The organism is Micromonospora sp. DT68 (assembly GCF_049847245.1).
GTDB classification, from domain to species: Bacteria; Actinomycetota; Actinomycetes; order Mycobacteriales; family Micromonosporaceae; genus Micromonospora; species Micromonospora profundi.
The window spans coordinates 112064-224295 of the sequence record NZ_JBNCNZ010000009.1 but is presented as its reverse complement, the minus strand read 5'-3'; the positions used below and the strand labels follow the sequence as shown (position 1 = coordinate 224295).

General features: G+C 71.2%; 111 protein-coding genes and 2 pseudogenes (1 of these 113 cut by a window edge). 50 read left to right on the top strand and 63 right to left on the bottom strand.

Annotated features, from left to right (window positions below; genetic code table 11):
• The 3 genes in view from ACPXB1_RS18860 to ACPXB1_RS18850 are tightly spaced (each overlapping or abutting the next) and all read left to right on the top strand, a layout consistent with a single transcriptional unit that may run on beyond the window.
• Positions 1-634: the 3' portion of a CPBP family intramembrane glutamic endopeptidase gene (locus ACPXB1_RS18860; RefSeq protein WP_355628927.1), read on the top strand. Its footprint begins 203 nt before the window's first position; only the last 634 of its 837 coding nucleotides appear in the window; its start codon lies off the left edge, out of view; it ends in the stop codon at positions 632-634.
• Positions 631-1785, top strand: a complete 1155-nt coding sequence (locus ACPXB1_RS18855) for a sensor histidine kinase (protein ID WP_355628930.1) — start codon at positions 631-633, stop codon at positions 1783-1785. Before ACPXB1_RS18860 ends, ACPXB1_RS18855 begins: the two co-directional genes overlap by 4 nt.
• The gene (locus ACPXB1_RS18850; RefSeq protein ID WP_355628933.1) at positions 1782-2441 is read left to right on the top strand and encodes a response regulator transcription factor; all 660 of its coding nucleotides are present in this window, start codon (positions 1782-1784) and stop codon (positions 2439-2441) included. The genes ACPXB1_RS18855 and ACPXB1_RS18850 overlap by 4 nt, the downstream gene beginning before the upstream one ends.
• A gap of 9 nt (positions 2442-2450) precedes the next feature.
• Here the strand turns inward: ACPXB1_RS18850 and ACPXB1_RS18845 are convergent, their stop codons facing one another.
• Positions 2451-3332, bottom strand: coding sequence for an MHYT domain-containing protein (locus ACPXB1_RS18845; RefSeq protein WP_355594645.1), 882 nt, complete (start codon positions 3330-3332; stop codon positions 2451-2453).
• Positions 3333-3497: 165 nt separating this feature from the next.
• The gene (locus tag ACPXB1_RS18840; protein WP_355594647.1) at positions 3498-6299 is read right to left on the bottom strand and encodes a DEAD/DEAH box helicase; all 2802 of its coding nucleotides are present in this window, start codon (positions 6297-6299) and stop codon (positions 3498-3500) included.
• 86 nt (positions 6300-6385) lie between these two features.
• Here ACPXB1_RS18840 and ACPXB1_RS18835 point away from each other — a divergent pair, with 86 nt between their 5' ends.
• Positions 6386-7156 carry an HAD family hydrolase gene (locus ACPXB1_RS18835; RefSeq protein WP_355594649.1) on the top strand — a complete coding sequence of 257 codons (771 nt, stop codon included), beginning with the start codon at positions 6386-6388 and terminating at the stop codon, positions 7154-7156.
• A gap of 130 nt (positions 7157-7286) precedes the next feature.
• The gene (locus tag ACPXB1_RS18830; RefSeq protein WP_355594651.1) at positions 7287-8198 is read left to right on the top strand and encodes an EamA family transporter; all 912 of its coding nucleotides are present in this window, start codon (positions 7287-7289) and stop codon (positions 8196-8198) included.
• Here ACPXB1_RS18830 and ACPXB1_RS18825 read toward each other — a convergent pair.
• The 7 genes and pseudogenes from ACPXB1_RS18825 to ACPXB1_RS18795 form a co-directional block, all read right to left on the bottom strand.
• Entirely contained in the window at positions 8161-9144 is a 984-nt protein-coding gene (locus ACPXB1_RS18825) for a diacylglycerol kinase (RefSeq protein WP_425735584.1), read from the bottom strand. The genes ACPXB1_RS18830 and ACPXB1_RS18825 overlap by 38 nt on opposite strands.
• Positions 9145-9146: 2 nt before the next feature.
• Positions 9147-9296: a hypothetical protein gene (locus ACPXB1_RS18820; RefSeq protein ID WP_355594652.1), complete on the bottom strand. Its 150-nt coding sequence runs from the start codon at positions 9294-9296 to the stop codon at positions 9147-9149.
• Positions 9297-9355: 59 nt separating this feature from the next.
• Positions 9356-10309: a twin-arginine translocase subunit TatC gene (gene tatC, locus ACPXB1_RS18815; RefSeq protein WP_053661301.1), complete on the bottom strand. Its 954-nt coding sequence runs from the start codon at positions 10307-10309 to the stop codon at positions 9356-9358.
• A gap of 18 nt (positions 10310-10327) precedes the next feature.
• Positions 10328-10642: a Sec-independent protein translocase subunit TatA gene (gene tatA / locus ACPXB1_RS18810; RefSeq protein WP_053661303.1), complete on the bottom strand. Its 315-nt coding sequence runs from the start codon at positions 10640-10642 to the stop codon at positions 10328-10330.
• Positions 10643-10847: 205 nt separating this feature from the next.
• Positions 10848-11093 carry a hypothetical protein gene (locus ACPXB1_RS18805; RefSeq protein ID WP_355594655.1) on the bottom strand — a complete coding sequence of 82 codons (246 nt, stop codon included), beginning with the start codon at positions 11091-11093 and terminating at the stop codon, positions 10848-10850.
• Positions 11094-11369: 276 nt separating this feature from the next.
• Positions 11370-12368 (bottom strand): annotated as a pseudogene (locus ACPXB1_RS18800) (helix-turn-helix transcriptional regulator); the annotation flags it as partial.
• Entirely contained in the window at positions 12365-13363 is a 999-nt protein-coding gene (locus tag ACPXB1_RS18795) for a helix-turn-helix transcriptional regulator (RefSeq protein ID WP_355594657.1), read from the bottom strand. The pseudogene ACPXB1_RS18800 and the gene ACPXB1_RS18795, both read right to left, overlap by 4 nt.
• 117 nt (positions 13364-13480) lie before the next feature.
• On the opposite strand from ACPXB1_RS18795, the gene ACPXB1_RS18790 reads away from it, so the two are divergent.
• Positions 13481-14488 (top strand): cation diffusion facilitator family transporter, encoded by a 1008-nt coding sequence (locus ACPXB1_RS18790; protein ID WP_355594659.1) that lies wholly within the window; start codon positions 13481-13483, stop codon positions 14486-14488.
• 129 nt (positions 14489-14617) lie between these two features.
• Positions 14618-15703 carry a DUF3866 family protein gene (locus ACPXB1_RS18785; RefSeq protein WP_425735583.1) on the top strand — a complete coding sequence of 362 codons (1086 nt, stop codon included), beginning with the start codon at positions 14618-14620 and terminating at the stop codon, positions 15701-15703.
• Between the two features lie 155 nt (positions 15704-15858).
• On the opposite strand, the gene ACPXB1_RS18780 is transcribed toward ACPXB1_RS18785, so the two are convergent.
• From ACPXB1_RS18780 to rfbA, 4 genes are all read right to left on the bottom strand, one after another.
• Positions 15859-16050 carry a hypothetical protein gene (locus tag ACPXB1_RS18780; RefSeq protein WP_355594663.1) on the bottom strand — a complete coding sequence of 64 codons (192 nt, stop codon included), beginning with the start codon at positions 16048-16050 and terminating at the stop codon, positions 15859-15861.
• Between the two features lie 67 nt (positions 16051-16117).
• Positions 16118-17476, bottom strand: coding sequence for a Pup--protein ligase (gene pafA / locus ACPXB1_RS18775; protein WP_355594665.1), 1359 nt, complete (start codon positions 17474-17476; stop codon positions 16118-16120).
• A gap of 68 nt (positions 17477-17544) precedes the next feature.
• Complete coding sequence (gene rfbC, locus ACPXB1_RS18770) at positions 17545-18168, bottom strand: dTDP-4-dehydrorhamnose 3,5-epimerase (protein WP_355594667.1); 624 nt, start codon at positions 18166-18168, stop codon at positions 17545-17547.
• The gene (gene rfbA / locus ACPXB1_RS18765; RefSeq protein WP_355594669.1) at positions 18165-19052 is read right to left on the bottom strand and encodes a glucose-1-phosphate thymidylyltransferase RfbA; all 888 of its coding nucleotides are present in this window, start codon (positions 19050-19052) and stop codon (positions 18165-18167) included. The genes rfbC and rfbA overlap by 4 nt, the downstream gene beginning before the upstream one ends.
• An 87-nt stretch (positions 19053-19139) precedes the next feature.
• Between rfbA and rfbB the strand changes: the two genes are divergently transcribed.
• From rfbB to ACPXB1_RS18725, 8 genes are all read left to right on the top strand, one after another.
• A complete protein-coding gene (rfbB, locus tag ACPXB1_RS18760; RefSeq protein WP_355594671.1) occupies positions 19140-20141 on the top strand; it encodes a dTDP-glucose 4,6-dehydratase in 1002 nt (333 codons plus the stop codon).
• 259 nt (positions 20142-20400) lie between these two features.
• Entirely contained in the window at positions 20401-20772 is a 372-nt protein-coding gene (locus tag ACPXB1_RS18755) for a DUF2304 domain-containing protein (protein WP_355594673.1), read from the top strand.
• Positions 20765-21466, top strand: coding sequence for a glycosyltransferase family 2 protein (locus tag ACPXB1_RS18750; protein WP_355594675.1), 702 nt, complete (start codon positions 20765-20767; stop codon positions 21464-21466). Before ACPXB1_RS18755 ends, ACPXB1_RS18750 begins: the two co-directional genes overlap by 8 nt.
• Positions 21463-22773 carry a polysaccharide biosynthesis protein gene (locus ACPXB1_RS18745; protein ID WP_355594677.1) on the top strand — a complete coding sequence of 437 codons (1311 nt, stop codon included), beginning with the start codon at positions 21463-21465 and terminating at the stop codon, positions 22771-22773. Before ACPXB1_RS18750 ends, ACPXB1_RS18745 begins: the two co-directional genes overlap by 4 nt.
• 345 nt (positions 22774-23118) lie before the next feature.
• Entirely contained in the window at positions 23119-23370 is a 252-nt protein-coding gene (locus ACPXB1_RS18740; RefSeq protein WP_387132521.1) for a metal-sensitive transcriptional regulator, read from the top strand.
• A 346-nt stretch (positions 23371-23716) separates the two neighbouring features.
• The gene (locus tag ACPXB1_RS18735) at positions 23717-25105 is read left to right on the top strand and encodes an MBL fold metallo-hydrolase (RefSeq protein ID WP_425735582.1); all 1389 of its coding nucleotides are present in this window, start codon (positions 23717-23719) and stop codon (positions 25103-25105) included.
• 36 nt (positions 25106-25141) lie between these two features.
• On the top strand, positions 25142-25729 hold the full coding sequence (locus ACPXB1_RS18730; RefSeq protein ID WP_355594683.1) for a rhodanese-like domain-containing protein: 588 nt from the start codon (positions 25142-25144) through the stop codon (positions 25727-25729).
• A gap of 72 nt (positions 25730-25801) precedes the next feature.
• Positions 25802-26578 carry a sulfite exporter TauE/SafE family protein gene (locus tag ACPXB1_RS18725; protein WP_355594685.1) on the top strand — a complete coding sequence of 259 codons (777 nt, stop codon included), beginning with the start codon at positions 25802-25804 and terminating at the stop codon, positions 26576-26578.
• 189 nt (positions 26579-26767) lie between these two features.
• Here ACPXB1_RS18725 and prcA read toward each other — a convergent pair whose 3' ends face one another.
• The 7 genes from prcA to arc all read right to left on the bottom strand — a co-directional run bounded on the left by prcA (position 26768) and on the right by arc (position 34952).
• Complete coding sequence (gene prcA / locus ACPXB1_RS18720) at positions 26768-27598, bottom strand: proteasome subunit alpha (RefSeq protein WP_377666387.1); 831 nt, start codon at positions 27596-27598, stop codon at positions 26768-26770.
• A 61-nt stretch (positions 27599-27659) separates the two neighbouring features.
• Entirely contained in the window at positions 27660-28499 is an 840-nt protein-coding gene (gene prcB / locus ACPXB1_RS18715) for a proteasome subunit beta (RefSeq protein ID WP_197281689.1), read from the bottom strand.
• The gene (locus tag ACPXB1_RS18710) at positions 28418-28939 is read right to left on the bottom strand and encodes an endonuclease VII domain-containing protein (RefSeq protein ID WP_425735581.1); all 522 of its coding nucleotides are present in this window, start codon (positions 28937-28939) and stop codon (positions 28418-28420) included. Before ACPXB1_RS18710 ends, prcB begins: the two co-directional genes overlap by 82 nt.
• Before the next feature lie 186 nt (positions 28940-29125).
• Positions 29126-29341, bottom strand: coding sequence for a ubiquitin-like protein Pup (locus ACPXB1_RS18705; RefSeq protein ID WP_030332902.1), 216 nt, complete (start codon positions 29339-29341; stop codon positions 29126-29128).
• A gap of 104 nt (positions 29342-29445) precedes the next feature.
• Positions 29446-30963, bottom strand: coding sequence for a depupylase/deamidase Dop (dop, locus tag ACPXB1_RS18700; protein ID WP_377666393.1), 1518 nt, complete (start codon positions 30961-30963; stop codon positions 29446-29448).
• Positions 30964-31084: 121 nt separating this feature from the next.
• Positions 31085-33043 (bottom strand): hypothetical protein, encoded by a 1959-nt coding sequence (locus ACPXB1_RS18695; RefSeq protein ID WP_355594691.1) that lies wholly within the window; start codon positions 33041-33043, stop codon positions 31085-31087.
• Between the two features lie 124 nt (positions 33044-33167).
• Positions 33168-34952: a proteasome ATPase gene (gene arc, locus ACPXB1_RS18690; RefSeq protein ID WP_355594693.1), complete on the bottom strand. Its 1785-nt coding sequence runs from the start codon at positions 34950-34952 to the stop codon at positions 33168-33170.
• Positions 34953-35131: 179 nt separating this feature from the next.
• Between arc and ACPXB1_RS18685 the strand changes: the two genes are divergently transcribed.
• Positions 35132-35425 carry a ferredoxin gene (locus ACPXB1_RS18685; RefSeq protein WP_355594695.1) on the top strand — a complete coding sequence of 98 codons (294 nt, stop codon included), beginning with the start codon at positions 35132-35134 and terminating at the stop codon, positions 35423-35425.
• A 43-nt stretch (positions 35426-35468) separates the two neighbouring features.
• On the opposite strand, the gene ACPXB1_RS18680 is transcribed toward ACPXB1_RS18685, so the two are convergent.
• The 3 genes from ACPXB1_RS18680 to ACPXB1_RS18670 all read right to left on the bottom strand — a co-directional run bounded on the left by ACPXB1_RS18680 (position 35469) and on the right by ACPXB1_RS18670 (position 38198).
• Positions 35469-36041, bottom strand: coding sequence for a hypothetical protein (locus ACPXB1_RS18680; protein ID WP_053661352.1), 573 nt, complete (start codon positions 36039-36041; stop codon positions 35469-35471).
• Between the two features lie 73 nt (positions 36042-36114).
• Positions 36115-37110, bottom strand: a complete 996-nt coding sequence (locus ACPXB1_RS18675) for a tRNA (adenine-N1)-methyltransferase (protein WP_053661354.1) — start codon at positions 37108-37110, stop codon at positions 36115-36117.
• Complete coding sequence (locus tag ACPXB1_RS18670; RefSeq protein ID WP_355594809.1) at positions 37107-38198, bottom strand: M50 family metallopeptidase; 1092 nt, start codon at positions 38196-38198, stop codon at positions 37107-37109. The genes ACPXB1_RS18675 and ACPXB1_RS18670 overlap by 4 nt, the downstream gene beginning before the upstream one ends.
• A gap of 149 nt (positions 38199-38347) precedes the next feature.
• Here ACPXB1_RS18670 and ACPXB1_RS18665 point away from each other — a divergent pair, with 149 nt between their 5' ends.
• A complete protein-coding gene (locus ACPXB1_RS18665) occupies positions 38348-39262 on the top strand; it encodes a RecB family exonuclease (protein ID WP_355594697.1) in 915 nt (304 codons plus the stop codon).
• A 20-nt stretch (positions 39263-39282) separates the two neighbouring features.
• On the opposite strand, the gene ACPXB1_RS18660 is transcribed toward ACPXB1_RS18665, so the two are convergent.
• A complete protein-coding gene (locus ACPXB1_RS18660; protein WP_425735580.1) occupies positions 39283-40170 on the bottom strand; it encodes an alpha/beta fold hydrolase in 888 nt (295 codons plus the stop codon).
• A gap of 80 nt (positions 40171-40250) precedes the next feature.
• On the opposite strand from ACPXB1_RS18660, the gene ACPXB1_RS18655 reads away from it, so the two are divergent.
• The 4 genes from ACPXB1_RS18655 to ACPXB1_RS18640 all read left to right on the top strand — a co-directional run bounded on the left by ACPXB1_RS18655 (position 40251) and on the right by ACPXB1_RS18640 (position 45087).
• Entirely contained in the window at positions 40251-40730 is a 480-nt protein-coding gene (locus ACPXB1_RS18655) for a MarR family winged helix-turn-helix transcriptional regulator (RefSeq protein WP_425735579.1), read from the top strand.
• The gene (locus ACPXB1_RS18650; protein ID WP_355594703.1) at positions 40727-41413 is read left to right on the top strand and encodes a response regulator transcription factor; all 687 of its coding nucleotides are present in this window, start codon (positions 40727-40729) and stop codon (positions 41411-41413) included. The genes ACPXB1_RS18655 and ACPXB1_RS18650 overlap by 4 nt, the downstream gene beginning before the upstream one ends.
• 351 nt (positions 41414-41764) lie before the next feature.
• Positions 41765-42532 (top strand): ABC transporter ATP-binding protein, encoded by a 768-nt coding sequence (locus ACPXB1_RS18645; protein ID WP_355594705.1) that lies wholly within the window; start codon positions 41765-41767, stop codon positions 42530-42532.
• A complete protein-coding gene (locus ACPXB1_RS18640) occupies positions 42532-45087 on the top strand; it encodes an ABC transporter permease (RefSeq protein WP_355594707.1) in 2556 nt (851 codons plus the stop codon). The genes ACPXB1_RS18645 and ACPXB1_RS18640 overlap by 1 nt, the downstream gene beginning before the upstream one ends.
• A 79-nt stretch (positions 45088-45166) precedes the next feature.
• Here the strand turns inward: ACPXB1_RS18640 and ACPXB1_RS18635 are convergent, their stop codons facing one another.
• Positions 45167-45820 carry an HAD family hydrolase gene (locus tag ACPXB1_RS18635; protein WP_355594811.1) on the bottom strand — a complete coding sequence of 218 codons (654 nt, stop codon included), beginning with the start codon at positions 45818-45820 and terminating at the stop codon, positions 45167-45169.
• Positions 45821-45962: 142 nt separating this feature from the next.
• On the bottom strand, positions 45963-46706 hold the full coding sequence (locus ACPXB1_RS18630) for a neutral zinc metallopeptidase (protein ID WP_355594709.1): 744 nt from the start codon (positions 46704-46706) through the stop codon (positions 45963-45965).
• A 290-nt stretch (positions 46707-46996) separates the two neighbouring features.
• Between ACPXB1_RS18630 and ACPXB1_RS18625 the strand changes: the two genes are divergently transcribed.
• Positions 46997-47398: a YciI family protein gene (locus ACPXB1_RS18625; protein ID WP_355594711.1), complete on the top strand. Its 402-nt coding sequence runs from the start codon at positions 46997-46999 to the stop codon at positions 47396-47398.
• 3 nt (positions 47399-47401) lie between these two features.
• Positions 47402-47797, top strand: a pseudogene (locus ACPXB1_RS18620) (sigma factor); the annotation flags it as partial.
• A gap of 156 nt (positions 47798-47953) precedes the next feature.
• Here ACPXB1_RS18620 and ACPXB1_RS18615 read toward each other — a convergent pair.
• A complete protein-coding gene (locus ACPXB1_RS18615) occupies positions 47954-49057 on the bottom strand; it encodes a calcium:proton antiporter (protein WP_355594713.1) in 1104 nt (367 codons plus the stop codon).
• A gap of 94 nt (positions 49058-49151) precedes the next feature.
• Between ACPXB1_RS18615 and ACPXB1_RS18610 the strand changes: the two genes are divergently transcribed.
• The 6 genes from ACPXB1_RS18610 (at position 49152) to ACPXB1_RS18585 (ending at position 56069) form a co-directional block, all read left to right on the top strand.
• Complete coding sequence (locus ACPXB1_RS18610; RefSeq protein WP_425735578.1) at positions 49152-49532, top strand: metalloregulator ArsR/SmtB family transcription factor; 381 nt, start codon at positions 49152-49154, stop codon at positions 49530-49532.
• Complete coding sequence (locus ACPXB1_RS18605; RefSeq protein ID WP_355594717.1) at positions 49529-50083, top strand: SRPBCC family protein; 555 nt, start codon at positions 49529-49531, stop codon at positions 50081-50083. Before ACPXB1_RS18610 ends, ACPXB1_RS18605 begins: the two co-directional genes overlap by 4 nt.
• Before the next feature lie 4 nt (positions 50084-50087).
• On the top strand, positions 50088-50831 hold the full coding sequence (locus tag ACPXB1_RS18600) for an SAM-dependent methyltransferase (protein WP_355594719.1): 744 nt from the start codon (positions 50088-50090) through the stop codon (positions 50829-50831).
• A gap of 37 nt (positions 50832-50868) precedes the next feature.
• A complete protein-coding gene (locus tag ACPXB1_RS18595; protein WP_355594721.1) occupies positions 50869-51684 on the top strand; it encodes a CPBP family intramembrane glutamic endopeptidase in 816 nt (271 codons plus the stop codon).
• Between the two features lie 329 nt (positions 51685-52013).
• Complete coding sequence (locus tag ACPXB1_RS18590) at positions 52014-53153, top strand: ThuA domain-containing protein (RefSeq protein WP_425735598.1); 1140 nt, start codon at positions 52014-52016, stop codon at positions 53151-53153.
• A gap of 87 nt (positions 53154-53240) precedes the next feature.
• Positions 53241-56069: a PQQ-dependent sugar dehydrogenase gene (locus tag ACPXB1_RS18585; RefSeq protein ID WP_355594725.1), complete on the top strand. Its 2829-nt coding sequence runs from the start codon at positions 53241-53243 to the stop codon at positions 56067-56069.
• Positions 56070-56122: 53 nt separating this feature from the next.
• Here ACPXB1_RS18585 and ACPXB1_RS18580 read toward each other — a convergent pair whose 3' ends face one another.
• The gene (locus tag ACPXB1_RS18580; protein ID WP_355594727.1) at positions 56123-56983 is read right to left on the bottom strand and encodes an SDR family NAD(P)-dependent oxidoreductase; all 861 of its coding nucleotides are present in this window, start codon (positions 56981-56983) and stop codon (positions 56123-56125) included.
• Positions 56984-57164: 181 nt separating this feature from the next.
• On the opposite strand from ACPXB1_RS18580, the gene ACPXB1_RS18575 reads away from it, so the two are divergent.
• Positions 57165-58028, top strand: a complete 864-nt coding sequence (locus ACPXB1_RS18575; RefSeq protein WP_355594729.1) for a helix-turn-helix transcriptional regulator — start codon at positions 57165-57167, stop codon at positions 58026-58028.
• A gap of 32 nt (positions 58029-58060) precedes the next feature.
• Positions 58061-58969: an NAD-dependent epimerase/dehydratase family protein gene (locus ACPXB1_RS18570; RefSeq protein ID WP_355594731.1), complete on the top strand. Its 909-nt coding sequence runs from the start codon at positions 58061-58063 to the stop codon at positions 58967-58969.
• A gap of 15 nt (positions 58970-58984) precedes the next feature.
• On the opposite strand, the gene ACPXB1_RS18565 is transcribed toward ACPXB1_RS18570, so the two are convergent.
• Entirely contained in the window at positions 58985-59347 is a 363-nt protein-coding gene (locus tag ACPXB1_RS18565; protein WP_355594733.1) for a MerR family transcriptional regulator, read from the bottom strand.
• A gap of 157 nt (positions 59348-59504) precedes the next feature.
• Here ACPXB1_RS18565 and ACPXB1_RS18560 point away from each other — a divergent pair, with 157 nt between their 5' ends.
• Entirely contained in the window at positions 59505-60428 is a 924-nt protein-coding gene (locus tag ACPXB1_RS18560; RefSeq protein WP_355594735.1) for an NADP-dependent oxidoreductase, read from the top strand.
• A gap of 51 nt (positions 60429-60479) precedes the next feature.
• Here the strand turns inward: ACPXB1_RS18560 and ACPXB1_RS18555 are convergent, their stop codons facing one another.
• Complete coding sequence (locus ACPXB1_RS18555) at positions 60480-60920, bottom strand: VOC family protein (protein ID WP_355594737.1); 441 nt, start codon at positions 60918-60920, stop codon at positions 60480-60482.
• 188 nt (positions 60921-61108) lie between these two features.
• Here ACPXB1_RS18555 and ACPXB1_RS18550 point away from each other — a divergent pair, with 188 nt between their 5' ends.
• Positions 61109-61549 carry a hypothetical protein gene (locus ACPXB1_RS18550; protein ID WP_355594739.1) on the top strand — a complete coding sequence of 147 codons (441 nt, stop codon included), beginning with the start codon at positions 61109-61111 and terminating at the stop codon, positions 61547-61549.
• A gap of 280 nt (positions 61550-61829) precedes the next feature.
• Positions 61830-62288, top strand: coding sequence for a DUF4878 domain-containing protein (locus ACPXB1_RS18545; RefSeq protein ID WP_355594741.1), 459 nt, complete (start codon positions 61830-61832; stop codon positions 62286-62288).
• Positions 62289-62371: 83 nt separating this feature from the next.
• On the opposite strand, the gene ACPXB1_RS18540 is transcribed toward ACPXB1_RS18545, so the two are convergent.
• The 3 genes from ACPXB1_RS18540 to metH all read right to left on the bottom strand — a co-directional run bounded on the left by ACPXB1_RS18540 (position 62372) and on the right by metH (position 67957).
• Positions 62372-63280 carry a hypothetical protein gene (locus tag ACPXB1_RS18540; RefSeq protein WP_355594743.1) on the bottom strand — a complete coding sequence of 303 codons (909 nt, stop codon included), beginning with the start codon at positions 63278-63280 and terminating at the stop codon, positions 62372-62374.
• A gap of 252 nt (positions 63281-63532) precedes the next feature.
• A complete protein-coding gene (locus tag ACPXB1_RS18535; RefSeq protein WP_355594813.1) occupies positions 63533-63853 on the bottom strand; it encodes a PadR family transcriptional regulator in 321 nt (106 codons plus the stop codon).
• Between the two features lie 603 nt (positions 63854-64456).
• Positions 64457-67957 carry a methionine synthase gene (gene metH / locus ACPXB1_RS18530; protein ID WP_425735597.1) on the bottom strand — a complete coding sequence of 1167 codons (3501 nt, stop codon included), beginning with the start codon at positions 67955-67957 and terminating at the stop codon, positions 64457-64459.
• 278 nt (positions 67958-68235) lie between these two features.
• Between metH and ACPXB1_RS18525 the strand changes: the two genes are divergently transcribed.
• A complete protein-coding gene (locus ACPXB1_RS18525; protein ID WP_053655841.1) occupies positions 68236-69105 on the top strand; it encodes a PAC2 family protein in 870 nt (289 codons plus the stop codon).
• Between the two features lie 199 nt (positions 69106-69304).
• Positions 69305-70096 (top strand): GntR family transcriptional regulator, encoded by a 792-nt coding sequence (locus ACPXB1_RS18520; RefSeq protein WP_355594747.1) that lies wholly within the window; start codon positions 69305-69307, stop codon positions 70094-70096.
• A gap of 748 nt (positions 70097-70844) precedes the next feature.
• Here the strand turns inward: ACPXB1_RS18520 and mshC are convergent.
• From mshC to ACPXB1_RS18440, 16 genes are all read right to left on the bottom strand, one after another.
• Complete coding sequence (gene mshC / locus ACPXB1_RS18515; RefSeq protein ID WP_355594749.1) at positions 70845-72083, bottom strand: cysteine--1-D-myo-inosityl 2-amino-2-deoxy-alpha-D-glucopyranoside ligase; 1239 nt, start codon at positions 72081-72083, stop codon at positions 70845-70847.
• Between the two features lie 66 nt (positions 72084-72149).
• Positions 72150-72968: an SCO1664 family protein gene (locus ACPXB1_RS18510; RefSeq protein WP_355594751.1), complete on the bottom strand. Its 819-nt coding sequence runs from the start codon at positions 72966-72968 to the stop codon at positions 72150-72152.
• A complete protein-coding gene (locus ACPXB1_RS18505; RefSeq protein WP_053655837.1) occupies positions 72965-73549 on the bottom strand; it encodes a DUF3090 domain-containing protein in 585 nt (194 codons plus the stop codon). The genes ACPXB1_RS18510 and ACPXB1_RS18505 overlap by 4 nt, the downstream gene beginning before the upstream one ends.
• 175 nt (positions 73550-73724) lie before the next feature.
• Positions 73725-74438, bottom strand: coding sequence for an MSMEG_4193 family putative phosphomutase (locus ACPXB1_RS18500; protein WP_355594753.1), 714 nt, complete (start codon positions 74436-74438; stop codon positions 73725-73727).
• A 61-nt stretch (positions 74439-74499) separates the two neighbouring features.
• The gene (gene amt, locus ACPXB1_RS18495) at positions 74500-76194 is read right to left on the bottom strand and encodes an ammonium transporter (protein ID WP_355629636.1); all 1695 of its coding nucleotides are present in this window, start codon (positions 76192-76194) and stop codon (positions 74500-74502) included.
• Positions 76195-76220: 26 nt separating this feature from the next.
• Entirely contained in the window at positions 76221-77246 is a 1026-nt protein-coding gene (yut, locus tag ACPXB1_RS18490; protein ID WP_355594757.1) for an urea transporter, read from the bottom strand.
• Positions 77247-77262: 16 nt separating this feature from the next.
• Complete coding sequence (locus ACPXB1_RS18485; RefSeq protein WP_355594758.1) at positions 77263-78180, bottom strand: urease accessory protein UreD; 918 nt, start codon at positions 78178-78180, stop codon at positions 77263-77265.
• Positions 78177-78806 carry an urease accessory protein UreG gene (gene ureG, locus ACPXB1_RS18480; RefSeq protein WP_053655830.1) on the bottom strand — a complete coding sequence of 210 codons (630 nt, stop codon included), beginning with the start codon at positions 78804-78806 and terminating at the stop codon, positions 78177-78179. Before ureG ends, ACPXB1_RS18485 begins: the two co-directional genes overlap by 4 nt.
• Before the next feature lie 48 nt (positions 78807-78854).
• Entirely contained in the window at positions 78855-79532 is a 678-nt protein-coding gene (locus ACPXB1_RS18475) for an urease accessory protein UreF (protein WP_355594760.1), read from the bottom strand.
• A gap of 22 nt (positions 79533-79554) precedes the next feature.
• Positions 79555-80118, bottom strand: a complete 564-nt coding sequence (ureE, locus tag ACPXB1_RS18470) for an urease accessory protein UreE (protein ID WP_355594762.1) — start codon at positions 80116-80118, stop codon at positions 79555-79557.
• A 62-nt stretch (positions 80119-80180) separates the two neighbouring features.
• Positions 80181-81899, bottom strand: a complete 1719-nt coding sequence (locus ACPXB1_RS18465) for an urease subunit alpha (RefSeq protein WP_425735577.1) — start codon at positions 81897-81899, stop codon at positions 80181-80183.
• A 48-nt stretch (positions 81900-81947) separates the two neighbouring features.
• Entirely contained in the window at positions 81948-82409 is a 462-nt protein-coding gene (locus ACPXB1_RS18460) for an urease subunit beta (protein WP_053655818.1), read from the bottom strand.
• 42 nt (positions 82410-82451) lie between these two features.
• A complete protein-coding gene (locus tag ACPXB1_RS18455) occupies positions 82452-82754 on the bottom strand; it encodes an urease subunit gamma (RefSeq protein WP_053655816.1) in 303 nt (100 codons plus the stop codon).
• 204 nt (positions 82755-82958) lie between these two features.
• Complete coding sequence (locus ACPXB1_RS18450) at positions 82959-84392, bottom strand: sugar porter family MFS transporter (RefSeq protein WP_167943792.1); 1434 nt, start codon at positions 84390-84392, stop codon at positions 82959-82961.
• A 185-nt stretch (positions 84393-84577) separates the two neighbouring features.
• Complete coding sequence (locus ACPXB1_RS18445; RefSeq protein ID WP_167943791.1) at positions 84578-85414, bottom strand: undecaprenyl-diphosphate phosphatase; 837 nt, start codon at positions 85412-85414, stop codon at positions 84578-84580.
• The gene (locus ACPXB1_RS18440) at positions 85411-86463 is read right to left on the bottom strand and encodes an LLM class F420-dependent oxidoreductase (RefSeq protein ID WP_053655809.1); all 1053 of its coding nucleotides are present in this window, start codon (positions 86461-86463) and stop codon (positions 85411-85413) included. The genes ACPXB1_RS18445 and ACPXB1_RS18440 overlap by 4 nt, the downstream gene beginning before the upstream one ends.
• A 187-nt stretch (positions 86464-86650) precedes the next feature.
• On the opposite strand from ACPXB1_RS18440, the gene ACPXB1_RS18435 reads away from it, so the two are divergent.
• A complete protein-coding gene (locus ACPXB1_RS18435) occupies positions 86651-87622 on the top strand; it encodes an aldo/keto reductase (RefSeq protein ID WP_355629627.1) in 972 nt (323 codons plus the stop codon).
• A gap of 113 nt (positions 87623-87735) precedes the next feature.
• Positions 87736-87927: a DUF5703 family protein gene (locus ACPXB1_RS18430; protein WP_053655860.1), complete on the top strand. Its 192-nt coding sequence runs from the start codon at positions 87736-87738 to the stop codon at positions 87925-87927.
• Between the two features lie 80 nt (positions 87928-88007).
• On the opposite strand, the gene ACPXB1_RS18425 is transcribed toward ACPXB1_RS18430, so the two are convergent.
• Both ACPXB1_RS18425 and ACPXB1_RS18420 read right to left on the bottom strand, forming a co-directional pair.
• Positions 88008-88670 carry a hypothetical protein gene (locus ACPXB1_RS18425; protein ID WP_355594774.1) on the bottom strand — a complete coding sequence of 221 codons (663 nt, stop codon included), beginning with the start codon at positions 88668-88670 and terminating at the stop codon, positions 88008-88010.
• Positions 88671-88727: 57 nt separating this feature from the next.
• Positions 88728-90056 (bottom strand): M20/M25/M40 family metallo-hydrolase, encoded by a 1329-nt coding sequence (locus tag ACPXB1_RS18420; protein ID WP_355629624.1) that lies wholly within the window; start codon positions 90054-90056, stop codon positions 88728-88730.
• A gap of 277 nt (positions 90057-90333) precedes the next feature.
• Here ACPXB1_RS18420 and ACPXB1_RS18415 point away from each other — a divergent pair, with 277 nt between their 5' ends.
• Entirely contained in the window at positions 90334-90936 is a 603-nt protein-coding gene (locus tag ACPXB1_RS18415; protein WP_355594777.1) for a hemerythrin domain-containing protein, read from the top strand.
• 75 nt (positions 90937-91011) lie between these two features.
• Entirely contained in the window at positions 91012-91983 is a 972-nt protein-coding gene (locus ACPXB1_RS18410) for a LysR family transcriptional regulator (RefSeq protein ID WP_355594779.1), read from the top strand.
• Positions 91984-91998: 15 nt separating this feature from the next.
• Here the strand turns inward: ACPXB1_RS18410 and ACPXB1_RS18405 are convergent, their stop codons facing one another.
• Positions 91999-93162, bottom strand: coding sequence for an FAD-dependent oxidoreductase (locus ACPXB1_RS18405; protein WP_425735576.1), 1164 nt, complete (start codon positions 93160-93162; stop codon positions 91999-92001).
• Between the two features lie 24 nt (positions 93163-93186).
• Between ACPXB1_RS18405 and ACPXB1_RS18400 the strand changes: the two genes are divergently transcribed.
• Positions 93187-93924 (top strand): TetR/AcrR family transcriptional regulator, encoded by a 738-nt coding sequence (locus ACPXB1_RS18400; protein WP_355594781.1) that lies wholly within the window; start codon positions 93187-93189, stop codon positions 93922-93924.
• An 81-nt stretch (positions 93925-94005) separates the two neighbouring features.
• On the top strand, positions 94006-94251 hold the full coding sequence (locus tag ACPXB1_RS18395) for a hypothetical protein (RefSeq protein ID WP_334549910.1): 246 nt from the start codon (positions 94006-94008) through the stop codon (positions 94249-94251).
• A 58-nt stretch (positions 94252-94309) separates the two neighbouring features.
• On the opposite strand, the gene ACPXB1_RS18390 is transcribed toward ACPXB1_RS18395, so the two are convergent.
• From ACPXB1_RS18390 to ACPXB1_RS18380, 3 genes are read right to left on the bottom strand one after another with little or no spacing between them, the layout of a single operon-like run.
• A complete protein-coding gene (locus ACPXB1_RS18390; RefSeq protein ID WP_053655796.1) occupies positions 94310-94660 on the bottom strand; it encodes a DUF3140 domain-containing protein in 351 nt (116 codons plus the stop codon).
• Positions 94660-94863: a hypothetical protein gene (locus ACPXB1_RS18385; protein ID WP_355594784.1), complete on the bottom strand. Its 204-nt coding sequence runs from the start codon at positions 94861-94863 to the stop codon at positions 94660-94662. The genes ACPXB1_RS18390 and ACPXB1_RS18385 overlap by 1 nt, the downstream gene beginning before the upstream one ends.
• Complete coding sequence (locus tag ACPXB1_RS18380) at positions 94860-97415, bottom strand: ATP-dependent Clp protease ATP-binding subunit (protein ID WP_355594786.1); 2556 nt, start codon at positions 97413-97415, stop codon at positions 94860-94862. The genes ACPXB1_RS18385 and ACPXB1_RS18380 overlap by 4 nt, the downstream gene beginning before the upstream one ends.
• A gap of 139 nt (positions 97416-97554) precedes the next feature.
• On the opposite strand from ACPXB1_RS18380, the gene ACPXB1_RS18375 reads away from it, so the two are divergent.
• The 7 genes from ACPXB1_RS18375 (at position 97555) to ACPXB1_RS18345 (ending at position 105925) form a co-directional block, all read left to right on the top strand.
• Complete coding sequence (locus ACPXB1_RS18375; RefSeq protein ID WP_355594788.1) at positions 97555-97947, top strand: hypothetical protein; 393 nt, start codon at positions 97555-97557, stop codon at positions 97945-97947.
• A 152-nt stretch (positions 97948-98099) separates the two neighbouring features.
• Complete coding sequence (locus ACPXB1_RS18370) at positions 98100-98360, top strand: hypothetical protein (protein ID WP_053655789.1); 261 nt, start codon at positions 98100-98102, stop codon at positions 98358-98360.
• Between the two features lie 6 nt (positions 98361-98366).
• On the top strand, positions 98367-99428 hold the full coding sequence (locus ACPXB1_RS18365) for a hypothetical protein (protein ID WP_425735575.1): 1062 nt from the start codon (positions 98367-98369) through the stop codon (positions 99426-99428).
• Complete coding sequence (locus ACPXB1_RS18360) at positions 99421-102096, top strand: FtsK/SpoIIIE domain-containing protein (protein WP_355594792.1); 2676 nt, start codon at positions 99421-99423, stop codon at positions 102094-102096. The genes ACPXB1_RS18365 and ACPXB1_RS18360 overlap by 8 nt, the downstream gene beginning before the upstream one ends.
• The gene (locus ACPXB1_RS18355; RefSeq protein ID WP_355594794.1) at positions 102093-102755 is read left to right on the top strand and encodes a hypothetical protein; all 663 of its coding nucleotides are present in this window, start codon (positions 102093-102095) and stop codon (positions 102753-102755) included. Before ACPXB1_RS18360 ends, ACPXB1_RS18355 begins: the two co-directional genes overlap by 4 nt.
• A 94-nt stretch (positions 102756-102849) precedes the next feature.
• Positions 102850-105372: a CHAT domain-containing protein gene (locus tag ACPXB1_RS18350; RefSeq protein WP_425735574.1), complete on the top strand. Its 2523-nt coding sequence runs from the start codon at positions 102850-102852 to the stop codon at positions 105370-105372.
• Positions 105373-105415: 43 nt separating this feature from the next.
• Positions 105416-105925 carry a trypco2 family protein gene (locus tag ACPXB1_RS18345; RefSeq protein WP_355594820.1) on the top strand — a complete coding sequence of 170 codons (510 nt, stop codon included), beginning with the start codon at positions 105416-105418 and terminating at the stop codon, positions 105923-105925.
• A gap of 47 nt (positions 105926-105972) precedes the next feature.
• Here the strand turns inward: ACPXB1_RS18345 and ACPXB1_RS18340 are convergent, their stop codons facing one another.
• The gene (locus ACPXB1_RS18340) at positions 105973-107247 is read right to left on the bottom strand and encodes a cupin domain-containing protein (RefSeq protein ID WP_355594822.1); all 1275 of its coding nucleotides are present in this window, start codon (positions 107245-107247) and stop codon (positions 105973-105975) included.
• A gap of 9 nt (positions 107248-107256) precedes the next feature.
• A complete protein-coding gene (locus ACPXB1_RS18335) occupies positions 107257-107562 on the bottom strand; it encodes a hypothetical protein (RefSeq protein WP_355594824.1) in 306 nt (101 codons plus the stop codon).
• Between the two features lie 157 nt (positions 107563-107719).
• Here ACPXB1_RS18335 and ACPXB1_RS18330 point away from each other — a divergent pair, with 157 nt between their 5' ends.
• Positions 107720-108487 carry a DUF72 domain-containing protein gene (locus tag ACPXB1_RS18330; protein WP_197281527.1) on the top strand — a complete coding sequence of 256 codons (768 nt, stop codon included), beginning with the start codon at positions 107720-107722 and terminating at the stop codon, positions 108485-108487.
• Positions 108488-108529: 42 nt separating this feature from the next.
• On the opposite strand, the gene ACPXB1_RS18325 is transcribed toward ACPXB1_RS18330, so the two are convergent.
• The 6 genes from ACPXB1_RS18325 to ACPXB1_RS18300 all read right to left on the bottom strand — a co-directional run bounded on the left by ACPXB1_RS18325 (position 108530) and on the right by ACPXB1_RS18300 (position 112034).
• Complete coding sequence (locus tag ACPXB1_RS18325) at positions 108530-108958, bottom strand: DUF2267 domain-containing protein (protein WP_355594826.1); 429 nt, start codon at positions 108956-108958, stop codon at positions 108530-108532.
• Positions 108951-109136 (bottom strand): hypothetical protein, encoded by a 186-nt coding sequence (locus tag ACPXB1_RS18320; RefSeq protein WP_355594828.1) that lies wholly within the window; start codon positions 109134-109136, stop codon positions 108951-108953. Before ACPXB1_RS18320 ends, ACPXB1_RS18325 begins: the two co-directional genes overlap by 8 nt.
• Positions 109137-109253: 117 nt before the next feature.
• Entirely contained in the window at positions 109254-110126 is an 873-nt protein-coding gene (locus ACPXB1_RS18315) for a DUF72 domain-containing protein (RefSeq protein ID WP_355594830.1), read from the bottom strand.
• A 48-nt stretch (positions 110127-110174) separates the two neighbouring features.
• A complete protein-coding gene (locus ACPXB1_RS18310; RefSeq protein ID WP_053655776.1) occupies positions 110175-110573 on the bottom strand; it encodes a TraR/DksA family transcriptional regulator in 399 nt (132 codons plus the stop codon).
• 166 nt (positions 110574-110739) lie between these two features.
• Entirely contained in the window at positions 110740-111387 is a 648-nt protein-coding gene (locus ACPXB1_RS18305; RefSeq protein ID WP_355629608.1) for a uridine kinase, read from the bottom strand.
• 41 nt (positions 111388-111428) lie between these two features.
• Positions 111429-112034: a winged helix-turn-helix domain-containing protein gene (locus tag ACPXB1_RS18300; protein WP_355629606.1), complete on the bottom strand. Its 606-nt coding sequence runs from the start codon at positions 112032-112034 to the stop codon at positions 111429-111431.
• Positions 112035-112232 lie beyond the last annotated feature (198 nt).

Below are 112232 nucleotides of genomic sequence, written 5' to 3'. Positions count from 1 at the left end.
GCAGACCGGCCTGGGAACGGTCCTCGGGGTCGGGATGTTCGTGGCCGTACTCGTCAACATCGCCCTCTTCGCCGAGTACCACATCAACGGCTTCGGTTCGGCGACCGGCGCGATGGGCCTGGTCGGGTTCATGGCCGCCGCCGCCGTGACCGAGGAGGTGCTCTTCCGCGGCGTCCTGTTCCGCATCATCGAGGAACGCGCCGGCACCTGGATCGCCCTGCTCATCACCGGCGTGGCGTTCGGCATGATGCACCTGACCAACCCGGACGCCAGCCTGTGGGGCGCGACCGCGATCACGATCGAGGCCGGGTTCATGTTCGCCGCCGCCTACGCCGCCACCCGCAACCTGTGGCTGCCGATCGGCCTGCACTTCGGCTGGAACATCACCGCGGGCGGAATCTTCAGCTCGGTGGTCTCGGGCAACGAACAGTCGAAGGGCCTGTTGGAGACGGCGATGTCGGGCCCGGCGCTGCTCACCGGGGGTGACTTCGGTCCGGAGGCGAGCGTGTTCGCGGTCACGGCGGGCGTACTGATGACCGCGGGGTTCATGTGGATGGCGCACCGCCGCGGCACCATCGTCCCGCGCCGCCGCCGCGCGGCCGTCTCCCCGGCGACGGTTACAGTCACCCCATGATCGACCGTCGGACGTTCCTGGACCGGTGGCGGCGGTATCCCGTCACGGTCCGGGATCTCCCGGTGGCGCTGCTGCTCGCCGCCGCGTCGGTGGTGCCGGCGTTGCAGGACCGCGGGACGCAGCTCGGCGACCTGCCGGGGCGTCCCTTCGACGCGCTGACCGCCGTGGCGATCCTCCTCCAGTGCCTGCCGCTCGCCGTCCGTCGACGTTGGCCGGCGCTCTGCCTCACCCTGGTGTCAGTCGGCTTCGCGCTCGACCAGCTGCGGGCCTACCACACGGTGGCGGGTGCCGGGCTTGCCATCGCGCTGGTGAGCGCGGCGGCCCACCTCGACCACCACAGGCGTACCGCAGTGGTCCTGGCCTCCGCCGCGTACCTGTCGCTTGCCGTCGCCCTGCACCGGCAGGGTGCGACCGAGGGGCTGCTCGGGTTCGGCACGTTCTACCTGATGCTGGCCTTCGCGTGGGGCGTCGGAGCCTGGCTGCGGCAGTCCAGGGCTGCCGAGGCCGAACGCCGTCACCACGTAGCCGTTTCCGCCCGCAACGCCGAACGCACACTCATCGCCCGTGAACTGCACGACGTCGTGACCCACCACGTGACGGCGATGGTCGTGCAGGCGGAGGCGGCGCGCTACCTGACCGCCGCCCCCGAGCGCCTCGACACGACCCTGACCGCCATCACCGACACCGGCCGGCGGGCCATCACCGACCTGCGGCATCTGCTCGACCTGCTCAACCCCGACCACGCCACCGACCCTCGTACGCCGGCCGTCGGCGACCTGCGCGCGCTCGTGGAGCAGACCCGCCGGGCCGGGCAGCCCGTGGAGTTCACCGAGGAGGGCAGCCCGGCGGGGGTGACCGGCGGTGCCGAGGTCGTCGCCTACCGGGTCGTGCAGGAGGCGCTGACGAACGCCCTCAAGCACGCCCACGGCAGCCGCACCATCGTCCACGTACGGCACGGCGAAAGGGACACCTCGGTGAACGTCAGCACTGACGGATCGGGCTCGCCCGCCGCGGCGCCCGGTGGGAGCGGGCGCGGCCTCGCGGGGCTACGCGAACGGGTCGACGTGCTCGGTGGCGAGTTCAGCGCTGAACAGCAGGCGGGCGGCGGTTTCGTCGTGCGGGCCCGCATCCCCACCGGGAGCCCGTCGTGACCGCGTCTATCCGGGTGCTCGTCGCCGACGACCAGGAGCTGATCCGCACGGGCTTCGCCACGATCATCGATGCCCAGCCCGACATCGACGTGGTGGGCGAGTGCGGCAACGGGCGCGACGCCGTCGACCTCGCCCGCCGGCTGCGCCCGGACGTGGTCGTCATGGACGTACGGATGCCGATCCTCGACGGCATCGGGGCGACCCGGCTGCTGGCCGGTCCCGGTGTCACCGATCCCGTCAAGGTGCTCGTGGTGACGACGTTCAACCTCGACGAGTACGTGTACGAGGCGCTGCGCGCCGGAGCGAGCGGTTTCCTGCTCAAGGACGCCCCTCCGGCCCAACTGCTGAACGGCATCCGCACTGTCGCGTCCGGTGCCGCGCTGCTGGCACCCGAGGTGACCCGGCAGCTCGTGGGCAGGTACGCCGAGCGGATCCGCCCGGCCGGGAACGCCGTGGACGACCTCGGCCTGACTCCGCGTGAGCTGGAGGTGTTGCGCCTCGTCGCCACCGGCCTGTCCAACGGCGAGATCGCCGCCCGGCTGGTGATCAGCCAGGAGACCGTGAAGACCCACGTGTCGCGGATCCTCACCAAGCTCGACCTGCGCGACCGGGTGCAGGCGGTCGTCTACGCCTACCGGACGGGCCTGGTGACCTGACTGTCGACGTCAGCGGGGCGGGTTGTCCCGCCGCGACGGGAACGGGGTGCCCGGCTGGCCGAGCGTCGAGCGGGCGCGCAGCCCGACCGGGTCCGGCGCGGCCACCGGCGCCGCCGGCTGCTCCGGAATCCGGCGTGCGTTCAGGTACGCGGCGCCGGCCAGGTCGTCGTCGGTGGGCGCGGCGAGCAGGGCGTAGAGCAGCCCGACCACTCCGAAGATCACCGCCAGGACGATCGGCACCAGCAACGCGCTCACGCCCGCGCCGGCCACGCCGCCCTGCCGCTCGTGCAGGTGCACCGAGAGGGCACTCATGCCGGTGAAGTGCATCCCGTTCACGGCGATGCCCATGACCAGGGCGGAGGCGAAGATGACAAGGCCACGGCGGACGGTCATGGCCAGCCACAGCGCGACGGTGGACGCGACGACAGCGATGACCACCGAGAGCACGACCCGGAGGGTGTCGTAGCGGAGGCTGCCGTTGAGGTGCATCGCCGCCATGCCCGTGTAGTGCATGGCCGCGACGCCGGCGCCGGTGAAGACACCTCCGGCGATCAGCCGTACCGGGTTCAACCGGCCGGTTCCCACGATGGCCAGGCCGATGCCGACCGCCACCACGGCGATCACGGTGCTGGCGGCGGTGAGCGGCACGTCGTACCGGATGCGGGTGCCGTCGACGGCGAAGCCGAGCATGGCCATGAAGTGCATCGCCCAGATGGCGGTGCCGCCGATGGCCCAGGCCGAGAGAAGACCCCACCAGGCGCGTTGCCCGCCGGTACGGGCCGTTCTGATGCGGCCGGCGCACACGAGCCCGAGGATCGAACCGAGGACGGACAGCGCGTAACTCAGCGCAGGTGTGATCCACCCGTACTCAAAATGATTGATCTCCGCCATGGCGGTCTGCTCCCCACTGGTCACCAGCGCGCGTGCACGGCGCTCGGGCAATGATCAGGGGTGCTTCGGGCCGATGCAACAGTGACCCCGGGGCTATCCGGGGCGTACTGTCACGGTGACCGTCCGCTATGCCGCCTCGTCAGCGGCCGTGACCGAAAGTGATCATCACGCCGAGGTGTGGTATGCCAGTACGCCCCTGTTGATGGCCGATATTGCCTGCCGGGCGGTGGAACGCAGCTCCGGGGCCGCGCCGCCAGAGTCAGCAAGTTGACCAAGCAGGTCAACGACCTGCCGTGCCCACCGGACGAAGTCACCGGCCGGCATCTCACCGTCGATCTCGTGGCCGCTGCCGAGCACCTTTGCCAACGCCTCGCCCCGCGCCCACCGGTACACCGGCCAGGCGAAGCCCAGATCCGGCTCCCGGGTGGCGGTCAGCCCACGTGCCGCCTCGTCGGCCTCGATCTCCCCCCACAGCTTCAGCGTCTCGTCGACGGCGTCGGCCACCGGCCCGCGCGGCAGCGACGCCCGCTCGTCGACGTCGCGGCGCGCCTCGAAGACCACCACCGACACCGCGGCGGCCAGTTCGGCCGGCGACAACCCGTTCCACACGCCCCGCCGCAGACACTCGGCCACCAGCAGGTCCGCCTCGGTCCAGATCCGGCCGAGCATCCGACCCGCGTCGGTGACAGCGCCGTCGCGGGCGAGGTAACCACGCTCGGTCAACAGCGCCACGATCCGGTCGAAGGTCCGCGCGAGCGACCCGGTACGCCCGGACACCCGCTCGCGCAACTCCTCGGTGTCCCGCTCCAGACGGCGACGGCGCTCCGCCCACCGGGCGTGCTCCTCCCGCTCCGGGCAGGCGTGGCAGGGATGCCGGCGCAGCTCCGTACGCAGTTGGGCGAGCTGGTGGTCCTCGCCCGGCGCCTGCCGGGACCGGCCACCGCGCCGGCCACCGTGGCGGTCCAGGCCCGTGCCACTGACCTCGGCGGCGAGATCGCGCCGGGCCGCCGGGGAGCGGTGGTTGAAGTGCTTGGGCACCCGGATCCGGGCCAGCACCTCGGCCGGGGTGGTGAAGTCGCCAGGGCTGACCCGCCCCGCCCAGCGGTCCTGGGTGAGCACCAACGGACGCGGCTCGCCGAAACCGCCGGTCGCCGGGTCCAACACCACGGCCAGGCCGGCCCGCCGGCCCGACGGCACCCGGATCACGTCGCCGATCCGCAGCCGCTCCAGCGACGCCACGGCTGCGGCCTTCCGCTGCGTCTGCCCCTGGCGGGCGATTGCCTTCTCCCGGTCGGCGATCGCCACGCGCAGCGCGAAATATTCGTCGAAGTCGCCGTGGTGGCAGACGGCCTCCGCGCCGTACGCCTCGATGGTCTCGGTGTTGCGCTGCACCTGCCGCGCCAGGCCGACCACCGACCGGTCCGCCTGGAACTGGGCGAACGACGACTCCAGCAGGGCGCGGGCCGGCTCCGCGCCGACGGTGCCGACCAGGTTCACCGCCATGTTGTACGACGGCCGGAAGCTCGACCGCAGCGGATAGGTGCGGGTGGACGCGAGCCCGGCGACGTGCCGAGGGTCGGTCTCCGGGGACCACACCACCACGGCGTGCCCCTCCACGTCGATGCCGCGTCGGCCGGCCCGCCCGGTGAGCTGCGTGTACTCCCCCGGGGTCAGGTCGACGTGCGCCTCGCCGTTGTATTTGACGAGGCGTTCCAGGACGACGCAGCGGGCCGGCATGTTGATGCCCAGGGCGAGGGTCTCGGTGGCAAAGACCGCCTTGACCAGGCCCCTGACGAACAACTCCTCGACGATCTCCTTGAACACCGGCAGCATGCCGGCGTGGTGGGCCGCGAGGCCGCGCTCCAGCCCGTCGAGCCACTCCCAGTAGCCCAGGACCGTCAGGTCCTCGCCCGGAATGGCGGTGACGCGGGACTCGACCACCCGGCGGATCTCGGCCCGCTCGTCGGGCGAGGTAAGCCGCAGCCCGGCGGCGAGGCACTGCTGCACCGCGGCGGCACACCCGGCGCGGCTGAAGATGAACAGGATCGCCGGCAGCAGACCCTCGCGGTCCAGCCGGTCGACGATGTCCGGACGCATCGGGCCACGCCACCGCGGCCCACGGCGGCCGGCGCCCGGACCCGCGCTGCGCCCCTCCCCCAACTCCAGGCGGCGCATCGTGTCGCGCGTGTAGCGCAGCAGCTCCGGGTGCACGTCGTGCTTGCGGGCGGCGTCGGCGTCGTGGAACAGGTCGAACATCCGCTTGCCGACAAGCATGTGCTGCCACAGCGGCACCGGCCGGTGCTCGCTGACCACCACCGCCGTCTCGCCGCGTACGGTCACCAGCCAGTCGGCGAACTCCTCGGCGTTGGACACCGTGGCCGACAGCGAGACCAGGGTCACCGAGGCGGGCAGGTGGATGATCACCTCTTCCCACACGCCACCGCGGAACCGGTCGGCGAGGTAGTGCACCTCGTCCATCACCACGTAGGCGAGCCCTTCGAGGGTGCTGGAGCCCGCGTAGAGCATGTTGCGCAGCACCTCGGTGGTCATCACCACCACCGGCGCGTCGCCGTTGATGGCGTTGTCGCCGGTGAGCAGGCCGACCTGCTCGGCGCCGTAGCGGGCGACCAGGTCGTGGTACTTCTGGTTGGACAGCGCCTTGATCGGCGTCGTGTAGAAGCACTTGCGCCGCGCCGGTGGCGTCGCCGCGCCGTCGGCCGCCGCCGGGTCGTCGGGCCGTCCCCGCAACGCCAGGTGTACGGCGAACTCGCCGACCACGGTCTTGCCGGCGCCGGTGGGGGCGCACACCAGCACCCCGCTGCCCCGTTCGAGGGACTGACACGCCTCCCGCTGGAAATCGTCGAGGTCGAACCCCAGGTCAAGGGCGAACTCGTCCAGCGCCGGGAACTGTGAGGCCTGCGCGGCCCGGCGGCGCGCCGCTGCGTACCGCTCGGCGGGGCTCGACATGGCACCAAGATTAGTGCGTGCCGGGACACGACACCCGACAAGGCCGTCCGGAGGGGCCGTCAGCGGGGGTCGGTAGGGTGCACGGCGTGCCGGACCATGCCGAACCGCCCCAGACCAGTCCGCCGGGCAGTGTCGACGCCGCCGCCGCCCCCCGGGCCTCCCGACGGCCCGTCAAGGCGGTGCTCTTCGACTTCCACGGCACCCTGGCCCAGGTGGAGGAACCTCGGCGGTGGGTGCTGGAGGCCGCCGCCGCGTGCGGGGTCACCCTGGACCCGGTCCGGGCCACGTCCCTTGCCGATCGGCTCCTGACAGCCGGGCGGGCAGGCGGCCCGTTGCCGGCCCGGGTGCCGCCCCGGCTGGCCGAGCTGTGGGCCGACCGGGATCTCTACGAGCACGCGCACCGGGCGGCGTACACGGGGCTGGCCGAGACCGTCGACGCCGGCATCGAGGGCTTCGCCGAGGCGCTCTACGAGCGGCTGCTGGTCGCCGACGGCTGGCTGCCGTACCCGGACACCACGCCCACGCTGACCGCGCTGCGCGACGCCGGTGTGAAGGTGGCGGTGGTCAGCAACATCGGCTTCGACCTGCGACCGCACTTCGACACCTGGGGCCTGACCGACCTCGTCGACGCGTTCGTGCTGTCCTACGAGGTGGGGCGGTGCAAGCCCGACCCGGCGATCTTCTGGCGGGCCTGCGGGATGCTCGGCGTCGATCCGGAGCAGACGCTGATGGTCGGCGACACACCGGCGGACGCGGGCGCGGTGGCAGCCGGCTGCGCGGTGCTTGTGCTCCCGGCCGCCGACCCGGGCCGGGAGAACGGGCTCGGCGCGGTGCTGGACCTGGCCCTACCTGCCTGACGGGCGGTTCTCCACGCCGTCAGCACCGGTCTCTCCGCTTGCGGATCGAGGCGTCGTGGTCGAGGCACACGAGCGGTTGACCTCGGGAGCCGCCCGAGAACGGCCGACGCCGATCGCCTAGCGTCGTGCCGTGACGGAGACCCTGCTGCCCGCCCCGCGGTCGGCCGACGCGCCGCCCGAGCGCCGTGGCGGCGTCGTCGCCGTGGGGCTGGTGCTCGGCGGGGCGCTGTCGGTGCAGTTCGGCTCGGCCCTGGCCGCGCTGCTCTTCCCGCGTACCGGGGTGGCCGGCGCGGTGACCCTGCGACTGGCGATCTCGGCGGTGCTGCTGCTCGTCGTCTGCCGGCCGCGCCTGCGCGGACACGACCGGTCGGCCTGGCTCGCGGTAGGCGCGTTCGGGCTGGCGCTGGCCGGCATGAACTCGCTGTTCTACCAGGCCATCGAACGCATCCCGCTCGGCCCGACGGTGACCCTTGAGGTGCTCGGCCCGCTGGCGCTGTCGGTGTTCAGCGCCCGACGGCTGGCCAGCTGGTGCTGGGCAGGGCTGGCGCTGGCCGGGGTGGCGCTGCTCGGGCAGAGCGGCTTCGACAGGCTCAACCCGGCGGGTGTCGCCTTCGCGTTCGGCGCGGGCGCCATGTGGGCCGCGTACATCGTGCTCAGCGCGCGGGTCGGCGGTCGGTTCCCGGGCGCGGACGGGCTGGCGCTCGCACTGGCCCTCGCCGCGCTTGTCACACTGCCCATCGGGATCGTCGACGGCGGCGCTGTCCTGCTCGACCCGACAGTGCTGGCGCTCGGCACGGCCCTCGCGGTACTCGCCTCCGGGCTGCCGTACACCCTTGAGCTGCTGGCGCTGCGCCGGATGCCCACCGCCACCTTCGCGGTGCTCATGAGCCTCGGCCCGGCCATCGCCACACTCGCCGGTTGGCTGGTGCTGCGGCAGGCGCTGACCCTGCTGGAGTGCGCCGCCATCCTGCTGGTCATCGTGGCGAGCATCGGCGCGGTACGCGTCAGCGCAGCAGCCGCACCGCGCCCGGCACCGCACTGACCGTCACCGGCAGGGCCAGCGACCGCTCCCCGTCGGCGTACCCGACGATGCCCTCGGCCGCCACCTCCACGGTGCGGGCACGGTAGGTGGTCACCAGCGGATGGCTGACGTGGGTGCCCTGGTAGATGCGCGGCTTCACCCGGATCAGGGTCCGACGGTCGGCCCTGCCGGCCACCACCACGTCGAGCAGCCCGTCGGTCGGGTCGGCGTCCGGGCAGATCCGCATCCCACCGCCGTACGTCGGGCAGTTGCCCACCGCCACGAGGACCGCGTCCAGTTCGTGCGGCACCCCGTCCAGGCGCAGCGTGTACCGGCGCGGTCGCAGCCGGGCCAGCTCGACAAGGATCGCCAGGTCGTACCGGCGGGGGCCGCGCGGCCACCGCATCCGGTTGGCCCGCTCGTTGACGATCGCGTCGAACCCCGCCGCGAGGACCGCCCCGTACCAGCGTTCGACGCCCTCCGCGTCGACCATCCGGGCCAGGTCGACGGCGTGGGTCCGGCCGGCGCGCAGCGCCTCGACCATCACCGCCACCGCCGCGAGGGGGTCGGCCGGGAACCCGGTGTCGACGGCGAAGTCGTTACCGGTGCCCGCCGGCACCGGACCGAACGGCACGTCGGTGCCGGCTACTGCCTGCAACGCCTGGTGGACCGTGCCGTCCCCGCCGATCGCCACGAGCGCACCGAGACCGTCCGCGACGGCCGCACGACAGGCCGCCTCCGCCTCGCCCGGACCGGACGCCGACAACAGCCGTACCACCCGGCCGGCGGCAGCCAGCCCGTCCACAAGCTGGGGCAGCAACGCGCGGTGCCGTCCCCGTCCGGCCGTCGGGTTCGTCAGCACGGCGACGGGACCACCGGCGAGCGCGCCGGGCAGGTGATCGTCTGCGGTCACGGGCAGCACCGTACCGCCCGCACACCCGCCGGTCACCTGCTGCCGTGGCGTCATGATCAGTCCCGCTGACGTTGCGGCGGGCGGCGACCGACGGGGCGCTTGTCGACAGCGGTGTAGGCGGTGGTGGGAGGCACCTGCGGGCGCTTGTCGACAGCGGTGTCGGCGGTGGTGGGAGGCACCCGCGGGCGGCGGTGGGCGGCAGACACGGCGACGCCGCCCCCGGCAGGCGGGGACGGCGTCGGCGGGACCAGGCGGCGCGCGGCCGTCAGGTCATGTCGTCGTAGCGACGCTCGATCGGCGCCGGCTTGGCGATCGGCTCGGGGGCACCGATCGGCGCTGTCACGTCGACCCGCTGCCCGGCCACCACCGGATCCGCCTCGTGCTCCAGCGGCGAGACCTCGTCGTCGTCCAGACCGGCGTAGACCTCCTTGCCGCGCCCACGCCGCTTGTCGTTGATGAACGCCACCCCGACCGCTGCGAAGTACAGCGCGCACAGACAGATCGCCAGCGCGGTCATCCCGAACGGGTCCGGGGTGGGCGTCACCACTGCGGAGAACGCGAAGAACACGAACACCGCCACCCGCCACCAGCTGAGCAGCCGCTTAGCGCTTGCCATGCCCACGAAGTTGAGCATCAGCACGATCAGCGGGAACTCGAACGCCACACCGAACAACAGGATCAGGTTGGTGACGAACGATATGTACCTGGTGACTTCCAGCGTGGTCGAGATGTCATCGCCGGACACGTTCATCAGGAACTCGAGGCCCTTGGCGGTGACGAAGTACGCCAGCACCGCACCGGCGGCGAAGAGCGGCGCCGCCAGAGCCGTGAAGGCGTAGGCGTAGCGCCGCTCGTGCCGGTGCAGACCGGGCGCGATGAACGCCCAGAGCTGGTAGAGCCAGATCGGCGCCGCGATGATCAGACCCACCCACAGGCCGATCTTCAGGTTCAGCAGGAACAGGTCCGCCGGGCCGAGCTGGACGAACAAGCACTTGCCGGTGCTCGGGTCGACCGAGCCGGGCAGGTCGCAGTACGGCCGCGACAGCAACAACCGGACCGGCTCGGCCAGCCAGATGCCGAACCCGAAGCCGATCAGGATCGCCAGCGAGGCACGAAACAGGCGGTTGCGCAGCTCGCGGACGTGCTCGATGAGCGTCATCGAGCCGTCGGCGGCCCGCTCGAACGTGCTGGGGCCGCGCTTACGCAGGGCGAAGGCCACGATGGTGGGGCCTCTCGGTCAGTTGTCGCGGCCGCGGTGCACCGGGTCGACGACCGGCTGCTGCTGCGGCGCCTGCTGGTACGGCGCCTGCTGCGGCTGACCGGTGTACGGCGCCTGCTGCCCGGCGTGCGGCGGCAGCGGCTGGTAGCCGGCCTGCGCGTCGGCCTTCTCGGCGAGGTCGCGGTCGTCATCCTGCAGGCTCTTGGTCTCGGCCTTGATGATCCGCAGCGAGCGGCCCAGCGAGCGGGCGGCGTCGGGGAGCCGCTTCGCGCCGAACAGCAGGATCAGCACAACCACAAGAACGGCGATGTGCCACGGCTTGAGGGCACCCATGAGAAGCTCCAGTCGCTCTGTGTCCGGGGGTGGTACGCAGCCCATCGTACGTGCGGACGAGCCGAATGCCACCTGCCGGGGCGGTGATGATCCAGGCCCGGCCGGGTGAAGTCTCGACCAACCGGGATGATCCGTCAACCGTCGCCGAACAGGTCACCGAGTCGGATGCCCAGCCCTGTGGGGAGGGACCGATGACGCCCGTCGATCAGCTGCGCTTGGCCTTGATCAGAGCGAGATGGTGCTGCGCGGTGTCGAGTTGCTGTTGGATTCCCTCGGCGCGCTGCTGAAGCGCCTCGGCGGTCTCCCGCAGCGCCTCGGCCTCGGCGGCCCGCCGCTGCAACGCCACCGAGGCGCGACGCAGGTGGGGCAGCCGGGTCAACACCGGCCGTACGGCCAGCGCGAGCACCACGAGCGGGAGCAGCACCACCGCGAGCACGATCCAGATCAGCACGACGGACAGCCTACTGGGTGCGGTCGGCCACTGCCTGACGAGCGTGCCGTATGCAGGAACGGGTGGCCGCTCCGCGCCTCGGATGTCACTTGTTCCATCGTGAACGGGCTGCCCCCGGTCACCGTCGCCGATCGTGCGTCGGCCCGGCCAGAGTCGGGAGTCACGTGTCTAGGACGCCGCCGAGCCGGACGTCGCGGCGTCACGGGCCACAGCCTCGGGGGCGGCGTCCCGGGCCCCGGCCGTGTCGGCCTCGGACCCCCCGGGTACGGCGTCAGTCGCGGGCACAGCGGCAGGCGCCGGCACGCCTGCGGGGGCGGGCACGGCGTACGCGTCGAGGGCGGCGGCTGCCGTGGCCCTGACCTGCTCGGCCAGCTCGACCGGGGCGACAACAGTGGCGCCCGGGCCGAGCCCCAGCACGAACCGGCGGGCCCAACTGAGGTCGGTCACCCGCAGCGAGACGAGCCACTGGTCGCCGTCACCGGCCTCCACCCGCTCACACGGGTAGTACTCGGTGATCCACCGCTCGCTCCGCCCGATGCGCAGGGTGATCAGCGGCAGGTCGGGTGACGGGCGGAAGACTCCCCCGGCGAGGTCGTGCGGGACTGCCTGCGGCGGAACGGCGGCCGGCTCGTCCAGCTCGGTGATCGCGTCGATCCGGTCGGCGCGGAACAGCCGGACCGCCTCTGCGCGCCGGCACCACGCCTCGACGTACGCCCGGCCGCCGACCATAAGCATCCGCAGCGGGTCGATGACGCGCTCGGTGGTCTCGTCCCGGGCGGCGGTGTAGTAGAGGATCCGCAGGGCCCGGCCGCCCTCCACGGCGGCGCGCAGCGCCTCGACGCGCCGGGTGTCGCCGGGCAGCCGGACCGCCACCGGGGCGCCCACCAGGTCACCGGCGGCGTCCTCGATCTTGGCAAGGGCCCGCTCGATGGCCTCCCGGTTGGCCACCCCGGGCGTCTCGGCGAGCATCCGCAGCGCTACCACGAGCGCGAGCGCCTCGTCCGGGGTGAGCCGCAGCGGCCTGTCGATCCCCGCGTCGTAGGTGATCGTCACCCGGTCACCGTCGAACGCCATGTCGATCAGGTCACCGGGGCCGTAACCGGGCAGCCCGCAGACCCAGAGCAGCTCCAGGTCCTCCCGGAGCTGGCGTTCGGTGACACCCAGGTCGTCGGCCGCCTCGGCGATCTCGATGCCGGGCCGGGCCAGCAGGTAGGGCACCAGGTTGAGCAGCCGGGCCAGCCGGTCGGCGGAGGTTCGGGAAGCCGGCCGGGTCACCGGGCACCTCCCGCGACGGCCAGCTCGTCGTGCCGGGCGGCGATCTCCTTGAGCCGCTGGATGACCGCCTCGCGGACCTCCGGCGGGTCGAGCGCCCGCACGTCCGGGCCGTAACCGATGAGTTGGCCGGCCAGCCCGTCCGGATCGGAGTACGGCAGCGTCAGCCGGTCGCCGTCCGGGCCGGCGGTCACCTCCACCGCCCAGCGGCGCAGACCGGCGGCGCGGCCCGGCGCTGCCAGCACAGTGGCACGGCCGGTGTGCTCCACCGGGCCGGACCAGCGCGCGACATGGCTGATCAGGTCCACCCCAACGGGCGGCTCGTAGGCGCCGGGCGCACCGGTCACCCGTACCGTGCCGACGACGCGGGACAGGCGGAAGCAGCGGGTGGCCTCGCGGTCCAGGTCGTGGCCGACCACATACCACCGGCCACGCCAGCACACCACGCCCCAGGGCTGCAATCGCCGACGGCTGGGCGAGTCCCGATCAGGTATTCGGTAGTCGAATCCGACCTCGCGACGGTCCCGCGCGGCGCTGGTCAGCGGCGCGAACGCCGGGTCGACGGTGACCATCGGCTCCAGACCGAGGGTGGCCTGCGGGTCGACGTCCACGCCTGCGGCACGCAGCTTGGCCAGCCCGGACGACGCGGCGGCCGCCAGCCCGGCGTGCTGCCACAGGCGGGCGGCGATGCCCACCGCGGCTGCCTCGTCCGGCTCGAGCGGGATGTCGGGCAACGCGTACTCACGGTGGGCGATGCGGTAACCCGGCTCGGCGTCGAAGACGCTTGCCGTCCCGGTCTCCAGTGGGACACCCAGCTCGCGCAGCTCGGCCTTGTCCCGTTCGAATTTGCGCTGGAACGCCTCGTGGTCACGCGCGTCGTCCGGATCGTGCTCGTAACCGGGCACGGTCGCGGCGATCTGCGCGGCGGTCAGGAACCGTCGCGTGGACAGCAGGCAGATCACCAGGTTGACCAGGCGTTCGGTGCGGGTCCGCGACACGGGTAGACGCTAGCAGCCGACACGCCGCAGGCGTGCACCCGCGCGGGCGTGCCGCACACTTGTTCGGATCGGCGGTGTCCACTACGTGTGTCCGGCACCGGCCATAGTGTGGCCCTCATGGCGCAAGCGGGGACGAAGACCGAGAGCGAGAGCGTCGCAACGGTGGTCGTGGCCGGTGCCGCCAACCTCGCGATCGCCGTCGCGAAGCTGGTTGCCGGACTGATCTCCGGCTCGGCGGCGATGCTCTCCGAGGCGGCGCACTCGGTCGCCGACACCACCACCGAGGTGCTGCTCTTCCAGGCGCTACGCCGGGGCGCACGACCGGCCGACCCCCAACACCCCTTCGGGTACGGCAAGGAAAGCTACGTCTGGGCGTTCTTCGCCGCCATGTTCACATTCGTGGCCGGTGCCGGTTTCGCCGTCACCCACGGCGTCACCACAATCCTGGTGCACGAGCACAGCGGCGACTACCTGATCTCGTACGTCGTGCTTGCCGTCTCGTTCGTCATCGAGTCGATCTCGCTGGCGCGGGCCGTGCGGCAGGTCCGCCGCGAGTCCCGGCGGTGGCGGACAACACCCCGGCGGTTCCTGCGGCTGACCGCCGACACCACAGTCAAGGCGGTCTTCCTGGAAGACAGCGCCGCGCTGATCGGGCTGCTGATTGCCGCACTCGGCGTCGGTCTCTCCGAGGCCACCGGCGACGAGCTGTGGGACGGCATCGCCTCGATCCTGATCGGGCTGCTGCTGCTGACCGTCGCCGGCATCCTGGCCAGCAACAACCTGTCGCTGCTGGTCGGCCGGTCGGTTCCGGAGCGGCTGCGTCGCGAGATCGAGCACGACCTGGCCGGCCTGCCCGAGGTGGAGCGGATCGACACCCTGCTGACAATGCAGCTCGGCCCGGACGACGTCCTGGTCGCCGCGAAGGTCGACTTCCGCGACGATGCCACCGGCGCGGCCATCGAGGCCATCGCCGACGAGGCCGAGCGGCGGCTCACCGGGCGGTACCCGGAGATCCGCTACGTCTTCCTCGACCCGACCAGGTCACTGCCCGGTGCTGCCGGAACGGCCCGCGACACCCAGGCCCGACCGAGTGAGGACGCCGGCGGCGAACCCGACCCGAGCTGAGCCGCGCCAACCGGCAACGGGCGACGGCGGGCGGTCCGAGCCGGCGGCCGGCTGGCCCGGGTGGACGCTCCACGCGGCCTGCCCACCCGGACGCGGGGCTGCGCGCCTGCGCCGATAGCGTTTCCCGTCATGGTGCGATGGCGGGCGGGGACGGTGGCGGCGCTGCGACGGCAGTGGACCGGGGCGGTGGAACTCGACGTCGATCTGCCCGACGGCACCCGGATGCGGGCGCTCGCGTACCCCGAACTGGTCGGCACCCCCGAGCCCGGCGACCGGGTGCTGCTCAACGCCGGCGCGCTGCTGATGGGACTCGGCACCGGCGGGTACGCCCTCGTCGTGGCGCTGCCGGACCGGCTGCCGCCGGACCCGCCGGACGCCGGCGACACCCGCGACGCCGGGCACCTCGTCAAGGCCCGCTACACCCCGCTCCAGCCGATCCTGCTCGGCGTCGACGAGGAGGCGTCGCCGTACCGGGACGTGCTGGCCGACGCCGACGACCTGGACGGGATGCCCGTGGTCACCGCGGACCTGCACTCGGCGCTGCCGGCGATCCTGGCCGGTATCCGGGCCGACGCCCCGCACGCCCGGGTGGCGTACCTGCTGACCGACGGCGGGGCGTTGCCGGCCTGGTTCTCCCGCACCCTGGCCGGGCTACGCGGCGAACTGGTCGGCACCATCACCGTCGGGCAGTCGTTCGGCGGCGACCTGGAGGCCACCTCGCTGCACGGTGGCCTGCTCGCCGCCCGGCACGTGCTCGACGCCGACGTGGCAATCGTGGCGCAGGGCCCGGGCAACCTGGGCACCGGCACCCGCTGGGGTTTCTCCGGAGTGGCAGTCGGCGAGGCCGTCAACGCGATCGTCACGCTCGGCGGCCGGGCGGTCGGCTCGCTACGGATCTCCGACGCTGACGCCCGTCCCCGGCACCGCGGCGTGTCCCACCACAGCCTCACCGCGTACGGCCGAGTGGCGCTCGCCCCGGCGGAGCTGGTGGTGCCCGACGACCTGGAACCGGCGCTGGCCACCGAGGTCGACGCGGCGCTGGCGCCGCTGGCGGCCCGGCACCGGATCGTGCGGGTGCCCACCGCCGGCCTCGACGCCGCCCTGCGGGCCACCCCGGTGCCACTGTCCACGATGGGCCGCGGCCTCGACGCCGACCACGCCTACTTCCTGGCCGCAGCAGCAGCCGGCCGCCAAGCAGTAACCCACCTCCCCTGAGCCCGGGAACCCCCCTCAACCCCGTCGATCATGGAGTTGTGGTGGAGGGCGAAGGCGGCGAATCACCAGAACTCAGGCACCACAACTCCATGATCGACGCACGAGGCGGAGGGCGCGGGGCCGCGTGGGGGTGCGGGGGGTGCGGGGGCCGGGGGTTAGGCCAGGAAGATCAGGGCTAGCCAGCCGCCCACGATGAGGGCCAGGGCCAGGGCCAGCACCCACGTCGGCACTGTGTAGTCGCCGCGCCGGTTGCGGTCGATCTCGGCGCGGATCTTCTCCCGCCGGCGCTCGACCCAGTTCTGCCGCGCGCCGCGCTCGGAGCCGTCGGAAGGTCCAGAAGTCGTCATGGCGCGCCCAGCCTACCGGGCCGGTCGGCCCCGCCGGCGATGACCACCGACGGGACCGGCACGACCGTCACATGCTGGCGATCAGCCGCTCCACCCGCTCGTCGTACGCGCGGAACGGGTCCTTGCAGAGCACTGTGCGCTGCGCCTGGTCGTTGAGCTTCAGGTGCACCCAGTCGACTGTGAAGTCCCGGCGCTTCTCCTGGGCGTGCCTGATGAACTCGCCGCGCAGCCGCGCCCGGGTGGTCTGCGGCGGGGTCTCCTTCGCCTCGAAGATCTCCGGGTCGGTGGTCACCCGGTCGACCTCGCCGCGACGCTCCAGCAGCCCGTAGAGGCCGCGTCCGCGGCGTACGTCGTGGTAGGCCAGGTCGAGTTGCGCGACCCGGGGGTGCGACAGCGGCAGGTCGTGCTTGCGCTGGTAGCGCTCGATCAGCCGCAGCTTGCTGACCCAGTCGATCTCCCGGGAGACCGGCTCCAGGTCGCCGGTCTCGACCGCGTTCAGGACCCGGCCCCACAGCTCGACGACCCGCTTGGCGGCCTGGTCGCCGCCCCGACGCTCGACGAACTCGGTGGCCTTGGCCAGGTATTCCTGCTGGATGTCCAGTGCGCTGACCTCCTTGCCGGAGGCCAGCCGGACCTTGCGTCGGCCGGTGATGTCGTGCGAGACCTCGCGGATGGCCCGGATCGGGTTCTCCAGCGACAGGTCGCGCATCACCACACCGGCCTCGATCATCCGCAGCACGATGTCGGCGGTGCCGACCTTGAGCAGCGTGGTGACCTCGTTCATGTTGGAGTCGCCGACGATGACGTGCAGCCGCCGGTAGCGCTCGGCGTCGGCGTGCGGCTCGTCGCGGGTGTTGATGATCGGGCGGCTGCGGGTGGTCGCCGAGGAGACGCCCTCCCAGATGTGCTCGGCCCGCTGCGACAGGCAGTAGACAGCGCCGCGCGGGGTCTGCAGGACCTTGCCGGCCCCGCAGATCAACTGCCGGGTGACGAGGAACGGGATGAGTACGTCGGCGAGCCGGCCGAACTCACCGTGCCGGGACACCAGGTAGTTCTCGTGGCAGCCGTACGAGTTGCCGGCCGAGTCGGTGTTGTTCTTGAACAGGTAGATCTCACCTGCGATGCCCTCGTCGTGCAGTCGCTTCTCCGCGTCGACGAGCAGCCCTTCCAGGATTCGCTCGCCGGCCCGGTCGTGGGCGACCAGGTCGGTCACCGAGTCGCACTCCGGTGTGGCGTACTCCGGGTGCGACCCGACGTCCAGGTAGAGCCGGGCCCCATTGCGCAGGAAGACGTTGCTCGACCGGCCCCAGGACACGACGCGACGGAACAGATACCGCGCGACCTCGTCCGGGGACAGCCGCCGCTGCCCGCGATAGGTGCAGGTGACGCCGTACTCGGTCTCGAGGCCGAAGATTCGCCGCTCCATGGTGTGACATTAGCCGCCCGGAGGCCCCGTTCGTCACTGTCACACCACAGGTGGTGTTCCGGGCGTGGTCACATACCGGTTGAGTGCGACATTCCGTCCGGCCCGAGGCTCGCCACGAACCGCCGGCAGTTGTCGTACTCCGGCAGCAGGCCGCTCTCGCGGGCCTGGGCGAGCGTCGGCGCCGCGTCGTCGCGGGCGGACAGCAGCGGTACGTCCGCAGGCCATTCGATGCCCAGCTCGCCGTCCAGCGGGTGGATCGCGTGCTCACCCGTCGGGTTGTACGTGGCCGAGCAGAGGTAGCTAAGCGTCGCGTCGTCGGTAAGCGCGCAGAAACCGTGCCCCAGGCCCTCGCTGAGGTAGACCGCCCGACGGTCGGTGTCGTCCAGCCGTACGCCCTCCCACCGGCCGAAGGTCGGCGAGCCCACCCGCAGGTCCACGATCACGTCGAGGACGGCGCCACGCACGCAGGTGACGTACTTGGCCTGGCCCGGAGGGACGTCGGCGAAGTGGATGCCGCGCACCACACCCCGCGCGGAGACCGACAGGTTGGCCTGCGCCAGACGCAGCGGGTGGCCGACCGCCTCGGCGAGCTTGTCGAAGCGGTACCACTCCATGAACATGCCGCGCGGGTCGCCGTGCTGCTGCGGAGTGATCTCCCAGGCGCCCTCGATGGTCAGCTCGCGGATCTTCATCGTTGCCCCTGCCGCTCGTGCTTCTCGGCCAGCAGGCCGAGCAGATAGTCGCCGTAGCCGCTCTTGGTCAACGGCTCGGCGAGGGCACGCAACTGGTCGTCGTCGATGAGGCCGGCCCGCCAGGCCACCTCCTCGATACAGCCGATCTTCAGGCCCTGCCGCTCCTCGATGACCCGGACGAACTCGCCGGCCTGCATCATCGAGTTGAACGTGCCGGTATCCAGCCAGGCGGTGCCCCGGTCGAGCAGGGTGACGGACAGCTCGCCGCGCTCCAGGTACGTCTCGTTGATCGCGGTGATCTCCAGCTCGCCCCGGGCGCTGGGGGTGAGCTTGGCCGCGATGTCGACCACGCGGTTGTCGTAGAAGTACAGACCGGGCACCGCGTAGCGGGACTTCGGCCGGACCGGCTTCTCCTCGATCGAGAGCACCCGGCCGTCGGCGTCGAAGTCGACGACGCCGTACGCCTCGGGGTTGGCCACCGGGTAGGCGAACACCCGGCCGCCGACCAGGTCGCCGTGGGCGGCCAACTGCCGGCCCAGGCCGACGCCGTGGAAGATGTTGTCGCCGAGGATCAGCGCGACCGATTCGTCGCCGATGAAGTCGGCGCCCAGCACGAACGCCTGCGCGATGCCCTCCGGGCGGGCCTGCGTGACGTACTCCAGCCGCAGCCCGAACTGGCTTCCGTCGCCGAGCAGCCGGCGGAACTGGTCCTGGTCCTCCGGTGTGGTGATCACCAGAATCTCCCGAACCCCGGACATGACCAGGGTGGAGAGGGGATAGTAGATCATCGGCTTGTCGAAGACCGGCATCAGCTGCTTGGACACTGCCCGGGTGATCGGCCAGAGCCGGGAACCGGTGCCGCCGGCGAGTAGGATTCCGCGCACCGGGGGAGCTTAGCCGCAACCGGCCGCCGGCATGTCGGTGGTCGCCGCCCCCGGCTGACCGTCCGTTTCGCGTACACTCCTGGACCCGTGAGGATCCTCGTCACCGGCGGTGCCGGCTTCATCGGTTCGGAATACGTCCGCATGCTGCTCGGCGTGCCTGGTGGCAGCGCCTCGGGCGTGCCCGCGGTCGATCCCACCGCCGTGACAGTGCTCGACAAGCTGACCTACTCGGGCAACCTGGCCAACCTGGAGCCGGTGCGCGCCGACCCCCGGCTGCGCTTCGTGCGGGGCGACATCTGCGATCCGGCCACCGTCGACGAGGTGGTCGCCGGGCACGACGTGATCGTGCACTTCGCCGCCGAATCGCACGTCGACCGCTCGATCGCCGGTGCCGCGCCGTTCGTCACCACGAACGTGCTGGGCACCCAGACGTTGCTGGACGCCGCCCTGCGGCACGGCACCGGCCGGTTCGTGCACGTCTCCACCGACGAGGTGTACGGGTCGATCGACGAGGGTTCCTGGACCGAGACGTGGCCGCTGGCCCCGAACTCGCCGTACTCGGCGTCGAAGGCCGGCTCGGACCTGCTCGCGCTCGCCTACCACCGCACCCACGGCATGGACGTGGTGGTCACCCGCTGCTCCAACAACTACGGGCCGTACCAGTTCCCGGAGAAGGTCATCCCGCTGTTCGTCACCAACCTGCTCGACGGCGGCACCGTCCCGCTCTACGGCGACGGTGGCAACATCCGCGACTGGCTGCACGTGCACGACCACTGCCGGGGCATCGCGCTGGTCCAGCAGAAGGGTCGCGCCGGCGAGGTCTACAACATCGGCGGCGGCACCGAGCTGACGAACAAGGAGCTCACCGGTCTGCTCCTGGACGCCTGCGGCGCCGGGTGGGACCGGGTCGTTCCGGTGGCCGACCGCAAGGGCCACGACCGCCGCTACTCGCTGGCCATCACCAAGATCAACGAAGAGCTGGGGTACGCCCCGAGCATCGATCTCGCCGACGGCCTGGCGCAGACCGTGCAGTGGTACCGCGACAACCGGGCCTGGTGGGAGCCGTTGAAGGCCGCAACACCCGCATGACCCGACTGCTCGTCACCGGCCCCGGCCGTACCTTCTGGTCCGGCCTGGTCCGGTCGGTGTCGGCGCCGCACGGCCGGGATTCCGCCCGGATCCGGCCGATTCGCGGCGACCGGTCCCCCCGTTCCGCCCCCCGATCGGCGTACAGTCTGCTAGGGAACGGCCGTCGGGCCGCCACGTGTGTGCCACCCCCTGTGGGCTGGCACACCACCCTGGCCGCCGCGTTCGCCTCCGCCGCTCCACCCGCCCCGTGGAAGGTCGCATGAAGCTCACCCTCGTCACCGGCTTGACCGGCCTGATACTGCTGGCCACGATCGTCGAGCTGCTGCGCCGCCGCCAGCTCCGCGAGAAGTACGGCATGCTCTGGCTCGGCGTCCTGGTGATCGTCATCCCGCTGTCGCTCTTCCCCCGCCTGCTGGACAACGTCGCCGAACTGCTCGGCGTCGCCTCCGGCGTGAGCCTGGTGCTCTTCCTCGGCATCGTCTTCCTGCTGCTGGTCTGCGTGCACCTCAGCTGGGAGGTCAGCGCCCTGGAGGAAGAAACCCGCACCCTTGCAGAAGACTTCGCCCTGCTCCGCGCCGAGATCGAGGCGGACCGGGCGGCCCGAGACGAACTGGTGTCGCACGATGGTTAACGGCAAGCGGGTCCTGATCATCATCCCGGCGCTCAACGAGTCCGGCTCGATCGCCGAGGTGGTCGGCGAGGTCCGTGGCGAGTTGCCGGGCGTCGACGTACTCGTCGTCGACGACGGCTCCACCGACCGCACCGCCGCCGTGGCCGCCGCTGCCGGCGCCCGGGTCGCGAAACTTCCGTACAACCTTGGTGTCGGCGGTGCCATGCGGTTGGGCTACCGGTTCGCGCGGGACCACGACTACGACGTGGCAATCCAGATCGACGCGGACGGCCAGCACGATCCCCGGTACGTGCCGAAGCTCGTCGACCTGCTCGACGAGACGGACCTGGTGATCGGCGCCCGGTTCGCCGGCGAGGGCGACTACAGCGTCCGAGGCCCCCGCCGCTGGGCGATGGTCATGCTCTCCGGCGTGCTGTCCCGGGTGGCCCGCACCAAGCTCACCGACACCACCTCCGGGTTCCGGGCCGCCAACCGGCGGGTCATCGACATGTTCGCCACCTGGTATCCGGTGGAGTACCTGGGCGACACAGTCGAGACGCTCGTGCACACCGCCCGGCGCGGCTACACCATCCGCCAGGTGCCGGTGGCCATGCGCAAGCGGATGGCGGGCACCCCCAGCCACTCGCCGGCCAAGGCGATGATCTACCTCGGCCGCGCCTTCGCCGTACTCACGTTGGCGCTCATCCGCAGGTGATCCGGCGGCTTCTGAGTCTGGTCCCACCGGGCACCCTCGCCGTCGGCGCGGGCCTGGCCCTGCTGGGGCTCGCCTCCTACGTCCACCTGGCTGTCGCCGGCCACAGCCTCACCAAGGCGGACTACTCGTCGCTGTCGGTGCTCTGGTCGATCGTCTTCACCCTGGGCATCGGCCTGTTCATGCCCGTCGAGCAGGAGGTCGCCCGGCTCGTGGCCGGGCGGCACAGCCAGGGCCTGCCCCCCGGGCCGGTGCTGGCCCGGGGGGCCGCCCTGGCCCTCGGTCTGCTCGTGGCCATCGTCGCGCTGATCATCGCCGCCCGGGGGCCGCTCACCGACCGGTTCTTCGCCGGCGACAGCCGCATGGTCACCGTGCTGATCGGGTCGCTCGCCGCGCTCGCCGTCGCGCACACCACCCGCGGTGTGCTCTCCGGCCTGCAACTGTTCCCCTGGTACGGCACCCAACTCGGCGTCGACGGCGGCCTGCGCATCGCCCTCGTGGCAGTGCTCGGCCTGACCGGGGTCACCTCCCCCGTGTGGTTCGGCGCGGTGCTGATCGTCGCCCCGCTGGTCGGGGTGGCACTCACCGCCCCGCCGGTGCTGCGGGCCATCGGCGGCGGCGTCCCGGTGGCCTGGGCGCCGTTCCTGCGCGGCCTCGGCCTGCTCATCGTGTCCAGCCTGCTCTCCCAGGTCGTTGTCAACATCGGCGTGATCAACGTCAAGGTGCTGGACCCGTCCGACGTCGCCACCGCCGGTGCGCTGCTCTCCGCGCTCGTCCTGGTCCGGATCCCGCTGTTCGTCTTCGCCTCGTTGCAGGCATCCCTGCTGCCCGGTCTCGCCACCACCGCCACCACCGGCGACCGCGTCGGCTTCCACAGCCTTCTGCGCCGGGCACTGGGGGTGGTCACCGCACTCGGCCTCGCCGGCGGCGTGGTCGCCGTACTGCTCGGCCCGTGGCTGGTGCAGACCCTCTTCGACGCGCCGGCCGTCCTGGGCCACGGTGACTTCGCCTGGCTCGCGGTCGCCACCCTCGCCTACCTGTGGGCGATGGTCCTCGGTCAGGGGCTGCTCGCCCTCGACCGGCACCGCGCGCAGGCAGCCGCGTGGGCAGTGGGCGTGGCAGCGCTCGTCGTCGCCACCCTCGCCCCGGTCGCCACCACGCTGCGGGTCGAGCTCGGTTACGCCATCGGCTCCGCAGTTGTCGCCGCCACGATGATCGTCCTGCTGCGCGCCCGTACCTCCGGCCTGGGTTCCGTCCCGTCGCCCGAGGTACGGGAGGCTGTCACGCCGGGAGTGCCCGGAGGGGCATGACCCCGGTGCCGTCACGGCCTCAGACGGATGATCGACTCGCTTTCCTGCAAATCTGGGTGTCCCAGCAGGTCGGATGCCCCGATCTCCAGGAAGGCGAGTCGATCGTGGCTGGGCCTGTGCCGAGCGTGGGCGTTTGTCTGGCCTCGGCCCGGGCTGGCTTGCGCTGGACGCCGCCGGAAGGTGTATTTGGCTCGCCCAGGGACGGGGACCGGTGACGCACAGCACCGCAGCAGCGGAAACAGATACCCCCGGGGGTATGTTGGACGGAGACAGTAGCGGGGTTCGTACATACCCCCGGGGGTATCCTGGCGACGGAGGCGGGTGCGCATGGAGATGGGTCCGATCATGCTGAAGGACGCGCTGACCCGACTGAAGCGGGCGCAGGGGCAACTCGGCGCCGTGATCGCGATGATCGAGAACGGTGACGACTGCAAGCAGGTCCTCACCCAACTGGCCGCCGTGTCCAGCGCTGTCGACCGGGCGGGCTTCAAGATCATCGCCACCGGCATGCGGGAGTGCCAGGCTGCCCGCGGGCGCGGCGAGGAGCCGCCGATGAGCGAGGAAGAACTCGAAAAGCTGTTCCTGGCCCTCTCCTGACCTACGGGGACGGAGGACGACCGTGCATTCCAGGTCCCCCGGGGTATCCGCTGGCGGATGCCACCTGCGCGACAAGGGCTGAAAGAGCCGCACCAGCACGGCGAGATGGGGCACAACGGCCAACCAACCCGCCGCTGGGTGAAACGCACCGATCGACGCGGCCGCCCTCGGGGTGCCCGTCCTGGCGACCGTGTGCCCCCGCGGCGGGCTGGTCGCCGTACACCGGCTGACGACGGATCCCGGCGCAGGCGAGCCGATCGTCCGAGACCTGGCTCGCCCCGCGGCCCGGCTCGTACCGACACCGGCCGCTTACCCACTCACGGCAACCGAACGAGGAGATACGGCAGTGACTGACCTGAGCGTGGAGGTCGTGCAGACCTCGTCCCTGGGCGACCGCAGCTATCTTGCCCACGACGGCCAGGTGGCGATCGTCGTCGACCCGCAACGCGACATCGACCGTCTCCTGGCACTGGCCGGCAGCCTCGGCGTACGCATCACCCACGTCGCCGAAACCCACCTGCACAACGACTACGTCTCCGGAGGGCTCGCCCTCGCCCGGCTCACCGGCGCGACGTACCTGGTCGCGGCCGACGACGAGGTCGACTTCGAGCGGCAGCCGGTCACCGACGGCGACACGATCACGGTGTCGGAGCGGATGCGGCTGCGGGTCGTGGCCACCCCCGGACACACCTTCCACCACCTGTCCTACGTCCTCGACGGCAACGACGGCCCGATGGGTGTGTTCACCGGCGGCTCCCTGCTGTTCGGCACCACCGGCCGCACCGACCTGCTCGGCAAGCAGCACGCCCACACCCTCGCCGAGCGCCAGTACGCCTCCGCGCACCGGCTGGCCGACCTCCTGCCCGACGGCGCCCAGGTGTGGCCCACCCACGGCTTCGGCAGCTTCTGCTCCGCCGCCCAGGCCGACGCCCCCGAGTCGACAATCGGCCGGGAACGCACCGCCAACCCGGCGCTACGCCTGGAGGCCGACGACTTCGTCCAGCAGACCCTCGCCGGGCTGGACGCCTACCCGGCCTACTACGCGCACATGGGTGCCCGTAACACCGCAGGCGCCGATCTCATCGACCTCACCCCGGTCGCCGTCGCCGACCCGGCCGCGCTGGCTCAGCGGATCGCCGACGGGGAGTGGGTGGTCGACCTGCGCTCCCGCAAGGCGTTCGCGCACCGGCACCTCACCGGCACCCTCAGCTTCGGCCTCGACGGCCCGATGTCGACCTGGCTGGGTTGGATGGCACCGTGGGGCGCACCGATCACCCTGCTCGGCGACAGCGAGCAGCAGGTCGCCGACGCGCAGCGGGAACTGGCCCGCATCGGGATCGACAGGCCCGCCGCCGCGGCCACCGGCAGCCCCGAGCAGTGGGCCGCCGACGACGACACCCGACTGGCCACCCTCACCACGGCGTCCTTCGCCGACCTCGCCGCCGCCCGCGCCGGCAACCACGGCCTGCCCGCCGCCGACGTGGTGCTCGACGTACGGATGACGAACGAATGGCGCACCGAGCACATCGACGGCGTGACCCACATCCCGCTGCCCGACCTGCCGCACCGTCTCGACGACGTACCGGCCGGCACGGTGTGGGTGCACTGCGGCTCCGGTTACCGGGCGGCGATCGCCAGCAGCCTGCTGCAACGAGCCGGCCGTGAGGTCGTGCACATCGACGACTCCTACGCCGTCGCCGCTGACGCCGGCCTGCCCACCGTCCCCGGAAACTGACCCCTCCCCGAAACCGAACAGGAGCACCAGCACCACATGACCACGCCCACAAGCACCCCGGCCAGCCTCGACGTCGCCGCCCTGCAGGACCTCATCGGCACCGGCCAGGCGCCTCGACTGATCGACGTGCGTACCCCTGCCGAGTTCGAGAGCGCGCACATCCCCGGCTCCTACAACGTGCCGCTGGACCTGCTGCGCGAGCACCGCGACGAACTCCGCGCCCACCTCGACGAGCAGGTCGTGCTCGTCTGCCGCTCCGGGCAGCGCGCCGCCCAGGCCGAACAGGCCCTCGCCACTGCCGGCCTGCCGAACGTGCGGGTCCTCACCGGCGGCATGAACGCCTGGCAGGCAGCCCACGCGCCGACCACCACGGGCACGCCCCGCTGGGACCTCGAACGGCAGGTCCGCCTCGTCGCCGGCAGCATCGTCCTGGCCGCCGTGCTCGTCAGCGCCCTTGTCGAGCCGGTCAAGTGGGTCGCCGCGTTCATCGGCGCCGGCCTCACCGTCGCCGCACTCACCAACACCTGCGCCATGGGCATGATGCTCGCCAAACTCCCGTACAACAGGGGCCCCCGCACCACCGTCGACCAGGTCGTCAGGGCCCTCGCCACGGACCAGCGGTAGCACCATGCGCTGTCGGTGCAGCAGCACCCGTTCCCGGCCGACCGGCGCGGGTCGGCCGGGAGGAGGTGACGCATGATCGCTGCGATCGGGTTCGGTGCCCTCGTCGGCGTCCTGCTCGGCCTGCTCGGCGGGGGTGGTTCGATCCTGGCCGTCCCCGCCCTCGTCTACGGCGCCGGCCTCACGCTCGCCGCCGCGGTCCCCACGTCCCTGCTCGTGGTCGGCGTCTCGTCGGCCACCGCACTGCTCCCCCGGCTGCGAGCCGGCCTGGTGCGGTGGCGCCTGGCCGCCATCATCGGCGGCACGGGAGCAGCGGCGACCTTCGCCGGCGCCGCCGTCAACCGGCTCCTCGACCCCCGCGTCGTCCTCGGCGGCTTCGCCGCCCTCATGGTCGTCGCCGGCCTGCGGATGCTGCGCGACACCGACGACTCCGGAGGCGACTGCGCCCTGCCCGGCGGCGGCATCAACTGGCGTGGCTGCCTGCCCAAATCCGCCGCTGCCGGCCTCAGCGTCGGGTTCCTCACCGGACTGTTCGGCGTCGGCGGCGGCTTCCTCATCATCCCCGCGCTGGTGCTGCTGCTCGGCCTGACAATGCCGACCGCCGTCGCCACCTCACTGGCCATCATCGTCATCAACTCCGCCGCCGGTTTCGCCGCCCACCTCGGCGACGTCACCCTCGACTACGGCATCACAGTGGCCTTCACCGCAGCCGCCATCATCGGCTCGCTCGCCGCGGGCCGGCTCGCCACCCGGCTGCCCACCCACAGGCTGCAACGCGCCTTCGCCTGGCTCGTCTTCGCCGTCGCGGCGTTCGTCGCCACCCAGGCGCTCGTCAACCCCGCCCCGGCCTGATCGGCCGAAGTTCCCAGGCGGGGGTACGTGCCGCAGGACGTCCATGCTCGTCAGAGGAACGTCGGCGTAGCCCTGGGAAACGATCACCAACGCAGGCGGCAGCGCTCACCAACGGCTGGTGGCGGCAGCGCTGGCCGCCGGCAGGCGACGCAGTGCTGCCGCCACAGTGGGCAGCGCGCAGTGCTGGTGTTACTTGCCGTCGGCCGGCTTGTCCTCCAGGTCGGCGGAGCCCGCCGACGTCGTCGGCTTGTGCGGCTCGGTCGTCGGTACCGCCGGCGTGTCGGGGCCGCCCGCCTCGGCCGGCTGGTCGGTGGCGGCGACGTCACCGTCCAGCAGCGCCGTCAGGGCAGCGCCCGTGATGCGGCGGAACGTACGCCCCACCCGCTGGCGGTCCAGCACCGCCACCTCAAGCTGGTTGGCGGCGATCGTACGGGCCGCGCCGCCCTCCCCGCCGACGGCGCTCAACGCCTGCACCGCAACGCGGGCCGCCTCGGCGAGGGACATGTCCGGACGGTGCTGCGACTTCAGCACACCGGTGATCGCCTCGGCCTGGCCACCCATGGCCATCCGCCCCGGCTCGTCGTTGACCGAGCCGTCGTAGGTGAGCCGGTACAGCTCGTCCTCGTCGGCCGTCGCACCGACCTCCGCTACGCAGATCTCCACCTCGAACGGCTTCGACTGCTCCGTGAAGATCGCACCGAGGGTCTGCGCGAAGGCGTTCGCCAGCGCGCGGCCTGTGACATCACGCCGGTCGTAGCTGAGCCCGTTCAGGTCGGCCATCCGCACACCGGCCCGGCGCAGATTCTCGAACTCGTTGTAGCGGCCGACCGCCGCGAAACCGATCCGGTCGTAGATCTCGCTGACCTTGTGCAGGGCACTGGAGAGGTTCTCCGCGACGAAGAGCACGCCACCGGAGTAGCTCAGGACCACCGCGCTGCGGCCCCGAGCGATGCCCTTGCGGGCCAGCTCGGAACGGTCGCGCATGATCTGTTCGGGCGAGGCGTAGAACTGCATGGCCACGGCGGCGGTTCTCCTTACGGCGCTGTGCTGACGACTGCTGACGGGTGGGGGTGGGCGGGGCTCAACCGCCCGGGTTCTCCATCCGGCCGCTGACCACACCTTCGGCGATAGCTGCCGTCTCGGGATCGGTCAGCCGACGGGTGCCCTCGGCGGTGGCGGTCATCACCACCGGATAGATCCGGCGGGTCAGGTCCGGGCCGCCGGTCGCGGTGTCGTCGTCGGCCGCGTCGTAGAGCGCCTCGACAGCGAGCCGGGTCGCGTCCTCGACGGACAGGCCCGCCCGGAAACGCTTCTTCAGGGCCGACTTCGCGAAGAGAGAACCGGAGCCGATCGCGTCGTAGCCGGTCTCCTCGTACGGGCCGCCGGTCACGTCGAAGCTGAAGATCCGCCCGGCCTTCGCCGGGTCGGCGGCCGCCAGGTCGAAGCCGGCGAACAGCGGCACCACCGCGAGGCCCTGCATGGCAGCGCCCAGGTTGCCCCGGATCATCGACGCCAGCCGGTTGGCCTTGCCGTCGAGCGAGAGCATCGCGCCCTCGATCTTCTCGTAGTGCTCCAACTCCACCTGGAACAGTCGCATCAGCTCGATGCCGATGCCCGCGGTGCCCGCGATGCCGACAAGCGAGTACGCGTCGGCGGGGTGCACCTTCTCAATGTCACGCTGGGCGATCAGGTTGCCCATGGTGGCCCGTCGGTCGCCGGCCATCACCACGCCATCGGCGGCCGAGATGGCCACGATTGTTGTCGCGTGCGGCGCCAGGTCGGCGGCCATGCCCGGCGGCAGCGGACGCCGTCCGGGCAGCATCTCGGGGGCCACCCGACTCAGGAACGTGGTGAAGGAGGACGTCCCCGCGTTGGTGAACACATCTGGTAGACGCCCGGATGGATCAAAGCCCGCTGCCACGTGGTTCCTCTCAGGTACGTGATCGCCCTGGCCAGCCTCATGGGACTGTCACGGAACTGGCCAAGACCACCGTTGCAGTTGAAGCAGAGTATCCCGCGCACCCATCCGGTGCGATGATCGTGGTCCAGATGTTCCGGATCGGGGCGCTCACAGATGGCGCAGACGCCGCCCTGCTCCGCCAGGAGTTCCTGAAACTCCTTCTCCCCGACGCCGTACCGCCGCCGCAGGTGGTATTCGCGGTTTCCCCCGTACAGCCGCTCTTTGGCCTCTCTGGTCTTGGTGTTGTGGCAGGGCTTGCAGTAGGTGGCATAGCCGGAGGTGTCGGCGCGGTTGCGGGGGAAGGCATCAAACGGCTTGACCGCGCCGCAGGCCGGGCAATGCTTGTGCCCTTCCGGCACGACGCGACCTTCGCGCACCTCACGGTCGAACTTCGCCCTCACCCGACGCGCGTAGCTTGCCTTGGACCGCTCGTTGAAACAGAGCTTGCAGTAGCTGCCCCGCCCTGTCGGTCTCTTCGCGCTCGCACAGAACTGATCGAGTTCCTTCCATTCGCCACAATCTCGGCAGCAACGAAGGCCGTCCCGGTCATCACCTGTTCTCGCCATGTCCGAATTGACCCTATATGATCATTGACCTCCTTTTTGTACGTAGCCTCTCACGAATTCCTCGGCGTTCTCTTCGAGGACGGAGTCGATTTCGTCGAGCAGGTCGTCGACGTCCTCGGTGATCTCGGCGTGCCGCTCGGCCACCTCGGGGTTGGCCTCGGTGGTGACGTCCTCGATCTCCTCGCCCTGCCGGGACTTGCCGGACTGCGACTGGCCGCCGCTGTCATGAGTGGCCATTGCTGCCTCCTCCACGATCGTCTGCGATGAACTTACCTCGCGGGGGCGACGAAAAGCCCGCCGCGCGCCGGGTTACGGCACACGGCGGGCATCCGGACGCGGTTTCAGCCTCCGGTCAACGTCTCCAGCAGGTCCTTGGCGCTGGCGCAGCGGTCGAACAGCGCACCGACGTGCGCGCGGGTGCCCCGTTCCGGCTCCATCATCGGTACCCGGACCAGCGACTCCCGACCCACGTCGAAGATCACCGAGTCCCAGCTGGCGGCGACCACCTCGGAGGCGTACTGGGCGAGGCAGCGGCCACGGAAGTAGGCCCTGGTGTCCTCCGGCGGCTCGGTCATCGCGGTGCGGGTCTCGTCGTCGGTGAGCAGCGTCTTCATAGCCCCTCGCGAGACCAGGCGGTGGTAGAGGCCCTTCTCCGGCCGTACGTCGGAGTACTGGAGGTCGACGAGCTGGAGCTTGTGCGAGCCCCAGCCGAGCTTCTCCCGCTCGCGGTAGCCCTCCAGCAGCCGCAGCTTGGCCACCCAGTCCAGCTCGTCGGCGCAGAGCATCGGGTCCCGGCCGAGTCGGTCCAGCACGCTCTCCCACCTGTCGAGCACGTCGGCGGTCTGCTCGTCGACGTCGGTGCCGTAGCGGTCGTCGACAAAGGACCGCACCCGCTCCAGGTACGCCCATTGCAGGTCCAGCGCGGTGAGCCGGCGACCGTCGCGCAGCCGCATCAGGTGCGACAGGGAGGGGTCGTGGCTGACCGCGCGCAGCTCGCTGACCGGGTCGGCGATGCCGAGGTCGGCGGTGAGCGCCTTCTCCTCGATCATGGTGAGGATCAGCGCGGTGGTGCCGACCTTGAGGTAGGTGGAGATCTCGGAGAGGTTGGCGTCACCGATGATGACGTGCAGCCGGCGGTACTTGTCGGCGTCGGCGTGCGGCTCGTCGCGGGTGTTGATGATCGGCCGCTTGAGCGTGGTCTCCAGGCCCACCTCGACCTCGAAGAAGTCGGCACGCTGGGAGATCTGGAAGCCGCTCTGCCCGCCGTCCTGCCCGATGCCGACCCGGCCCGCGCCGCAGACGATCTGCCTGGTGACGAAGAACGGCGTCAGGTACGCCACGATGTCGGCGAACGGCGTCTGCCGGCGCATCAGGTAGTTCTCGTGGGCGCCGTAGCTCGCGCCCTTGTTGTCGGTGTTGTTCTTGTAGAGGTGGATCGGTTGGGTGCCGGGGATGGTGGCGGCCCGGCGGGACGCCTCGGCCATCACCCGCTCCCCCGCCTTGTCCCACCGCACCACGTCCCGGGGGGTGGTGACCTCGGGGGTGGAGTATTCGGGGTGGGCGTGGTCCACGTAGAGCCGGGCGCCATTTGTGAGTATCACGTTGGCCAGGCCGAGGTCCTCGTCCGCGAGAGCCTCGGCGGGGTCGTACGCGGCGCCGGAGTAGGTGAAGCCGCGGGCGTCGCGCAGCGGCGACTCCTCCTCGTAGTCCCAGCGGGCGCGCCCGCCCCGGTTGAGCTCGGGCCGGGCCCCGTAGGCGTTTACCACCTGCGACGAGGTGACCATCGGGTTGGCTCCGGCCTGGCCGGGCACGGAGATGCCGTACTCGACCTCGGTGCCCATGATCCGTCTTACGCTCATCGACCTACCCGCTTCGCTCGCCCGACCCGGTCCCCCGTCATGTCGAGCGTAGTCCGACTGTTCGGGGAGGGGGGCGCGCCGGTGCAGCCGGGTTCCCGGTGTCGCTGCTCGCGGCGTCGCGTCAGTACTTGACGATCATTGGCACGACGGTGACCCGGGCCCGCAGTTCGGGGTGCCCGGCCAGCAGCCGGTCCACGCGCCGCCGCGCCGCCGAATCGGCGACGAGCAGCCGGAGCCGTCCATCGGCCGCGCGCAGGATGTTCCTGGTGCGGTCGGGTTCGTCGAACATCGGCAGGTAGATGACCTGCTCGGTCTGCGCGGTGGTGCCCTGCAGTGCCGACAGGCAGATGGACTCGATGTAGCCGCGGTAGCCGGCGCGGTCCAGCACCACAGTGACGGTACCCGGCTGCGCCGGGTGGCGGCGGTACGCGGCGTCGCAGACCTGGGCCACTCTCGACGGTTTGTCGACGCTGTGCTGGACCCACAGCTGGGTCCAGCTCTGTTTGTCGACCACGAGCAGGCTGCCGCGCCACCCCGTGAGCCCGCAGAGGGTCACGACAGTGAGCACGGCCACGGCGGCGGCGAGCGCGGGGATCGCGGCGGCGCGGGCCGACCGGGCGGCACCGGACGGTACGGGCAGCAGCCGGACCAGCGCGGCGACGCCGACGATAAGCAGGGCGGTGGCGAGATGCACGCCCTTCATGAAGTAGTACGCCGGTTGCACACCGTCGAGGACGTTGACAAGGGCGATGGCCAGGGCGAACCCGACGGCCACCAGTACGGCGGCGAGGTGCCGGCGCCAGGCGCCCTCGGCGCGGCGTGCCTGGATCACCAGGCCGGTCAGCACGATCGGGGTGAGGCCGAGCAGTGCCCGCCACGCCTCGGCGAGTTCCGGCCCGGCCTTCGCGTCGATCGCGTCGGTCTGGCCGCCGCCGAGCACACCGACGAGCAGGGGCAGTGGCGCGAGCACGGCAGTGACCAGGGCGACGGTCAGCAGCGTCCGGCGGACCTGGAGCAGTTCCCGGCGGTGCCCGATCAGCCAGCCCAGCACCAGCAACCCGGCCGGGGGAAGGAGCAGGTAGTAGGTGAAGCCGATCCCCGTCAGCAGGGCGGCGAGCAGGACGAGTTGTTCGCGGTTGCCGGCCAGCGGGCGTACGACGAGGGCGGCCAACGCGACGGCGAGGGTGAGCCCGAGCACCTCGCTGGGGTAGCCGGCGATCAGCAGCCGGGGCATCTGGCTGCCCAGGATCAGCGCGGCGACGACGACGGTCAGCACGCCACTGTGCAGCGGGTGCAGTGGGCCGGGTAGCCGCTGGGCGGCCCAGAAAAGTGTGAGCACGAGCAGGCCGACGGTGGCGATGCACCACCATCCGTAGTGGGTGAGGCTGCTGGCCCCGCTGGGCGTGCCGGTGGCCGACCGCAGGTGTGAGTCGAGCAGGGCGGTGGTGAGGTGCCAGCCCTGTGGGTAGCGCACCAGCAGCGAGACGACCTGCTCGCGGGCGCCGGCCGGGTCGAGGAATGCGTACCCGCCGAGCCGGCCGACGGCGTCGACGAGCGCCAGGTGGCGGAAGTTGTCCTCGCCGAGGGCGAGCAGGCTGAGGCGCCCGGCGACGGTGCTGGCACGCAACCACGGCAGGGCGAGGTAGCCGACGACAGCGACCGAGGCGACGACCGGCAGCAGGTCGGCCCAGCGCGGGCGGGGCAGGGCGGGCCGTCGGCCGGTGGCCGCGGCGATGAGGGTCAGGGCGGTGAGCGCGGTGCCGCTGACCGCGACCGGGTGCAGCCCCCAGGGCCAGACCGAGAAGAGCAGACCGGCGGCGGTGGTGGCGCCGACGAGCAGCAGCGCGGCGAGCAGCAGCCGGTCGAGCAGGGTGCGGCCGCCGCGCAGCAGGCTGGCCGTGGCCAGCAGCACCAGCGGCGGCAGCAGCCACGCCAGGTGCAGAGGGTACGTCGCCGCCGGCACCAGCCAGGCCGCCGCCAGCGCGATGAGCAGCCACCGGTACGGGCGTACGGGCGGTGGGCGGTCCGGGTCGATCGCTTGGCGTGCCGACGGGTCGGTGAAGGTGAGCTGGGGCGGCACGCGGATCCTCGACGTTCAAAGAGTGGGAACGCCACAGCGTACCGACCGGATGGTTGCCGGTGGGGGCGGCACAGCGGAGCCCGGGACGCTTCTGCGTCCCGGGCTCCGCTGTGCTACCGGTGGTTCAGAGGTACTGGCCGGTGTTGCTTGCGGTCTCGATGGACCGGCCGGCCTCGGCGCCCTTGCCGCCGGAGACGAGCGTGCGGATGTAGACGATCCGCTCGCCCTTCTTGCCGGAGATGCGGGCCCAGTCGTCGGGGTTGGTGGTGTTGGGGAGGTCCTCGTTCTCGCGGAACTCGTCGACGCAGGCGTCGAGCAGGTGCTGCAGGCGCAGCCCCTTGCGACCGGAGGTGAGGAACTCCTTGATGGCCATCTTCTTGCTCCGGTCGACGATGTTCTGGATCATCGCGCCGGAGTTGAAGTCCTTGAAGTAGAGGACTTCCTTGTCACCGTTGGCGTAGGTCACTTCGAGGAAGCGGTTCTCCTCGGTTTCGGAGTACATCCGCAGCACCACGGCGTCGATCATCGCCGCGACGGTGGCCTGGGGGTCGGCTCCGTGCTCGGCGAGGTCGTCCGGGTGCAGCGGCAGCCCGGAGAGGATGTACTTGGAGAAGATGTCCTTCGCCGCTTCGGCGTCCGGCCGCTCGATCTTGATCTTCACGTCAAGCCGACCGGGGCGCAGGATCGCCGGGTCGATCATGTCTTCCCGGTTGGAGGCGCCGATGACGATGACGTTCTCCAGACCCTCCACGCCGTCGATCTCGCTGAGCAACTGCGGGACGATGGTGTTCTCCACGTCGGAGGAGACACCTGACCCACGGGTACGGAAGATCGAGTCCATCTCGTCGAAGAACACGATCACCGGGGTGCCCTCGCCGGCCTTCTCCCGAGCCCGCTGGAAGATCAGCCGGATGTGCCGCTCGGTCTCGCCGACGTACTTGTTGAGCAGCTCCGGGCCCTTGATGTTGAGGAAGAAGCTGGTGTGCTTCTCCTTGCCCTGCCGCTCGGCGATCTTCTTGGCCAGTGAGTTGGCCACCGCCTTGGCGATCAGCGTCTTCCCACAGCCGGGCGGACCGTAGAGCAGGATGCCCTTCGGCGGGCGGAGCTGGTGCTCGCGGAACAGGTCCGCGTGCAGGAACGGCAGCTCCACCGCGTCGCGGATCTGCTCGATCTGCGACTGGAGGCCACCGATGTCGCTGTAGTCGACGTCGGGCACCTCCTCCAGGACCAGCTCCTCGACCTCGCTCTTCGGGATCCGCTCGTACGCGTACGCCGAGCGGGGCTCGATCATGAGCGAGTCGCCGGCCCGGATCGCCGAGCCGATGAGCGTCTCGGCGAGGTGCACGATGCGCTCCTCGTCCGAGTGGGAGACCACAAGCGCCCGGTCACCCGGCCCGCCGCCTGGTCCCTCCAGGATCTCCTTGAGCATCACCACCTCGCCGACCCGCTCGAACCCGAACGCGTCGACGATGTTGAGCGCGTCGTTGAGCAGGACCTCCTGACCACGACGCAACTCGGCTGTGTCCAACGAGGGCGAGACCGCGACCCGCAGCTTGCGGCCGCCGGTGAACACGTCCACCGTCCCGTCCTCGTGCTTGGTTAGGAAGACGCCGTAGCCACTCGGCGGTTGCGCGAGGCGGTCGATCTCCTCCTTGAGCGTGACGATCTGCGTGCGAGCCTCCTTGAGGGTGCTCACCAGCCGGTCGTTGTTCTCGGTCAGCCGCGCCAACTGTGCCTGGGTGGCCGCCAGCCGCTCTTCGAGCTGCCGGACGTGTCGGGGGCTTTCGGTCAACTTACGCCGCACCAGAGCGAGTTCCTCCTGAAGGAACGCGACCTGCGTGGAGAGATCGTGGGCTTCCTTCTCCCACCGTGCGGCGCGCGAGTCCGCGTCGTCGCTGCGTGCTGCCACGTCCCACCTCCCCGGGGGGCTTGAACGTTCTGAGCTAACACTAGCCGCTATGAGCCCGATTCGGTCCCACGCAACACCCTCGTCACTGAACCTTGATCGCCAAGGGGTGGTCTGCCGGGCCGGTACCGGCGTTCGGGTACCGTCGGGTGGTGGCACGGGAGAACATGGGGGGTGCACCAATGGCCGAGGTCGCGACCGATCAGTTGCAGGTCTGGGTGGACCAGGATCTCTGCACGGGCGACGGGCTCTGCGTGCAGTACGCGCCGGAGGTCTTCGAGTTCGACATCGACGGCCTGGCGTACGTCAAGGGCGCCGACGGTGAACTGCGGATGACGCCGGGCAGCCGGGTCGACGTTCCCGAGCATCTGCGACTCGAAGTGATCGACTCCGCGAAGGAATGCCCGGGCGACTGCATCCACGTCGTCCGCGGTGACGGCGTCGAGGTGGCCGGCCCGGACGCCGAGGACGACTGAGTCGACCGCCGGCCGGGCCGCGTGGCCCGGCCGGGGGTACGCCTCAGAGCAGAGGCCTGCCGACCACCGAGGCGACCAGCCGGGCGAACTCCTCCAACCGGGCGATCTGCCCGGCCCCGCCGTCGTCCAGGGTCTTGCCGAAGCGCAGCGCGTCGTGCCGCGGCGTGCCGGCCATGTCCTCGCTCGGCGGCGCCTCGTCCAGCGAGGACAGCAGCAGGTAGACGTCGATGCTGTCGACCCGGATCTCGCCGCTCTCGGAGCGGTTGAGGCGTCGCCGGCAGCCCACCTCGGTCACCGTGGACACCGGCACCACCCGCAACGACGAGGTCATCGACCCCGGCGGCCCCTCCCCCGGCGGCACGTCCTCGCCGTGCCAGAGGATCAGCCGGCTGCCGTCGCAGACGACGACCTCCTGCCACACGCCGTTCACCTCGTTCACGAAGCGTTCCAGGGTGAAGCCGAGCACCGAGGCGCCGCGCAACACCCCGCCGAGCGCCTCCAGGGCGACGTCCGGGTCACGCAGGTAGGCCCGCGCCGCCGACTCCAGGTCCTGGTAGGGAGACCAGTCCGGAAACACTGCGGGAAGGTCGCCTCCGCCGTAGCCCGGTCGGCTCATGCCGCCCTCCCCCGCCCGGTGAGGCCGGCGCCCAGGTCGATCCGCCTGGTCACGCCGGCGCCCAACTCGATGGTCACGGCCGTTCCATCTCCCCCGTCGCGTCGGGCTGCGCGCCGGCCGCCTGCGCGGCTGCGGCCTGCCGGGCGGCCTCGGCCTCCCGCAGGTCCTGGCGGCGCTGCGCGTACGCCTCGGTGCCCTTGCTGGGCTTGCGGCGGCGCGGCGGCGCGGTGACGCCCGGGGCCAGCTTGCGCGCGGAGACCAGGAACGCGGTGTGCGCGATCATCCGGTGGTCCGGACGGACAGCCAGGCCCTCGGCGTGCCAGTCGCGCACCAGCGACTCCCAGGCGCGCGGCTCGGTCCAGCCGCCGCGCTCGCGCAGCGCCTCGACAAGCTCGGAGAGCTGGGGCGTGGTGGCCACGTAGCCGATGAACACGCCGCCGGGCACCAGCGCCCGCTCGACCATGTCGAGGGTCTCCCAGGGGGTGAGCATGTCCAGGATGATCCGGTCGAAGCCGGTCTCCTGGCACTGCGCCACGTCGCCGACGTGCAGCTGCCACGCCGGGTGCGGCCCGTTGAAGAACGCCTCGACGTTGCGCTTGGCGATCTGGGCGAAGTCGTCGCGCAGCTCGAACGAGTGCAGCTCGCCCTCGGTGCCGACGGCCCGCAGCAGCGAGCAACTGAGCGCGCCCGACCCAGCGCCGGCTTCGAGGACCTTAGCGCCGGGGAAGATGTCACCCATGGCGACGATCTGCGCCGAGTCCTTCGGGTAGATCACCTGGGCGCCGCGCGGCATGGACAGCACGTAGTCCGACAGCAGCGGGCGCAGCGCCAGGAAGGCGGTGCCGCCGCCGGAGGTGGTCACCACGCTGCCGTCGGGCAGCCCGATCAGCGCGTCGTGCGCCAGGATGCCGCGGTGGGTGTGGAACTCCTTGCCGGGCTCCAGCGTCACGGTGTGCATCCGCCCCTTGGGGTCGGTCAGCTGCACCCGGTCGCCGGGCCGGAACGGGCCACGGTGCACGGGTGTCAGCGTCGGGGCGGCGGCCGGGACGGTGGAGGGAATTGCGGTCACGATGTCATCTTCCGGTTGGGTTCGAGGAGCTGCGCCAGATCCGCGATGTGCAGAACGCCGACGACATCTTCGCCTGCCGTCACGACGTACTGCGCGCCCGGGTGGGTCTGCACGGCCTCGATCACCCGCTCCCCGTCCAGCCCGACCGGAAGGGTGGGAAGCGTGCCCAGGGACCGGGCGACGGCGTCCACCGCCAACCAGGGTCGACGCTCGGCGGGTACGGCCGCGGCGGCGGCCGGGTCGACGAGCGCGACCGGGCGGCCTGTGGAGTCGGTGACCAGCAGCGCGGCTGCCGGCTGCCCGCCCTCGGCACGGCGGCGTTGCGCCTCGGACAGCGGCGTGCCGGTGGCCACCGGCCAGACCGGTCGCGCCAGCCGGGACAGGTCGATGAGCGGGAACCGGCGGCTCACCCGGGCGGACCGGATCGACTGCCCGGCGCCCCGCCAGAGGGTGAGGGCGACAAGGAGCATCAGTGGGAGCGCCAGGGGTGCCAGGAAGTCGGCCAGGGTGAGCAGCAGGACCAGGCCGGCGGTGCCGACGGCGACCACACGCCCCGCCCAGCCGGCGACTTCGGTGCCGCGGTGCCGGTCGCTTGTCAGGCCCCACACGGCGGCGCGCAGCGCCCGGCCGCCGTCCAGCGGCAAGCCGGGCAGGATGTTGAACAGCGCGACGATGACGTTGCTCAGCGCGAGCTGGAAGGCGAGCTGGTGGGCGACAGTGCCCTGGGGCAGGGCGAGGGTCGCGGCCACCGCGAGGACGCCGAGCACCGCGGAGACCGCCGGGCCGGCAAGCGAGACGAGCAGGTCGATCCGGGGCGTCGGGGCGTCGCGGTCCATCTCGGTGTACCCGCCGAGGAGTTCCAGGGTGATCCCGCGCACACCGATGCCGTAGCGCCGGGCGGTGAGCGCGTGGCCCAGCTCGTGCAGCAGCACCGAGCCGAGCAGTGACACCACGAACCCGAAGCCGATCAGGTAGCCGCTGATCTGCGGCAGGTCCAGCTGTCGGCGGGCGAATTCGGCGTAGAGCACGGCGACCAGCACGGCGAGCAGGAGCATCGAGACGTTGAGGTGCAGCGGGACCCCTAACACCCGGCCCACGCTCAGGCCGGGACGCCGGTCGGGCCGGTCGGGACGGCGCGCCGGCCGAGATGTCTGCTCCATCGCCACGATGCTACGGACCGGCCGTACGCGGGGCGGGCGGCGGTCGGTGTCATACGGGTGCCCTACCCTTTGCGCACATGACGGCGGAACCGGTCACCAGCCCCAAGCCCCCCTCCCCGGCACAGACGCCGCCGACGGTGCGGGCCTCGCTGTCCCCCTCGCGGGCGGCGGACTTCAAGACGTGCCCGTTGCTCTACCGTTTCCGCAGCATCGACCGTCTGCCCGAGCGGACGACCATCGAGCAGGCCCGCGGCACCCTCGTGCACGCCGTGCTGGAGCGGTTGTTCGACCTGCCCGCGTCGGGCCGCACCCCGGCCGCGGCCGGGGACCTGGTGGCCCCCCAGTGGGACCGGCTGGTCACCGAGCAGCCGGAGCTGGCAGCGATCTTCGACGGCGCGGAGCCCGCCGGCCCTGTGGAGTTCCTACGCTCGGCGGCAGGGCTGCTTGAGGGTTACTTCGCGGTGGAGGACCCGACCCGGCTGGAGCCCGCCGAGCGGGAGAGCCTGATCTCGGCGGTTGTCGACGACGAGCTGCTGATCCGTGGCTACCTGGACCGCCTGGACGTCGCACCGGACGGCGCACTGCGGGTGGTCGACTACAAGACCGGTGGTGCCCCGCGGGAGGCGTTCGAGGCGCGGGCGCTGTTCCAGCTGAAGTTCTACGCCCTGGTGCTGTGGCGCACCCGGGGGGTGGTGCCCAAGGTGCTGCGGCTGCTCTACCTGCGCGACGCCGAGGTGTTGGATTACGCGCCCGACGCCGACGAGCTGGTCCGCTTCGAACGCACTGTGGTGGCGCTGTGGCGGGCCATCGAGCAGGCCACCGAGCGGCAGGACTTCCGGCCCCGGCCGAGCCGGCTCTGCGACTGGTGCAGCCATCAGGCCCTGTGCCCCAGCTTCGGGGGGACGCCGCCGCCGTTCCCGGTCGCGGGGCCCGGTGCCGATCCCCTGCGCGACGCCCGGTCCCGTCCGGTGGCACCGGGCGCCGACGACTGAGGTTCGAGGGCGCGGGCCGGTTATCCGGCGTCCACGCTCGCGGTGAAGGCGAGAAGGGCCTTGGCCAGTTCCTCCGGGGCCTCCATTGCGGCGTAGTGGCCGACGCCGTCCAGTGTCACCGACCTGACGTCGGTCGACGTCGCCTGGGACATGGTGGCGGCGGTGAAGGCACCGCCGCCCGCGCCGATCGCCAACACGGGCACGTTCAGACCGCGGGTCTGTGCGAGGGTCGTGATCTCAGGGCCCTCCCGCAGCATCGACTGGTAGAGGCCTATCGCACCGCGCCAGCCCTCCGGGCGTGCGTAGGTGCGCGCGAACTCGTCGATGTCGACGTCGGTGATCGCTCCGGGGATCGCGGTCATCGCCGGGAAGGCGTACTGGCCGAGGAACTCACGTTCACGGCCGGCGAGCAGCAGCTCGGGGATGCCGGGCGCGGCGAGGACGCCGATGTGCCAGGCGCCGCCGTGGGTGATGTCGGCAAGCATCTCGAGGCCGAATCCGGGCAGGCCCATCTCGATGGCGGTGAAGGTGAGCACGTCCTCCGGGTAGGTGGTGGCCAGGCGGAAGACCGTCGCCCCGCTGATGTCCTGCCCGGTGAGGTGGACGGGGCCGACGTGGAGGTGCGCGATCAGCTGGTGCAGGTCCTCTGCCGAGGTCGTGCTGTCGTACTCGCCCGGCCGGTTGTCCGAGTCACCGAAGCCGCGCAGGTCGACGGCGAAGACGCGGTGGTTGACCGCGAGCAGCGGGATGAGCTTCCGGAAGGTCCACCAGGTCTCGGGGAAGCCGTGGACCAGCAGGATCGGGGATCCGCTGGTTCCCGCGGCCACGTAGTGCAGGGTGGTTCCGTTGACCTCGACGGTGTGGTGGGTGATCCCCGGCACCGTGGGGCCAGCTGGTGTGACGGTCATGCCACTCCTCAATTAGACAGCCTAGGTGACCAATAATAGGCAGCCAGGCTGTCTTTCTGCCACTGTCGTAGCCTTCTTGCATGCCTGGCTCTGGTGCGGAACTCGCGCGACTGCTTCTCGGGGGCTTCCGCACGCTCACGGACGCCGTCATCGTCGAGTTGGCCCGACGCGGCTACGAGGACGTCCGCCCCGTTCACGAGTTCGCCATGCGGGCCATCACCGCCGGTGCCGACAGCGCCTCGGAACTGGGCCGCCACTTGTCGATCTCCAAGCAGTCCGCCGCGAAGACCATCGCGGTGCTGCAGGAACGCGGATATGTGACCCGCGACAAGGACCCTCTCGACGCCCGCCGCAAGCGCCTTCAGGTCACCGCACTGGGCTTCACGGTGCTGCGGCAAGGAGAAGCGATCTTCGACGAGCTACGCGATCAGTGGGAGCAGCAGATCGGCACCGCCGAGCTTGAGGTATTCGAGCGGCACCTGACCGCGCTGGTGGGAACCCGGCCCACGCGCTTCGACACACTGGGCCAGCTCACCCGTGACCTCGGCGAGACGGGATGACCGAGCGGGTGGCTCCGGCGCGGCCGGTGCGGATCCTGATCGCCGACGACCAGCCGTTGCTGCGCACCGGGTTCCGGATGGTGCTGGGCGCCGAGCACGACCTGGACGTGGTGGCCGAGGCCGGCGACGGTGTGGAGGCGGTGGAGCTGTCCCGCCGGCTGCTGCCCGACGTGGTGCTGATGGACGTCCGGATGCCCCGGATGGACGGGATCGCCGCGACCCGGGCCATCGTCGATTCCCGGCTGCCCGTCCGGGTGCTGGTGCTGACGACGTTCGACCTGGACGAGTACGTGGTGGGCGCGGTGCGCGCCGGTGCCAGCGGGTTCCTGGCAAAGGACGTGCCCGCCGAGGAGTTGATCGCGGCCATCCGCACGGTGGCCGGCGGGGACGCGGTGGTGGCGCCCCGGATCCTGCGGCGGCTGCTGGACCGCTTCGCCGACCTGCTGCCCGACCCGACGGCAACCCCGTCGGCGGCGCTCAGCCCGCTCACCGAGCGGGAGCGTGAGGTCCTCGTGCAGGTGGCACACGGGTTGTCGAACGCCGAGATCGCCGCGGCGCTGTCGGTGAGCGAGACGACAATCAAGACACACGTCGGGCACGTGTTGACCAAGCTGGGTCTGCGTGACCGGGTGCAGGCGGTGGTGCTGGCGTACGAGTCGGGGTTGGTCCGACCCCGGGCGTAGCCGCCGTTCGGTGACTACGCCGCTCGGCGTACCAGAGGATCACACCGTGGGGGGACGGCCCGGTTGCCGTGGTCACATACCGTGACCGGAGACGGCCCGGCGCGGTTGACCCTCCTGTGACGTGAGGCGGAAGGCTCGACTGCGGCGGTGGGAAACCGCTCGACCGGCCGTCGGGTCAGGGGCAACCCTGACCCGGCATGGGGGTGCACCCTCAGCCGGAAATCCGCTCCGGGTCCGCCCACGGGCGGACAGGATCGGCGTGACAGGCGCCGAGAATGGAGCTGCCGCGCCGGACCATCGGGGGGCGGCGCGGTGTTTGACAGACGGAAACAGACGGAAGAGGTAGATGACGTGACCGCGACGGTAGGCCAGCAGGCGCAGGCCGCGGCCCGGGCGAACGACGTGTGGAAGGTGTACGGCAGCGGCGAGGCTCAGGTCATCGCCCTGCGGGGGGTCAGCGCGGAGTTCGAACGGAGCCAGTTCACCGCGATCATGGGTCCGTCGGGTTCCGGCAAGTCGACGCTGATGCACTGCCTGGCGGGCCTGGACTCGGTGACCCGGGGGACTGTGGCGATCGGCGAGACCACTGTCACCGGCCTGGGCGACTCGGGGCTGACGAAGCTGCGCCGGGACAAGGTGGGGTTCATCTTCCAGCAGTTCAACCTGCTGCCCACGCTCACCGCCAAGGAGAACATCCTGCTGCCGCTGTCGATCGCCGGGCGTAAGCCCGACCCGGCCTGGTACGACACGGTGATCGACACGGTCGGTCTGCGGGACCGGCTGGATCACCGGCCGGCGCAGCTCTCCGGCGGCCAGCAGCAGCGTGTGGCGTGCGCGCGTGCGCTCGTCTCCCGCCCCGAGGTGATCTTCGCCGACGAGCCGACCGGCAACCTCGACTCGCGCTCCGGCGCGGAGGTGCTGGCGTTCCTGCGCAACTCGGTCCGCGAGCACGGGCAGACCATCGTGATGGTCACCCACGACCCGACGGCCGCCGCGTACGCCGACCGGGTGGTCTTCCTCGCCGACGGGCAGATCGTCTCGGAACTGATCGAGCCGACGGCCGAGACGGTGCTGGACACCATGAAGAAGCTTGACACTCCCGCCGAGGTGGGCAACTGATGTTCCGGGCGACACTGAAGAGTCTGCTGGCCCGCAAGGTCCGGCTGATCCTGTCCGGGCTGGCGGTGGTGCTCGGCGTGATGTTCGTCTCGGGTGCCTTCGTGCTCACCGACACGCTGGGCCGCTCCTTCGACTCGACCTTCGCCGACGCCTATTCGGAAATCGACGTGAACGTCGCGGCGAAACCGAAGGTGGATGTCGACGAGTTCGAGGGCGAACAGACCGCCAATCCGCTGCCGGCCTCCGTGGTGGAGCAGGTCAAGCAGGTGCCGGGGGTGGCGTCGGCGACCGGCGTCGTCGCTGCCGACGGCGCCCGGATCATCGGCAGCAACGGCAAGGTGGTGACCTCGTTCGGTCCGCCGCAGCTGGGCGAAAACTGGATCGGCGAGAGCGAGCTGCTGCGACTGCGTGAGGGGCGCGCGCCGCAGGCCGACGACGAGATCGTCATCAACAAGGCCCTTGCCACATCGGCGAAGGTGCAGGTCGGCCAGAAGGTCGGCGTGCTCACCGCGTTCGAGTCGAAGAAGCGGGACTTCACGCTTGTCGGCATCTTCGGTTACAGCGGTGACCGGGACTCGATCGGTGGCGCCAACGAGGTCTTCTTCACCACGCCCGTGGCGCAGCGGCTGATGCTCGGCGAGCCGGACGTGTTCAGCAGCGTCACCGTGCGCGCTGCCGGTGGGGTTTCCGACGAGAAGCTGCGCGACGACCTGGCCGGTGCCCTCGGCGCCAACTTCCAGGTGAAGACCGGCGAGCAACTGGCCGCGGACGCCGCGGACGGCCTGAAGGAGGGTCTGTCCTTCTTCAACAAGATCCTGCTCGGCTTCGCCGCGGTGGCGCTGCTGGTGGGCACCTTCCTGATCCTCAACACCTTCTCGATCATCGTCGCGCAGCGGACCCGGGAGTTGGCGCTGATGCGCGCCATCGGGGCAAGTGGCCGGCAGATCATCGGCTCGGTGGTGCTGGAGGCGATAGCCGTGGGGCTGATCGCCTCGGTGCTCGGCCTGGCCGCCGGCATCGGCGTGGGCGCGCTGCTGGCGTTCCTGTTCGGCAAGCTGGCCGGTGGTCTCGCCCTGGCCGGCGTCGGTGTGCCCGCGTCGGCGGTGATCGGTTCGTTCGCCGTCGGCCTGGTGATCACCGTGGTGGCGGCGCTGCTGCCGGCGCTGCGGGCGTCCCGGATTCCGCCGATCGCCGCCATGCAGGACGTGGCCACACCGGACCGGCCGTTGACCAAGGTCACCGTGGCCGGGTCGGTGGTCACCGGGATCGGCGCCGTGCTGCTCTTCCTCGGGCTCAGCGGCAACGCCGGCGGCCAGACACTGACCACCATCCTGGGCGGGGTGCTGTTCGCCTTCATCGGGGTGGCGCTGCTGACCCCGCTGCTCAGCCGGCCGGTCGTGGGCCTGCTCGGGGCGATCTTCTCCTGGTCGGTGCCGGGCAAGCTGGGCCGGCTGAACTCCGGGCGCAACCCGCGCCGCACCGCGATCACAGCCGCCGCGCTGATGGTCGGCATCGCGCTCGTCACAGGCGTCACGGTGATCCTCGACTCGGCCAAGGGCAGCATCGGGGCGCTCGCCCAGGACAACATCAAGGCCGAGCTGGTGATCGCCGGGAGCCAGGGCGGCCCGCGCCCGCCGAGTTTCGACCCGGCGGTGCTGGACCAGGCCAAGACTCTGCCCGGCGTGCAGCTGGTCACCGGCGAGTACGGCGACATGGCGAAGATCAACGGCGAGAGCACCTGGGTCGGGGCCAGCAGCGACATCGCGTCGCTGCGGCAGATCTTCAGCGCCAAGCCCACCGCCGGTGACATCGACCGGCTCGGGCCGACGCAGATGCTCGCCAGTTCCGACACTGCCGCCTCGCGTGGCTGGTCGGTGGGTTCGACGGTCGACGTGCAGTTGACCCGGGGCGAGGCGCGGACGTACACGATCAGCGGCATCTACGAGTCGGGGCAGCTGTTGAACCCTGTGGTGCTTCCGGCGACGGCGGCGAAGGACTTCGCGATCCCGCAGCCCTTCCAGGGGTACATCCAGCTGGCGCCCGGCACCGCTGTGGCCGACGTACAGCCGCAGGTGGAGTCGCTGCTCGCGGACAGCCCCGAGGTGTCGGTGGCTGACCGGAACGCGTTCATCGAGCAGCAGACCAGCCAGCTCGACGGGCTGCTCACGATGATCCAGATCCTGCTGGCGCTGGCCATCGTGATCGCCGTGCTGGGCATCATCAACACCCTGGCGCTGTCGGTGCTGGAGCGGACCCGCGAGCTGGGCCTGCTGCGGGCGATCGGCCTGCGCCGTGGGCAGACCATGGCCATGATCACTGTCGAGGCGGTGGTGATCTCGGTGTTCGGCGCGCTGCTGGGCGTGGTGGTCGGCACCGGTCTCGGCGCCGCCGTGGTCGAGGCGCTCAAGGACGACGGGATCACCGACCTGATCCTGCCGTGGGGGCAGATGGGTGTCTTCCTCGGCCTCGCCGCGATCATCGGGGTGGTGGCCGCGGTGCTACCCGCCGTTCGCGCGGCCCGGATCAACGTCCTGGGCGCCATCGCCCACGACTGACCGGCAACAGCAGAGGCCCCCGATCGGATCGCGATCGGGGGCCTCCGCTGTTGCGGTCAGGGTTCTCCTGACGTCTGAATCAGCCGGTCGCGCCGGCTCGGTCGGAGAGCAGCCCGGCGAGCACGTCCAGGTCCACGCCGGTCAGGCTCTCCACCTGGTGTACGCCGGCCGTGTCGGGCAGGGGCGCCTCGGGTACGGCAAGCACCGCCGCGCCGGAGGCGAGCGCGCTTGCCACGCCGGTCGCCGAGTCCTCGATAGCCACGCACCGCCCGATCGGCACGTCGAGCAGTCGAGCCGCCGTCAGGTACGGCTCGGGGTGGGGCTTGGCGGCCACCACCTCGTCGCCGCAGACCACCGCGTCGAAGTTGTTCCGACCGAGGGTGTCCAGGGCGATCTCGACAAGCGCCCGGCCGCTGGAGGTGACGAGCGCCGTGGGGATGCCCGCCGCGCGGACGGCGCCCAGCAGGGCGAACGCGCCCGGCTGCCAGCGCAGCCCGGTGCGGAACAGCTCCAGGATCCGGGCGTTGATCCACGCCGCGCTGATCTCCGCGTCCCGCTCGGGCTGGCCCAGGTCGTCGTGCAGGATGCGCATCGACTCGGCCATGCTGGTGCCGGTGATCGACCGGCGGGCGTCCTCGGAGAGTTCACCGCCGTACTCGCGGGCCAACTCCTGGAGCGCGACGTCCCACAGCTTCTCGCTGTCGACGAGCGTGCCGTCCATGTCGAAGAGCACGGCGGCGGGGTGATGGCTGCTCAGTGGGTCCTCCAGGGTCGTGGGCGACACCGGCGATCCTGCCAGGGCCGGTCGCGGCCGGTGCTGGCGGCGGACGCCGAGGTGACCCGGTTAACGCCGCTTTGCCAGGCTGGACACCCGATCAACCGAGGTCGCAGGCCTTCAGCGAACGCTCGTAGCCCCGGAAGAACGAGTCGGTGCGCTGCTCGGGGGTGCCGTGTGAGCCCTCGGCGAACCATGGCTGGTCGGGGTCGTCACCGACCGCCGCCACCCCTTCCCGGAACTCCTCCAGGTCGCCTTCGGCCAGGGTCAGCGCACCGGAGCGCACCGAGTCGCCGAGGTAAGCGCCGGCCATGCAGTCGGCCTGCAACTCCTGCTGGATGGTGAAGCTGTAGTTGATGCCGAGCCGCACCTGGATGCCGTGCGCGTACTCGTGCCCGAGCAGGTAGAACACGAACGCGTCACCGACCTGGCGGAACGCCGCCACCGACCAGTTGACGTCGTACGCGATGAAGTCACCCCGCGAGCAGTAGACGGCGTTGTTGCGGGGCAACGGCTGGCCGCCGCAGGACACCTCGCCCTCCCGCTGGTACGGGATGATCCGCCGGATCGGCTCGAACCGCTGCCCGGACGCCTTGAACTGGGCGGCCCAGTAGCGCTCGGCGACCGCCTGCGCGTCGGCGACGTCCTGCTCGAACTCGGCCACGCTCGTGGTGCCGTCGGCCCGGGTGGTGTCCGCCCTCGGCGACGCCGGGGACTGGCCCGGCGCGGGGCGCTCCGCCTGCGGCTCGGTCAACCCACCGCCGGCGCAGGCGAGCGACACCAGAGCGGCAACCACCAGAGCGGCCAACGGGCCTCGGGCGTCGCGTCCTGAACGTGTCCCCACTGCGCCTCCCCAGGTCGTCGGTGCCGCGCTGGGCAATACCCCGACGACACGACCGCCAAGCCCGTCACCAGTTACACGAGCGGCAGGGGCAGACGGTTCACGACCCTGCGCACCACCACCTCTGCGATCCGCTGATCATGAGGTTGTCGGCATCTTCCCCGGCGTGTCGGAACGGCAACCTCATGGTCAACAAATCGGATGGGGCGAGCGTGTCCGGGGATCGGGTCTGAGGTTCGACGTTTCCTGTGACGGACGCCGGGCCCCGCCCGGAACAGGAGGAGGCAACCACGATGAAGTACATGATTCTGCTCTACGGGTCGCAGCAGGACTACGACGTGCTGTCCGGGCGGGCCTCCGACCGGCCGGCGATGTCGGCCGAGCAGGTCGCGGCCATGCACAAGCACATGGAGACGTTCCACCAGGCGCTCGCCGAGTCCGGGGAACTCGTCGACGCCCGAGGGCTCAGCGAGCCGGTGCACGCCCGCCGGGTGCAGGTGCGCGACGGTGCGCCAGTGGTCACCGACGGCCCGTACCCGGAGACGCAGGAGGTCCTGGCCGGCTACACGGTCGTGGAGTGCGCCAGCTTCGACCGGGCCACCGCTATCGCCGCCGGCCTTGTCGACCCGGACACCCCCGGCGCGTACGTGGACGTGCGGCCGGTGCTCGACGGCGTCGAGGACCTGGGCGGCTGACCGGTGCCGGAAACACCTGTCGAGGACCTGCTGCGCAGCCTGGCGCCGCAGGTCCTCGGCGCGCTCGTCCGCCGCTTCGGGCACTTCGACACCGCCGAGGACGCGGTGCAGGAGGCGCTGATCGCGGCGGCGGTCGGGTGGCCGCGTGACGGCGTACCGGACAATCCGCGCGGCTGGCTGATCACCGTGGCGTCCCGGCGGCTTACCGACCTGTTGCGTCGTGACCAGGCCCGGATGCGGCGGGAGGACACCGTGGCGCGGTGGACGCCGCCGGAGCGGTGGCTGGCGCCGCCCGCCGACCGGCCGCCGGAGGACGCCGACGACACGCTCATCCTGCTGTTCCTGTGCTGCCATCCGGCGCTCACACCTGCCTCGCAGATCGCGCTCACGCTGCGCGCGAGGCGTACCGGCTGGCGGCGGCGTTGTCGACGAACCTCGCCCAGCAGCGCTACCTGAACGCCCGCGCGGACCGCCTCTCCGGCGATCCACCGGCAGAGACGAACGGAGGGATTCCTGGTTGAGTGACCGGGAACCCCTCCGTTGGACGAGTCGGTATCAGGGGCTGGCGGCCAGGAAGACGAAGGCGGCCAGCAGCACCAGGTGCACGCCACCCTGCAACACGTTGGCCCGGCCCGGGACCACCGTCAGGACCGCTGTCACGGCGGTCAGCGCGAGCAGGACGAGCTGGGTGCCGCCGAGGCCGAGCAGCAGCGGCCCGTCGAGCCAGATCGAGGCGATAGCGATGGCCGGGATGGTCAGGCCGATGCTTGCCATCGCGGAGCCGAGCGCCAGATTGAGGCTGATCTGGACGCGGTCGCGGCGGGCGGCACGGCCGGCGGCAAGGGTCTCCGGCAGCAGCACCAGCAGGGCGATGATCACGCCGACGAACGCGTGCGGCAGGTTCGCCCCCGCCACAGCGGCCTCGATGGTCGGCGAGACGGTCTTGGCGTCGCCGACCACCGCTACCAGCGCCACAAGCAGCAGGCCGAGGCTGACCAGCGCCGCACGGTTCGAGGGCGGTTTGGCGTGCTCCTCCGTCTCGATGACCTTGCCCCGGCTGTCGACCGGCAGGAAGTAGTCGCGGTGCCGGCCGGTCTGCACGAGCACGAACAGCCCGTACAGGGCCAGTGAGGCGACGGCGGCGAAGGCGAGCTGGGCCGGGCTGAACTCCGGGCCGGGCCGGGCAGTGGTGAAGGTCGGGATGACAAGGCTCAGCGTGGCCAGGGTGATCACGGTGGCCAGCGCCCCGCCGGTGCCCTCCGGGTTGAACACGGCCACCCGTCGGCGCAGCGCTCCGAGCAGCAGCGACAGGCCGAGTATGCCGTTACAGGTGATCATGACAGCGGCGAAGACGGTGTCCCGGGCGAGCGACTGTGTCTTCTCCGGCCCGCTGATCATCAACGTGACGATCAGGGCCACTTCGATGACGGTGACCGCGACGGCGAGCACCAGCGACCCGTACGGCTCACCAACCCGGTGCGCGACCACCTCGGCGTGGTGCACGGCCGCGAGAACCGCACCTCCCAGCAGCGCCGCCACCACCACCACGATGGGGCCGGAAAGTTCTCGTCCCCAGGTCACGATCAGCATGAGCACCGCGAGCACAGGCACGGCGACAGTCCAGTCGGACATGCGGAATCGGAGCAGGGCTGCTGGCATACGTTCAAGAGTGCCAGGTCAGGTGATCATGTCGCCACCATCGACGGGGGCGACTGGGAGTGTTGGAAATCTCCACAGAAGTTATCCGTAACCGATGGGTTACACTTTCCGGGTGGACGAGGTGGCCGCCGCGATCGCGGACCCGGTACGGCGACGCATCCTGACCCTGCTGCGCGACGCGCCGCTGCCCGCGGGCGAGATCGCCGAGCAGTTCGCCATCAGCCGACCCGCTATCAGCCGCCACCTGCGCGTGCTGCGCGAAAGCGGACTGGTCCGCGACGACCTGGTCGGCCGCAGGAGGATCTACCGGCTCGACACCGGCCCGCTCGCCGAACTGCTCGACTGGCTCGCCGATCTCGCCACGCCCGCGCCGTGGGAGCAGCACCTCGACGCGCTGGAGACCGAGGTCTATCGCACCCGCCGAGAGAGCCGCGCCCGCGGCCCGGCGGAGCACCGAAGGGAGCACACGGCATGACCCGCACACCAGGCGGACGCCTGTTCCGCACCGCCACCGGCCATGATCTCGTCCTCACCCGCACATTTCGCGCACCGGCGGCGGACGTGTGGGCCAGCCTGACCGAGCCAGAACGCACCGCCCGGTGGTTCGGCCCCTGGGAGGGCGACGCCGCGCCGGGCCGGACCATCCGGGTCCAGATGGCGTACGAGGAGGAGCAGCCCTGGTGCGAGGTCCGCATCGAGGAGTGCGAACCGCAGCGACACCTCGCCGTGTCGATTGTCGACAGCTACGGCGCCTGGCTGCTGGACATGGCGCTGACCGAGACCGACGGCACCACCCACCTGCGGTTCACCCAGCACCTCACCAGCCTCGACGGCGTCGCCGAAACGGGCGCGGGATGGGAGTACTACCTGGACATGCTCGTCGCCTCCCGGGACGGCTCGCCCCGACCGGCCTTCGACGACTACCACCCGGCGATGCAGTCCTACTACCAGGCGCTCGCCGCCGCCCCGGCGGCACCCGCCACACCGGACCCGCTGCGCGCCGCTGATCAGGGCTTGACACCCTGATCCGATGCGATCCACCGACCACCTCGCCACCAGCCGCTACGCGCGGATGCGCTGGAACACGCCGCTGTCGGAGGAGCACGCAGCCCTACTGCTGCGGCGACTCGACGTCCGGCCCGGCGCGCGCGTACTCGATCTCGGGTGTGGTTGGGGTGAGCTGCTGCTCAGGGCCGTCGCCGCCGGTGGCGTGGCCGGCCCGGTCGCGACAAGGGGGGTCGGCGTCGACACCGACGAGGCCGCCCTCGCCCGGGGGCGCGCACTCGCCGCCGGCCGGTCGCTGAACCGGCACGTCGCATTCGTGATGGGGGAAGCGGCGGCCTGGCAGGAGCCGGCCGACCGGGTCCTGTGCATCGGCTCGGCGCACGCCTTCGGCGGCACCGGCGCGGCCCTCGACGCGCTGGCCAAGGTTGTCCGGCCGGGCGGTCGGCTGCTGTTCGGCACTGCCTACTGGCAGCGCGACCCCACGGCGGCGGCCGAGCAGATCTTCGGCGCGGACATGACGGACCTCGCGGGCCTCGTCGAGACGACTCGGGAGCGCGGCTGGCGGATGCTGCACGTGAGCACCGCCGACCAGCGCGAGTGGGACGACTTCGAGTCCACCTGGCTGGCAGGCCGTCAGGAGTGGCTGCTGACGTACCCGCAGGATCCCCGCGCGGCGCAGGTCCGCGCCGAACTCGACGACCGGCTACGCCAGTACGTCGGCGACTACCGGGGCGTCGTCGGCCTCGCGTACCTCGTCCTGGGTCACTGACCGCCAGTCGTTGACCCCGGTGGCTACGCTGCGCGGGGTGAGCGGCCGACCTCGCCTCGCCCTGCACTGGCGGGTCCTCGTCGTGTTCGCCGGCACCGTGCTGGTGTGGCTGTTCCTCTATCACGATGCCCTGCTCGGCCGCGACTACAGCCGCACGACCCACGTCGTCCGGGCCGTCCTCACGACGGCGCTTGTCGTACCCCTGGTGGTGGCCGCCCGGCGTCTGCTGGACCGGCGTCCGTGGGCCGGGCTCGGGCTGCCATCGCTGCGGGTCGGCTGGCGGCGCCTGCTGCTCGGCATGGCCTGCTGGCTCGTCCCGGCCGCTGTCGGGTTCGCGCTCTGCCTCGGCCTCGGCTGGGTCCAGATCAGCCTGCGGACGTCGGTGGGCGACGCCGTGCGCGTGGCGGCCCTGCTGGTCGTGCTCGTCTTCCTGTACGAGGCGCTGCCGGAGGAACTGGTCTTCCGTGGCTACCTGCAACACTCCCTCGCCACCCGGTTGCCGGCCTGGCAGGCGGCTGTCGGGCAGGCCGCGCTGTTCACCGGCTTCGGGTTCCTCGTCGGAGCCGCCCGGTCCCCCGACCGGCTGCTGCTCTTCTTCGTCTTCGCGCTGCTGCTTGGTGGCTTCCGCGCCGCCACCGGCGACATCTGGGCGGGCATCGGCTTCCACGTCGCCTTCCAGACAGTCGCCCAACTGTTCGGGGACGTGGGCGGCGTCTTCGACGTGCGGGGCGCCGACGTCCTGGGCAGCGTCGCGATGGGGGCCATACCGTTCGCGGTCGGTTGGACCGTCGTGCGACACCTCTACCGGGACCGCCTGGACTGGCGTGCCGTCCGCCCGGAGGCCGATTCCTGAGGCGTCCCGGCACCGGCCGGATTCCAACCCGTGGACGCAGCCGGGCGCGCGCTTGACGACGCTCATACATCAGAGGTTTACTGCGTCAGCGACGACAATCGATATACTGTGAACGCTCACAATGGTCGCTCGGAGCCGTCGGCTGGCTCCCCGCGCACCGTTCGGGCACGACCACACCACCTCGGCCGAGCATCGGCGGCTTGGCTTCCGCACCACCGCCACCTGGCCCTGGCGTGCCCGCAGGCACATCCGGGGTCGCCGCTCAGCAGAGGAGCACAACCATGCGTTCCCGTCCCCGTGTGTTGGCACTCATCACCGGCCTGGCCGTGATGCTGGCCAGCCTCGTCGCCCTACCGGCCCCGGCCGCGGCCGCCCCCCTGACCAAGGTCCTGGTGTTCAGCAAGACCGCGGGCTTCCGCCACTCCTCCATCCCGAACGGCATTGCCGCGATCCAGCAGCTCGGCGCCAACAACGGGTTCACAGTGACCTCGACCGAGGACGCCGGCCAGTTCACCACCTCCAACCTGGCCCAATACCAAGCGGTGGTCTTCATGTCCACGACCGGTGACGTCCTCAACGCCAGTCAGCAGTCGGCGTTCGAGGCGTACATCGCCGCCGGCGGCGGCTATGTCGGCGTGCACGCGGCGGCCGACACCGAGTACAGCTGGCCGTGGTACGGCTCGCTGGTCGGCGCGTGGTTCGACTCGCACCCGGCGATCCAGACCGCGACCGTGCGGATCGAGGACCAGACCAACCCGTCGACCGCCCACCTCGGCAGCACCTGGGTGCGCTCGGACGAGTGGTACAACTACCGCACCAACCCCCGGTCCAGCGCGCGGGTCCTGGCCAGCCTCGACGAGTCGTCCTACAGCGGCGGCAACATGAGCGGCGACCACCCGATCACCTGGTGCAAGGCGTACGGCGGCGGGCGGGCCTGGTACACGGGTCTCGGGCACACCGAGGCGTCGTACACCGACCCGAACTTCACCCGGATGCTGCTCGGCGGCATCCAGGTCGCCGCTGGTTCGGTGACCGCCGACTGCTCCCCGCGTACGACCACCCCGCCGCCCACCGTCAGCGGCTCGACCCTGCGGGCCCGCGCCAACAACCAGTACGTGAGCGCGCCCAACTCGACCACCGCGCTGATCGCCAACAAGACCTCCGTCGGCACCAGCGAGCGGTTCGACCTGGTCAACCTCGCCAACGGCAACGTGGCGCTGCGAGCCAAGAGCAACGGGCAGTACGTCGCGGCCGAGAACGCCGGTGCCGCCGCGCTGATCGCCAACCGTGCCACCGCCGGCGCCTGGGAGACGTTCCAGCTGGTGCGCAACTCCGACGGCACGGTGAGCCTGCGCGCCACGGTCAACAACCGGTACGTCGCCGCCGACAACGGGGGCTCCTCTCCGCTGATCGCCAACCGGACCTCCATCGGGCAGTGGGAGAAGTTCGACCTCGTCACCACCAACTGACAGCGCCTCGACGCGTTCTCCACCACCCTTTCGGCCGTGGTGCGCCCCCGCACGCCCCGGCCCCGGATCGTCGAGGAAGGACGATCTATGCTCTCGTACCCCCGGCGCTGGCCCCGGGCCCTCGTCGCGGCGTTCACCGCCGCCGCGGGCGTGCTCCTGGCCGTTGCGGCACCAGCCCCCGCCCAGGCGGTGGTGATCCCCGCCTCCGACTACCAGCAGGTCAAACTCGCCACCGGCTCGGCGGAGCTGGGTGAGGCCATGTCCCTGGCAGTCCTGCCCAACCGCTCGGTCCTGCACACCGCCCGCAACGGCGTGCTGCGGGTCACCGACGTGGCTGGCAACACGAAGGTCTCCGGCACCCTGTCGGTCTACACCCACGACGAGGAGGGGTTGCAGGGCGTCGCCGTCGACCCCAACTTCGCCACCAACCGGTGGATCTACCTCTACTACTCCCCCACGTTGAGCACGCCGTCCGGGGACGCACCCACCACCGGCTCGCAGTCGGACTGGGACCGGTGGAAGGGGCACCTGCGGTTGTCCCGGTTCACCCTCAACAGCGACGACACGCTCAACATGGGCAGCGAGAAGATCGTGCTGCAGGTCGTCAACGACCGTGGGCAGTGCTGCCACGTCGGCGGTGACCTGGACTTCGACGCCGCCGGCAACCTGTACCTGACCACCGGCGACGACACCAACCCTTTCGAGTCGTCCGGCTACGCGCCGCTTGACGAGCGAACCAACCGCAACCCGCAGTTCGACGCCCAGCGCACGGCGGCCAACACCAACGACCTGCGGGGCAAGCTGCTGCGGATCAAGCCGCAGTCCGACGGCACGTACACGATTCCGTCGGGCAACCTGTTCGCGCCCGGGACTGCGAACACCCGCCCCGAGATCTACGCGATGGGGTTGCGCAACCCGTTCCGGATGAGCGTCGACAAGGCCACCGGCGTCGTCTACCTCGGCGACTACGGCCCGGACGCCGGATCCACGAACTCCAGCCGGGGGCCCCAGGGTCAGGTGGAGTTCAACCGCATCACCGCGCCCGGCAACTTCGGCTGGCCGTACTGCACGGGCACCAACACGAGCGCCGAAACATACAATGAATACACCTTCCCGTCCGGCCCGTCGCAGTCGAAGTACAACTGCACGGGCGGGCCGACCAACAACTCGTTCCGCAACACGGGCCTCGGCACGCTGCCCGCGGCGAAACCGGCCTGGATCAAGTACGCGGGTGACTCCGGTTCGCCGTCGGAGTTCGGCAGCGGCTCGGAGTCCCCGATGGGCGGACCGGTCTACCGGTACGACGCCTCGCTCAACTCCAGCATCAAGTTCCCCGCCTCGCTGAACGGGCAGTTCTTCGCCGGTGAGTACGGCCGCCGCTGGATCAAGGCCATCGCCGTCAACTCCGACGGCTCCCGTGGGGAGATCTCCAACTTCCCGTGGTCCGGAACCCAGGTCATGGACATGGCCTTCGGCCCGGACGGCGCGCTCTACGTGCTGGACTACGGCACCGGCTCCAACAACCAGGCGCTGTTCCGGATCGAGTACATCGGTGGTGGCAACCGCAGCCCGATCGCCGTCGCCTCGGCCAACCCCACGTCGGGGGCCAACCCGCTGACCGTCAACTTCTCGTCGGCGGGCAGCTCCGACCCCGAGGGTGGGGCGCTGAGCTACCTGTGGACGTTCGGTGACGGCACCACGTCGACGGCGGCGAACCCCACCAAGACGTACACCACGAACGGCACGTACTCCCCCACGTTGAAGGTCACCGACCCGGCCGGGCTGTCCGGCACGGCGAGTCTGGTCGTCACAGTCGGGAACACGGCACCGACGGTCACGCTCACCTCGCCGGCCGACGGGCAGCTGTTCAGCTTCGGTGACACGGTGTCGTACCAGATCAGCGTGAGCGACCCGCAGGACGGCACGATCGACTGCACCAAGGTGAGCCTGACCTACGCGCTGGGTCACGACAGCCACGCCCACCAGATCACCTCGAAGAACGGGTGCAGCGGCTCGATCACCGTCCCGACCGACGGTGAGCACGACTCGGCGGCAAACATCTACGGGGTCTTCGACGCCGCGTACACAGACAACGGTGGGCTGACCACGCACAGCATCAAGACGCTACAACCCAAGCACCGCCAGGGTGAGCACTTCGGCGCCCAGTCGGGTGTCCAGGTCACCGAGCACACGAGCGCCGAAGGTGGCCGCACCGCCGGGTTCATCGAGAACAACGACTGGATCTCGTACCAGCCGTACAACCTGTCCAACGCGACGCGCTTCACCGTGCGGGCGTCGTCAGCCGGTGCCGGCGGCACCGTCGAGGTCCGGGCCGGGTCGGCGACCGGCACACTGCTGGGCACCGTCACGGTGCCGGTGACCGGCAGCTGGGAGACCTTCACCGAGGTGTCCGGCGCCATCACCAACCCGCCCGCCTCGACGACCACGCTGTACCTGGTCTTCAAGGGTGGGTCCGGCTACCTGTTCGACGTGGACGCGTTCACGTTTACCACCGGCACCCCTGGTGGCACCGCAGGGATCAGCCTGCGGGCGCAGGTGAACAACCAGTACGTGTCGGCGGTCGGCACCACAGCGCTGATCGCCAACAAGGCCACAGTCGGGTCGACGGAGCAGTTCGACAGGGTGGACGCCGGCAACGGCACCATCGCCCTGCGGTCGCGCGCCAGCGGCCTGTACGTGTGCGCCGAGAACGCGGGCGCCGAACCGCTTGTCGCCAACCGCACGACGATCGGCGCGTGGGAGACGTTCCAGCTCATCACCAACACCGACGGGACGGTCAGCCTGCGAGCCACTGTCAACAACCAGATCGTGGCCGCCGAGAACGCCGGGGCGGGGTCGTTGATCGCCAACCGCACGTCGGTCGGCTCCTGGGAGAGGTTCATCCTGACCGGCTGAGTGCACGTGGGCCCGGCCCGGACAGTGTCCGGGCCGGGCCCACGTCACGGCGCTCAGCTCTGCTGCGGGATGTCAGTCGTGTACGCCAGCTCGCGACCCGCCTCGACGTCGGCGCTCAGCGAGTCGATCCGGGCCCTGGCGAGCGAGTAGGAATCCGAGCCGAGCAGCTGGTGCAGCGGCGCCCTACCCGAGACGGCGACCTCGATGATGGCTGTCGCGGCCCGCACCGGGTCACCGAGTTGGGTGCCGGGCATCGCCAGGTGCGCCTCGGTCATCTCCCGGATCGACTCGTAGCCGGCCACGGTCCCCGACGGCAGGCCAAGCGATTCCGTACGCAGGAAGTCGGTCCGCATGTAGCCCGGCTCCACGAGGTTGACCCGCACACCGAACCCGCCGACCTCCGCGGCCAGCGACTCGGTCAGCCCTTCCAGGGCGTACTTCCCGGCGCAGTAGAGGCCCCAGCCCGGAAACGAGGTCAGGCCGAGGATCGAGGAGACGTTGATGATGTGGCCGCTGCCCTGCTCGCGCAGGTGCGGCAGCACGGCACGGAGAACGTTCCAGAGTCCGAAGATCTGCACGTCGAACATCTGCCGGGCGTCGGCGTCGGTGACCTCCTCGACGGCGGCGAGAAAGCCGTAGCCGGCGTTGTTCACCACCACGTCGATCGCGCCGAACCGCTCGACGGTCGAGCCGATCGCCGCCGCTACCGCCGCCTCGTCGGTGAGGCTGACCTCGATCGGCAGCAGCCGGGACCGGTCCACGGAGGCCAGTGCCGCGTCGAGACGCTCGGCCGACCTGGTCGTCGCCGCGACGTTGTCGCCCCGCTCGAGGAGCTGCTTGACCAACTCCAGGCCGAGCCCACGGGAGGTGCCCGTGACGAACCAGGTGGCGGGTCGGGTGGTGGGGTAGGCCATCGAAGTTCTCCCTTGTGACTGGTGTGGCAGCTTGAGCAGCGCTGGCACTGCCGGGAACGCATTTCATGCTGCTGCCGGGTGGGCGGACCCGGACACCCCTGGCCGGGCCCAGCCGTACCGGGGAATGCCATGCCCACCCAGCGCCTGGGCGTTCGCCGCGACGCGCGCGATGATTGACGGCATGGCGCGACGGACAGAGCTGGGCGACTTCCTGCGGAAATGCCGGGCCGACACGACGCCGGAGGCGGCGGGCTTCGTCGAGCAGTCCGGCAGGCGCGTCCGCGGCCTGCGCCGGGAGGAGGTGGCGCAGCTCGCCGGGGTGAGCGTCGACTACTACACCCGGCTCGAACAGGGCCGGCACACGAGCCCGTCGGAGGCGGTCCTCGACGCGTTGGGGCGGGTCTTCCGGCTTGAGGCCGCCGCCCGGGCCCACCTCGCCGACCTGGCCCGGCCGGCCCGGCACCGCACCGGGGAGGTGCCGGGGCAGCGGGTACGGCCCGCAATGCACCAGCTGATCGCGTCGATGGTCGACCACCCGGCGTTCATCGTCGGCCGCCGCACCGACGTCCTCGCGTCGAACCTGCTGGCGCGCACCCTGCTCACCGACTGGCCCCGACTGCCACCCCGCGAGCGCAACTACACCCGGTGGGTCCTCCTCGACCCCGCCGCCCGCGAGGTCTACACCGACTGGGCGACAGTGGCGGCCGACGTCGTGGGCACCCTGCGCCTCTACGCCGGCCGCTTCCCCGACGACCCTCAGCTCAACGAACTCGTCGGCGAGCTGACCATCAAGAGCCCGCAGTTCCGCACCTGGTGGGACAACCATCGGGTGCACGAGCGGACCCACGGCACCAAACACATGATCCACCCCGCCGTGGGGCCCATCACCATCAGGTACGAGGCGCTGACGCTGCCGGGCGACGATGACCAGACGCTCTTCGTCTACAACACCGATCCCGGCAGCAGCTCACACGACAACATGCGCCTGCTCGCGCTCTGGGCGACGCAGAACACAGCGGAGGCCACCCGGACGACTGTCACTTGACAAGCACCGGCATCCAGAGTGGACGATGCATCGTGCGGATTCTCGTGGTGGGTGGCAGTGGTCTGATCGGCGCGCATGTCGTGGAGGTGCTGCGCGAGCGGGGGCACACCGCGACCACTGTGGCGCGTACCGCCAATCCGGGTGTCGACCACCTTGTCGACGTGGAGTCCGCCTCGGTCGACGAACTGCGCCCGCTGCTCGCCGACCATGACGGTGTCGTCTACGCCACCCGCACCGACGAGCAACGACCGCTGCCCAAGCCGATCTATCCGCAGTTCCGCCACGACAACGTCGAGCCTGTCGTGCGCCTGTTCACCGCCGCGCGCCTGGAGGGCCTCACCCGAGGCGTCGTCATGGGCTCGTACTACACCTATTTCGACAGGCTGCATCCGCAGTGGCGGCTCGCCGAGCGGCACACGTACATCCGGTGCCGGGTGGAGCAGGCCCGGGAGGGACGGGAGGCCGCCGGCCCCGATCTGCCGGTCACCGTCCTCGAACTGCCGTTCGTCTTCGGCCGCGCCGGTGACCGGCTGCCCAACTGGGCCGGACCGCTGGACCGGTGGGCGCGCTCGCGTACACCTCTGGTCGCCCCTACCGGCGGAAGCGCCGCAGCCTCGGCGCGCAGCGTCGCCGAGGTCACGGTGGATGCCCTGGAGAGGGCCAGCGGCGACGACATCCCGGTGGCCGACGAGAACCTGACCTGGAACGACATGATCGGACGCATCGCCACGGCGGTGGGCCGGCCCCGGCGGGTCTCGCGGATGCCGTCCGGCGCGGCGAAGGCCGCCCTACGCCTCGGCGGCGCGCTACAGGCCCTCGGCCGCAAGGAATCGGGCGTCAACCCGACCTACCTCGCCGACCTCCTGCTCGCTGAGTTGTTCATCGAGCCGACGACCGGCCGACCGCTGGGTCCGGCCCTGAGCGAGACATTCACCGCCTAGGCCTGCGGTGCGTCCTCAGGCGACGGCGTCCCGGTCCAGGTGCTGGTACGCGGTGCGGAGCACCGAGTCGAGCCGTTCCCGGGCCTCGGTGAGGCCGCGCAGTTGGCTGTCGATGCGGTCGCGCTCGGCGGTGAGCCTGGCGATCATGTCGGGGGTGGCGCTGCCGGTGTAGACGCACGGGAGCAGTTCGAGGATGTCCCGGCTCGACAGGCCGGCGGCGTAGAGCTGCTGGATGAGGTGCACCCGGTCCACCGCTGCCACGCCGTAGTGTCGCTGCCCGCTCGCGCTGCGGTCGGCCTGCAACAGACCCTGCTCCTCGTAGTAGCGCAGGGCGCGCACGCTGACCCCGGAGCGCTCCGCCACCTCGCCGATTCGCACGAGCACCCCTTCCGGTCCTATCTCTGACGTCACCGTCAGGAACGACCCTAGCGCCGGCCGCCTCGGCCGACGTGTGACGCGGGCCACGTGGTGTTGCCTCTGACGTCAACGTCAGCAAATAGCGTCGCCAGTCGTCAACAGATGGAGGAGAGCGACGATGAGCCGCGCATTTGGCTACCACGCATTCGGTGGCCCCGAGGTCCAGCAGTACTTCGACCGACCCGACCCGAAGCCCGCCGACAATGAGGTCCTCATCCGGGTCCGGGCAGCCGGGGTGGCACGCCTCGACCACCTGCTCCGCTCCGGCGCCGTCCCGGCGCTCAACGGGCACGTGCCGTTCCCGCAGGTGATGGGAATGGAGGCCGCCGGCGATGTTCTCGCGACCGGGGCCGGCGTCACCGATCTCCAGGTGGGCGACGCGGTGTTCGGGTTCGCGCTCAGCGGCGCCGGCACGTACGCCGAGACGACGGTCCTGCCGGCCGAGAACGTGGCCCGCAAGCCGGAGTCGTTGCCCTACGAGTGGGCGGCGACAGTGCCGGTGTCCGGTACGACAGCCCTCGACGGGCTCGACCGGCTCGACCTGCCGGCAGGCTCGACACTGCTGATCAACGGTGTCGGTGGCAGCACCGGCCTCGCCACCGCACAGCTTGCCCGAGCGCGGGGACTGACGGTCATCGGAACGGGCAGCGACAGCAAGCGGACGGTGGCCGAGGCGCTCGGCGTCGCCTTCGTCGACTACACCGCCGGCGACATCCCGGGACAGGTGCGCGCGCTCGCTCCGACCGGCGTCGACGGGCTGTTCGACCTCGTCGGCGGCGACTCCCTGCGCTCGGTCGCCGGGCTGGTGAAGGATGTTCGGCAGCTGCTGTCGGCCGCCGACTACGCGGTGAGTGAGCTGGGTGGCGAGTTCGTGGACCGCCGGCTCGGCAGGACGTCGCTTGAGGCTGTCGCCGCGCTGATGGTCGACGGCACCATCGATCCGCACATCACGCGCACGTTCACCTTCGACCAGAGCGCCCAGGCGGTGGCGGCCGTCGAGACCGGTCACACCACCGGCAAGCTGGTCATCGCACTCGGGTGAGATCCCCGGCGGGGTGGCGCAGACAAAACGCGCCGCCCCGCCGACGGCACCTCACGTCAGCTGTTGGGCCAGGCCGACGATGATGCCCTCCGGGCCACGGACGTAGCAGAGCCGGTAGCTCTCCTCGTACTGCGCCACCTCCCCGACGAGTTCGGCACCGTGCGTACGCAGGCAGGCAACGACGTCCTCGATGTCGTCGACGGCGAACATGATTCGACGAATGCCGACCGTGTTCGCCGGGGCGTGCCTCGGCTCGCTGCTGATCGCCGTCGGCGTGTGGAACATCGCCAACTCCACCTTGCCGTGCCCGTCGGGTGTGCGCAGCATCGCCACGTCCTGCCGGACGCCGTCGACCCCGATGACGCGCTCCACCCAACGACCCTCGACGGGCCCTCTGCCTTCAAGCTCCATGCCGAGTTCGACGAAGAACGAGATGACGGCGTCGAGGTCTTCGACAACGATGAGGACGTTGTCCATCCGCTGAATCGCCATGCCGGATCTTTCCCCTTGGTCGCGTACGGCCACCGTGACCGCATCCACCTCGGAGACGAAGCCGCGTTCCCGTTCTCGACACCATCGTCGCCTGGGACTACGCCGCTCGCCACCGCTTCTTGGAATCCGTCGCGGTGGTCGTACACACCATCGACTTACCGGTCTTTGTCACACCACGCGCTCCCTGCTTGGAGCAGAAAGCCCCGGGATGCACCGTCGCCAGCGAAGGCGGTTTCGGCTTCGCCGTCGTGGGCTTCGGTTTCGGCTTCGCCGTCGTGGGCTTCGGCCTGGGTGCTGCCGTCGTCGTCTTCGGCTTGGGTTTGGTGGTCGTCGGCTTCGCGTTCGGCCGAGGTGTCGGCTCACCACTTGTGCCCTGCGGGTCCGGTGTCGGGCTCGACGTGGCAGGCTCCGGGATCGCCGACGGCGGCGCGTCCGGCGTGGCACTCGCGTCTTCCGCGAGACGGTCGCTGGCCGTCGGAGCGGTTCGTGTCGCCGCCGCGGTGGGCTTCTTGTCACTGTCGTCGGTGGTGAGCGCCCCTATGGTGCCGACGCCGCAGCACAGTAAGACCGAGATCGCGGCGGCGATACCAACGGCACCGAGATTGCCGATCTTCTTTTTCGCCGGGTAAGTGGTCACCTCCGGGAGTGTGCTGGGCGGGATGAGCCGACGGCACCACTGATCGGGGGCAGTTGAACTCCAACGACCCACAGCCGGGCCACAGCAGGATCACAGCAGAGGGGCCGGTCGTCGATATCTGCCGGCTGGCCGTCCACCATGGCGCATCGATGCGGGTGGTCGCCGATGGACGTGCCGATGCGCGCCCGACCGAACGGACGGGCGAACCGCCACGGCAAGATCAACCGTTCGGGGGGATCGAGACTTTCTCGCGTCCCCTACCGTCGCTACCTATGACCTACCCGTACCAGGTGCCCCCACCACCACCCAAGCGGCGGACGCTGCGGACCGTGCTGATCGTCGTGGGCGTGGTCGTCGTACTGTGCTGCGCCGGCGTCGGCACCGGCGGCTTCTTCCTGTTCAAGGGCATCAAGGCCGCAACCGACCCGGCCCGGCAGGCTGCCGAGTCCTTCGTGAGCGAGTTGGAGGCCGGCGACGCGGCGGCGGCGTACGAACTGCTGTGCAGCGACACGCGCAGGAATTTCACGAAGGACACGTTCGTCCAGGGCGTCGCCAGGCAGCCACAGATCCAAAGCCACAAGGTCAACGGCGTCAACGTGTCGACAGTCAACGGGCGTACCTCGGGGACCGTGAACATGGCCTTGAAGCTGGACAGTGGCTTCACCGACAGGCGCGCGATCCCGCTGGTGAAGGAGGACGGCACCTGGAAGGTGTGCGGCCAACCGTACTGATCAGCAGGTGCGTGACTGCCAACTCACCTTCGTGACGACTGTTCGCATATGCAGGTCCCCACCACCGTGCGGCGGTTCGCCGCTCAACCTGCCGGCCTCACGTTGGTCGACGCCACGTGGCGGCGGGGCAGCGCAGACGCCATGAGTGCGAGCAGCGCCGCACCCGCCCCCACCACGAACAGCGGCGCCAGAGCTGGTTGCCCAAGCCACTCCCACATGGGGTGCCAGGACGGGTGCGGCTCGTCCATGTGATGCCTCACCGTGGACGGGCCGGCAAGGAGGACCGGCACCCACCACGTGACGGCGGCAAGTCCGAACAGAACAGCGGTGAGCACGCGCAGTGCCCGGCCGCGATTCTCGGTGCGGCGACTGGCCCACCCGAACACCAACCAGGCGACCACCGTCCCGAGCAGAAAGCCTGCGACGCCGAAAGGCTTGACCGCTGCCGGGGTTGCCCGCGTCAGCTCGGCGGAGGCGTACGTCTCGTCGTTGTGGCCGGTCACCCCCGGCTTCGGTGGAGCCGACAGGGAACTGCCGAGCGATATTTCGAGATTCAGTACGTCGTCCCCACGCCACGCGGCGAACACCGCGCTCCTGGGCAACGTCGACTCGTCACAGCTGTTGCAGTCCACCCTGTTCCGGGTGGTCACGTCCGATACACGCCATCCGTTGTCGCGCAGCCACCCTCGGCTGGACTCGACAAGCGCCTGGTGGTCCACCTGCGCCGGGCCGCTCAGGCCCACCATGGCGCGACCCTGCTGGTACTCGCCAGCGTCGGGCGAGAACAGAACATGCAGGTTGTCGGAGCCGAGCGGCTGCCCGTAGATGACGAACAGCGCCGGGTCCACGCCGACGTGACCAGTCGCGTCCTGACCCAGCACGCCACTGAACAGCTCCGTCGCCTCGGCCGCGCTGGGCAACGGACGGGCGGTCTCCCACCCGAGCCGGGCAGCGAAGGCACCGGCGAACAGTCCCCACACGATCGCGGTCAAGGCGGCCCACACCACAACGCCGCGACTGTTCGGTCGCCCCAGTCGGCACCGCATTCCGTGGCGGAACAGGTTGGCCGCCTCACGGATGGTCGGTCGGGTCCGATCCGGCGGGGCGAGATCGAGGAGTGTCCCAACGACCTCCTCACCGCGGGTCCGTCGGAACTGGCGTGGATAGCACAGCAGCAGCCTGCGATAGCGGCGCGCGAGCCTTCCCCGCGTACGTGACATGGGGGTCTCCTTGGTGACGTCGACTTACGCCGGGCGCGGGCGGGCGATGCGCAGCTTGCGCTCCGCTGCCGCGGCGAGTGAGCGCAGACGGGCGGTCTCCGCGTCGAGCACAGCCAGCCCGTCCGAGGTCAACCGGTAGTACCGGCGAAGGCGCCCATCGGCGATCTCTTCTCGGTCCCGTACGACGAGGCCCTGCGAAGCCAGGCGGTCCAACGCGGTGTAGAGGGTCCCCGGGAGCAGCGTGACCCGGTTCGCCGACAGCACCGCGACCTCCTGAATGATCCCGTAGCCGTGCCGTGGCTGGTCGGCAAGTGCGGTCAGGATCAGGAAGCTCGGCTCTCGCATCTCGCTCACGCCGACAACATATATCGGTGATCAATGTATGGCAAGCGCGGAGTGCGGTGGCCGTTCGGCGCTGCATTGGTCAGCGGTGCTTCCTCCAACGGCGGGAACCCGCGACGATCATTCCCCCGCCCACTGCGCCCAGGATCGCCTCGTTGAAGGGCCCCGGCTGCTCGACGTAACCCAAGGCGACCGCGAGTCCAGCCCCTGCCGTCATCACACCCGCCACCGCCAAGGTGGCGCACAGAACGAGACGAGTACGCACGGCGTCAGTAGAGCAGCCCGATCGCCACGTCGTCGAACCCCTCACCCGAAGGGATCGAGACGGGCCGAGATCTACCCGCAGCCTGATGTCCAGCGGACTGCACCGCTGAGGCGGCGAGCGACGCAGTCGGGCGTGATCGACTCGGCTTCACTGAAACCGGGGCATCCCCGCAACCCGGACACCCCGATATCAAGGAAACCGAGTCGATCAACCCGCCAGCTGTCCGAAATACCCATTCTGAGTCGGAGCGCGCGAACGGTCACGGCGGAACGGGACAGCCCGTCGCGCTGCCCGAGGCGTGCGACGGCCCAGGGTTGCGCAGGTCAAGGCAGTTGCGCCCGTTACTTGGCGTTGAAGTAGCTGGCCTCCGGGTGGTGGACCACGATCGCGTCGGTGGCCTGCTCCGGCATCAACTGGAACTCTTCGGACAGCTCCACGCCGATCCGGTCCGCCCCGAGCAGGTCCACGATCTTCGCCCGGTCCTCCAGATCCGGGCAGGCCGGGTAACCGAACGCGTACCGGCAGCCCCGGTAGTCGTTGCGCAGCAGGCCGGCCAGGTCCGTCGGGTCGTCATGGCCGAGCGGGCGACCGTCGGGCAGGGTCATCTCGGTACGGATGCGCCGGTGCCAGTATTCGGCGAGCGCCTCGGTCAGCTGCACGGACAGCCCGTGCACCTCCAGGTAGTCGCGGTACTCGTTGCGGGCGAACAGCTTCGCCGCGTACTCGCTGACGGGCTGGCCCACGGTGACCAGTTGCAGCGCGACCACATCGAGCTGGTCGCCCTTGGGCTTGAAGAAGTCGGCCAGACACAGCCGGCGTTCCTGGCGCTGCCGGGGGAAGGAGAACCGGGCGCGCTCGGCGTGGCCGTTCTCGTCCAGGACGACAAGGTCGTTGCCTTCGGAGTACGCCGGGAAGTAGCCGTACACGACGGCGGCCTCCAGCACCTGGTCGGCGATCAGCCGGTCCAGCCAGTAGCGCAGCCGGGGGCGGCCCTCGGTCTCCACCAGCTCGTCGTAGGAGGGGCCGTTGCCGCCCCGGGCGCCGTTGAGCCCCCACTGCCCGCGGAAGGTGGCCCGCTCGTCGAGCAGCGCCGCGTAGTCCGACATGGGTACGCCCTTGACTACCCGGGTGCCGAAGAACGGTGGCGTGGGCACCGGCACGTCGGCGGCCACATCGGAGCGGACCGAGGAATCGTGCAGCTCCGGCAGCGACTCGCTGACGACCGAGCGCTGCCGCTCCCGGCGTGCCCGCCGGGTCGCCAGGGCCGCCTCCCGCTCCGGGTCGATCACCGGGGCGCCACCGCGCTTGGCGGTCATCACCCGGTCCATCAGGGACAGCCCTTCGAAGGCGTCCCGCGCGTAGTGCACCTGCCCGGGGTACATCGCCCGCAGGTCGTCCTCGACGTACGACCGGGTCAGCGCCGCCCCACCCAGCAGCACGGGCCAGCGCTCCGCGACCCCCCGCGTGGCCATCTCGGCGAGGTTCTCCTTCATGATGACAGTGCTCTTGACCAGCAGCCCCGACATGCCGATCGCGTCGGCGCGGTGCTGCTCGGCGGCGTCCAGGATGGCGCTGATCGGCTGCTTGATGCCGATGTTCACCACCTCGTAGCCGTTGTTGGACAGAATGATGTCGACGAGGTTCTTACCGATGTCGTGGACGTCGCCGCGCACGGTCGCGAGGACGATGCGGCCCTTGCCGCCGTCGTCGGTGGTCTCCATGTGCGGTTCCAGGTACGCCACCGCCGTCTTCATTACCTCGGCGGACTGCAACACGAACGGCAGCTGCATCTGCCCCGAGCCGAACAGCTCACCCACCACCTTCATCCCGTCCAGCAGGATGTCGTTGATGATCGACAGCGGGGCTCGGCCGCCGGCCATCGCCGCGTCCAGGTCGGCCTCCAGGCCGTTGCGCTCACCGTCGATGATCCGCCGCTTGAGCCGCTCGTCCAGCGGCAGCGCCGCCAACTCCTGCGCCCGGCTGGCCCGCGCGCTCGTCACGTCGACGCCCTCGAACAGCTCAAGGAAACGCTGCACCGGGTCGTACCCCTCGCGACGCCTGTCGTAGACCAGGTCCAGGGCGACCTCGCGCTGCTCGTCGGGGATCTTCGACATCGGCAGGATCTTGCTGGCGTGCACGATCGCCGAGGTCAGACCGGCCTGCACGCACTCGTGCAGGAACACCGAGTTGAGCACCTGGCGGGCCGCCGGGTTGAGGCCGAACGAGATGTTCGAGATGCCAAGTGTGAAGTTGACCCCCGGATAGCGGCGGGCGATCTCCCGGATCGCCTCGATCGTCTCGATGCCGTCGCGGCGGGTCTCCTCCTGCCCGGTGGCGATCGGGAACGTCAGCGCGTCGATGAGGATGTCGGAGCGGTCCATGCCCCACCGGCCGGTCAGGTCGTCGATCAGCCGGCCCGCGACCCGAACCTTCCATTCCTGGGTACGCGCCTGCCCCTCCTCGTCGATGAGCAGCGCTACCACCGCCGCGCCGTGCTCGCGCACGACCGGCATCACCCGCGCGTACCGGGAGTCGGGGCCGTCGCCGTCCTCGAAGTTCACCGAGTTCACCACGCACCGGCCGCCGAGCATCTCCAACCCGGCCTCGACAACGGCCGGCTCGGTGGAGTCCAGCATGATCGGCAACGTGGACGCGGTGGCGAACCGGCCGGCCAGCTCCCGCATGTCCTGCGTGCCGTCGCGGCCGACGTAGTCCACGCACAGGTCCAGCAGGTGCGAGCCGTCCCGCGCCTGACTGCGGGCGATCTCCACGCAGGCCCGCCAGTCGGCGGCCAGCATCGCCTCGCGGAACGCCTTGGAACCGTTGGCGTTGGTCCGCTCCCCCACCATCAGCACCGAGGCGTCCTGTGCGAACGGCACCGGGTGGTAGACCGACGAGACGCCCGCCTCGTGGCGCGGCTCGCGGGCCGGGGCGGTGACGCCGTGCAGCCGCTCGGACAGCACCCGGATGTGCTCCGGGGTGGTGCCGCAGCAACCACCGATCAGACCCACGCCGTACTCGGTGACGAACCGCTCCAGGGCGTCGGCCATCTCCACGGGAGTCAGCGGGAAGTACGCGCCGTCGGCGGTCAGCACCGGCAGGCCGGCGTTCGGCATCACCGACAGCGGGATGCGGGAGTGCTGCGACAGGTACCGCAGGTGCTCGCTCATCTCGGCCGGGCCGGTGGAGCAGTTGAGCCCGATCAGGTCCACGCCCAGCGGCTCGATCGCGGCCAGAGCCGCGCCGATCTCGCTGCCCACAAGCATCGTGCCCGTGGTCTCCACGGACACCTGACAGATGATCGGCACCTGTCGACCCAGCTCGGTCATTGCCCGCTTCGACCCGACGACCGCCGCCTTGACCTGCAACAGGTCCTGGCAGGTCTCGATGATCAACGCGTCCGCGCCGCCGTCGATCAGGCCGGCGGCGTTCTCCTGGTACGCGTCGCGCAGTGTGGCGTAGTCGGCGTGCCCGAGGGTGGGCAGCTTGGTGCCCGGCCCCATCGAACCCAGCACGAACCGGGGCCGCTCCGGAGTGCTGGCCGCGTCGGCGGCCTCCCGCGCGATCCGGGCGGCCGCCGTCGACAGCTCCCGGATGCGCTGCGGGATGTCATATTCGGCCAGGTTGGCGAGGTTGGCGCCGAACGTGTTTGTTTCCACGCAGTCCGCGCCGGCGGCCAGGTAGGCGTCGTGCACCCCCCGCACCACGTCCGGTCGGGTCACGTTGAGGATCTCGTTGCAGCCTTCGAGGCCGTCGAAGTCGTCGAGCGTGAGGTCCGCGGCCTGCAGCATCGTGCCCATCGCCCCGTCGGCGATGAGGATCCGATCGGCCAGCACATCCATCAACGAAGTCCGCACCCGTTCAGGTTAGTGCGGCCCCCGGCCTGCCCGGCTGCCCTCCGAGCCCGATCCCATATTGTGTCAGCCGAATCACGCTGTCCGGTTCACTCCCGTATGACTGGCCCCCGGCCGGGCCGGACCGGCGCGGCCGACGGGCCGCATCCCTGCCCGGCACGTAGGCTGACGGACGTGAACGACAACAGGGACGCCGCTGTGCACCACGGCCGGACGATCGGGCGCGGTCCCGGTGTCGGCCGCGACGAGCAGGGTGAGGTGACGGCGTGACCGAGTTCGACGGACTGCCGGTGCTGCGATCCCCGGTGGCGATTGCCGCGTTCGAGGGCTGGAACGACGCCGCGGACGCGTCCACCGCTGCCGTCGAGCACCTGGAGCAGGTCTGGAACGCGCGGCAGCTCGCCGAGCTGGACCCGGAGGATTTCTACGACTTCCAGGTCAGCCGGCCCACCATCACGATGGCCGACGGGGAGACCCGCCGGGTGGAATGGCCGACGACCCGGTTCATGGTGGCCAGCCCCGAGGGCACCGACCGTGACGTGGTGCTGATCCGGGGCATCGAGCCGAGCATGCGCTGGCGGACGTTCTGCGAGCAGGTGCTGGAGATCTGCCACAGCCTCGAAGTGGAGCGGGTGGTGCTGCTGGGCGCCCTGCTGGCCGACGTGCCGTACACCCGGCCGCTGCCGATCAGCGGCAGCGCCTCCGACGCGCAGGCCGCCGAGCGCTACCAGCTCACCCCCACCCGCTACGACGGGCCGACCGGCATCGTCGGGGTGCTGCACGACGCGTGCACCCGCGCCGAGGTCGACGCCGTCTCGTTCTGGGTGCACGTGCCGCACTACGCCAACAACCCGCCCTGCCCCAAGGCCACCCTCGCCCTGCTGCACCGCGTCGAGGAGGTCGTCGACCTGCCGGTGCCGATGGCCGACCTGGCCGAAGAGTCCGCCGAGTGGGAGCAGCGGGTACGCAGCGCCGCCGAGCAGGACGCCGAACTCGGCGAATACGTCCGCGAGCTGGAGGAACGGGTCGGCGACGAGGGCATCACCCCGCTGACCGGTGACGAGATCGCCCAGGAGTTCGAGAAGTACCTACGGCGCCGGGGCGGCTCGGCCGGCCCCACCGCCGGCTCCTGGTAGCTGCCCCTCCCCCGTTCGACGCGGGCCTCGGACTTAGGTGTCCGAGGCCCGCTTTCTTTGTTCTCCGGTTCCTTCGCTGCCTTTCGTGTTCTTCGGGGCTTGGCTTGTGCTCATAGTCCGATTGTTGTGCGTGTTCGGGGTGGCGCCGTCACACCCGCTAGGGCATCCTAGGAACCTAGCTATGATTGAGGAGGCGGCGATGCAGATCAATCCCGGGGCAGCCGAGTTCCCGCACCGCCAGATCGCCGCGCAGCTCAAGGCCCAGGTGCGCCGCGGCGACTGGGCGCCTGGCGAACGACTACCGTCCATCCCGGCCATCGCCGAGATGTTCGGCGTCGCCAAGCAGACCGTGCAGCGCGCCGTCGACCAGCTGCGGGTCGAGGGCATCCTGATCACCAAACCCGGCTCCGGTACGTACGTCCGCGGCACCCGGCGGCGACTCAACCGGCTCTCCCGAGGCAGGTACGGCGGCTTCCGCGGCTACCACACCGACCTGGCCGCCCGGTACCGTCAGCAACTCGTCTCGGTCGGCCGCGCTCCCGCCCCCGCCGAGGTAGCCGACGCATTCGGGGTGCCCGACGGCACCGACCTGCTCTGCCGCCGCCACCTCGTCCGCACCGACGACTCCCCCGTCGAGGTTGGTGCCTCCTGGTTCCTGCCCAACGACACCGCCGGCACCTCGCTGGAGCGCGCCGAAGCGTTCGGGCGACCCCTCTACCAGGAGGCCGAAGAGGCAACCGGGCGCCGCTACATCTCGGCCACCGACACGATCAGCGCCCGGCAGCCCAGCCGTGAGGAGGCCGAGACCCTGCAGATCCGGCCCGACACCCCGGTGCTGCACCTGCTGCACGTCGCGTACGACGGCCACCGCAAGCCGATCGAGGTAGCGCAGGCCACCTGGCCCGGTCCCATGACCACCCTCACCGAGGAGTACAAGATCCCCGCCCCAACCCCGGACCCGGAGCCCGACCCCGGCCTGGTCCTAGGCTGACCCCACCCACCCGCTCGAAAACCACCCCGCCGCGCCCCCACTCCCGGCGGCTCCGCGTCCCATGCCCCGCGCCCCGCGCCCCGCGCCCCTGCCTCCGCGCCCCTGCTCCCGCGCCCCTGCTCCCGCGCCCCTGCTCCGCACTCCGCCCCTCGCCCTCGCCCTCGCCCCTCGCCCCTCGCCCCTCGCCCCTCGCCCCTCGCCCCTCGCCCCTCGCCCCTCGCCCCTCGCCCCTCGCCCTTCGCCCTTCGCCCCTCGCCCCTCGCCCCTCGCCCCTCGCGTCGATCATGGAGTTGTGGTGGCCAGTATGGGCCGCGCTGCACCTTTTGCGGGGCACCACAACTCCATGATCGACGGGATTCCAGGCCCTGGCGCCCTGCCTCCCCGCCGATCTTGCGCTTCCTGTCCTCACAAAAGTGATCGATAAGGCTATATCGGCGACCGAAAGTGCAAGATCGGGAGGTGAGGGCGCAGCGCGAAGCGGCGCGGCACAGCTCGGCGCAGCAGAGCTGGCACAGCCCGTCGTGAAGCAGCACAGCGCGGCGCAGCACGAAGCAGCGCAATGCGGCGCCGGACAGCACAGCCGTCGCGACGCAGCCCCGCACAGCGCAGCCCCGCACAGCGCAGCCCCGCACAGCGCAGCCCCGCACAGCGCAGCCCCGCACAGCGCAGCCCCGCACTGCACTGCACGAAGCAGCCCGGCGCGGGCACAGCCCGGCGCGGGCACAGCCGAGTGTGGCGTGGCGTGAGGTTAGAGGCGGATGCCCAGTAGGGCGTCCATTGTCTTGGCGAACAGGGCGGGTGCTGCCGGATCGTCTGTCGCTCCGGCCAGCGTCGCGTCGGCCCAGCGGTCGGCTGCCGCCAGCGCGCCGGGGGTGTCGAGGTCGTCGGCGAGGCGCTGGCGTACCTCGGCAAGGAGTTCGGCCCCGGACGGCCCGGCGGGTGCTGCGGCGGCCTGCCGCCAGCGGGCCAGGCGCTCCTGGGCGACGGCGAGCACCTCGTCGGTCCAGGTGCGGTTGCTGCGGTAGTGCCCGGAGATCAGCGCCAGGCGGATCGCCATCGGGTCGACCTTGTCGGCGCGCAGCCGCGAGACGAAGACGAGGTTGCCGCGGGACTTCGACATCTTCTCGCCGTCCAGGCCGATCATGCCGGCGTGCACGTAGTGCTGGGCGAACGGCGCCTGGCCGGTGAGCCGCTCGGCGTGCGCGGCGGACGCCTCGTGGTGCGGGAACAGCAGGTCGTTGCCGCCGCCCTGCACGTCGATCCGGTCGCCGAGCAGGTTCAACGCGATGACGGCACACTCGATGTGCCAGCCCGGGCGGCCCGGCCCCAGCTCGCCGCCGGGCCAGGACGGCTCGCCCTCGCGCGCGCCGCGCCACAGCAGCGGGTCGAGCGGGTCACGCTTGCCTGCCCGGTCCGGGTCGCCGCCGTTCTCGGGGAAGATCTCCAGCATCTGCTCGCGGGTCAGGTTCGACTCGTAGCCGAAGCGGCCGGTGGCGGAGATGTCGAAGTAGATGTCGCCGGTGCCGTCGTCGAGCCGGTACGCGGCACCGTCCTTGACGAGCACCTCGACCTTGTCGGCGATGTCCGGGATCGACTCGACAGCGCCCACGTAGTGCTCCGGCGGGATGATCCGCAGCGCCTCCATGTCCTCCCGGAACAGCGCCGTCTCGCGCATGGCGAGGACCACCCAGTCCTCGCCGTCGCGCTCGGCCCGCTCCAGCAGCGGATCGTCGATGTCGGTGACGTTCTGCACGTAGCGCACCGCACGGCCGGCGTCGCGCCACATCCGCTGCACCAGATCGAACGTGATCATGGTGGCGGCGTGGCCGAGGTGAGTGGCGTCGTACGGCGTGATGCCGCAGACGTACATGCTTCCCGCGCCAACCGGCTCGCTCGGGTGGATACCCTGCCGCGCCGAGTCGTACAACGCCAGCGGCTCGCCCCTGCCCGGCAGCCGTGGCACCTCGTGTCCCGCCCAAGACTCCATGGCCTCAGCCTAGCCAGCCGTCCGGCCCGCCCGAGTCGCCCCACCGGTGATCAAAATGACAGCTGCTCACATGGGCGGCCAGGGCACCGCCGGCCAGTCCTCGGGTGGCTGCGGGAAACGGCCGGTGTCCCGCAACCGGTCGATGCGGGCGGCCAGCTCGGCGATCTCGCTGATCGTCAGGTGGTCGGCAAGCTCCGCGCCGAGCGGTCCGGCGACCTGCCCGGCAAGCGCGCCCAGCATCTCCACCGCGTCCGGCGGCAGCTGCCGGCCGGCCCAGCCCCACAGCACGGTGCGCAGCTTCGACTCGACGTGGAAGCTCACCCCGTGGTCGACGCCGTAGATCCGGTCGTCCGCGCTGACAAGCACGTGACCACCCTTGCGGTCCGCGTTGTTGATCACCGCATCGAGTACGGCGAGGCGGGCCAGTCGCGGGTCGTCGGCGTGAGCGAGGGCGTACGCCGCGCCGTCGTCGTCGCGGGCCGCCGCTATCGGAAACCAGCGCGGCGGCAACGCCTCGGCGGGCACGAAGCCGACAAGTGGTTCGGCGTCCTCCGGCTCGTCGATCCAGAGCTGGCAGGAACCCGGGCCGAACGGGCCGTCGCGCAGGACCGTCGGCGGCACCAGATCCCAGCCGGTGGCCTGGGAGACCAGGTACGCGGACACTTCCCGGCCGGCCAGGGTGCCGTCGGGGAAGTCCCACAGCGGACGCTCGCCGCGGACCGGTTTGTAGACGCAGCGGGCCGTCGCGCCGTCGAGCGTCAGGATGCCGCGCAGTGTCGTGTTCGACGCGTCGACGAGCCGCCCCTCCAGGTCGAGCGTGCCGTCGCGAAGCAGGCGCAGCGCGGCGTCGCCGTCCTGGCGGGGCTGCAAACCGGACGAGGTCACCGGTGGTAACCGTTGTGCCGCGGGCACAGGTGCCCGGCGGGGTCCAACGGTTGGCCGCACAGCGGGCACGGCGGCCGGCCCGCGTTCACCACGCGCCGGGCCCGCTCGATGAACTGGCGGGTGGCCTGCGGGGTGAGCCGGACCCGGAGCCGATCCAGGTCCTCGTCCGGCTCGTCGTCGTCATCGTCGTCGTCGGAATCGTCGTCATCGTCGCCCAGCTCGACCTCGGGCTCCACCTCGCCGGCGGCGATCGCCTCGATCACCACCGTCGCGGTGTCCACGTCGAAGGCCAGCCCGAGCGTCCCGACCCGGAACTCCTCGTCGACAGGCGTGTCCAGTGGCTCGTTGTCGCCCACCACCGGCGCCAGCTCGGGCAGGTCCACCCCGAAGCGGCGCTGCGCCTCGGTGAGCAGTTCCTCCAGCTTTTCGGCGAGCAGTGACACCTGGACCTTTTCCAGCGCGACGCTGACCAGCCTGCCGCCGCCCCGGGCCTGTAGGAAGAACGTGCGCTCCCCCGGCGGCCCGACAGTCCCGGCGACGAACCGCTCCGGCGGTTCGAAGGCGTGCACCTGGTGGGTCATACCCACGACCCTATCCGGCCCGTCATCGCGTTGCGCACCCCACCGACCCGAATCGCCGCACGGGCGGCGCGCCCGGCGTACGAGGGGTTACCGCCGGGCGTGGCGGCCGGCGGAGAGCTCACCGCCGGCCGTGGGGCACGCGGCCCAGGGTTGCGCTGAGGGTTCGTGGCGCGGCTCACCCGGCCGCACCGGCCCCGCCGCCGACGGCGGCGTCGGAGTCGGTGGCGCGGGTCGCCCGCCGACGCCGCTTGCGCGGCGGCGGCACCAGCGCGGCAAGGTCGCCGCCGGTGTCGTTGAGGCGCAGGAGGAACGGCCGCAACGACGTGAACCGGATAGCGGTCACCGAAGCCGGGTCGGCCACGATCCGCTGAAAAAGATCAAGGTGTACGCCGAGCGCGTCCGCCACGATCGCCTTGATCACGTCTCCGTGGCTGCACGCCAGCCAGACCGCCTCGGGCCCGTGCTCGGCGGTGACCCGGGCGTCCCAGGCGCGTACGGCCGCCACGGCACGCGCCGCCATAGCCGCCATCGCCTCACCGTCGGGAAAGACCGCGGCGCTCGGGTGCTGCTGGACGACGGGCCAGATCGGCTCCTTGGCGAGCTTCTTGAGCGGCTGTCCTTCCCAGCTGCCGTAGTCGCACTCGATGAGCCCCTCCTCCACGGTGGGGGTGGCCTGCGGTAGGGCCAGCTCCAGGGTCTGCCGGCAGCGGATCAGCGGGCTGGTCACCACCGCGGCGAGCGGCACGGTCCGCAGCCGTTCGCCGACCGCGCTCGCCTGGGCGCGGCCCGTGTCGTCCAGTTCGACGGGCTGGCGGCCGGCCAGGCCGCCGTCGGCGTTCGCGGTGGTCCGGCCGTGTCGCAGAAGCAGAAGGGTCGCCACGGGGATCACCCTATGACCTGCCGGGACCGGTACGCGGGCGCGGTGCGGCGACGCCGGCCCGGGAGCCAGGTCAGCGGACGTCCGTTGCGGGCTGGACGTCCTGCACGAAGCTGTCCGACCGGTCGGCGCCGTACCCGCCGAGGACGTTCAGCACGGCCGGCACGGCGTCGCGCTCCACCATCACCTCGACCCGGGCGCGGTCCAGCAGGTCCTGGTCGAGCCAGTAACCGCGGGGCAGGGCGCGGGCGGCCGGCTGGGCTGTCGAGACAGTGGCGTCGGAGACGACGATGGAGGTGGCGCCCGCGTCGAGCAGGGCCTCCCGCAGCTCCCTGGTGGTCGGCAGTCGCGCCGGGTCGACAGTCGCGGTGACCAGCCGCACCTGCCGCACCGGTTGACCAGGCTGGACTGGCTGGGCGGCCGGACCGCCGCGGCCGGGCTGGGCGGTGGATCGGCTTCGTCCCGTCCGGCGGCGCTCGGGCGCGCCGGTGCCGTTGAGCCCGGCGACGCCGCCCAAGTGGTACGCGTCGGTGCCCTGCTGCGCCTGGTCGAGGCTGTCCTGGGTGTCGGCCGGGGCGCGCAGCCCGATGACCGCCTGCACGCCGGCGGCGATCAACCAGCTGAGCACGAACGAGAAGATCACCACGCAGATCACGCCGACGATCTGGTGCCAGAGCAGGGATCCGCCTCCGCCGAAGAAGATGCCGTCCTTGCCGAGCGGGTTGGTGCCGCTGTTGCCGAAGAAGCCGACAAGCAGCGAGCCGAGCATGCCGCCGACGAAGTGGACAGCGAGGACGTCGAGGGCGTCGTCGAGCCGCAGCAGGTACTTCAACCGCAGCGCGGTGTGGCAGACGATGCCGGCGATCGCGCCGATGGCGATGGCGGACAGCGTGTTGACGTACCCGGCGGCGGGTGTGATGGTCGCGAGGCCCGCGACGGCACCGGAGACGCCGCCCACGACGGTGCTGTGGCCATCCTTGGCGCGTTCGGCGACGAGCCAGACGAGCATGCCGGCGGCCGCCGCGAGGTGGGTGTTGATGAGCGCCTGGGCGGCCACACCGTTGGCCTGGAGTCCGTCGCCGCCGTTGAAGCCGAACCATCCGAACCAGAGGATGCCCGCTCCGAGGATGGTCAGCGGAATGGAGTTGGGCGGGGCGGCGGTGTGTGGCCAGCCGCGACGGCGTCCGACGACCATCAGGGTGGCCAGGACGGCGGCGCCCGCCGAGGCGTGCACCACCATTCCGCCGGCCCAGTCCTGGGTGCCGAACCGGGCCAGCAGGCCGTCGGGGTGCCAGAGCCAGTGCGCGATCGGCGCGTAGACCACTATGGACCAGATGGCGATGAACACCACCCAGCCGATGAACTTCAGCCGGCCGGCAGTGGCGCCCGTGACGAGCGCGGGGGTGATCACCGCGAACATCATCTGGTACGCCACGAACGCCAGTGTGGGGATGGTGACCTGACCGGCGACCACGTGCAGGTGGGGCGCGGGCGGGACCCGCAGGTCGGTGAGCCCGAACAACTCGAAGTTGCCGAGGAGGCCGCTTCCGGCGTCGTCGCCGAAGGCGATCGTGTATCCCACGAGCACCCAGGTCAGGCTGACGACGCCCAGTGCGATCATGTTCTGCTGGAGCATGGCGAGCACGTTGCGGGTGCGGACCATCCCGCCGTAGAAGACGGCCAGGCCGGGGGTCATGAACAACACCAGGCCGGTGCAGACGAGCACCCAGGCGGTGTCGCCCGAGTTCACCGCTTCCTGAGCGAGCATGGGGGCTCACCTTTCCTCTCGGTACGTCAGACGGTGTGTCGTACCGCGCTGACGACGGACTCCTTGACGCGTTCGTGGTTGGGCACGGGCGCGAAGTGCCGCCGGGGCAGCAGCAGCAGCCAGGTGGCGATGTTGAACGGCCCGGTCAGCACGGGGATGCCCAGCGGGGTGAGGACGGTGGCCAGGGCGAGTTGGATGAAGAGGGTCAACGCGATGCCGAAGAGCGTGTAGACGGTCACCAGCGCGCCGGGGCGGTGCAGCACCGCGCCCACGGCGATGGCCGTCAGCACCGCGTTGAAGCCGAACAGGCCCTTGTCCAGCGAGGACGCGTCGGCGCCGAACCAGAGCGCCAGCAGTGTCGCGCCGACGGCTCCGATCACCGCGAAGAGCGCCGACCAGCGGGAGTTGATCAGCAGCGCGACCAGGATGATCAGCCCGGTGACCCAGCTGTTGATCAGGAAGACCTGGGACACACCACGCAGGAAGGTGGGGATCAGGTCCCAGTCGAAGCGACCACCGGTCAGCTGCCCCTCGCCGGGGAACATCGGCTTCAGGTTGGTGAGCACCGTGAACCTGTCGAACTGGTACGCGGCCATCAGCAGCACCCAGGTGGTAAGCACGAACGGAATGGTGAAGGCGGTAAGCCCCCACGTCTTGAAGATCGTGTTCAGGGCCAGGGTGACAACCGTCGTGGCGATCGCGCCGAGCACCAGGTAGAGCCACATCAGCGGCCGGTCGTCAAGGAACGTCGGGACGGCGATGCCGGTCAGAAACGGGCTGAAGCCGAACAGCCCTTTGCGCAGCGAGGCGTTGTCGGCCTGTAGGACGACGGCCGTGGCGGTGCCGACGAGCAGGCCGACGACCCCTCCCCCGAAGATCCGTGGCTGCCCGTTCTCGACGGCTCCCCAGGCGACAGCCACGAGGATCAGCAGGCCGGTGAGCGGGTTGTTCTGTAGGACGACCTGCGCCGGCCCGCGCAGGCAGGCGTCGACGAACCCGACCAGCGGGTTGCGGTCGGCGAGCCTGTCCCACCCGTGCACCACTGCGGTCACGACGTTCTTCCTCTCGTCAACGCCACCGGAACGCCGGCGGGAAGGTGCGACCGGTCACCTCTTCGCGGGCGGCCACGCAGAAGGCGCGTACCGCCGCGCGTACCGGCTCGGTCTCCTGGCCCAGGACCTTGAAGATGAGCCCCGCGTCGTTGGGCAGCCGGGTGACGGCGCTGGCAAGTGGGGTCTGCTCGTCCCAGACCGGCGTAGAGGTCCGGTGCAGGACCCGTGCCGCCCGGTCGGGGTCGGTGAGCAGCACGACGTTGCCGAAGATGTGGAAGCGGTCCATGACCCCTACCCGCGCCACGTCGAACTGCCCGGGGGCCACCACGAACTTCTCCACGAACAACTGCCGGCCGTCGGGACGCTGGACGCGCAGCGCGCTCGAGAAGAGGTCGTACGCGAAGAGTTCGCCGTCGCGGTAGTACTTGCGGCCGGGTTGCAGGATCTCGCCGTAGAGCATGGTGGCGCTCTCCGCGAGGCGTACCCGGGTGTCGGTGGCGAACCGGCTGGCCCGGTACGGGATCACCGGCTCCGGCAGGTATTCGAGGTAGGTGTCCTCGGCCAGGGTGAACGTCTGGACCTGGGTGCCGTAGTTGGCGTCCATCTCCTGGATCTTGGTGGCGGACTGGGTCACCAGGTGCGCCTGGCTGCCGGGGGCGAGAGCGACGTCCATGTGCAGGCGGTCGCCCTGGAGCACACCACCGGAGGTGGTGAGGATCATGACGCACGGCAGGTCCGGCATCTCCTCGTCCCAGTAGAGCGCCCGCTGCACGAGCAGCGGCGACTGCCGGAAGAGGTCGCGCAGGATCGTGCGGTCTCCGCGCCGCTCGAACCCCAGGCGCAGGATGCCGACCTTGCCGTTGGACGCCGCGGGTAGCTGGGCCGGTTGGTCCTGGTACGGCTCCAGCTCCCGCGCGCTGTCCAGTGTGATCATGCGACCACTTCGGCGTCGAAGAGCGCGTTGCGGCGGATCAGCGAGACCAGCTCGTCGATGCCCTCGCCCGTCTTGCAGTTGGTGAACACGACGGGCTTGCCGTTGCGCATCATGTCCGCGTCTCGGGCCATGACGCCGAGGTCGGCGTCCACGTAGGGCGCCAGGTCGGTCTTGTTGATGACGAGGATGTCGGACTTGGAGATGCCCGGACCGTTCTTGCGCGGGATCTTGTCGCCGGCCGCGACGTCGATGACGTAGATGAAGTAGTCGACGAGGGCCGGGCTGAAGGTCAGCGTGAGGTTGTCCCCGCCGCTCTCGATGAGCACCACGTCGCTGTCCGGGAACTTGGACTCCATGTCCTCCACGGCGGCGAGGTTCATGCTCGGGTCCTCCCGCACCGCTGTGTGCGGGCAGGCGCCGGTCTCCACGCCGATGATCCGCTCCTCGACCAGGACCCCGGTCAGCGCCCGCCGGACGTGCTTCGCGTCCTCCGTGGTGACCACGTCGTTCGTGATCACCAGTATTCGCAGCCCGTTCTCCACGAGCCGCGGCACGACAGCCTCGATGATCGCGGTCTTGCCGCTGCCCACCGGGCCGCCGACACCGATACGACTTGCCGACTTCATGTTGTGACCTGTCCTTCTGGGTACGGTTCGGGTTCGGGTGATGCGGGTTCAGCTCATGAACATCCGCACGTGGATGTGCTGGTGTGCGGCGGCCAGGACGTCGAGGTGCGGCCCGAAGGTCTGCATGTCCTCCAGCCCCGCGGTACGCACGTCGCGGTAGTCGTCGCTCACCTTCTCGTTGACAGCGAAGAGGATCGACTGCGCGTCGAGGTGGTCGACCCGCATCAACCGGATGGCGGCGCTGAGCACCGTCGACGCCGCGCCGTACTGGTGGGCCGCGAACGCGTCCTCCTCGGGCACCCCGAGGTCGGCGAAGCACACGCCGAGCGCGACCGGATAGGTGACGGGCGTGCCGGCCGTTGACTCGCTGAGCCGCTTCTTGAGCAGCGTCTCTCCGACGATCCGGGTCGCGGCCTCGGCCAGCTTGCGCCCCATCCGCGCGGACATGGTCCGCATCTCTTCGTTGATCTTGCGCTGATGGACCGCCTCGTCCGCGGACCGGATCCGGTCGAGGTCACCGGCCAGGGCCGCCCGGTGCGCGGCGAGCAGTGCCACACCGTCTCCGGTGGCGGCGAGGCGGGTGACAGTCCGGACGTAGTCCTGAAGGGTCGTCCGGTCGTGGACGACGCCGTGCTCGACGGCCATCTCCAGCCCGCTGGAGAAGGAGAACGCGCCGACCGGGAAGACCGAGTCGCCGAACTGGAGCAGCTTCAGGGTCTCGGGCATGGTACGCACCGTCCGGCCCCGCTCAGTTGAGGTCGGCGGGGAGGTGGGAGTGCGGCGTCGAGTCGGCGCCACCGAACAGTCGCCGCGACTCGTGCGGCGCGAGGTACGCGATGATCTCGGTGCCGGGGACGAACTCGTGCGTGATCCCGGTGAAGGCGTGGGTGCGCATCACCGAGTCCATGACCTTGCGGTCCACGGTCAGCGGGACGTACATCTTGGTGCCCTTGACCACGGCCGGCCAGTGCTGGTTGCCGATCGCGTGTCCGAGTTCGACGGCCGAGCGGATGAGCAGCTCGGCGGACTCGCCGCGCAACTTGTCCAGGTGGACCACCATCACCTCGCCCAACTGCACACGGGCCACCACCGCCGTGGCGGTCAGGTCGTCCCAGGCGAGGACGTCGCCGTCGCGCAGCCGCACGCCCCGCTCCAGCGAGACTGACAGCTCCGCCCCGGAGCTGGTCATCTTGCGGATGCGGCTCTTCTGGGCGTCCCACTGGTCGAGGACCAGGTCGTCGATGCGCGCTTCCTTCAGCCGCAGCGTCCAGTCCGGCTCGTTCATGTTGCCCAGCACCGTCTCGACGAGCACGGGCGTCTCCTTTCGGTAGGTGCGCCGCAGCCGCGCACGGCGGCGCAGGCGTGCGGGGGATGTCAGCTGAAGAAGTAGAGCTGGCTCATCGGCAGGTTGCGGGCCGGCGGCACTGTCGCGTGGACGCCGTCCATCTTCACGGCGAAGGTCTCGGGGTCGACCTCGAGCTTGGGCGTCCGGTCGTTGCGCACCATGTCGCGCTTGGTGAGACCCCGGGTCCGGTACACCGGGATGATCTGACGTTGCAGGCCGAGTTTCTCGGCGACGCCGGCCTCGTGTGCGGCACGGGACACGAAGGTCACGCAGGTCTTGGCGATCTGGTTGCCGAACGCGCCGTACATGGGCCGGTAGTAGACCGGTTGCGGTGTCGGCAGCGAGGCGTTCGGGTCGCCCATGATCGACCAGGCGATCATGCCGCCCTTGAGGACCATCTTCGGCTTGGTACCGAAGAAGGCGGGCTCCCAGAGCACCAGGTCGGCCATCTTGCCCGGCGTCACGGATCCCAGCACGTGCGAGATGCCCTGGGTGATGGCCGGGTTGATGGTCATCTTGGCGACGTACCGCAGCACCCGGAAGTTGTCGTTGGCGCTGGAGTCCTCGGCGAGCTTGCCGCGCACGGTCTTCATCTGCCCGGCGAGCTGGATGGTCCGCAGCCAGGTCTCACCGACGCGCCCCATGGCCTGCGAGTCGCTCTGCATCATCGAGATGACGCCCTCGTCGAGCAGGACGTCCTCGGCGGCGATCGTCTCGGTCCGGATACGGCTCTCGACGAATGCGACGTCGGAGGGGACCTTGGGGTTGAAGTTGTGGCAGACCATGATCATGTCGTAGAGCTCGGACTGACTGTTGATGCCGTACGGCACCGTCGGCGTTGTCGAGCTCGGCAACACGTTCATCTGGCTGGCGATCTTGATGACGTCCGGCGCATGGCCACCGCCGGCGCCCTCGGTGTGGAAGGTGTGGATCGTGCGGCCCTCGAACGCCGCGACGGAGTCCTCCAGGTAGCCGCTCTCGTTGAGGGTGTCCGTGTGGATGCTGACCTGCACGTCGAACTCGTCGGCGACGTCCAGGCAGGCGCGGATCACCGCGGGCGGCGCACCCCAGTCCTCGTGGATCTTGAAGCTCGGCGCGCCGGCCATGATCTGCTCGACCAGCGGGGCGCGGCCGGTGCTGTTGCCCTTCGCCATCAGACCGATGTTGATCGGGATGTTCTCGAAGGCCCGCATCATCGCATGGATGTTCCAGGGCCCGGGGGTGATGGTGACGCCGTTGCTGCTGTCCGACGGACCGGTGCCGCCGCCCCACAGGGTGGTGACGCCGTTGCTGAGGGCGGCGTACGCCTGCTGCGGCGCGACAAGGTGCACGTGCGCGTCGATGCCGCCCGCGGTCAGGATGAGGTGCTCGCCGGAGATGGCGTCGGTGCCCGGCCCGGTCACCAGTTCGGGCGTGACACCCTGCATGATGTTGGGGTTTCCGGCCTTGCCGATGCCGGCGATCTTGCCGTTCTTGATCCCGACGTCGGCCTTGACCACGCCGAGGGTCGCGTCGACGATCGTCACGTTGGTGATGACCAGATCCAGGCCACCCTCGGCGTTCGTGTACTGGTTCTGCACGCCCATGCCGTCGCGCAGCGTCTTGCCCCCGCCGTACATCACCTCGTCGCCGAGGACCCGCAGGTCCTTCTCGATCTCGATGTACAGGTCGGTGTCGCCCAGCCTGATCTGGTCGCCCGTCGTCGGGCCGAACATTCCCGAATACTCTTGCCGAGATATCTGGCTCATCGAATCATCTCTCCTGCCCGCGGCTGCCAGCCCTGCGGGATAGTGGATCTACTTTTTCTTGCCCTTGGAGTCGTCCTGCTGCTCCGGGCCGAACTTGAAGCCGCGCGTCCTGGCGTTGTGGATCGCCTCGGTCCGGTCCGGCCGGTAACTCGGGGCCGACTGGCTGCCGGTCCACCCCTGCACGAGCCCGTTGAACCCGTAGACCCGCTGCACCCCGGCGAAGGGGATCAGCTCCACCGTCTTCTTGTCGCCGGGCTCGAAGCGGATGGACGTCGTCGCCGGGATGTTCAGCCGCTTGCCGAAGGCCGCCTCGCGGTCGAACGCGAGCATGCGGTTGACCTCGAAGAAGTGAAAGTGCGAGCCGACCTGAATGGGCCGGTCACCGGTGTTCTGGACGACGACTTCCGTCACCGGCCGACCCTCGTTCAACTCCAGCGGCTGGTCGCTCAGGATGTAGCCGCCGATGGGTCGCAGATGCTTCGAGTTGGGCCCGGGATGCTGCTTGGTCATTTCTGCTCCGCCTTCCTGGAGACCGCGTCTGCGCTGGTGCGCCTACTGGATCGGTGAGTGCACAGTGATCAGTCGGGAGCCGTCGGTGAACACCGCCTCGACCTGGAGCATGGGAACCATGTCCGCCACGCCCGGCATCACGTCGTCGACGCCCAGCACCGTGCGGGAGTCGTTCATGACCTCTTCGACGGTCTTGCCCTCACGGGCGCCCTCCAGCGCCGCCGCGCAGATCACCGCGACGGCCTCCGGGTGGTTCAGCTTGATCCCCCGGGCCTTGCGGGCATTGGCGACCATTGCCATCGAGAGAATCGTCAGCTTGTCGAATTCCTTCGGCGTCAGATGCACTGTCCTGGTCCTTCGTGACTGTTCGATCGGGAACACCAGCCGGCGGACCCACCTCTGGGACTCGCGCCCGGTATGTCCTCTAGCCTGCGCTATGTAGGCATAGGTCGGTTTTATGCCTTATGAGCCGACCGTACGCCTCACCACTGCGCACCGAGTCAGAAACCCGGAACCAGAACGAGTTGTGCGATCCAGGCCATCCGGCTGTCACCGGGAGCGGTGCGGATGGCGGGCGCTGGCGTCGGATCGCCACATCTGCTGGATCTGTTCGAGGGTCTTGCCCTTCGTCTCCGGCAGGTAGCGCCACACGAACAGGAAGCCGAGCACACAGGTGCCGGCGAAGAGCGCGAACACCCCCGACCGCCCCAGGGCGCTGAGCATGGTCAGGAAGAACTGGGTGATGAGGTACTCCGAGCCCCAGTGCGTGGCCGAGGCGATCGCCACGCACCTGCCCCTGATGCGCCCCGGGAAGATCTCGTTGATGACCGTCCAGGCGGTCGGGCCGATCGACATCGCGTAGAACGCCACGAACATGACCACGCCGATGAGCAGGAAGATGCCCGCGTCGGTGGGATGGTGCCCGGTCGCCCCGGCCGCCTGCGCCGCCGGGTCCATCTTCGCGAAGCTGACGCTCACCACGACGAGCGAGACCGCCATGCCCAGCAACCCGACCAGCAGCAGCGGACGGCGGCCCAGCCGGTCCAGGAAGGCCACCGCCACAAGCGTGAAGAGTGAATCGACAGCGCCGATCGCCCAGGTGGTCGCGGCCAACTGCTCCTGTGGGGTGTGGAAACCGGCGGCCGAGAAGATCGGATCGGCGTAGTAGATGATCCCGTTGATGCCGGTCAACTGCTGGAACAGGGCAAGGCCCACACCCAACGCCAGCGGGCGCCGCCACTGTCGCGAGAGCACCTCCCGCCAGCCCGCCTTGCCGGCCGCGAGGCTCTCCTCGATGGCGTGCAGCCGCTCGGGCACCTTCCGCTCCGGCACCGTCGCCGTCAGCGACGCCTGTGCCCTGCGTTTGTCGCCCCGCCCGACGTACCAGACGGCCGAGTCGGGGATCACCGTGGTTACCAGGGCGAGGGCCGCCCCCAGCAGGACCGCCGCCGCGAGCAGGTAACGCCAGGAGTTGCCCGCCTCGAACAGTTCGTCGGCCAGGTAGCCGATGAAGATCGCGAACGTGGTGGAGAACTGGTAGACCGCGAGCAGGCTGCCCCGGATCCGTTCCGGCGCGGCCTCCGCCGCGTACATCGGGCCGGCGACCGAGGCCACCCCGATGCCCAGACCCAGGATCAGCCGCGCACCGAACATGACCCCGATCACCGGGGCGAACGCCTGCGCGATGGTGCCCACCCCGAACGCGACGGCGGCCACCCACAGCGCCCTCCGGCGGCCGACGCGGTCGGCGAGGTGACCACCGAGCAGCGCGCCCACCAGGGCCCCGGGCGTCACCCAACTCGCCGCCACCTCGACGGCGAAGGTGTCCGCGTCGAAGGTCTGCCGGATGTCGCGCAACGCCCCGCTGATGACGCCCTGGTCATAGCCGAACAGCGCGCCGGAGAGCACCACGATCGAGAGGACCGCGACGAGGTTGCGGCGTGGTGGTCTCCCCCGCCCGCGCTTCGCGCCGCTGGCGGCCACGGTCGCCCCTCTCCCGCGAGCTGACGGCGCGTCCCGTTCGAGACGTCACCCCCGACAGGGAAAGAGTAGGTGCGCCCTGAGCTACTTATCCGAAATGCGCAGAATGCGCGGCCGGCACCGCCCCAGACGCACACCGGCCCCCGAACCCCACTGCGGGGTCGGAGGCCGGCGGAGCGCGGAGCCGATCAGGTGGCGCTGATCGTGCCCGTCAACAGCAGCGCGAGGACCAGGGTGCCCAGCGCCACCCGGTACAGCACGAAGACGTACAGGGTGTGGTGGGCCACGTAGCGCAGCAGCCAGGCGATGGCCGCGTACCCGATGCCGAAGGCGAGCACCGTCGCCACGATCATCTGCGCCACCGAGGGCGCCGACGTGCCCGGAGCGGACGGCTCGAAGACGTCCCCGAGGCTGAACACGCCGGACATCACCACCGCCGGGATGGCCAGCAGGAACGAGTACCGCGCCGCCGCCTCCCGGGTCAGGTTGAGCAGCAGACCGGCGGTGAGCGTGCCGCCGGAGCGGGACACCCCGGGGATCAACGCCATGGCCTGGGCGAAACCCATCACCACGCCGTCCTTCATCCGGAAGTTCTCCAGGGTGCGGGTCTGCCGACCCCAGTACTCGGCGAACGCCAGCACGAACGCGAACACGATGAGGGTTGTCGCCACCACCCACAGGTTGCGCCCGACCGTCTTGATCTGGTCCTTGAAGAGGAAACCGAACAGCCCGATCGGGATCGAGCCGACGATCACGTACCAGCCCATCCGGTAGTCGAGGCTGGAACGGACGGACTTGTCCCTGATCCCGACAAGCCACGTCCGGGTGATCCGCCAGATGTCCTTGGCGAAGTAGATCAGCACGGCCGCCTCGGTGCCGAGCTGGGTGACAGCTGTGAACGACGCCCCGGCGTCACGGTCGAAGAAGATCGCCGAGGTGATCCGCAGATGCCCCGACGAACTGACCGGAAGGAACTCCGTCAGCCCCTGGACGATGCCCAGGACGATGGCCTCGACCCAGGTCACTCCCCAACTCCCGAAAGATCGAACGCCTCGGCGACGGTACGCAGGGTCTGCACGCCGGAGTCCCGGTCGGCCACGAACAGGCTCACCGACAGCGTCGTCACCCCGGCCGCGGCGTACTCCCGCATCCGGTCGGCGATGCGCTCCTTCGGCCCGAGCAGCGAGGTGCGGTCGATGAACTCCATCGGCACCGCGGCGGCCGCGTCGCGCTGCCGCTTGGCCAGGTACAGATCCTGCACCTCGCGGGCGGCGTCGCCGTAGCCCATCCGCGTCGCGAGCTGGTTGTAGAAGTTCTGCTTGCGGCTGCCCATCCCGCCGACGTAGAGCGCGGCGTACCAGCGCACCAGCTCGGCACAGGACGCCACATCGTCGCCGACCACCACGGGCACCGACGGCACCACGTCGAAGCCGGCCAGCTCCTTGCCGACCTTGGCCCGCCCGGCGGCGACCGCCGCGAGGTGCTCGTCGGCGTACTCCGGGGCGTAGAACACGGCAAGCCAGCCGTCGGCGATCTCGCCGGCCAGCTCCAGGTTCTTCGGACCGACGGCGGCCAGGTAGATCGGGATGTGCTCGCGGGGCGGATGGAAGCTCAACCGCAACGCCTTGCCGGGGCCATCCGGCAGCGGCAGCGTGTAGTGCTCGCCGTCGTACGCCACCTCCTTGCGGGCGATGGCCAGCTTGACGATGTCGACGAACTCGCGGGTCCGCGCCAGCGGCTTGGCGAACCGCACCCCGTGCCAGCCCTCGGACACCTGCGGGCCGGACACGCCGAGACCGAGCCGGAACCGGCCGCCGGACAGCGCGTCGATCGTGGCGGCGGTCATCGCGGTGGCCGCCGGCGTACGGGCGGGGATCTGCATCACCGCCGCGCCCACATCGATCCGTTCGGTCTGGCCGGCCATCCAGGCCAGCATGCTGGGCGAGTCGGAGCCGTAGGCCTCCGCGGCCCACACCACCGAGAAGCCGAGCCGGTCCGCTTCCTGGGCCAAAGCCAGGTGATCAGCCGGTGTGCTCCATGCTGTCTGGTATCCGAGGCTTAGCCCGAGTCGCACTGGTCCTCCCCCATCCGTGGCACAGGTCGCACCAGGTTACGCAATGCCGCAATCGGGCCTCATCACCGGCTCACCGCCAATGATCCCCTGCCGGTAGAGGTACCCGACGCAGGCGGAACCGGCAGAACCGGCAGAGTTGACGGGAGCGAGGATATCCGTGGCGGCAGGTTCGAAATAAGGTTCACCCATGCAACAGCGACCGCTCGGCCGAAGCGGGCTGGCGGTTTCGCGGCTCGCGCTCGGCACCATGACCTGGGGTCGGGACACCGACGCCGATGACGCGGCCGCCCAGCTGAAGAGTTACCTGGACGCGGGCGGCAACCTGATCGACACCGCCGACGTGTACGGCGACGGCGACGCCGAGTCGGTGATCGGATCGCTGCTGGGCACCCTCGTACCCCGCGACGAGCTGTTGATCGCCACCAAGGCGGGGCTACGCCCCGGCACCGGTCGCCGCCGCGACGGCTCCCGTGGCCACCTGCTGCGCACCCTCGACGCGTCGCTGCGCCGGCTCGGCACCGACCACGTCGACCTGTTCCAGGTGCACGGGTACGACCCGGACACCCCCCTGGAGGAGACTCTGGCCGCGCTGGACCACGCCGTGGCCAGCGGCAAGGTCCGCTACGTCGGCGTGTCGAACTTTTCCGGCTGGCAGACCGCACGGGCCGCCGCCTGGCAGACCGCCTGGCCGGGCCGCGCGCCCGTGGTCGCCGCCCAGGTGGAATATTCGCTGCTGGAGCGGGGCGTGGAGCGGGAGGTGCTGCCCGCGTGCGGGGCGCTCGGCCTGGGCGTGCTGCCCTGGTCGCCGCTGGGCCGGGGTGTGCTCACCGGCAAGTACCGGCACGGCCGTCCGGCGGACTCCCGGGCCGCCTCGCCGCACTTCGAGCGGTTCGTGTCGACGTACCTGGAGCCTCGGTGCTCCAGCATCGTCGAGGCGGTGGCGACCGCGGCCGGCGGGCTGGGCGTCTCGCCGCTTGAGGTGGCGCTGGCCTGGATCCGGGACCGGCCCGGGGTGACAGCGCCGATCCTCGGCGCCCGCACCGTCGGGCAGCTGCTCGGGGCGCTCCAGGTGGAACGGATCACCCTGCCCGAGGAGATCACCACGGCGCTCGACGACGTCTCCGGCGTGCCGGTGGGCTACCCGGAGCGCGACAGCTGACCCCGGCGGCCGCGTTCTTCAGGTCGAGGACGCGGCCGTCTGCGCCCCGACGCGGCGTCGGTCACCCCGCAAGGGGGTGGCGAACGGCCGCTGGGCTGGGCAGCATGGGTGGCATGGACTACGAATACGCGCCGCTGCGGCTGCCGCCGAACGTCGACCGATTGACCGCCGCGGCGCAGCTGGCGATCCAGGCGGAGTTCTCCGGGTGGGAGTTGGCCCGGGTGCGGCTGTTCCGCGACGGAACCCGGCAGGTGGTGCTGCGCCGCCGACGGGTCAACCAGCCGCAGCCCGGCCTGTCGTACTGACGAGAGCCGGCCGCCCGGGACTGACGACGACGCGCCCGGCGCCCCACCGCACAGGTGGGGTGCCGGGCGCGTCGCGTCGTCTAGTGCTGGTGCCCTGCGTGGTCGTGGTCGTCGTCGAGCTCCAGGAACGGGTGCTCGTCGAGCCGACCGACCAGCCGGTCGTCGGCTGCCGGCTGGAACGGGCCGACAGCGTCGTCGTCGTCGAACGACTCCAGGTCGACAGGGGTGCCCACCTCGCTGACCATCACCACCCCGTCGAGAGGCTCCAGCTCGGGCACGTCCAGCGCGCCGAGCGAGCCGTCGCCGCTCTGCAGCAGCTCCAGGACCGCCTCGCCGACGCCCTCCACCGGCGCCGGCTCGTCGTCCTCCGGGGTGCCCTCGCGGCGGGCCGCCTCGGCCGCCCGCAGCAGCGCGGCCACGCTCGGCACCCGGTAGTCGCGGCGCTGGCGTACCGAGATCACCCGGGGGTGCGGGTCGCTGGCCTCGCCGGCGTCCGCGCCGCCGAAGCGCTCGTCGGCCTCGTCCGGGTCGATCGAGTCGACGTCCCACGGCGTCACCTCGCCGAACGCGTCGAGCAACTGCTCGTCGTAGGCGAAGGACGCGTTGTTCAACGCCACGTACGCCTGCCAGACGTCGTCGTCGTCGACGCGGCCCTGCGCGGCGCGTACGGCGGCCAGGTGGCGGCGGGCCGCTTCGATAACGCGCTCGAGAGCGGCGTCCAGCTCACCGTGCTGGTCGGTCATGTGGGGCAGTCCCTTCACGATGGGGAGTAACGCGCGGGGTGCGGTTACCGGACACGGCTAGCAGGTGCGCAGGAACCGGTCGAGAACCCGCACGCCGAACTGTAGTCCGTCGACCGGAACCCGCTCGTCGATGCCATGGAACAGCGCGGAGAAGTTCAGGTCGGCGGGCAGCCGCAGCGGGGCGAACCCGAAGCAGCGGATACCGAGCTGGGAGAACGCCTTGGCGTCGGTGCCGCCGGACAGCATGTACGGTACGGGCCGCGCGCCCGGGTCCTCGGCGCGCAGCGCCGCCGACATGGCCTCGACCAGGTCGCCGTCGAACGTGGTCTCCAGCGCGGGCTGCCGCTGGATGTACTCGATGGCGATGTCCGGGCCGATCAGCTCGCGCAACTGCCGTTCCAGCAGCTCGGACTGGCCGGGCAGGCTGCGGCAGTCGATGGTGGCGGTGGCCCGGCCGGGAATGACGTTGTCCTTGTAGCCGGCGTCCAACCGGGTCGGGTTCGCCGTGTTGCGGATCGTCGCGCCGATGATGTTGGCGATCGGGCCGAGCTTGGCGATTGCCGTCTCCGGGTCCTCCGGGTCGAGTTCGACGCCGAGCAGGTCGGAGACCTCCTCCAGGAACGCCCGCACGGTGTCGGTGACCACGACCGGGAAGCGGTGCCGGCCGATCCGGGCCACCGCTTCGGCAAGCGCGGTGACGGCGTTGTCGTCGTGCATCATCGAGCCGTGCCCGGGGCGGCCCTTGGCGTGCAGCCGCAGCCAGTCGATGCCCTTCTCGGCGGTCTCGATGAGATAGAGCCGCTGGCTGTCGTTCACCGAGTAGGAGAAGCCGCCGACCTCGCCGATCGCCTCTGTGCAGCCGTCGAAGAGGTCCCTGTGGTTGTCGACGAGGAAACGCGCGCCGTAGTCGCTGCCGGCCTCCTCGTCGGCGGTGTACGCCAGCACGATGTCGCGCGGGGGTCGTACGCCGGTGCGCTGCCAGTGCCGCACCACGGCGAGCACCATGGCGTCGAAGTCCTTCATGTCGATGGCGCCCCGCCCCCACAGGTAGCCGTCGCGCAGCTCGCCGGAGAACGGGTGCACCGACCACTCGTCGGCGTCGGCGGGTACGACGTCCAGGTGGCCGTGCACCAGCAGCGCGCCCCGGCTCGGGTCGGTGCCGGGGATGCGGGCAATCACGTTGGCCCGGCCGGGCGCGGACTCGTGCAGTACCGACTCGACGCCCACCTCGGCGAGCTTCTCCGCCACGTACTCGGCCGCGCGGCGCTCGCCGACGCTTGTGGCGTTGTCCCCCGTGTTGGTGGTGTCGATGCGCAGCAGGTCGCGGCAAAGGTCCACGACCTCGGCGGTGGGGTCCGGTCGGGCAGGGGCGGCATCGCTCGTCATCGCCCCTTCATACCAGCCCGGGGCGTCCGGCGGGTCGTCGCACCGGCGCGGTGCGACCGGGCACGCAGGTCGGCGCGTCGACGCCGTACCGGCCGACATCCAGGCCGGCGGATCCGCGCAGGCAGGAGGGCATCCAGGCCGACGGATCAATGCGGGCGCAAGGGCATCCAGGGCGGCGGATCGACGCGACGGTTTCGCGGCGCCCGGGTACGGGTACCGCCGCCCACGACCGCACGTCCCCTGTCGGAGCTTCCGCCCGCCAGTCGAGGAGGGCACCATGTCCGCCGTCCCCCTGCCACCGTTGCCGCCCGCGCCCGACGAGGGTTACCGGCCCGGTGGCCGCAGCATCGCCGACATCGTGGACCGCGAGCACCGGCAGCTGCTGGCGCTGCTGGACCAGCTGACCGCTTCCGCCGGTACGCCGCGCGACGGGCTGGCGGTGCTCACCGCCACGCTGTCGCGGCACCTGTCGGCCGAGGAGCAGTACCTGCTTCCGGCGGTACGGGCGGCGCTGCCGGAACAGGCCGGACGGGTGGACGCGGAGATCGACGGCGACGCCGGCCTGCTGGCCGCGCTGAAGGAGCTCACCGACGAGACGCTCACCGAGGTCGCCGAGCGGGTCCGCCGGCACGTCGACGGGGTCGGCGGGCTCGTCGCCGAGCTGCGTACGGTGGCGACCCCGGAGGAGCTGATCCGGTTGGGCAACCGGCTGGAGATCGCCGAGGAGGCGGCGCCGACGCGGCCGCATCCGGGCACCCCGGCGACGCCGCCGTGGAACCGGATCGTCGAGCCGGCGGTGGGCGTGGTGGACAAGGTCCGCGACGCCGTGACCCGTCGCCCGACGTACCTGGCGGACCTGCCGGAAGCGCCGCGCGACTGACCTCGACAGTGCATTCAATCTCACCGATCCGCTTCGCCTCTTCCGCAGGCCGCGGCGTGGTCCTACCGTCACCGTATGAACCTGGAGCTGCGACACCTGCGGGTGGTCTGTGCGATCGCGGAGACAGGGAGCGTGACCAAGGCGGCGTCGGCGCTGGGGCTCGCCCAACCAGCGCTCACCGCCCAGCTCCAACGGATCGAACGGACCCTGGGCGGGCCATTGTTCGACCGGGACCGGCGCGGGGCACGACCCACAGCGCTCGGTGAGCTGGTGCTCGCCCGCGCCCGGGTGCTGCTGCCGGCGATGAAGGGCCTACAGGACGAGGCGGCCCGCCTGGCCAGCGCCAACGCGGCGCCCCGTGGTTACCGTCTGGGCGGGGTGAACAGCCCGATCCTGGGCCGGCTGGTGCACCGACTGGCCGCCGAGCAGCCGCCGGCGCAGATCACCACGTACGCCTCCTGGTCGGTGGACGAGCTGGCGCAGTTGGTGGCCGGCGGGCGGTTGGACTTCGCGCTCGCCGGTGTGTGCGGTGACGCCAGCCCGTCGGCCGAGTTCGGGTTGAGCTGGCGCGAGGTGGCCGTCGACCCGGTGCTGGTGCTGCTGCCCGAGACCCACCCGCTCGCCGGGCGCGACGAGGTGCGCCTGGGCGACCTGCGCCACGAGCAGTGGGTGGCCGCGCCCGGTGACGGCTGTTTCGCCGACTGCTTCGCGACCGCCTGCGCCCGCGCCGGCTTCACCCCCCGGAAGGTGTACGAGACCGACATCCGCGGCTGCGTCGACCTGGTGGAGGCCGGCGTGGCGGTGGCCCTCTGCCAGGCGACGTTCCGGCCGGTGGCCGGTCTGGTGACCCGGCGGCTGGCCGGTGTGCCGTTGCGGTGGCGGCTGCTGCTGGGGTGGCACCCCGACTCGCTGGCGGCACGCGACGCCGAGTTGCTGTTGGCGACTGCCAAGGCGGCGTACACCGACTCGCTGGCGCCGCACCCCACCTACCTGGACTGGCTGGTGCGCAATCCGGGTTTCGGGGTGCGGCAGCCCAGCGGGGTGTGAGGGCGGACGGGAGGTCTAGCGGGACGAGGCGGTCTGGGCGACGCGTTCCTGTTCCCCGGGCGCGGGCTCGCCCGGCTGCCGCGTGAAGAAGCGGACGAGGTCGTCGGCCGCCGTCGGGGACAGCATCATCGCCTGCACCCGTGCGCACATCTCGGCGATCGGCTGGATTCTGGCGAACATCGCCTCCTCGTACGCCCGGATCGCCGCGTCCGGGTCGGTGGGGGCGGCGGCGAGTTCGCGCGCGAGTTCGGCGGCGTCCAGCATGGCCTGGTTGGCGCCCTCACCGACCGGCGGCATGAGGTGCGCGGCGTCACCGAGAAGGGTGATTCCGGGCTGGTTGGCCCAGCGCGCGCCGATCGGCATCGCCTCGACCCGGCGCGGCGTCGGTGCGCCGTCGCCGGCGTCGATGAGGGCGGTGAGGCGCGCGTCCCAGCCGTCGAACAGGTCCAGCAGGGCACCCTTGTCACGGTAGGTGCCGAGGTCACGGCCATCGGCACGCAGTGAGATCCCGACCCGGATGCTGCCGTCGCCGAGACGTTGCGCCGAGAGGATCCGACTCCCGCCGACACACCACAGGTTTCCCGGGCCGACCAGCTCGGCGAGATCCGGGTGGCGTCGGTCAGCGTCGCCGATGGTCAGCTCCACATGGGTGGCCACGTAGGACAGTCCCACGTCGGTAAGCAGCCCTCGCACGACCGAGCGCGCGCCGTCCGCGCCGACCAGGACGTCGCAGTCGGCGCGATCGCCGTCGTCGAAGGTCAGCCCGAAGCCGCCGCCCGGTCGTGGCGTCGCCGCGACGAGGCGGTGCCGCCACGCCACCGCGTCTGGCGGCAGCGAATCGAGCAGAAGATCACGCAGTACGGTGCGGTCGATCTCGGGACGTCCGGCGAACGTGCCGGGTCGGGGTATGTGGTGCACGAGGGTGCGCCCGGCCGGGTCGAGGATGCGGTGTTCCTCGCCCTCGGGCCGCGCCTCTGACCGGAACCGGTCGTCGAGACCCGCCTCGGTGAGGGCCAGTTGCCCGGATTCCGGGTGCAGGTCGAGCATCCCGCCCTGGGAGCGCGCGGACCGGCCGGCCTCGCGTTCGTAGACCACCGTGTCGATGCCGTGTCGGTGCAGAATCCGTGCCAGCGTCAGGCCGCCCAGGCCACCACCGGCGATCGCCATTCGCATAGCCATCCCCCTTACCGTACGCTGTATCGCGTGGATACACCGTACGGTAGCGAGTTCGTACCCGTTTGGGAACGCCCCGAGCCCCGGCCCCGGGCGACGCCGGTGCCGTTGAGCCGCGCGAAGATCGCCGACACGGCGATCCGGCTCGCCGACGCGCACGGCCTCGACGGGCTGTCGGTCCGCAAGATCGCCAAAGAGCTCGGCGTCGGCCCGATGCGGCTCTACGACTACCTGGCCAACCGATCGGAACTGCTCGACCTGATGGTCGACGCCGTCTACGCCCAGATCGCCGAGACTGGCCAGCATTCCGGGTGGCGCGCCACGGTCCTCGCGATCTTCCGGCGGACCCGCGTCGCCGCCCTCGACCACGAGTGGTTCGCCGACCTGCTCGGCGGTCGGCCACACCTGGGGCCCCACGCGCTCGCTGTGGGCGAGACGACCGCGGCGGCCCTCAGCCAGGCCCCCGGCGTACGCGGTGTCGACGACCTCCAGCGGGCCCTGGGCGCCCTCAACGCGTTCGTCGTCGGAGCCCTGCGCCGGGAGGTCACCGAACGACGCACCGCCCGCACTACCGGCACCGACGTCAGCGCCTGGCAGACCAGCTTCGGCCCCTACCTGACACGCATGCTCGACACCGGCCGCTACCCCACCATCGCCCGGCTCGTGATCGACGGCGCCCACCTCAGCGCCGAGAAAACCTTCGACCACAACCTGACCACCATCCTGGACGGCATCACCGGCCACCCCGCAGGCGGCACCGGCGAGTAGTCCCGGTGACGCCGACCGAGGCGTCGGCTACTGGCCGGCCCGCGGCGGTGCGAACGGCCGCTGTCCGGGTATCTGGCCTACATGACCGATCTCTACCCGCCCGCCGACGACCGGGAGCTGCTCCGCCAGGCCGCCGCCGCGCACACCGCCGCCACCCGCGAGGTGGAGGCCTTCCTGCGCCGGCTGCCGGCGGTGCCCGACCCCGCCGACGTCACCGAGTACGCCAACCTGCTCACCCGGGAGGACCAGACCCGTGGCGACCGGGACGCCGCCGCCGACGCGGCCGGGTTGACAATCGCCAGCCTGGAGTCCGACCAGGGCCAGTAGCCGGACGCGGAAACGGTGCCGTCCCGCCCGGGACGGCACCGTCGCGCGTGGACCGCGTTCAGCGTTCGACGAGTGGATCGTGGCCCAGGTCGAGCAGGGAGTGCCGCCAGCTGTCGTCGGCGTTGCCGCGGGGCGGCTTGGCGTCCATCAGCTCGCGGATCCGCTCGACAGCCTCCCGCATCACCTCGATGTCGTCCGGGGTGAGGTCGACCTTGCGCTTGTTGAGCACCTTGAGGATCTCCCGGCCGGGCTGGGGCAGGTCGAGATCCGGGTTCGACCCGAACGCCTCCTCACCGGACCCCCGTGTCAGCAGCCAACTGCGCAGCTTCTCCGACGGGACGTTTACCTCGGCGTGGAAGTCCTCCCAGAGCACTTCCACCTCGGGGTCGAGCCGCGTTTCGCGTACCATCAGGTCTCCTCTCGCCGCGGCGGCCCGGCCGTCTCCGGGTCGTCCTGGTCGGTCTTCGGGTGCAGACCCTCCGCCGGCACCCGCGTACGGCGAGGGTTCGCGGTCGGCGAGGCCAGGATCGGGTCGGGATGCTCGTCGTCGTCCGGCGGCTCGGCGGGCGGGTGCGCCCTGTCGTCCTCCGGTTGTCGTTCCGCCGGGGTCATCGTGGATGCGAGGTCGTGGCGGCCTTGTAGCCCCGCTCCCCCGCGTGCACGTCGAAGGCGAGCTGCCCGTCGCGGGCGTCCACGACGACCTTCTGCCCGGGCGAGATCGCCGACTCCAGCAGCATCCGGGACAGGTGGTTGTCCACCTCCCGCTGGATCACCCGGCGCAGTGGGCGGGCGCCGAACTCCGGCTGGTAGCCGTGCTCGGCGAGCCAGTCCATGGCGGCGGTGGTGAACTCCACCTGGATGTCCTGCGCGTGCAGCCGGCGGCGGGTCTCCTCAAGCAGCAGCCCGGTGATCTGGCGCAGCTGCTCGGCCTCCAGCCGCCGGAAGATGATGGTCTCGTCGATGCGGTTGAGGAACTCCGGACGGAAGTTCTCCTGAAGGCGGCGCATCAGCCGCTCCCGCAGCTCGTCGCTCTCCTGTTCGCTGCCCGGCGCGCCGGTGCCGAACCCGACGCTGCGCTGACTGCCCGTGATCAACTCGGAGCCGAGGTTGCTTGTCATGATCAGTACGGTGTTCTTGAAGTTCACCGTCCGGCCCTGACTGTCGGTGAGCCGCCCGTCGTCGAGCACCTGGAGCAGGATGTTGAACACGTCCGGGTGGGCCTTCTCGATCTCGTCGAGCAGCACCACGGCGTACGGGCGACGGCGTACCGCCTCGGTGAGCTGGCCGGCCTCCTCGTAGCCGACGTACCCGGGCGGGGCGCCGACGAGCCGGCTGACAGTGTGCCGCTCCTGGAACTCGCTCATGTCCACCCGGACCATCCGGTCTGCCTCACCGAACAGCGCCTCGGCCAGGGCACGGGCCAGTTCGGTCTTGCCGACGCCGGTGGGACCGAGGAACAGGAAACTGCCCATCGGGCGGTCCGGGTCGGCCAGTCCGGCGCGGGAGCGGCGGACCGCCTCGGCGACGGCGGTGACCGCGTCGTCCTGGCCGACCACCTTCTCGTGCAGGTGCCCCTCCAGGCGCAGCAGCCGGTCCCGCTCCTCCTCGGTGAGCTGGCTGACCGGGATGCCGGTGGCCCGGGAAACCACCTCGGCGATCTCCCGGGGACCCACCTCGGGCACCTGCGAGGAGTTGCCGTCGTCACCGTTGGCGCGGCGGATCTCCTGTTCCAGCTCACCGATCCGGTCGCGCAGCGCCGAGGCCCGCTCGTACTGCTCGTCGGTGACCGCCTGTTCCTTGTCCCGGCGTACCTCGTCGAGTTCGCGTTCCAGATCCCGCACGTCGGAGGCGGGCGTGCGGGTGCGCAGCCGGACCCGGGCGCCGGCCTGGTCGATCAGGTCGATGGCCTTGTCCGGCAGGAACCGGTCGGTGACGTACCGGTCGGACAGTTCGGCGGCGGCGACGAGCGCCTCGTCGGTGAACCGCACCTGGTGGTGCGCCTCGTACCTGTCGCGCAGGCCGCGCAGGATGGCGATCGTGTCGTCGACGTCGGGCTCGGGCACCAGCACCGGCTGGAACCGGCGGGCCAGCGCGGCGTCCTTCTCGATGCTCTTGCGGTACTCGTCGAGCGTTGTCGCGCCGATCACCCGCAGCTCGCCCCGGGCCAGCGCGGGCTTGAGCATGTTGGAGGCGTCCATGCCGCCCTCGCTGCCCGCGCCGCCGGCACCGACCAGGGTGTGGATCTCGTCCAGGAAGATGATCAGTTCGTCGCGGTGCGCCCGGATCTCGTCGATCACCTTCTTCAGCCGCTCCTCGAAGTCGCCCCGGTAGCGGGTGCCGGCGACGAGGCCGGCCAGGTCCAGCTGGACCACCCGCTTGCCGAGCAGGGTCTGCGGCACGTCACCGTCGCAGATCCGCTCGGCGAGGCCCTCGACGATCGCGGTCTTGCCGACACCTGCCTCACCGATCAGGACCGGGTTGTTCTTGGTCCGCCGCGACAGGATCTCCACTGCCTGCTCGATCTCGTCGGCCCGCCCGATCACCGGGTCGATCTGGTCGGCGCGGGCCAGGTCGGTGAGGTCCTGCCCGTACTGGTCCAGGGTGGGTGTGCCGCGGTCGGGCTTCGGCCCGTTCATCGGCCCGCGCTCGGCGTTGGCGGCCTGCAAGGACTCGGGCTGGATCCGACCGGCGGCGAGCATCCGGCCGGCCGGCGACTCCGGGTTGAGCGGCAGCGCCATCAGGATGTGCTCGGGGCCGATGTAGTTGGCGCCCATCGCCCGGGACAGCTGGTGGGCATCGAGCAGCGCCCGCTTGGCGGCGGGGGTCAACGACAGGTTGGGCGGCACCTCCCCGCGCGGCGCGCTGTCGCCCTTCCCGCCGAGCGCGTTGAGCAGGGTGTCCGGGTCGGCGCCGGCCCGGCTCACCAGATCCCGCAGGGGTTCGCGTTGCAGCGCCGCCCAGAGCAGGTGGTCGGTGTCCAGGTCGTTGCTCTGCCGTTGCGCGGCACGCCGGGCCGCGTCGGCGAGCATCTCCCGCGCGTCGGCGGTCATGAGTCGGGTGATGTCCACCCGGTGTGGCGGCCGGCGCCCTCCCTCACCCCGGCCGAAGTACCGGGCCAGGAACTCGTCCCACGGGTCGGAGCCAGCGTCACCGGGTCCCATCATGTCTGTCCTCCGCAATCGGGCGCGGCATGGTCGGCAGGGGCTACCCGGCACCCGGCGCGACAAACGCCCACCGGCGGCGACGCCCGGCGTCGTGGAGTGGCGTGGGCCCGACGCCGGCAGGTGGTGGCAGGCTTGCGGCATGGATGAGAACCCGCTGCTGATCGTGGACGGCGCCAACGTTGTGGGCTCCCGCCCGAACGGGTGGTGGCGGGACCGGGCCGGGGCCGCCGCCCGGCTGCGTGACTCACTCGCGCCGGTGGCCGCGACCGGCCTGCCCGCCCGGCTGGACGCGCCGGTCGAGGTGGTGCTCGTGGTCGAGGGCGCCGCGCGGGACGTGCCCGGCATCGACGACGTCCGGGTGGTCTCCGCCCCGGGTTCGGGCGACGACACGGTGGTCGAGTTGGTGCAGGCCGCGCCACGACGCCGCAGGCTCGTGGTCACCGCCGACCGGGAGTTGCGCGAGCGGGTCACCGCGCTTGGCGCCGAGGTGTACGGGCCCCGGTGGCTGCGCGACGCCCCCGCCAACAGGTGAGAAGTTCTCGCACTGGGACTCCCACAGAACGGACTCCCGGCACTTCAGGGCGGCAACCGGACAGCCGGGCAGGAACACCACCAGGGCGGAGGTTTTCCCACGATCGCCGATAGGCTCTAATGGAGGCCTCCCCGCCCCCAGGAGGTTGCACCGTGGCGAGCGTCGCCGAGCTGAAGGCTGCCATCGATGTCGCCCTCCAACAGATCGGTGACGGGCAGACAGCCGTGCAGGCCGCCGGGGAGAAGCTGTCCGAGGCCCAGCAGACCCTCGCGGGCGCGCTGGAGGGCAGCGGGCACGAGACGGTGGAGGCGGCCCAGGCGTCGCTGAGCCAGGCCAGCCAGGAGCTGGAGGAGTGTCTCGCCGCGACACTTGTCGCGGTCGAGCAGGCGCAGCTCTACGTCGCCACCCTGTAGGCGGTCGTGTCCATCATCGAGGACGTCGGCGGGCAGGTCCGCGCCGCCAGCGAGGAGTTCCCGGTGGGGCTGCTCGGGCAGGCGCTGGAGAAGTTCGGCCTGGCCGCGGAGCGGCTGCGCTGGGTCCGCCAGGAGTCGGCCAACCCGATGGGAGTGCCCGAGCTGTCCGCCGCCACCGAGCACGCCGAGAGCGCCAACTACGCGCTGCGGGTGGCGCAGGAGCAGCTCTCGGCGTACCTGGCAGCGATCGGGCTGGCCGCCGACGGCGCCCCGCCGCCCCGCCCGGAACGCCGCGACCCCCGCCACGACGCACCACCGTCGGAGGAGCCCACCACAGTGGCGCCGGAAGCGCCCGAGCAGGTCCGGATGCGCCGCTGGTGGGCGGTACGGGTGGCGGAGCTGACCGGCGGCAGCGACGGCGGCGCCGACGAGCCCGACGAACGGCTCGACGACTCCCAGGAGCTGCTGCGCCGGGTCGTACGCGGGGTGCGCGCCGGTGACCGGGACCGGCTGCGCACCGAGCTGCGTCGGGCGTCGGCCGACGTGGGCCTGGGCATGGCCGCGCTTGCCCCACCGCTGCTGCGCGAGCTGGCCGGTGAGCTGCTGGGGCATCCACCGCGCGCCGCCGACCTGGGGCGGCTGCGCGGTGAGCTGGACGGGCGGGTCCGCGACCTGCTTCCCGGACTACCGCCGCCGGTTCTGGAGACGCTGTTGACCCGGGTGTGCCGGATGCCGCCGCCGCGATCCTCCGGTGAGCCGCCGCACGCCGCCGACTCGGCGGTCACCGCAGGCGTGGCGACCGGGCTGCTGCTCGCCCGGCTGGGCCGGGACCTGCCCACCGGCGCGCAGCCGCCCCCCACCGGCCCGCAGGCTGCCACCGGCCCCCAGCGCACCGCCGGTTCGCAGCGCACCGCGAGCCCGCAGCCGGCGGGTGGCCACCGGGCCAGCGGCGCGCGGCAGCGCCCGGCCGCCTCCCCCGACGGCGGGGAGCGGCAGCACTCCGTCGGCCTGCCGCGTACCGGCAGTCCGTGGCGGGACGCGCCGGCCCGCCGGAGCTCCGATGGCTGACCGGCGCGGGCAGCTCGCCAGCCGGGTCCGGGACACGCTCGCCGAGGCGCTGGGCGCCACCCGTACCCGGCTGTCCGCCGCCCAGGCCGATCTGACCGCCGGGCGGGAGCGGTTGACCCGGATCCGCCGGGCCGCCGCCGCCGTGCCGGAGCGGGTGGCCGCCCAGCGGGACCGCCGTCTCGCCGAGATCGACAGCCGGTACGCCTCCCGGATCGCCGAGCTGGCCCGCCAGGCCGCCGACGCCGCCCGCCGCGAAGCGCCCGGCTGCGCCGGCGCCGACTGGCCGGGCTGGCAACCCACTCCCACCCGGCGGGCCGAGCCGCCCGGCGCGCTGCGGGTCGGCACGGTCCGGATCGACGACGTCGACCCGGTGCCCGCGCTGGTGCCGCTGCTCGACGCCGGGCACGTCCAGCTCACCGGCGACGACCGCGCCGGCTGCGACGCCGTCGTGTCCGCGCTGCTGCTGCGGGCCGCCGGCCGCGCCGAACCGGGCGCCATCCGACTGATCGGGTACGACCCGGAGCACCTCGGCGGCGGCCTGGCCGGGTTCGCCCCGCTGGGCACCGCGGGGCTGCTCACCTTCGTCGGCCCCGGCGGGTTGGGCCCGTTGCTCGACGACCTGGTCGAGCAGATCCGCCGGATCAACGAGACGGTGCTGGCCGGTGAGCACGGCTCGCTGCGCGACCTGGCCGCCGCGACCGGCCGGCGCCCCGAGCCGTGGCGGGTGGCGGTGCTGCTCGGCGGCGACGAACTCAACCGGCACGAGCGCGGGCAACTCGACAGGGTGGTCCGCACCGGAGCCGCCTGCGGGGTGCACCTCGTGGTCCGGGGCGTGCCGCTGCCGGACGACCCGACGGTGACCCGCGTGGTGGCCGACACGTCCGGCACCCGGATCGGCGGCCCGTCCGGCCTGCCGGTACGGCTGGACCCGCCGCCACCGGCGACGCTTGTCACCGAGACCTGCCGGTCGATCGCCGCCCAGGTGAACGCCGGACCGCCGCCGACCCCGTTCGACGAGCTGCTGCCACCGCCGGAGCTGATGTGGCGGGAGGACTCGGCCGGCGGCCTGACCGCGCCGATCGGTTCGGGGCCGCACGGCCGGCCCGTACGGCTGACTCTTGGTGACTATCCGCCGCACGCCCTCATCGGTGGGCCGTCCGGCACCGGCAAGACCAACCTGATCTTCGCCTGGATCGGCGCCCTCGCAGCCCGCTACTCCCCCGCCGAGCTGGAGTTCTATCTGCTGGACTTCAAGGAGGGGGTGTCCTTCGCCCGGTTCGCGCAGGGCCGGCGTGACCCGAGCTGGCTGCCGCACATGCGGCTGGTCGGCATCAACGTCAACACCGACCGGGAGTTCGGGCTGGCGCTGCTGCGGTTCCTCACCGATGAGCTGCGCCGACGGGCCGACGCCGCCAAGAAGCACGAGGTCACCAAGCTGGCCGAGCTGCGCGCTGTCGACCCGACGGGGCACTGGCCACGGATCGTCGCAGTGGTCGACGAGTTCCAGATGCTGCTGGCCGGCCGGGACGTCGTCGCCCGGGAGGCCGCCGACCTGCTGGAGGATCTGGCCCGGCGGGGTCGCTCGCAGGGCATCCACCTGGTGCTCGCCTCCCAGGACGTACGGGGCATCGAGGCACTGTGGGGCCGCCCGGCGCTTGTGGCCCAGTTCGCGTTGCGCATCGCGTTGCCCAAGGCGCTGCGGATCCTCGCCGAACGCAACGACGCGGCGCAGTCGCTGCCACGCTGGCACGCTGTGGTCAACGCCGAGTCGGGGATGGTGGAGGGCAACGAGATCGCCCAGATCCCGGCGGCAAGCGACTGGCAGACGTGGAGCACCCTTCAGCACCGCCTGTGGCGGATGCGCCCCGCCGACGCGGCGCCGGCCCGGCTCTTCGACGGCGACGCGGTCCCCCGGCTGGCCGAGGCGCCGGACTTCCGGGCGCTCGCCGTGCCGCCGGACGGGCGTACGCCCCGCAACCCGGTGGCCCTGCTCGGCGAGATCATCGACGTACAGGCCCGGTCGGCGGCGCTGCGGCTGCCCCGCGCCCCGGGCCGCAACCTCGCGGTGCTGGGCACCCGTGTCGACGAGGCGTGCGCGGTGCTGGACGCGGCGGCCCGGTCACTGGCCCGCCAGCACCCGCCGGGCACCGCCCGTTTCTCCATCGCCTGCCTGGACCCGGACGCCGACCCGATCGCCCGCGCGCTCTACGACGACCTTGCCGACGACGCCGCCTGGTACGACGAGGAGACCGTCGGCGAGCTGATGGCCGAGACCGCCGACGGGCTCACCGGCCCCGGCAGCCCGCACTATCTGCTGCTGTTCGCCGTCGACGCGGCGGCCGGGGCGCTTGCGGCGCGGGCCGGACGACGTACCGGCCTGGAGCAGTTGCGTCGGATCCTGCACGACGGGCCGGAGCGGCGGACCCACGTGCTGGCCTGGTGGCGGGGCGTGGCCCGGATGCGCGCCGACCTGGGTGGCCCGGCAGCCCGCACCGACCAGATCGGCGCCTGGGTGGCGCTCGACGCGCACGGCGGCGAGTTGGGCGCGTCGCTCTATCCGGGCACCGGCGGCCCGGACTGGTATCCCCGCCCGTGGCGGGGGCTCTTCTTCGACCGGGCGGTGCACCGCACCGGACAGGTGATCATCCCCTATGGACCGTCACGATGAACCAACCGGTGACAAGTGAGACGTACGCGGCGCAACTGCGGCGGCTGGCCGAACTGACCGCGCGGGTACGCGAACAGCGCGCCGAGGCGCACACCTGGCACGAGCGGCAGTGCGCGGCCGCCGAGCAGGCCGTCGCCGACGCCACCGAACAGGTGCGGCTCGCCGAGGAGGAGCTGATCGCCGCCCGCGAGGAGCAGGAACGCGTCGACGCCGAGGTGGCACACCTGTGGCAGCAGGTACGGACGCGGCTTGGCGTCCGGCGTCTCTCCGGCCCACCGGTACCGGCCAACGGTAGCGGCGCCACCGACCCGGTGTTGCTGCTCACCCGGGCACGGGACCTGATCAACCGGGCGGGGCAGCCCGGCGAGCTGCCCGGCTCGGTCAACCCTCTGCTGGCGCTCTCCGGAGTGGCCGGCGCGGTGCTTGCGTACGCGTTGGGGGTGGGCGCGCGGGCGCTCGGCGTCGGGTACGGCGGGGACCTGGAGGTCGGGATGCCGGTGTTGGCGCTTGTGGTGACGCTGTGCGGGCCGCTGATCGGGCTGGTGCCGGCTCGGGTGCTGGCCGACCGCCGGCACGCGGTGCTCGGGCCGCGCCCGATCATCGTGGTGCTCGGCGCCGGCCTGCTCACCACCGCGCTGCTGCTGGTGCTCGGCCGCTGAGACCGCCCTGACGCACTGCCGTCCACAGCGGGCTGTCGCATAGCCGACCAGCGAGAACGCGAGTCGGGGCCGGATCTCCGATACGGTACGCGCGATGGTCAGCTTCTTCCTCAGCTGTCACCGCGACGACGACAGCTTCGTGGCGCGGTTGATCGACGACGCGCTGACCGCCCGATTCGGCAGCGCGAGCGTCTTTCGCCCCCCGTCGGCCATAGCCGACGCCGGCCGCTTGCGCCGCCTGGCGAAGTCCACGGCGATGATCGCCGTGATCGGATCGCGGTGGCGTGCCAGCGTGGACGGGCCGGCGTGTGGTCCCTCGGACGCCGTCGGCCAGGAGGTGGAGACCGCCTTCGCGCTGGACGTCCCGGTCATTGGCGTGCTGGTGGACGACGCGGAGCAGCCGACCGAGGCAGATCTGCCCCCCGCCCTACGGCCACTCGGCGACGCGCGGTTCTGGCGGGTCCGCGTGCCGAGCGCCTATTCGGACAACCGTCGGCTCGTCGACGACCTCGCCACCATCGTCGTGACGGACACCGCCGCCACCGGACGGTCGGTGCCGGTGCTGCTCGACGAGGCGCCGGTGCGGCTGGCCATGCCGCCGCCCGCACCCGGGGCGGCAGTCGTCTACTCGACCCGTACCGGCGATCTGGAGGTCGCCGAGGCTGCCACGCCGAGGCTGTGGTCACCCGGCGACGTCGCCAGGTATTCGACGCGGTACGAGGTGGACACCGACGAACACCGCGTCGTTCTCCACGTCCCGCTGCCGTCGAAGGACTTCGGGCGCCACTTCCGGGCGTCGATCGCCGCCGTGTTCCGGGTGACCGACCCGGCGCAGGTCGTCCGGCGTGCGGTGTCGGACGCGGTGCCCCCGGTCCGCGCCTTCCTGCTGGACACCTGCCGACCGATCACCTGGCAGTTCGGCGTCAGCGAGATCGGCGACGCCGCAGCCGCCGTCCGGGAACTGCTCGACTCCGACCTGCTCGCACCTGGCGGAATCACCCTCCGATCGGCGCGCACGCGGCTGGAGCCCGGCACCGGGGACACGGACAGGTGGTCCCGGTGGGAGCGAGCGAGTGTGGGCGCGTTCAGCTGGAGGGTGCGCCACCATCGCAGGCCGGGAGCCGGTCGGACGCCCCCGGTAATGGGCGCCCGCACTCGACCCGGGTCGAGTGCGGGCGCCCGGCCGCAGCCCACGCGGCTGCTGGTGGCACGCGCGCCCGCCCAGGTGCCGGTGAGTCAGGACCTGAGCGTCGACGTCCGGCTCGTCACCGAGGGCCGGACGGTGCACCCGGACGCTGCTATCGCCCGGATGAAGAGCCTCGTCGTCCTCGACGCCGGCACACCGGTCACCGTCACCGTGCACGCACCCGCCGGCCTGCGCGCCGAAGGGCCGCTGCAACAGACAATGCTGGTCCGGCCGGGCGAGGACCCGCCGCCGATCCGGTTCGGCTACAGCGCGCGTACCCCCGGATTGCATCGCCTCGACGTGACGGCCTGGGCCGGCGGCACCTTCCTCGCCGAGGTGTCCGTCGAGGTGTCGGTGGCAGCCGGCGGCCCGTTCCGGGACGGGCAGCCGAGGCGGGCGTCGTTGCCGACCCCGCGCGCGCGGCCGGGCGAGGTCACAATGGAGGTCCGGTTCGACGGCACCCGGTACACGTTCCAGTTGCGCTCCGACCATGGCGTGCTGTTCGCACCGGTCGTCGAGTCGGTCACCAACGCGCCCACGGCGGCGGTGGAGAACGCCATCCGGGAGCTGCAGCAGGTGGCCCGGGGCGGCTCCCGTGACAGCGCGACAATGACCCGCCAGGTCATCCGGTCCGCCGGCATCCAACTGTGGTCGGAACTGGTGCCGCGCGAGATCCAGGACCAGTTCTGGCAGGTCCGAGGCAGCATGAGCGCCTTCACGATCGCCACGGACTACGACGTGGTGCCGTGGGAGTTGCTCTATCCGCTCAGTGCCCAGCAGGACGCCGGTTTCCTCGTCGAGCAGGTCCCGGTGGTACGGCGCACATACGGGCAGCACGCGACAGCGGCGATCGGCCTGGACAACCCGCGTTTCGTGCTGCCGGCGAAGGCACCCACCGGAGCGCACGAGGAGGTCGCGGCGATCCGGGCGATCCTCGGGGCGGGCGACGGCGAGCCGATCACCCGGGCGGACGAGCTGCTCGACCTGATCAACTCCGGGTCGCTCGGGGCCATCCATTTCGCCTGCCACAACACGTTCTCGGCGGACGGCTCGTTCATCGACCTGGACGGCGGACGGATCCGGCCGTCCCTGCTGGCAGAGGCGAGCATCCGCCAACCGCTGCGGGCCGCCGTTCCGCTGGTCTTCATCAATGCGTGCCGCAGCGCGGGCGTGACCCCGACGTACACCAGGATGCTCGGGTGGGCGCAGCAGTTCATGGCGTCCGGTGCCGGCGCATTCGTGGGCACGCTGTGGGCGGTGCGCTCGGAGAGCTCGGCCCGCTTCGCGACGACGTTCTACCAGGCGCTGGCCGAGGGCGAGACGCTCGGCGCGGCGGCCCTCGCGGCGCGCACCGGGCAGCAGGACGACCCCCTCGACCCGACCTGGCTGGCCTACACCGTCTACGGCGACCCGTTCGCCACCGCCGCCTGACCGGGCCGGCGGTCCCCCACCCACGCAGAAGGACATGTGCGGCATGGACGTGATCGACGACAGCGTTCCCGTTGACGAGTTGGTGTCGGCCGTGAAGAGCGCGGTGAAGCGGGCCGGCATCTCCAGCACCGACACGCACCGGGACCTGCGTGTCGCGTCGGTGCAGCTGACCCTCAGCGCCGTCGCCACCACGAAGCTGGGCGGTGGCCTGGACTTCCGGGTGCCGGTGATCGGTTGGAAGGTCAAGGTGGGCGGCAGCCACTCCCGGCAACGCACGCACACCATCGACATCACCCTCGTGCCCGAAGACCTCCCGGACCAGCACGAACTGCGTGACGCCGCGGTCGAGGAGACCCTCGTCGACGCGATCACCACGATCCGCGCGGCGGTCGCCGCCGGCACCAGTGGCGACGACCCGCTGGTGCTCAGGGCTGGCACTGTGGAACTCGTCTTCGGCGTCACCGACCAGGGCACGATCTCGGTGGGCGCGGAGGGCGAGCTGACCGACGAGGTCACGAACACGCTCCGGATCGAGCTGGTCGCGGCGGCCTGAGCCGCAGACGCCACGCCACGTTCAGGCCGGAACCACGACTGCCACGTTCAGGCCGGGACCAGGACCGCCTCCCTCAGCAGGCGGCGGGCCAGGGTGACCCGGTCGGCGTCGTCGGGCAGGCCGGGCAGGTCGCCGACCCGGGTGACGGCTCCGGTGAGCAGCGCCCGAACCGCCGGCTCGCAGCCGACCGGCAGGGTGATGGTGCGGTCGAACAGGCGCAGCGCCACAGTGTCCGCCCCGTGCGGCACGAGCTGCCAGCGCAGGCCGGGGCGCAGGGCGAGCCGGGACTCCGCGTCGAGGGCGTCCAGCGCGGCGGCCTGGGCCAGCGGGCGGATCGGCGCCGGGCGGGCTGCCGGCCAGGCGCGCTGGCGCAACCGCGCCGCGACCGCGCCGGGGTCGGCGCGCAGCAGCCAGTCGCGCAGCGCCTCCACGGTCTCGGTCAGCTCCGGCTCGATGGCCTCCGGGTCGGCGACGTCGGTGCCGAACGGCAGGCTGGCTCGCAGCCGCTGATCCTCGGCGGCAAGCGCCAGCAGTTCCTCGACCAGGGCGTAGCGGGTCAACGCCCGGACGCCCACGGTCAGATGCAGCGAGCTGGCCTCCTGCGCCTGGGCGCTGTGCAGCCAGCCGCGCGGCAGGTAGAGGGCGTCGCCGGGGGCGAGCACCACGTCCAGCGCGGCGGGGCCCTGCGCTGTGGCGCCAACCTCGTGGGCACGGCCACCCCACTGTTGCTTCTCCAGCGGGTCGAGCAGCACCGGAGGGTGGATCCGCCAGTGCTTGCGCCCGTCGACCTGGAGCACGAACACGTCGTGGGTGTCGTAATGGGTGGCGAAGCCCTGGCTCCCAGCCGGGGTGAGGTAGGCGTTGACCTGTAGCGGCTGATTCAGCGCGAGCCCGAGGTCGCGGGCGAAGTCGACGATCGGCGGCCAGATCCGGTGCAGCCCCTGCAACACGAGTGTGGCGCCGGCGGCGTACTGCTCAAGGACCCGCTCGTCGAGCACCTGGTCGCCGATCTCGGCGCCGGCGCCGCCACCGCCGGTGAAGCGGGCCGCCGGCACGATCTGGCCGTCCTTGGCGACGCGCAGGAACGGGGTACGCAGACCGCGTCGGCTCAGCAGCTCGTCGGCGTCGGCGGGGCTGAGCAGGTCGGTGAAGCCCGCCGGGTCGGGAAGGTCGGCGGCGCGGGACAGCAGCGGCGTGTGGCCCCAGTGTGCGGCGGCGAACTTTGCCGGCTCCACCGAGACGCAGCGCGCCAGCGCCGCGGTGGCGTCGGCGGACGGAACCGCCGGGCGGCTGCGGCCGCCCGGCGGGTCGAGATCTGTCACGACTGTGCCTTACCGGGCGCTGCCGTCAGCGCCACCGTCCTGCTGGCCAGGGGTAGCGCCGCCGTCGGCCGGGCCCTCCGCGCCGCCGTCGGCACCACCGTCGTGCTGACCGGGGGTCGCGCCACCGTCGGCCGGACCCTCCGCGCCACCGTCCGCGCCGCCGTCGTGCTGGCCGGGGGTCGCACCGCCGTCGGCCGGGCCCTCCGCGCTGCCATCGGCACCACCGTCGTGCTGACCGGGGGTCGCGCCACCATCGGCCGGGCCTTCCAGGCCACCGCCACCGGTGGTCTGCATGTCGTCATCGTTGAGTGCCATGGGAACTCCCTCGGATGTGCCGCCCCGCCGTACGCCGGGGTTCGTCGTGCAGCGGGTGGTACCCCACACGCGATCTTCTCTAACCCACACCGTAGACGCCGAAACAGGGCGACACGGGCAGTTCACCGACGGCGGGCCCGGGTGCCAGGATGGGGCGGTGATCCTGGTGGGCACCTCCGGTTGGCAGTACCGGGACTGGCGGGGCCGCTTCTACCCGCAGCAACTGCCCCAGCGGCTCTGGCTGGAGCACTTCGCGGCCGGCTTCGCCACCGTCGAGGTCAACAACGCCTTCTACCGGCTGCCGGAGCGGGACACGTTCGCCGCGTGGCGGGCGCGTACGCCGGCGGACTTCTGCGTGGCAGTGAAGATGAGCCGCTATCTCACCCACATCAAGCGGCTGCGCGAGCCGGCGGAACCGGTGGCCCGCTTCCTCGGCCGGGCCACCGCGCTCGGCGACCGGCTCGGTCCGGTGCTGCTGCAACTGCCACCGAACCTGCGGGCCGACGTCGACGCCCTCGACGCGACGCTGCGGCTGTTTCCCGCCGAGGTGCGTGTGGCCGTCGAGCCGCGACACCCGTCGTGGTGGACCGACGCCACCCGGGCGGTGCTGGAACGCCGGCGCGCGGCGCTGGTCTGGGCCGACCGGCTGGGTCGACCGGTGGCCCCGCAGTGGCGTACGACGGACTTCGGCTACCTGCGGCTGCACGAGGGGCGGGCACGGCCGTGGCCCCGCTACGGCCGCGCGGCGCTCGGCTCGTGGGTGCGCCGGCTCACCGACGCGTTCGGCGCGGACGAGCCGGCGTACGTCTATTTCAACAACGACCCCGGCGGCGCTGCCATCGTGGACGCTGTCGCCTTCGCCGCGCTCGCCCGCAAGGCCGGGCACCCGGTGTCCCGGGTGCCGTCGCCCGCCTCCGACGACTGAGCCCGCCCGACTGTCGTCGGGCGGGCGTCCGGCCGCAGCGTGTCACGGCAGCATCATGGCGAGATCCTTGGGCATCGTGTCCTTCACGTCCTGCCACTCGCCCTGGGTGACGTGCCGACGCAGGGTGTCAAGCACCACCTGCGCCACCCGCTCGGGGCCGCCCTGCACGTCGTACGGGAAGCCCTGGCGGACCTCGTAGAGGAAGTCGTCCCGGTTGAGTTTGATCGGGACGTCCGACGGGTTCCAACCGTCGAAGTAGATCCCCCGCACCAGGACCGGCAACTGCTGGGCGAACTCGACGCTCTCGTTCACCGGCAGCCGGTCGCGCAGCAGGTGCAGGACGGTGCGCAGCGCCGCGTACGACTGGTTGCGCCGCTCCTTGGGCCACCCGTAGGCGGACTCGATGTCCTTGAGGATCAGGTTCGTCTTGTCCAACGAGGACTCAAACGCCGAGATCATCGTGTCAGCCATCGGTCGTCCCCCGTTCCGTGATGTCCCACCGTCTGTCGTCGGTACGTCGCGGCGGTCCCGCCGGCCCGCGACGGGCCCGTACCGGGCTGCCCTGCGGGGCGCGCCGGGCGTTGTCGGCAGTGCCGACCACGCGCAGGACGGCGCCACGCCGCCGATCGCTCACCACTCGAACAGTCATCGGTGTCACCTCCGTGTCGTCTGCGGCGCATGGTCGCCACCGGCGACCCCACGCACCCCTGCACAGTGCCGGTCAGAGGGGTGAGCCGGCCCCACCCGGATCGGGTGAGCCGGCCCGTCAGGCGGTGTCGAGGAGCCCGGCGAGGGTCTTCGCGTTCGTCTGCGCGTAGTCCCTGTAGCAGTTGTTCATGAGCACGTGGGTCTGCCCGGCCTCGTCGGCCAGTTCGCGCAGCTTCGGCGCCCAGTCCGCCAGCTCCCGTTTCGAGTAGTGATAGCCGAACTTCTCGTGGATGTCCTTGCTGGTCCACTTGTCGCTGTGGCCGTGAAAGCGCATCACCGCGAGGTCTCCGGTGACGGCAAGCACCGGGGGCACCGACGAGCGGTGGCCCTGCGGCATGTCCACGCACACGTACGACAGCCGGTGCTCGCGCAGGAAGGCGAGCGTCTCGTCGGCGTTGTCGCCGTCGAACCAGGAGGCGTGCCGGAACTCGTAGACCGGACGCAGCGGCTCGCAGCGCCTGGCCACCTCCAGCAGGTACTCCTTGTTGGCCCGCTTGATGGTGAACCAGGGCGGGAACTGGAACAGCAGCGCACCCAGCTTGCCCGCCTCGACAAGCGGGTCCAGTGCGGACAGGAAACGGGTCCACACCTCCTCGTACGACTGCGCGGGCAGGTCGTCGGGGTAGACGTTCTTCTTGTCGGTGTCCGGCCGCAGATCCTTGTACAAGGCGTTGACCCGGGTCGGATGCCCGGTGAGCATGCTGAACGCCTTGATGTTGAACGTGAAGCCGGCCGGGGTGCGCTCGGCCCACAGCCGCGCGGTCGCCTCGGCCGGCGGCGAATAGTAGGTGGCGTCCACCTCGACGAGCGGGAACTGCCGGGCGTAGTAGGCCAGGCGTTTCTCCGGGTTGTCCGCCGTCTGCGGATACCAGCCGGAGTCCAGCAGGGTGCGGTCGGTCCACGACGCGGTGCCCACGAGAATGTCACCCATGTGTTGAGTCCATCGTGTCGCGGACCGACCGGCAACCGCTGGCGTCGCTCAGGCCGCCCGCCGTTCGCGGGTCTGCTTGCAGGTCACGCACGTGGTGGCGGCCGGGAAGATCTCCAGTCGTTCCACTGGGATCGCCGCCGAGCAGCCCTCACACCAGCCGTACGTGCCTTCGGCGAGCCGACCGAGCGCGTGCTCGTACTGGGCGCGCCGGTCCAGGATGGTCCGCAGCAGCGACTGGGCGGTGTCCCGCTCGGCCGTCTTGGTGCCACTGTCGGCCTGGTCGTCGCCAGCGGTGTCACCGACCTCGACCAGGCGCAGCACCTGGCTCTGGAGAACCGTCTGCTCGTACTCCGCGGTCAGCTCGTCGTAGCGCGCCTGGAGGGAAAGCCGGATCTGGTCGATCTCCGTCTGGGAACGGCCCGTACCGACCGTGTCGTGGACGAGCATCGCTGCCTGCCTTTCCTGGGCCTGGTGGCTCAAGGTGAACCGGGTGCCGGCGGCGGAAAGCCCCGGTCACGGTCGCATCCGGTACGCGGGCGGTCACCCACGCTCTGTGAGCCGGGCGAGTACCCGCCGGGGACGCCGGCCAAACCGGCGAAATTCTCGCCTCGTTTCAGCCATCGACGGCTGGTTCGACGAGCGCGGGGTGTCGAGGGTCGTCGGCCCGCACCACCACGTCGGCGAAGCTGGCGGGGACGACCTCCTCGGCGTACCTGTCGAAGGCCGGAAGCGTCCACTCCTGGGCCTGCGCGGTGCGGCGGCGCAACGCCGCCGGCGACAGCTGAAGGTGGACTGTCACGTCGAAGGGCAGGCTACCGCCGAGCAGCAGCGCGCCGCTGACCAGAACCACACCACCGGGGGGCAGTTCGACGTAGTTGGCGCGGCTGGCCCGGTCGGCGGTCGCGTCCCACAGCGACGGCAGCAGCCGGCCGTCGCCGCCGGGGCCGGCCGGGTCGAGCACCTCACGGCGTAGCCCCGGCTCGTCGACCCAGCCCTCGTAGTAGGAGTCCGGGTTGGTCCGGCCGAGTTCGAAGCGCAGCGAGGCGGGCCGCAGGAAGTCGGCGGCGCGGACGTGCAGCACCGGGCGTCCCCGGGCGCGCAGCGGGTCCACGAGGGCCTCGGCCAGTTCGTCCGGGCCGGCGGCGGGAGCGCCGTCGACGGCTACCCGCAACCGGGCAGGCTCGGCCTCGGTGGCGGCTTCGACGAGCCGGCCGGTCAGCTCGGCGACGAGCAGGTCGGGCGAGATGGGACGGATACGCACCGGACCATCCTGCCCCGCGTGGGACAGGCGGAGGGCGGCGGTCAGCCGGTGCGGTCGATGGTGACGCGGGCGTCGTCGGCCAGCCGGTAGCCCACGCCGTAGACGGTGGTGACAAGGGGGACGTCCACGCCGACCTTGCCGCGCAGCCGGCGGACGTGCACGTCGACGGTACGCACGCCCGCGTGCTCGTAGCCCCACACGGCGTTCAGCAGTTGCAGCCTGGTGAACACCCGCCGGGGATGGGCGACCAGGTGCAGCAGGAGGTCGAACTCGAGGCGGGTCAGCGGCAGCGGCTCGCCGTCGCGCAGCACCGACCGGGACGCGGCCAGGATGTGCAGGGCGGGGATGGTCGGGGTGAGCGCTCGGGCCGGCGACCTCGTGGCCGGCGGCGTGTCAGGGCGACGCTCGGCCGGGACCGCGTTGACGACAACGCCCTCACCCTGCTCGAGCATCTCGCGGGCCGCCTCGAGCAGCCGTCGTGCCGGTGCGGTCAGTGACTCCTCGCAGGCCAGTGGAATGGACAGCGTCACAGTGAGCATCGGTGCCACGGTGCTCGCCGGACGGCGCTGGCCGCCAGGGGGTCGACCGGGAACCGCGGGTTGCGACGTGTGCCATCCGGCGCGCGACGAGGCAGGGCTGACCGACATGGTCCTCCTTGGGCTGGTCCGGGTATCTCCCCACGGCCCGGGACGCCGCTCCATCGATGCTTCCCGGCGCCTGAGCGAGGGTCAAGAGGCGGCTGCGTTGCATGAATGTGACAATTGACGAACACATCGCAGCCAGACGCTCGCTCTGCGTGCGACGTCAGATGATTACAGCAGAGCCGCCAGGATGCCCCGATACGG

What these genes read in the sequence shown, in the direction of transcription:
- ACPXB1_RS18325 (WP_355594826.1), bottom strand. Translation starts at nt 108,958, where the DNA reads ATGGCTGACACGATGATCTCGGCGTTTGAGTCCTCGTTGGACAAGACG.
- ACPXB1_RS18435 (WP_355629627.1), top strand. Translation starts at nt 86,651, where the DNA reads ATGCAACAGCGACCGCTCGGCCGAAGCGGGCTGGCGGTTTCGCGGCTC.
- ACPXB1_RS18485 (WP_355594758.1), bottom strand. Translation starts at nt 78,180, where the DNA reads ATGATCACACTGGACAGCGCGCGGGAGCTGGAGCCGTACCAGGACCAA.
- ACPXB1_RS18360 (WP_355594792.1), top strand. Translation starts at nt 99,421, where the DNA reads ATGGCTGACCGGCGCGGGCAGCTCGCCAGCCGGGTCCGGGACACGCTC.
- ACPXB1_RS18335 (WP_355594824.1), bottom strand. Translation starts at nt 107,562, where the DNA reads ATGGCACTCAACGATGACGACATGCAGACCACCGGTGGCGGTGGCCTG.
- ACPXB1_RS18845 (WP_355594645.1), bottom strand. Translation starts at nt 3,332, where the DNA reads ATGGCGGAGATCAATCATTTTGAGTACGGGTGGATCACACCTGCGCTG.
- mshC (WP_355594749.1), bottom strand. Translation starts at nt 72,083, where the DNA reads ATGGAGTCTTGGGCGGGACACGAGGTGCCACGGCTGCCGGGCAGGGGC.
- ACPXB1_RS18740 (WP_387132521.1), top strand. Translation starts at nt 23,119, where the DNA reads ATGCTGAAGGACGCGCTGACCCGACTGAAGCGGGCGCAGGGGCAACTC.
- ACPXB1_RS18590 (WP_425735598.1), top strand. Translation starts at nt 52,014, where the DNA reads ATGCTGGCCAGCCTCGTCGCCCTACCGGCCCCGGCCGCGGCCGCCCCC.
- ACPXB1_RS18395 (WP_334549910.1), top strand. Translation starts at nt 94,006, where the DNA reads ATGACCGATCTCTACCCGCCCGCCGACGACCGGGAGCTGCTCCGCCAG.
- ACPXB1_RS18310 (WP_053655776.1), bottom strand. Translation starts at nt 110,573, where the DNA reads ATGCTCGTCCACGACACGGTCGGTACGGGCCGTTCCCAGACGGAGATC.
- ACPXB1_RS18660 (WP_425735580.1), bottom strand. Translation starts at nt 40,170, where the DNA reads ATGACCGTCACACCAGCTGGCCCCACGGTGCCGGGGATCACCCACCAC.
- ACPXB1_RS18725 (WP_355594685.1), top strand. Translation starts at nt 25,802, where the DNA reads ATGATCGCTGCGATCGGGTTCGGTGCCCTCGTCGGCGTCCTGCTCGGC.
- ACPXB1_RS18705 (WP_030332902.1), bottom strand. Translation starts at nt 29,341, where the DNA reads ATGGCCACTCATGACAGCGGCGGCCAGTCGCAGTCCGGCAAGTCCCGG.
- ACPXB1_RS18410 (WP_355594779.1), top strand. Translation starts at nt 91,012, where the DNA reads ATGAACCTGGAGCTGCGACACCTGCGGGTGGTCTGTGCGATCGCGGAG.
- tatA (WP_053661303.1), bottom strand. Translation starts at nt 10,642, where the DNA reads ATGGGTGCCCTCAAGCCGTGGCACATCGCCGTTCTTGTGGTTGTGCTG.
- ACPXB1_RS18380 (WP_355594786.1), bottom strand. Translation starts at nt 97,415, where the DNA reads ATGATGGGACCCGGTGACGCTGGCTCCGACCCGTGGGACGAGTTCCTG.
- ACPXB1_RS18355 (WP_355594794.1), top strand. Translation starts at nt 102,093, where the DNA reads ATGAACCAACCGGTGACAAGTGAGACGTACGCGGCGCAACTGCGGCGG.
- ureG (WP_053655830.1), bottom strand. Translation starts at nt 78,806, where the DNA reads ATGAAGTCGGCAAGTCGTATCGGTGTCGGCGGCCCGGTGGGCAGCGGC.
- ACPXB1_RS18375 (WP_355594788.1), top strand. Translation starts at nt 97,555, where the DNA reads ATGGATGAGAACCCGCTGCTGATCGTGGACGGCGCCAACGTTGTGGGC.
- metH (WP_425735597.1), bottom strand. Translation starts at nt 67,957, where the DNA reads ATGGATGTGCTGGCCGATCGGATCCTCATCGCCGACGGGGCGATGGGC.
- ACPXB1_RS18650 (WP_355594703.1), top strand. Translation starts at nt 40,727, where the DNA reads ATGACCGAGCGGGTGGCTCCGGCGCGGCCGGTGCGGATCCTGATCGCC.
- ACPXB1_RS18545 (WP_355594741.1), top strand. Translation starts at nt 61,830, where the DNA reads ATGACCTACCCGTACCAGGTGCCCCCACCACCACCCAAGCGGCGGACG.
- ACPXB1_RS18665 (WP_355594697.1), top strand. Translation starts at nt 38,348, where the DNA reads ATGACGGCGGAACCGGTCACCAGCCCCAAGCCCCCCTCCCCGGCACAG.
- ACPXB1_RS18750 (WP_355594675.1), top strand. Translation starts at nt 20,765, where the DNA reads ATGGTTAACGGCAAGCGGGTCCTGATCATCATCCCGGCGCTCAACGAG.
- ACPXB1_RS18560 (WP_355594735.1), top strand. Translation starts at nt 59,505, where the DNA reads ATGAGCCGCGCATTTGGCTACCACGCATTCGGTGGCCCCGAGGTCCAG.
- ACPXB1_RS18385 (WP_355594784.1), bottom strand. Translation starts at nt 94,863, where the DNA reads ATGACCCCGGCGGAACGACAACCGGAGGACGACAGGGCGCACCCGCCC.
- ACPXB1_RS18625 (WP_355594711.1), top strand. Translation starts at nt 46,997, where the DNA reads ATGAAGTACATGATTCTGCTCTACGGGTCGCAGCAGGACTACGACGTG.
- ACPXB1_RS18505 (WP_053655837.1), bottom strand. Translation starts at nt 73,549, where the DNA reads ATGACCCACCAGGTGCACGCCTTCGAACCGCCGGAGCGGTTCGTCGCC.
- ACPXB1_RS18475 (WP_355594760.1), bottom strand. Translation starts at nt 79,532, where the DNA reads ATGCCCGAGACCCTGAAGCTGCTCCAGTTCGGCGACTCGGTCTTCCCG.
- ACPXB1_RS18685 (WP_355594695.1), top strand. Translation starts at nt 35,132, where the DNA reads ATGGCCGAGGTCGCGACCGATCAGTTGCAGGTCTGGGTGGACCAGGAT.
- ACPXB1_RS18790 (WP_355594659.1), top strand. Translation starts at nt 13,481, where the DNA reads ATGGCGCAAGCGGGGACGAAGACCGAGAGCGAGAGCGTCGCAACGGTG.
- ACPXB1_RS18680 (WP_053661352.1), bottom strand. Translation starts at nt 36,041, where the DNA reads ATGAGCCGACCGGGCTACGGCGGAGGCGACCTTCCCGCAGTGTTTCCG.
- ACPXB1_RS18655 (WP_425735579.1), top strand. Translation starts at nt 40,251, where the DNA reads ATGCCTGGCTCTGGTGCGGAACTCGCGCGACTGCTTCTCGGGGGCTTC.
- ACPXB1_RS18825 (WP_425735584.1), bottom strand. Translation starts at nt 9,144, where the DNA reads ATGACGCCACGGCAGCAGGTGACCGGCGGGTGTGCGGGCGGTACGGTG.
- ACPXB1_RS18605 (WP_355594717.1), top strand. Translation starts at nt 49,529, where the DNA reads ATGACCCGCACACCAGGCGGACGCCTGTTCCGCACCGCCACCGGCCAT.
- ACPXB1_RS18520 (WP_355594747.1), top strand. Translation starts at nt 69,305, where the DNA reads ATGCAGATCAATCCCGGGGCAGCCGAGTTCCCGCACCGCCAGATCGCC.
- ACPXB1_RS18320 (WP_355594828.1), bottom strand. Translation starts at nt 109,136, where the DNA reads ATGACTGTTCGAGTGGTGAGCGATCGGCGGCGTGGCGCCGTCCTGCGC.
- ACPXB1_RS18460 (WP_053655818.1), bottom strand. Translation starts at nt 82,409, where the DNA reads ATGACCAAGCAGCATCCCGGGCCCAACTCGAAGCATCTGCGACCCATC.
- ACPXB1_RS18730 (WP_355594683.1), top strand. Translation starts at nt 25,142, where the DNA reads ATGACCACGCCCACAAGCACCCCGGCCAGCCTCGACGTCGCCGCCCTG.
- amt (WP_355629636.1), bottom strand. Translation starts at nt 76,194, where the DNA reads ATGCTCGCTCAGGAAGCGGTGAACTCGGGCGACACCGCCTGGGTGCTC.
- ACPXB1_RS18430 (WP_053655860.1), top strand. Translation starts at nt 87,736, where the DNA reads ATGGACTACGAATACGCGCCGCTGCGGCTGCCGCCGAACGTCGACCGA.
- pafA (WP_355594665.1), bottom strand. Translation starts at nt 17,476, where the DNA reads ATGGAGCGGCGAATCTTCGGCCTCGAGACCGAGTACGGCGTCACCTGC.
- ACPXB1_RS18755 (WP_355594673.1), top strand. Translation starts at nt 20,401, where the DNA reads ATGAAGCTCACCCTCGTCACCGGCTTGACCGGCCTGATACTGCTGGCC.
- ACPXB1_RS18350 (WP_425735574.1), top strand. Translation starts at nt 102,850, where the DNA reads ATGGTCAGCTTCTTCCTCAGCTGTCACCGCGACGACGACAGCTTCGTG.
- ACPXB1_RS18405 (WP_425735576.1), bottom strand. Translation starts at nt 93,162, where the DNA reads ATGGCTATGCGAATGGCGATCGCCGGTGGTGGCCTGGGCGGCCTGACG.
- ACPXB1_RS18580 (WP_355594727.1), bottom strand. Translation starts at nt 56,983, where the DNA reads ATGGCCTACCCCACCACCCGACCCGCCACCTGGTTCGTCACGGGCACC.
- ACPXB1_RS18615 (WP_355594713.1), bottom strand. Translation starts at nt 49,057, where the DNA reads ATGCCAGCAGCCCTGCTCCGATTCCGCATGTCCGACTGGACTGTCGCC.
- ACPXB1_RS18585 (WP_355594725.1), top strand. Translation starts at nt 53,241, where the DNA reads ATGCTCTCGTACCCCCGGCGCTGGCCCCGGGCCCTCGTCGCGGCGTTC.
- ACPXB1_RS18780 (WP_355594663.1), bottom strand. Translation starts at nt 16,050, where the DNA reads ATGACGACTTCTGGACCTTCCGACGGCTCCGAGCGCGGCGCGCGGCAG.
- ACPXB1_RS18785 (WP_425735583.1), top strand. Translation starts at nt 14,618, where the DNA reads ATGGTGCGATGGCGGGCGGGGACGGTGGCGGCGCTGCGACGGCAGTGG.
- ACPXB1_RS18600 (WP_355594719.1), top strand. Translation starts at nt 50,088, where the DNA reads ATGCGATCCACCGACCACCTCGCCACCAGCCGCTACGCGCGGATGCGC.
- ACPXB1_RS18425 (WP_355594774.1), bottom strand. Translation starts at nt 88,670, where the DNA reads ATGACCGACCAGCACGGTGAGCTGGACGCCGCTCTCGAGCGCGTTATC.
- rfbC (WP_355594667.1), bottom strand. Translation starts at nt 18,168, where the DNA reads ATGAAGATCCGCGAGCTGACCATCGAGGGCGCCTGGGAGATCACTCCG.
- ACPXB1_RS18415 (WP_355594777.1), top strand. Translation starts at nt 90,334, where the DNA reads ATGTCCGCCGTCCCCCTGCCACCGTTGCCGCCCGCGCCCGACGAGGGT.
- ACPXB1_RS18420 (WP_355629624.1), bottom strand. Translation starts at nt 90,056, where the DNA reads ATGACGAGCGATGCCGCCCCTGCCCGACCGGACCCCACCGCCGAGGTC.
- ACPXB1_RS18300 (WP_355629606.1), bottom strand. Translation starts at nt 112,034, where the DNA reads ATGTCGGTCAGCCCTGCCTCGTCGCGCGCCGGATGGCACACGTCGCAA.
- ACPXB1_RS18575 (WP_355594729.1), top strand. Translation starts at nt 57,165, where the DNA reads ATGGCGCGACGGACAGAGCTGGGCGACTTCCTGCGGAAATGCCGGGCC.
- ACPXB1_RS18345 (WP_355594820.1), top strand. Translation starts at nt 105,416, where the DNA reads ATGGACGTGATCGACGACAGCGTTCCCGTTGACGAGTTGGTGTCGGCC.
- ACPXB1_RS18390 (WP_053655796.1), bottom strand. Translation starts at nt 94,660, where the DNA reads ATGGTACGCGAAACGCGGCTCGACCCCGAGGTGGAAGTGCTCTGGGAG.
- ACPXB1_RS18840 (WP_355594647.1), bottom strand. Translation starts at nt 6,299, where the DNA reads ATGTCGAGCCCCGCCGAGCGGTACGCAGCGGCGCGCCGCCGGGCCGCG.
- ACPXB1_RS18640 (WP_355594707.1), top strand. Translation starts at nt 42,532, where the DNA reads ATGTTCCGGGCGACACTGAAGAGTCTGCTGGCCCGCAAGGTCCGGCTG.
- ACPXB1_RS18535 (WP_355594813.1), bottom strand. Translation starts at nt 63,853, where the DNA reads ATGCGAGAGCCGAGCTTCCTGATCCTGACCGCACTTGCCGACCAGCCA.
- ACPXB1_RS18555 (WP_355594737.1), bottom strand. Translation starts at nt 60,920, where the DNA reads ATGGCGATTCAGCGGATGGACAACGTCCTCATCGTTGTCGAAGACCTC.
- ACPXB1_RS18610 (WP_425735578.1), top strand. Translation starts at nt 49,152, where the DNA reads ATGGGTTACACTTTCCGGGTGGACGAGGTGGCCGCCGCGATCGCGGAC.
- dop (WP_377666393.1), bottom strand. Translation starts at nt 30,963, where the DNA reads ATGAGCGTAAGACGGATCATGGGCACCGAGGTCGAGTACGGCATCTCC.
- ACPXB1_RS18315 (WP_355594830.1), bottom strand. Translation starts at nt 110,126, where the DNA reads ATGGGTGACATTCTCGTGGGCACCGCGTCGTGGACCGACCGCACCCTG.
- ACPXB1_RS18855 (WP_355628930.1), top strand. Translation starts at nt 631, where the DNA reads ATGATCGACCGTCGGACGTTCCTGGACCGGTGGCGGCGGTATCCCGTC.
- ACPXB1_RS18465 (WP_425735577.1), bottom strand. Translation starts at nt 81,899, where the DNA reads ATGAGCCAGATATCTCGGCAAGAGTATTCGGGAATGTTCGGCCCGACG.